Origin of the sequence: Methylobacterium komagatae, assembly GCF_042661665.1 — a bacterium.
Taxonomy (GTDB): domain Bacteria; phylum Pseudomonadota; class Alphaproteobacteria; order Rhizobiales; family Beijerinckiaceae; genus Methylobacterium; species Methylobacterium komagatae.
Genome location: NZ_JBHSWN010000001.1, coordinates 5,353,260 through 5,462,102, shown reverse-complemented (window position 1 = coordinate 5,462,102; position 108,843 = coordinate 5,353,260). Strand labels below are relative to the sequence as shown.

Here is a 108,843-nt window from a genome sequence, read left to right as displayed (position 1 = left end):
ACCATCATCGCCCCGCCCATACCTTGCAGGAAGCGCGCCGCCACGAAGGAGCCGAGCCCATTCGCCGCCGCGCAGGCGAGCGACCCGGCCAGGAACACGCAGAGCGCGGCCCGGAACACGGTGCGGGCGCCGAACCGGTCGGCCGCCCAGCCACTCACCGGAATGAAGATCGCCAAGCTGACCAGATAGGAGGTCAGGGCCAGTTTCAGGGCGATCGGGTCCTCGTGAAGGCTCGCCGCGATGCTCGGCAAGGCGGTCGCGATCACCGTGGAATCGGTGTTCTCCATAAACAAGGCGGTCGCCACGGTGAGCGGGACGATCCGGGTGGAGAGTTTGGAGGAGGCAGGCATCGGACGGGAGACGCACAAATCCAATGTGGGTTGCGGCCTTTCTCACTGCGGCGTTTCACGATTGTATCCGCGAAGCCACAGACACCGACCGGCGAGAGGGCAGCCGGAGCTTGGCCGCTATCCTCACAAGGCTGTGAGGGCTAAGCTTCGCCGAAGGACTGGGATGTATCCGGTCCGGCCCGCGTGACGGGCGCTCCATTGCGAGCGATACCTTTGAGAGAGCGGATGCTGTTCAGCCGGCCCGACCGTCGCGCCCTGTCTCGCCTGTTGGCTGCAACGGCCCTGCTGAGCGGGGTCGCGGCCTGCGGAACCGTCGTGCTCAACAGCACCGGTTCGCTGACCCGTTACGACCGCCTGGAGCGTTCAACCTCCACCGCGACCGAGGCCCGGCTGTTCATCGACCGGCCCGCCGTGGAGCGTGCGCGCACCGTGCGCATCATCCCGACCGCCTTCCCGGCGAATGTCGAAGGCTCAGCGCCGCTTACGGCAGCCGACCGTCGCCTCATCGCCAACAACGCAGACCGGGCGCTCTGCTACGATCTCTCGCTCAAGTACGACGTGGTGACGAGCCGCGACGCGGACCTCACCGTCCGCGCGCAGGTTACGCGCGTCGAGCCGACGAACCTGATCGGCGCAGGCACCACCATTGCAGGCTCGGCGGCTGTGACCATCGCCTCGCAGGTCGGCGTCGGTTTCGCGGAAGGGATCGGCCGCATCCCGATCCCACGCGTGCCAATCGGCCTCGGCAGCCTTACTGTGGAAGCGGAAGCGCTCGACCGGCACCACCAGCAGCGCGCCGCGATGATCTGGGGCGGCGCGGCGAATTCCTTCACGAGCCAGCCGCGCTTCGCGGCGTCCAGCGACCCCTACGACCTCGCCGGCGATTTCGGCCAGGATTTCGGCTACCTGCTCGCCCGGGGCGAGGATCCGTTCACGGCTGCCAACACCCTGCCGACTTGGGACCGCATCCGCGTGACCATCTTGGGCGAGGCGCCGCTCGATCCGGATTGCGAAGCGTTCGGGCGCGCTCCGGGCGTCGATGGGATCCTGACCGATTATATCGGCCTGCCGCCGGAATTCAGCGACAAGGGGCCGGCCGTCCCGGCCCGCTGACCGCCACACCCCCAAAAAACCGCGAGCCATGCACATACGCGTGCTGCGCTGCGGCGTCCCCGCATTGGCGTGGCGGCAGGGAGCGTGATAGGGGCACTTGCCAACCCGCTCCCCGCCGCGCGACCCGCGCCGCTCGCTCCAAGGACCGTTGGCACATGGCCCGACTCAGTTCCGCGTCGATCATCGAGGGCCTGACCTTCGACGACGTGCTGTTGAGGCCCGCCGCCTCGTCGGTGATGCCGACCGAAGTGAACATCGCCTCCCGCCTCACTCGTAACATCGCCCTGAACATGCCGATCATGTCCTCGGCGATGGACACCGTGACCGAGGCGCCGATGGCCATTGCCATGGCCGCCATGGGCGGGCTCGGCGTGATCCACCGCAACCTCGAGCCGCCGGAGCAGGCCGAGCAGGTCCGCCTCGTGAAGAAGTACGAGTCCGGCATGGTGATGAACCCTATCACCATCCACCCGGACGAGACCTTGTCGGATGCCCTTGAGGTGATGCGGGCCAACCGCATCTCCGGCATCCCCGTGGTCGAGCGCGGGCCGAACGGCAATCGCGGCAAGCTGGTCGGCATCCTGACCAACCGCGATGTGCGCTTCGCTAACGAAGCGAGCCAGCCGGTCTCCGAGTTGATGACCCGCGACCGGCTCATCACCGTCCGCGAGGGCACGACGCAGGACGAGGCCAAGCGTCTGCTGCACCAATTCCGCATCGAAAAGCTGCTCGTGGTCGATGACCATTACCGCTGCATCGGCCTGATCACCGTCAAGGACATCGAGAAGCGCGTCGCCTACCCGAACGCCGTGAAGGACGAGCAGGGCCGACTGCGTGTCGCCGCCGCGACGACTACCGGCGATGGCGGTTTCGAGCGAGCCGAGCGCCTGATCGACGCCGGTTGCGACGTGATCGTCGTGGATACCGCCCACGGTCACTCGATCAAGGTGCTCGATAGCGTGCGGCGCGTGAAGCAGCTGTCCAACGCGGTGCAGGTGGTGGCAGGCAACGTCGCCACCCGCGAGGGTGCCCAGGCGCTGATCGATGCCGGCGCGGACGCCATCAAGGTCGGCATCGGACCGGGCTCAATCTGCACCACGCGCATCGTCGCCGGTGTCGGTGTCCCGCAGCTCGACGGCACTGATGGAGGCCGTCGAGGCCGCCTCGGAGGCCGACGTGCCGGTCATTGCCGATGGCGGCATCAAGTACTCGGGCGATCTGGCCAAGGCCATCGCGGCGGGCGCCTCGGTGGCGATGCTCGGCTCACTGCTCGCAGGCACCGACGAAGCGCCGGGTGAGGTGTTCCTCCACCAGGGCCGCTCCTACAAGTCGTATCGCGGCATGGGCTCGGTGGGCGCCATGGCCCGAGGCTCGGCGGATCGCTACTTCCAGGCCGAGGTCAGCGACACGCACAAGCTCGTGCCGGAGGGCATCGAGGGTCAGGTGCCGTACAAGGGGCCGGTGGCCGCGGTACTGCACCAGCTCTCGGGTGGCCTGCGTGCCGCGATGGGCTATGTCGGCGCCGCCACGGTCCCCGAGTTCCAAGAGCGGGCGCAGTTCATCCGCATCACGAATGCCGGTCTGCGGGAGAGCCACGTCCACGACGTGACCATCACCCGCGAAAGCCCGAACTACCCCTCGCGGACCTGACGGACGGAGCACCGCACGATGCGCATTCTGGTGGTCGGCGCGGGAGCGACCGGAGGTTATTACGGCGCGCGCCTCGCGGAAGCAGGCGCCGACGTGACCTTCCTCGTCCGCCCGGCCCGCGCGGAGCGTCTTGCGGCGCATGGGCTCAAGGTGGTGAGCCCCCTCGGGGATCTCCACTTGGCCCGGCCGAACACAGTGACGACCGATAGCCTTGAGGTCGCTGGCGCGTTCGACCTCGTGCTACTTTCCTGCAAGGCTTACGACCTCGTCTCGGCCATGGAGGATGTCGCTCCGGCTGTGGGCGAGGGCACGGCGATCCTGCCGGTGCTGAACGGGATGGCACATCTCGACGCGCTCGATGCCCGGTTCGGCGCGGAGAAGGTGCTCGGCGGATGTTGCGCCATCGGCGCGACGCTGACGCCGGAAGGCACGATCCGGCATATGAGCGAGTTGTGCAGCATCACTTACGGCGAGCGTGATGGCAGCACCTCGGCGCGGATTGCTGCGCTCGATACGGTGATGCGCGAAGGCACGCCGAAGTTTCAGCCGCGCCTGTCGGACAAGATCATTCTGGAGATGTGGGAGAAGTGGGTTTTTCTCGCCTCTCTCGCGGGCGGTACCACGCTGATGCGGGCCGCCATCGGCGATATCGTGGCAGCGCCCGGCGGCGCTGATCTCATGGGCGCCCTTCATGCCGAGTGCACCGCCATCGCCACGGCATCGGGTTTCGCCCCGCGTGAAAAGGTGGCGGCGGGGGCCCGGTCGCAACTGACGGCCGAGGGGTCGGCCTTTACCGCCTCCATGCTCCGCGACATTGAGGGCAAGAGTCGCATCGAAGCCGACCACGTGATCGGCGACCTTATTGCCCGTGGCCGCGCCCATGGTGTGGCGACGCCGATGCTCGACCTCACCTATACCGGCCTCAAGGCCTACGAGGCCCGGCGGGCGCGGGAAGGCTGAACGCGAAGGGACGGCACCGGAGCGCCGTCCCCTGTCCGCATCAGTAGCGCGCAGGCGGCGGCGGAGGCGGGTTGCCGTATTCGAGCTGCGTCTTGGCATCGTAAGGTCGACGCGGCGGCGGCGTCAGGTCCGGCGGAGGAGGAGCCGAGGCACACGCGGCCAGCATTGAGGACGCGAGGCCCAGCAGGGCCATTCGCTTCAGAATGCGAGAGTGAGACGACATGAACTAAGCGACTCCGAACATGGCCTGCGGTTCGGACCGAGCCGCCAAGCATGACCACCGAGCGTCCCGCCAAAGCTTGGCCTTATCGTGGCAGGCGCGAAATCCCTTCCGCCGGGGCGACTTCGGCGCTATCGCCCTGATCCGACCGTCTGAACAGGAGCGATCCCCTGACCCCCGCCGCCCGCTGCGCTGCCGCCATCGAAGTGCTTGCCGACATTATCGAGCGCCGCCGCCCGGCCGCCGATGCCCTCAAGGATTGGGGCCTCGCCCACCGCTTCGCCGGATCCGGCGACCGCGCGGGCATCGCGAGCCTCGTCTATGACGCTTTGCGCCGCCGCGCTTCGGCCGCCTGGATCATGGGTGCGGAGACTCCGCGCGCCATCGTGATCGGCTCCCTGCGGCTGCAACAGGGACTCGCTGCCCCCTCCATCGCGGCTTTGTTCTCGGGCGAAGGCTACGCGCCCGCTGCCCTCAATGCGGACGAGCGAAGCCGGATCGAGACAGGAACGCTCGACGGCGCCCCACCGGAGATCGCGGGCGATGCGCCCGCCTTCGTCCTGCCGGAACTCGAAGCCGCCCTCGGCGACGACCTGATCCCAGAACTGCGGGCGCTTGCGCGGCGCGCACCCCTCGATTTGCGGGTGAACACCCTGCGTGGCCCCCGCGAGACCATCCAGGCAGCCCTTGAAGGCTATGGCGCTGCGCCGACGCCGCACGCGCCGCATGGCCTGCGTGTGCCGGTCGGCGCTGACGGGCGCGGCCCGGCTTTGCACGTCGAAGCCGAATTCCTCGAAGGCTGGTACGAAATTCAGGACGAGGGCTCGCAGCTCGCCGCACTTCTGGCGCGCGCCAAGCCTGGCGAAACGATCGTCGATCTCTGCGCGGGTGGCGGCGGAAAGACGCTCGCCCTGGCCGCAGCCACCGGCAATGCCGGTCGGCTCATCGCCACGGATGGCGATCCGCGCCGCCTCGCCCCGATCCATGAGCGACTGCGCCGCTCCGGTGCGCAGGCTGAGGTACGCACGCCGCGCGGCGGCAAGCAGCGGGCGGATGTGCTGGCCGATCTCGACGGTATGGTCGATCGCGTCGTGGTCGACGCGCCCTGTACCGGCTCCGGAACATGGCGGCGCAATCCTGACGCCAAATGGCGCCTGCGTCCCGGTAGCCTCGCCACACGCCATGCGGAGCAAGCAGCGGTACTCGATCGGGCGGCGGCGCTCGTGCGCCCCGGTGGACGGATCGTCTACATCACCTGCTCGCTGTTCCCTTCGGAGAACGACGCCGCAATCTCCGCGTTGCTGGAGCGTCAGGGTCGCCGCTTCGCCTCCGTGCCCAACAGCGATCTCCTGAATGCGGCCCCGCCTGCGTTGAGCGAGGCCGTGCGCCGAACGGTTCACGGCATTCAGATGACACCCCTGCGCACGGGGACGGACGGTTTCTACGTCGCGGCCGTCGAGCGGCTTGCCTGACACGGGACGAACGCTGATGGCGATGAAGACCAGTTACGTGGTGCAGCCCTTCGAACTGCACCGGAAGCGCCTGCGCCCCGCTCGCCAAGAGCAGGCGCAGACGGAGAGCGGCGCGATCAAGAAGGCTGAAAACCTCGCCAAGCGCATGCCCGGCTCCGCCGCCCTCAAGATCGTGGCGGACGACGAAACCGGCGAACTCGAGAGTGTGACGATCCTCGGTCAATGGGGCGAGATCCCCGACGATTTCGCCGAAAGCCTTCAGGGCTGACGAAAGCTTCACGACGTCATCGATCGGCCTGCCGCCCTACGACTTCACTGATCTCGGTACTGACATCGCCGAATGTCTGTTGCGCCCATTGCTGGTATCACCAAGTGTATACTTCGGTGATTCTGTTGCGTGCATAGACCCTTCGGCGTCTGTCGATCCGGGAGAAGTTCGTGAGTCGGCTACGCCAATTCGTTGCCCAGAACGTCTACGCAAGGATCTTCCGATCTCCCCATTGGAGAGTGGGTTGGCGTAAGATTACAGGTGCCGACCTTTGGGATACTCAGTCACTGGCGGATACGCAGTGGACGTACATTTCTGATCCGGGAATCCGGTTCTTCGCAGACCCCATCGCATTCGAGCACCAGGGTCGAACGGTCCTCTTCGTCGAAGACTTTCACCACGACCGGCAAAAGGGCGTGATTTCGGCCATCGAAATGACCCCGGATGGACCGATGGGGTCCATGCAATGCGTCCTCGAAGAGCCTTGGCATCTTTCGTACCCGCTGGTCTTCGCGCACGGCGACCAGATCTGGATGATTCCGGAAAGCTCGGAGAACCGCGAGGTCGTGCTCTATCGGGCCGATCCCTTTCCCAACAGGTGGACACGAGAAGCCGTCCTCATCAAGGACGTTCCGATCACCGACGCGACGCTTGTGCAGCATAAAGGCTTGTATTGGCTGCTCGGAACGCTCGAAGAACCGGGAAATTCGTCCGCGGACTTATGTGTCTTCTACGCGACGGATCTGTTTGGTCCGTGGCACGCGCATCCCGGCAACCCGTTGCTGCGCGATGCGCGAACAGCCAGATCAGCGGGCCCGATCATTTCACGCAACGATCGCTTGTGGCGTCCGGTGCAGGATTGCAGCCATCATTACGGGGCAGCAGTCGGTTTGGCCGAGATCACTCGCCTGGACATGTCAGGATACGAACAGAACGTCCGAAACATTCTCGCGCCCTGCCGCAACTGGCCGGGGCGGCGCCTCCACACGCTGAGCCAAGCTGGTGGATTCGAGTTCATAGATGGTTCGGCCAATGTCCTTCGCTGGCCACCCTTTACGGGCAAAACGACATAGTGGCTGTATCGTTGCTCAGCGAGATTGGAGCAGCGAGCGATACAGCTCGATCGTCTGGTCGGCCATTCTCTTACAGGAAAGCCAGTTCAGGTTCGAACACGCGGCGCTGCGCCACTTCTCAAGCTCCGCACGATCACCAAGAAGGCGGCGTAAGGCCTCGGCCAGAACGTCCGGCTGATGAGGGGGAATCAGAATGCCCGCTCGGCCCTGTTCGAGGAGTTCGGGAACACCGCCCACCGTGGTGGCGATGATGGCGCACCCGGCCTCCCGTGCTTCAGCGACCGCAAGCGGAAACGCCTCGGTGTGGGACGCCAAAACGAAGATGGAGGATTTCTTCAGCTCTTTATAAGGCTTTGCGATAAACCCACGGAAATGTATCCGTTCTGAGCCCGGTGATTCGGAAGCTAGCTTGCGAAGATATTTCTCGTCGGGGCCCCATCCGATAATGTGAAGCTCTGCCTTGGTGAAGGTCTCCGCCAACTTACCGAATGCGCAAATCAGATCTCCGATCCCTTTCCGTTTATAGAGCCCCGCAACCGTAGCGATGATCTGCCGATCATCTGGCATTGAATTTTCCAATTGAGCCAGAATTTCAGTACGGCGTCTTGGAGATTGCAAAATGCCATGGCAGATCACATGCAACTTGTGCTTGGCGAATCCCCGGCTTTCGAAAGCTCTCCTGCCACTTTCAGACAAGACGATGACGCGGTCCCCCGCATTCATCAGGTTCGAAGACGACCGCCACTCATTATGAACTGTTGTAATCAAGCCGTATTGTCCAAACTTCGCGAAGTCTCTGCCAACGCGCATTAATACAGCGGCTGTCATTGTGTGTGCATGGACGATGTCCGGCTTATACTCCTGCATCAATCCACCAAGTTTGTTTATGCTACCGAGAAAAGACAAGCCAGACCGCATGTAAAGGTTGACGCTATAGTGATTGACTTTGTGATGTTGGAGTAAGTCGATGTATCCACCGCCAGAGCTTATGAACGAAACGTCGAAACCCAATTCCGATTGAACGCACGCAAGGTCGACAGCTGAATTAGAAATACCATTTCCCGTGCTGACGACTTCATTTGCGATATGAAATATCCTCATCGAACTATTGCCATTCTGGAACGCTCGGAGCGACATGAATCCACTGAATAAATCACGGGTGCTGCAAATTTATATCACGAAAGGGTGATGTAAGTCGCAAACTTACGCACTGCCCGATATTTTGGAGAAATACGCAGTTTCCCGCGTGATAGAGCCAGCTCTGAGGCGCGATCAGTAGTCTACTCGTCTGAGCAAAACAGATCAGACCGATAGCTAGATTGAAAATATTTTAATTCTGTATATAAATATTAGATGTTCGGATGCAATAAAATTAGAGAATGGACGCGCTGTTTTAAATTTGTGCTCCTACGGCCCTTTCAAGATGAAAGAACGAAAGGGGATTGATAAGCCATCCTCGGAGAGCGGCTGTGCCACGTGCGGCGTAGCCGTGTCACGCAGCGCGTACCACGCTTCCGACGGACTAAAACGTGCCGCCGCAAGAGCACTTCGTCCGCAAGCCCAAGCTGATCGCAAGCGGGATATCACCGCGCCGGTCCAACCTGGACCAAGCAGTATCGAACGGCGGGAAAGATGGATTTACGCCTTAGCATGCAAGAGTGCTGGCGCTCCCAAGGGGAATCGAACCCCTGTTTTCGCCGTGAGAGGGCGACGTCCTAGACCGCTAGACGATGGGAGCTTTCCGGCGGCGTGGCGTTGCTATAGCGACGCCCGGACGGCGACACAAGTGCCGTTTGAAAAGTTTGTTCGACGAAGGGGTGCGGGCGGTTGGAAAGTCACGGAGAGGAGCGTGTCGGCACCGTGGAGGACGGTGGCCTGCGCCTCGATCGCGCTTTGGTCGGTCTGTTCCCCGACCTGTCGCGGGCGCGGCTTCAGGATCTCGTGCGCGCGGGTCATGTCACCCGGGATGGCGGCGTGGTCCGCGATCCCTCCCTCAAGATCCCCGCCGGTACACGCCTCGTCCTCGATCTGCCACCGCCCTCCGATCCGGTACCTGAGGCTGAGTCTGTCGATCTCGTCATCGCCTACGAGGACGACGACCTGATCGTCGTAGACAAACCCGCGGGGCTCGTGGTGCATCCCGCGCCGGGCCATTCCGGGGGCACCCTGGTGAACGCCCTGATCGCCCATTGCGGGGCCAGCCTGTCGGGTGTCGGTGGCGTACGCCGCCCCGGCATCGTCCATCGCCTAGACAAGGACACGAGCGGCCTCATCGTCGTTGCCAAGAACGACAGGGCGCATCATGGGCTCGCGGCACAGTTCGCGGACCATGGCCGCACTGGGCCTCTGGAGCGGGCCTATCTGGCCTTCGTGTGGGGATCCCCGCACCCAGCAATCGGCACGATCCAGGCAAGCCTTGCCCGGTCGCGTCACAACCGCGAGAAGATTGCCGTCGTCTCGGACGAGGCCGGCCGCGATGCGATCACCCATTACGCGGTGATCGAGAGGTATGCCGAAGCGAGCCTCGTCCGCTGCAAGCTGGAGACGGGGCGCACGCACCAGATCCGCGTGCATCTATCCCATCGCGGCCATCCGCTCCTCGGCGATGGCGTTTACGGTGCCGCCTTCCGCACAAAGGCGGCCCGGTTGCCAGACGAGGCGAAGGCCGCGCTGACAGCGCTCGGGCGGCAGGCGCTCCATGCGGAACTGCTCGGCTTCGCCCATCCGCGCACCGGCGAAACCCTGCGTTTCGAGAGCGCGCTTCCACCGGACATGGCCGCGCTAAAGGCTGCCCTGGTCACGTCATTATGACGGCGGGCGTGCGAAAGGACACGACAGGCCGCGGCACTTCGTGTCATCTTTCGACCCAATGATCCGGTCGTGCGTTGGTAGCGACGTCAACGTGCTCCAGACGCGGCGGGATTGTTGGAGTGGCCCAGTGGAAATGGGCGCTCACGGGGGTCGGCTCAAGAGCGGCTCCGCCGACAACCACGTCCGCCCAACTGGGGGACCGTTTTTAGGAGTGATGCCATGGCCGGTACGCTGCCCGTGCTCGCCAACGAAGGTGGCCTTTCGCGCTACCTTGACGAGATCCGCAAGTTCCCCATGCTGGAGCCTGCGGAGGAGTTCACCCTCGCCAAATCCTGGCGCGATGCCGGCGATCGCGAGGCCGCTCACCGCCTCGTGACCTCCCACCTACGGCTCGTTGCGAAGATCGCCATGGGCTACCGCGGCTATGGCCTGCCGATCGCGGAAGTCGTGTCGGAAGGGAACGTCGGCCTGATGCAGGCCGTGAAGCGTTTCGACCCGGATAAGGGTTTCCGGCTGGCTACCTATGCCATGTGGTGGATCAAGGCGGCCATTCAGGAGTACATCCTGCGCTCGTGGTCGCTCGTGAAGATGGGCACCACGGCCAACCAGAAGAAGCTGTTCTTCAACCTGCGCAAGGCCAAGGGTCGCATCTCCGCGCTGGAGGAGGGCGACCTGCGCCCCGATCAGGTAGCCCAGATCGCGACCCGTCTCGGCGTGCCGGAGCAGGACGTGGTGGACATGAACCGCCGTCTCTCCGGCGATACTTCGCTGAACGCGCCTCTTCGTGAGGAAGGCGAGGGCGAGTGGCAGGATTGGTTGGTGGACAACACCCCGAGCCAGGAAACCGTGCTGGTTCGTGAGCAGGAGGGTCAGAACCGCCTCTCGGCGCTTCGCGATGCCCTCGGCGTCCTCAATCCTCGCGAGCGGCGTATCTTCGAGGCGCGTCGCCTCGCCGAGGATCCAATCACGCTAGAAGACCTGTCCGGTGAGTTCGGCGTCTCCCGCGAGCGGGTGCGTCAGATCGAGGTGCGCGCCTTCGAAAAGGTGCAGGAAGCAGTCAAGCGCAACGTGGCAACGCGCGAGGCGCCCCGAGCCACCGCCCACTGAGGGTTCACAACCCGAGAAACGAACGAAGCCGGCGGGGCACCCCGCCGGCTTCGTTCGTTTGGGCGATTATTTCCAGGCGTCGAAGGCCTGCTGAAGGACCTGCTCACCCGAGGCCCCCTTCTCGAAGGTCAGGACGGCGCGTCGGCCGGACGTGTAGCGCACCGCAAGGTCGAACCAGGGCCGGTGCAGAAGCAGATCGGTGTTGCGCTCGACATCGGCGGGAAGCGACGACAGGCCGATCAGGAAGAGGTTGTCCCGTACGCGAACCGGAAGGCCGGAGACCGGCGAACCGCGGCTGTTCTCGTCATCTTTCGCCTGAAGCAGGCCGACATCCTGCACGGTCCGCGAGGCCGCATCAGGCCCGCTCTGAGTGAAGGACAGGCTGACCGTATGGGAGGCGGGCAGCGTCGAATCGAGGTTTTTCTGGATTGTCATGGTGAGGGTCAGACCCCCATCCAGAAAGCTCACTACGGCCGTCGCGGAGGTCTGGAGCGGCTGACCCTGTTCGCCGTTGGCCGTATCGAGGCGCCATGTGACGCGGCCCGGCGTCGTCTGGGGTTGCGAGTTCTCTGCCGAGGTCGACTCCTCGATCAGGAAAGCGCGTTTCGCCACGGCGACGGTCGGCTGTTCGGGCACTGCGGGAGTCTGTGTCCGAGGTGCAGCACCGTCCTGCTTCGGCTTCGGCCGCTCGGCCGGGGTTGCCTCGCCGCCCACGCGGTCATTGAACTTGGTGTCCGGGTTTTCGCCGGTCTGCTGCACCGGATCGGAATTCAGGCGCGTGGCGGTTTGGGGCTTGTCCCGCAGGAGGAAGGCCGCGACCGCGATGGCACCGATCACCGCCACGAGGACAGTGCCGATGAGCAGGTTGCGCAAGATCTTCGACCGCCCGGTCCGGGGCGCGACGACAGCGATGCGCGGACGCTGGCGGCCCTGTCCGAGATCGGCGCTCGCATCGAGCTCTTCAGCCTGCGGCGGTGCGACAGGCTCGGAAGCGTTGGGCCCGGCGGGCGTGAATTCCGTGTCCTGAACGGAGGCGGATTTCGGCGGCGCGAAGGCGACGGCCGCCTCGCGCGGCTTCTCCTGGATCGGCTCGGGCGTCAGGACGAAGCGGGGCGAAGACGCGGCTGGAAGTGCGGGCTCTTCGACGGGGCCCGCCTGCGGCCGGTCCGCCTCTGGCAGCGACTCGACTTTCGGCTCAGCGGGAGGCGCAGGTTCGGGCTCAGGAGCAGGCGTGGGGACCGGCGTCGGAGCAGGAGGAGCTTGCGGAGGCGGCGCGGCCGGCTCCGGCTTGTCCTTAGCGGCATCGTTGGCCGGCGCGGGAATGCCGCCATGCTCGACTTCCAGCCGCTCGATGGCCGCATCGAGGGCTCGCCGTTCGAGATCGATGTCGTCTTCCGACAGGGGCGGTTCGAGGGAGCGCAGCTGGCTGATCAGGGCGTTGCGCGCCCTGTCGTAGACGGCCCGCCGCAAACCGGGCGAGCGGTCGGGAAGAGCGTCCAGGGCCCTCGCCAGAAGCGGGTAATAATCGGCCATACTGCTCCGGTTCGCCCGCTTGGCGCCCTGGCGGCTGCTCTTGAACCCGCAGCCGCCTCCCTATCATGCTCTATTAACCGAAACGGCGACGGTTCAACACCGTAGGTGGCCCGACACCGACGCCGTCAACGAGATATCCGGTGTGCCGATCAATCCTCGAAGGGATTGTGCATGAGGATCGTGTCGTCGCGCTCGGGCGAGGTCGACAGAAGCGCCACCGGCGCGCCAATCAGCTCCTCGATCCGACGGACATACTTGATCGCCTGAGCAGGCAGATCGGCCCAGGAACGGCCACCCGCGGTCGTCTCCGTCCAGCCCTCGAATGCCTCGTAGATCGGTTCGACACGGGCCTGATCGGCCTGGCTGGCCGGGAGGTGGTCGATCTCGCGTCCGTCGAGGCGATAGCCAGTACAGATCTGGATGGTCTCGAACCCGTCGAGGATGTCGAGCTTGGTCAGCGCAATACCGTTGATGCCGGAAGTGCGCACCGTCTGGCGAACCAGGGCGGCATCGAACCAGCCACAGCGGCGCTTGCGTCCGGTGACCACGCCGAATTCGCGCCCACGCTCGCCGATCCGCTCACCGGTGGCATCGGTCAACTCGGTGGGGAAGGGGCCTTCGCCCACCCGGGTCGTGTAGGCCTTCACGATGCCGAGGACGTAGCCGATGGCCGAGGGCCCGAGGCCGGACCCTGTCGCTGCTTGAGCCGCCACGATGTTGGAGGAGGTGACGTAGGGGTAGGTGCCGTGGTCCACATCAAGCAGGGCACCCTGGGCACCCTCGAACAGGATGCGTTTGCCGGCGCGACGGGCCTCGTCGAGCAGCGACCAGACCGTATCCGCGAAGGGCAGAATCTTCGGCGCGATGGCCAGAAGTTCGGCCTTCAGCGCAGCGCCGTCAATCTCATCGATGCCGAGGCCCCGGCGCAGCGCGTTGTGATGGGCGAGGAGCCGGGCGATCTTGGCGTCCAGCATGTCGGCATCCGCGAGGTCGACCACCCGGATCGCCCGACGACCGACCTTGTCCTCGTAAGCGGGGCCGATACCGCGCTTCGTGGTGCCGATCTTCAGCACCGAATTCGAGGTCTCGCGGTAATGATCCAATTCGCGATGCAGCGGCAGGATCAGCGTGGCGTTGTCCGCGATGCGCAGATTCTCGGGTGTGATCGTCACGCCCTGCTGTGCGATCTTGGCGATCTCTTCCACGAGGTGCCAGGGATCGACGACCACGCCGTTGCCGATCACAGACAGCGTCCCACCGCGCACCACGCCGGACGGCAGCAGCGATAGCTTGTAGGTCACCCCGTCGATGACGAGCGTGTGGCCGGCATTGTGGCCGCCCTGGAAACGAACGACCACGTCGGCCTGCTCTGAGAGCCAATCGACGATCTTGCCCTTGCCCTCGTCGCCCCACTGGGCGCCGACTACGACGACGTTGGCCATGCCTGCCTTGAACCCGTGTCAATGCCCGCCACGGCTCCGGACGCAATCCGGGATGGCAGGCTCACAGTTCGTTTTCGCGATCCCGCAAGGGAAATCAAGCAAACATGGTCGGGACCGGGCGGTTGGACCCGGCTGTCCGCGCCTATTTTGCCTCGGTGCCGGGCTGGCGGCCGGGCAATTCACCGGGCTTGATCACGGGCATCGAGCCGCTTTGGTCGGGCTTGACCACGTTCCCCGTCGCCGCATCGGCGGGCGGCTTTATCACGCCATCGTTTTTCTGAAGCTTGTCCGACAGGGTCTGATCCTGCGGCGGAGCGTCGGCACTTGGACGAACCCGGTCGGGCGGCGTCTGAGTCGCCGGGGGCAGGGCGGGATCACTGTCCTGCTTGCGCAGGGGGACGTCCGGGTTCTGGGCCAGCGCCACCCCGCCGGTCAGCAGCACCGCGAGGGCGGCGGCGGGCACTTTGGAGAGACGAAACAGGCTCGGCAACGCGGCCTCCAGGCTTGGTTACGACGTCCCGACGAAACAGGCGGCACGCCAAACCGTTCCGCCCGCCGTAGAAACCGCGCCTCAGCCAGCCCGCGCCAATTCGAGATAGAGCCCCGCAGCCGCTTCGTCAGCTGGCCCGGCTTTCCGTCGCCGATCGCCTTCCCGTCGATCTCGATCACCGGCATCACGAAGGCTGACGCGCTGGTGTAGAAGGCCTCGGCGGCCGCGTGTGCCTCAGGCACGGGAATCAGCCGCTCCTCGATGGTCAGATCAGCCTCGGCGGCGAGCCGGAGGACGCTGGCGCGGGTGATGCCAGGCAGGAGCGCGGTCGAGAGAGGCCGCGTCACGAGTTTGCGGTCACCGCTGATGATGAAGGCCGTGGAGGACGAGCCTTCCGTGATCGAGCCGTCCTCGATCATCCATGCCTCGGCGACGCCCGCCTCGACAGCCTGCTGCTTGGCCAACACCTGCGCGAGCAGGGCCACCGACTTGATGTCCCGACGCTTCCAGCGAAGGTCCTCGACCGTGATGACCCGCGCGCCTGTCTCGGCCAAGGGGTTGGCAGCCACCTTTTTCGCCTGGGTGAACATCATCACCGTCGGCGCCGTGCTGGCCGGGGGGAACGCGAAGTCACGTTCCGCCACGCCGCGCGTGACCTGCATGTAGACCAGCCCCTCGGTCACAGCGTTCCGGCGCATCAATTCGGTCTGCAACCGCTCCCATTCCGACGAATCGTGCGGGTTGCGGATGCCGATCTCGCCAAGCGAGCGGTCCAGCCGCGCCAGATGCGCCGCGTTGTCCACCAGACGCCCGTCGAGGATGGCAGACACTTCGTAGATCCCGTCAGCGAAGAGAAAGCCCCGATCCATGATCGGAACCTTTGCTTCCTCGAAGGGCAAAAATTCGCCGTTCAGGTAGACGATGCGGGACGCGCTCACGGCGATATTCCTCGAAATCAGGCGGTCGAACGGTCGTGCAGGCTTCGCGGCGGCGCTTCAGGCTTGCCCGAAGACACGACGGAAGATCGTGTCGACATGCTTGAAGTGGTAGCCGAGATCGAAGCACTCCTCGATCTGCTCGGGCGTCAGGGCCGCCGTCACTTCCGTGTCGGCCTTGAGCAGGGTGAGGAAGTCGCCCTCGCCGCGCCAGACCGGCATCGCATTCCGCTGGACCAGCCGGTACGCGTCCTCGCGTGAAACACCGGCCTGGGTCAGGGCGAGCAGCACCCGCTGCGAATGGGCGAGGCCGCCGAGGCGGTCGAGGTTCTTCTGCATATTGGCCGGGTAGACCAGCAGCTTCTCCATCACGCCCGTCATCCGCGCGAGGGCGAAGTCGAGGGTGACGGTCGCGTCCGGGCCGATCATCCGCTCGACCGACGAATGCGAGATGTCGCGCTCGTGCCAGAGGGCCACGTTCTCCATGGCGGGCGTCACGTAGCTGCGCACCATGCGTGCGAGGCCGGTGATGTTCTCGGTGAGCACCGGGTTGCGCTTGTGCGGCATGGCCGAGGAGCCCTTCTGCCCCTCGGAGAAATATTCTTCCGCCTCCAGCACCTCGGTGCGCTGGAGATGACGAATCTCGATGGACAGCCTCTCCAGGGACGAGGCGACGACGCCGAGCGTGGCGAAGAACATGGCATGGCGATCGCGCGGGATGACCTGCGTCGAAACCGGCTCGGGGTTCAGGCCCATCTTGCGAGCGACGTATTCCTCGACGCGCGGATCGATATTAGCGAAGGTGCCGACCGCGCCCGAAATGGCGCAGGTGGCAATCTCCTCGCGCGCGGCAACGAGGCGAGCGCGGTTGCGGGCGAACTCGGCATAGGCCTGGGCGAGCTTGAGGCCGAAGGTCACCGGCTCGGCGTGGATGCCGTGCGAGCGGCCGATGGTCGGCGTCATCTTATGCTCTTCGGCCCGGTGCTTCAGGGCATCGAGCAGGGCATCGACATCGGCGATCAGGATATCGGCAGCCCGGACGAGCTGCACGTTCAGGCAGGTATCGAGCACGTCCGAGGAGGTCATGCCCTGGTGGACGAAGCGCGCCTCCGGCCCGACGATCTCTGCGAGATGGGTCAGGAAGGCGATCACGTCGTGCTTCGTCACGGCTTCGATGGCGTCGATGCGGGCGACGTCGAACGTCGCGTCCTTGCCCATCGCCCAGACCTTCTCGGCCGCGTCCTTCGGCACGACGCCGATTTCGGCCAAGGCCGTGGTCGCGTGGGCCTCGATCTCGAACCAGATCCGGAAACGCGACTCGGGCGACCAGATCGCGGTCATCGCGGGGCGGCTGTAGCGGGGGATCATCGAAGCGCACTCGACCGTCGGGGAACGGTCGGCGGGTAGCACCGTGCGGCTTTCAGCTCAATGCGCACGGGTGACGGGGCAGGGCGGCGTTATTCCACGCGCACCCAGCCAGGGCCCATCAGCCGCTCCTGCGGCCTGAATTTGGCCTTGTAGTCCATCTTGCGGGAGCCATCGACCCAATAGCCAAGATAGAGGTACGGCAGGCCGAGCTGCTTGGCCCGGCGGATGTGGTCGAGAATCATGAAGGTGCCGGGGGAACGCCCGGCCTCCGACGGCTCGAAGAACGAGTAGACCATGGATAGACCGTCCGCGAGCACGTCCGTCAGGCAGACGGCGAGCGGCCCGCCCATACCGCGCCCGGTGATCGCCGTATCCGGCCCATGGCGGCGATACACGACGAGATGCGTGTCGACGTGGCTGTCCTCGATCATCATGGCGTAATCGAGCATGGTCATGTCGATCATGCCGCCATCATCGTGCCGGGCATTCAGGTAGCGCCGGAACAAGGCGTATTGCTCGGACGCTGGACGATTCTGCTCGGACCCGCCGATCAAATCGCTGTTGCGGGCCATCACCCGCTTCTGGCTGGCACTCGGCTCGAAATCATCCACCACCACCCGCACCGAGATGCAGGCGCGGCAGGATTCGCAGGCTGGGCGATAGGCGATGGTCTGAGAGCGGCGGAAGCCGCCCTGGGTCAGGATCTCGTTCAGATCGCGAGCGCGGCGGCCGACGAGATGAGTGAACACCTTCCGCTCTTCCTGGCCCGTCAGATACGGGCACGGGGAGGGCGCGGTGAGGTAGAATTGCGGAGTGTCGCGCGGGTGGCTCGTCACGCTTCGTCGGAACCTCAGCGGCGGCAGGACCCGCCGCCCCGCTTACAATCTACAAGGGTCGCGGCCCGGCTCAATGGCCTGTTTGGCCAAGCAGGCCGTAAAAAAGCGCGACCCTTGGAAACACGCGTTCCATGGAACCGAATCCGCGCCAGCCCTCAACGAGCATGCACGACTGCGAGGCCCAAGAGCACGTCATGGCCAAGGCGGCGATCCGAGCGCAGCAGGCCGAAGGCGACGTCGGCGCACCACAGCAGGAATGTCGACACCGCGACGTAGAACAGCAGCGCGTGAACGGCGGCCGAGATGATGTCGACCGGCCCGCCGCGCTCGGGCGCCACGACCCGAAGCCCCATCAATCGCTGGCCGATCGTGCTCTGGTGCCGCCCTCCGACCGTAATGGCACTGTAGAGGATGCCGCTTGCGGGAAGCACGGCGAAGAGCGTCCAGCCCAGGCCGAAAGTCACGATGCCGATCAGTGTGATGGCCAGGGTGAGCAGAGCCGTGAAGCCGAGGATGAACAGGATATCGAGCAGATACGCGATTGTTCGCGCGCCGATGCTCCCGCGGACGTAGGGAATCGGCAAACCGCCGGGGAAAGCGGTGGCGGCCGGGCGGCCAGCGTAATCGGTGCGAGATTCGTACATGGTCGGCAATACCTGCAAGCGGTGCAGCGATCACAAGGTGGGCGCCCCTATCGCCCGCCGCAAGGGTTGCCTCGGGCAACGGCGGATCAGGGCTTAGCCGGATCGGCCCGCGCCGCATCGGGGGTATCAAGGTAGTAGCGTTGGAGCATATGGAGGGCCGACCCGGACAGGGGCGTGCCGTCGTTCGCCACCTCCACGAGGTTCGAGGCGCCGTCAAAGCGGCAGAGCAGCCGATGCTGGCGAGTTCCCTCGGTATAGTCGACCCGCACGGTGCCGACCGCTGGGCCGGGGCCCGCGCCTTGGAAGCGGATGCCTGTCCCCTGGGCGACGGCGGGCAGCGTCCTGCGGCAGGTCGCGACTCGGTCCCGCCGCAGCGTGTCCTGGCATGCCGCGAGGCCGCCGAGGAACCCCACGACGACGCCTCCGGCCAACAGCCAGCGATGCGAGCGCCTCACGGCGCGGATGCCTGTCCTTCGCGGCTCAGAGCGAGCGCAGCCGCTCGGCGACGCGAGGAGCGTGATAGGTCAGCACACCGTCGGCGCCCGCGCGCTTGAAGGCGAGCAGCGCCTCGACCATCGCGCGATCACCGTCGAGCCAGCCGTTGCGGGCCGCAGCCTCGATCATCGCGTACTCGCCCGACACCTGGTAGGCGAAGGTCGGCACCTCGAACGTGTCCCGGACCCGGCGGATGATGTCGAGATAGGGCAGGCCTGGCTTCACCATCACCGAATCGGCGCCCTCCTCGAGATCGAGGGCGACCTCGCGCAAGGCCTCGGCTGAATTGCCGGGATCCATCTGATAGGTGCGCTTGTCGCCGACCAAGGCGGCCTTGGTGCCGATGGCATCGCGGAACGGCCCGTAGAAGGCGCTCGCATATTTCGCGGCATAGGCCATGATCTGGACGTCAAGGAACCCGGCCTTGTCGAGAGCGCGTCGGATCGCGCCGACACGGCCATCCATCATGTCCGAGGGGGCGATGATGTCGGTGCCTGCCTCGGCCTGGATCAGGCTCTGCTCCACGAGGACGGCGACAGTCTCGTCGTTGAGAATCGCACCGTCCTTCATCAGCCCGTCATGGCCGTGGCTGGTATAGGGGTCGAGGGCGACGTCGGTCATGATGCCGAGGCCGGGGACAGCTCGCTTCACCGCCCGCACCGCGCGGCAGACGAGGTTGTTGGCGTTCAGCGCCTCCGACCCGACCGGGTCGCGCAGGCTCACCTCCGTGAAGGGGAAGAAGGCGATGGCCGGAATGCCGAGCTTCGCGGCGCGCTCGGCATCGCGGACGATCTCGTCCACGCTCAGGCGCTCGACGCCCGGCATGGATGCCACCGGTTCGCGGCGGTTCTCACCCTCGATGACGAACATCGGCCAGATCAGGTCATCGACAGTCAGCGTGTGCTCGCGGACGAGACGGCGGGACCAGTCCGCCTTGCGGTTCCGGCGCGGTCGCTGGGTGAGGCCGAGGCTTCCGCTGCGATTGTCCTCGCGCACGGCGGCGTAGGCGAGGGGGCGGGGTTCCGGGATTCTGTCCGACATGCGCGCGGGTGTCCGGGCTCGAAAGAGGCGACCGCGCGGGAGGCTCCCGCGGACACGGCCGCGACGGGCGAGCGGTCATGCCCGCCATGTGCGAGCCGGGCGTAGCACGCCGCGGGAGGGCGACCCAAGGGGGACCATGCAGGGCAGGGGTGCCGCACGTTGACGGCGTGTCGCCAAAGGGGTTCAACCCGACCGGGAGGGGCCGCGAGATCGGGAGAAGAGCGACGTGAGCATCGAGCGGAGCCTGTACGCATGCGCGGCCTGATCCCGCTGCGCAGCAAGCCGGCGCGGCCGGGTAGCCTTCTCGGCGACCGCATCGAGCGCAACGCGGCGCCACCCGCCAGCACCTGGGACACGGCGCTGGTCTGGTTCATGCGGCTCACGGCCTTGGCGTGGCTCGGCAAGGCCGTCTTCGCCTGGGCGACCATTCTCGATGTCCGGCCCGGCGCACCGCCCTTCGAAGCGGAGCCGTTCGGACGGCAGGCGGCCATCGTCTATTTCGCCGTGGTAGATGCAGTCGCCGCGAGCGGTCTCTGGCTCACCAGTGCCTGGGGCGGGGTCATCTGGCTCCTTGCCGTCACCTCGGGACTGACGCTCGCGGTGCTGACGCCGCAGCTCGTGCCGGTCTCGACGCCGCTGCTCCTGTTCGGCGTGCTGGTGATGCTGATCTACTTTCTTCTCTCCTGGCTCGCTGCGCGCGAGAGCCACTGAGGCTGCGCCCGCAGAATCCGATGCGGGCGCCACCATTTCCGGGCTACCGCTTAGGATTGACGAAGGATTAGCGAGCGCGCCCGAAGCTTCGACCGCGAGAGTGAACGAAATCTTCCTTTAATCCATTCAGTTTGTCTTTACTCACACAGGTAAATCGCGAATTCATCTTGCCGCTTAAATCGTCTTTCATTCCCGCCGGATAGGTTTGCCAATAAGAGCGGTGACGGCCCATACGATCACCGCAAGATCCGTCAGGGATTGCACCGATGAAGAGCCAGACTGCCCGCACCCAGCTCGCTGCCACCGAGGAGCCCGCTGCCGCTCCCCACAACGCCTACCTAGAGGCGCTCCACCTCGTGGAGCGGCTTCACCGCCGCCTCCTCGACGTGATCAAGGACGAGTTCGAGCGCCGGGGTCGCGAGGACGTCAACAGCGTCCAGGCCCTGCTGCTCTACAACATCGGCGACAGCGAACTCGCCGCCAGCGAGTTGCGGACACGGGGCTACTATCTCGGCTCCAACGTGTCCTACAACGTCAAGAAGCTCGTGGAGGCCGGCTACCTGCACCACGCCCGCTCCAAGACGGACCGGCGCTCCGTGCGGATCAGCCTGACCGACAAAGGCCGCCAGATCCACGACATCGTGCAGCAGCTCTACGACAAGCATTCGCGCACGATCGCCCCGATCGGCGGCATTTCGGACGACGATTTCGACCGGCTGAACCGGGCCTTGGGACGCTTGGAGCGCTTCTGGACGGACCAGATCCGCTACCGCCTCTAGTAGAGGTGCAGCAGCCCGGCGACACCGGAGACGACGGCGTAGGCGAATCCCGCATTGATCGCCACGCCGAATAATCCGATGGCGAGCCCCGCCAAAACGACGATTCCGTCGCGTTCGACAAGGCCCAGCCCGACGAGACAGACGGCGAGCCCCAGCGGGATCTGCCCGATGAGCGGGGCCGCTACGATGAGTGCCAGGGCGAGCGCGAGAAGCGCCACGCCCATGCCGCGCATGCCGATGGCCGTTTCGAATACGCTGAGGCGCGGGCGCGACCAGCGCTCCAGCTTCCGCAGGATCGGCACGGCCCGCTTCACCGCGCGCTGAACGTCCGACTGCTTGATCGATTGCCCGAGCAGGCGCCGCGGGAGCCACGGGGCCGACATGCCGACCGCAATCTGAATTGCAACGAGCAGCAGCAGTAGGCCGCAGACGAGCGGAATCGGCGGCGGCATTGGTAGGCAGTTCGGCAAGCCGAGCAGCACGACCAGAAGGGCGAACGCCCGGTCGCGCAGAACCGCCACGATATCCGCCACCGTAAGACGCTCGCCCTCTTGGCTCGCGAGCACGGTGAGGACGTCCGAGGTGCGTGCACCGTAAGACAAGTCTCGCCCAACCTTCTCTGACTTGCGGGGGGCTCTATCCGAGAACGCCGCCCCCGCCAAGCCGCGCGGTGTCCCCAGGCTTTTTCGAGCAGCCGATTCGGACCTCACGTCGAACGCAACGGTGTGTTGCGACACCTGAAGTCTATTTTGACTGTCCTGTCGTTGCATCGCATCTGCGTGCAACTTTTCCTCCCAATTACTGCGACAGACCCCATCCCCTACGGATCAGGCCGACGGCAGCGGCTTTGAGCACGATGAGGATGCCATCGACTGGTCTCGTCTGGCTCGTGGCATTCGCGATCTTCGCGTCCGCGACAGCACGCGCCGCTGCGGCCGACCTCGACATCCTTCTGTTCGGAAGCCTCGACGGCGGAGCCGCCAGCTTCGCCACGTTCGGCGCGAAGGCTGGGGCAAGCTCGCTCGAAAAGAGTGGGTTCGTGACCCTGTGGAGTGTCGGGGGCGGGATACGACGCGAGAGGATGTTCTGCGGTTGTGGCAGACGAGCGATCTTCACGCGGCTGTCACAGACGACGTCCGAGCTGTTCGGCTACCAGTGGATCATCCCCGCAGGCGCCATCTCGGTCTATGCCGGATCCGAGACCGACCTCGACGCACTCGTTGGCGTCGCGGCCGTGCTGCGAACTGGCTGGCGGGTTCAGGGCGAGACTTGGCTTCGGCCGACCGAGGAAAGCCTCGTCCAAACCACCGTCATCGCAGGTTCGGCCCGCAACAGCGTGTGGATGCGCGCCGCCTGGGGCTACAAACTCGCAGGCGCTTACTTCGGCCCGGAAGGCAGCGTCTTTCTCGATGAAACCGGCTACCGGAAGGTGAGCTTCGGCCTGCACGCGACGGACGTCGCATTGGCCGACATCCGCCTACGCGTTTCAGCCGGGCTGCAATGGGAAACCCATCGCGCCGAGCCTCGCCCCTATTTGGGTTTGGCCGCTTGGTCGCCTTTGTGATCGGTCGTGAGCGAAGCAAGAAAGCGAGCGGCGTCCGCCTGAATCTCCTTCCGCCGTTTCTCATCCATCTTGCCGAGCGTTCGGTAGGGCATGGCCATCCGTTGATTGTCGGCGAGGCGGTCCTCGTTCTCGATCAGGAAGTTCCAGTAGAGATAATTGAAGGGGCAGGCCTTCGGGCCGTTCTTAACCTTCACATCGTAAAAACAGTCGCGGCAGTAATCCGACATTCGGTCGATATACGCGCCAGAGGCTGCGTAGGGCTTCGAACCCATCACACCGCCATCGGCCCAGAGCACCATCCCGTGGACGTTGGGTAACTCCACCCACTCATAGGCGTCGGCGAAGACGATGAGATACCACTCCTCAACCTGAGCGGGATCGAGCCCGGCGATGAGGGCGAAGTTGCCCGTCACCATCAGCCGCTGAATATGGTGGGCATAGGCATGGGCGCGGGTCTGGTCCACGACCTGCCGGATGCAACGAAGTTCGGTCTCGCCAGACCAATAGAACCACGGGAGCGGACGGCCCGCATCGAGGGCATTGGTCTCCCGATACTCGGGCATCCGAGCCCAGTAGAGCCCCCGAACATACTCGCGCCAGCCGAGGATCTGCCGGATGAACCCCTCGGCACAATGCAGCGGCACCGCACCCTCGCGATGGGCGCGTTCGGCCGCGCGGCATACCTCCTCGGCCGTCAGAAGCCCCGCATTGAGGGCGGGCGAGATGAGGGCGTGATAGAGGAAGGGCTCGTCGCCCTTCATCGCGTCCTGATAATCGCCGAAGGTCGGAAGGCATTCCTCGATGAAGTGGCGCAAGGAGGCGAGGGCGTCCCCACGCGTCACCGGCCATTGAAAGGCGGTCAGGTCGCCGAAATGGTCAGCGAATTCCTGCTCGACCAGTGTGATGGCCTCGCGCGTCACCGAATCCGGCTGGAAGCCGATTCGGTCCGGGAGGCGGTGGCCCCTGGGCAGCTTCTTCCGGTTCTCGGCGTCGAAGTTCCAGCGTCCGCCGAGGGGCTCGCCCTTCTCCATCAGGAGACCGGTCCGCTTGCGCATGCCCCGGTAGAACGTCTCCATCCGCAGATGATGGCGGCCCTCGGCCCATTTCGCGAAATCCTCACGGGGGCAGAGGAAACGGTTGTCTGGCCGAATCTCGACGGGCACCGGCAGATTGTCCCGCCACTCCTGCATCATCTGCCAGACGCGCCACTCCCCCGGCTCCGTCACCACCACGCGGGAGACGGCATGGCGGGCCAAAGCGCGCTCAACTTCCCCCGTAAAGCTGCCGGTGTTGCCCTCATCGGTCAGGCGGACGTAATCGACCTCGGCGCCTTCCTCTCTCAACTCTTCCGCGAAATGCCGCATGGCCGCGAACAGGAAGGCGATCTTTTGCTTGTGATGGCGGACGTAAGTTGCTTCGTCGCGCACCTCGACGAGGAGGACCACGTCCGCATCCGTGTCGAGGTCGGTCAGGCTGGAGACGCGCCGGTTGAGCTGGTCGCCCAGGATGAGACGTAGAGTCCTGTCTTGGCTCGCCTTCTTACGGGTTGTTCGGCTCGCCACTCATCCTCTCCCGCTCGCCGCGCCTGGAAGGCGCCGCCAATGGTCCCAAAGGGGTCGCACTCAGACTAAAGCGGGCCTATGACCTCGGGTACCGGGCATACCCGGTCGTCCCGGCACCACGACGTCGCAGGCCTCCCATGAAATTTGCCTTCGCCGGCATCGACTTCCTCGGCGGCGTGTTCGAGGCGCTGATCGAGGCGGGCTGGACACCGGTGAAGCTGTTCACTCGCGCCTGCGACGGCATCTACGACCACAACGAAATTGTCGTCACCCGCGCCCGCGCGGCGCGGATCCCGATCCAGCTGTCGAAAATTCATCCGGGCGACATCGACGCGCTCCATGCTGCGCACGGGCGGGATTGGGCTTTGGTGGTAGCGGGCTATCCCTGGCTGGTGCGCGGCTGGCGCGGCAAGGCGAACTACGCCGTGAATTTCCACCCCTCGCCGCTGCCAACGGGGCGCGGTCCCTATCCGCTGTTCCGGGCCGTGCTCGACGGCTACGAAACCTGGGGCGTGACGGCCCATGTGCTGGCCGAAACCGGTTTCGACACAGGCGACATCATCGCGCAGGAAATCTTCCCCCTGCGGCCGGGGGAAACCCATGAAACGCTCCTGGCCAAGTGCCAGATATCCGCGCGTCGGCTCGCTGCGGGGCCGCTGGCCCGTGACCTCCCCAACCGCTGGAAGCGCGCCGAGCCACAGGGCGACGGCTCTTACTGGGCACGGGCGACCGATGCCGACCGCACCCTCGACTTTCGCCAGGACGTCGCGGCGATCCTTCGCCGCGTGCGCGCCTTCGGGACGGTCGAGACGATCGCGCGTCTCGGCGATGTCCGTGGTTTCATCTCGCAAGCCGACGGCTGGACCGAGGCGCATAACCACGTTCCCGGCACCATCGTGCATCGGCACCGACGCCATCTCGTCGTAGCGGCGCGCGACGGCTACGTGCAGATCCTCCGCTGGTCACCCGCATCCCTGATCGAGGCGGCGCAGATCGGCCGCTGAGACGATGCCGTATTCTCCCGCAGGCCGCCCGATACGAAGCCGCCTTCCGTTTTTCCCGGGTCTTCCCTAGAGGTTTCTGGAAAGAGGCCCGGCGAACCCGGGCTGGCTTGTTCGTGATGTCACGCGCTGTGGTTCGCTCCGTCCGGGTGTGCCGCGAGGGGGAGCGCACGCCATGGCGCAAAAGCCCGACGAACGGTCCGTCGCGGCCGAAACGGTCGTCGTCGCTGGAATGGCGATCATCGTAGGCGCCTGCCTGTTTGAATGGTGGGTAATCTCGCCCGACCATCCTGGACACGCGCTGCTGCGCGTCCTGGCGGCATGTCTCGTAGCGACGATCGTGATGGCAGTCTTTGCGTGAGATACCCGCCAGGGAAGCGCGGCAGGGACGTTGACTCGGACCTCTCGAATGGTTCAGAAACTCCTCCGACGCGGGCGTAGTTCAGTGGTAGAACGTCAGCTTCCCAAGCTGAATGTCGTCGGTTCGATCCCGATCGCCCGCTCCAATCCCTTTCCCTATAGCTGACAGGCCCTTGCGAGGCGTTCTTCACGCGCTTCGCGCTGCCCCTGAAACGGCGGGATACAACGGGGATACAACGCCCCCTCGAATCACGGCCCCTCTCCGAAGGCCAGGGAAGGGCTAACCGTGCCCCGCGTCGGCTCTTGCCGGGCGGCCCCCGATCCCCGAGGATCGCCCCATGACGCACGCCCCCTCGAAACGCTTGCCGGCCTGAAGGCTAGCCACCCCGTCCGGAAATCCGGACGGCCATGCGTTCCGTTCGAGGGGCCCTGCCCGTGACGACCTACCTGACCTCAGACACCCACGTGGGGCATGCCGGCATGATGTCCGACCGGATGGCCCGGCCCCGCCCGTTCGCCTCGATCGAGGAGCACGACGAGTTCCTCGTCAGCATGTGGAACAACAGGATCCGCCCCGGCGACCGCGTCTTCCACCTCGGCGATTTCGCCTATGGCTGCAGCCTCGCGCACGCCAGATCCGTGTTCGATCGCCTCGCCGGGCACAAGACGCTGATCCGCGGGAACCACGAGCAGAGGGGAGAGCGCCTGCCGTGGGAGGGCGGGATCCACGACGTCCTGCGGCTCTCGATCCAGGACCGGGGCATGCCAGCACCCGTCGACCTCTGGCTGAGCCACTATGCGCATATCACGTGGCCGGACGCCCACCGCGGCCGGATCCACCTCTACGGGCACAGCCACGGCTCGATCCCGCCGACGGCCCGGTCCTGCGACGTCGGCGTCGACGCATGGGGCTTCCGACCCGTGACCATGCCCGAGGTCATGGAGCTGCTCGCCGATGTCGCCCGGCGCGAGGGCGGCCCGGCCGCGGCGGCCGCCCTGGCCGAGGCAGCCTGACATGAGGGGCGGCTACACCTACAGCGAGCCCCCCGAGGGCGCGGTCACGTGCATGACTTGCGGGCGGATGGCTATCGGGATCTCCCGCGCGGAGGCGGAGCGCCGCGTCGAGGCGGCGAACGCGAACCGGCGGCCGGGGGATGCCCGACCTCCGATCACGGTGGCTTATTTCAGCTGCTGCATGCGCCCCCGGTACAGGCTGGCCAGGCTCGGGGATTGCCCGGACGGTGCGACGTACTCGTCGGTCCTGTGCGAGCGCCTGGACGAGGGCGGCTAGCCCGAGCCGCCCCGGTTCCGGCGGTAGAGGTTCACCGTCCGCCAGATCGCCACCCGCACGGCGTCCGCGTCGTCGCCCCGTACGGGCATCGACCAGACCTCGCCCGTATCGTCGCGCCAGAACCGCATCAGAATGTAGCGCTGCCCGACCTCGCACCCGTCCATGACGTCGGGATCCCGGCGCCGGAACAGAAGCGCTCGGCCGTGCTCGACGCCGACCACCTGCCCGAGAAACTCGTCGATCGGCTCGGCGCGCTCCTCGTCGTGCAGATGGAAGGGCGGGCACGCCACCCGGTGCGGCTTGCCGAGGGCCGGCTCGAACTCGATGCGGTCCTCGGCGTGGGCCTTCGTCCAGAAGCCCATGTCGAAGGTCAGCGCGAGGGCGGGTGCCCCGGCCGGCGCGGGGGCGACCTCGCCCGCGGAGGGCGGCGCCTCGGGCTCGGGCGTCGGCTCAGGGGCCGGGACCTCCGCCTCATCCTCCTCCACGCCCTCGGCATCCATGGTCGCGACCACGGCCGCGCCCCGCTCTCGACGAAGCCGGAGCCGCTTCTCCGCGAGAGGCGTCATCGGCTTCGGCGCCGGGATCTTCGGCTTGGCGGCCCGCGCCGCGATCGCGGCCTCGGCCCGCTCGCGTCGGAGCTTGGCTCGCTTCAGTGCGAGAGGTGTCGGCGGCGAGATCGCGCCGCCGAAGTGGTGCCGCAGGACTTCGTCGATCGGGAGCCCCTGCTTCACGTACCAGGGCTTCTCGTCGGCCGGGGCCGGCGCCTCCATCATGTCGACGAGGTCGGGCGCCTTCTCTGCGGGCGGGGCGGGCGCCGGCTTCGGGTGCACCAACCGGGCGAGCTCGCGCGGCCGGTGGAAGGGCGCCGCGACGGTCTCGGCGACCCACGCGCGGTGGGCGGCGACGTCGCCGGCGGGCAAGGGCGGGCGGGCCATGGCTACTCTCCTTGCCTGGCGAGGTCGATGCTGACGAGCGCGGCGACGTCGTCTGCCGGGGCCCGGGTGACGCGGGGGCGGCGACGGCGGAGCTGTCGCGTGCCGAGCATGACGTCGGCGAGGTGACCGAACGCGCGGTCCTCGTCGGCGCCGTTGACGCCGACGACCAGGTCGGGCGTCACGACGAGCAGGCGGTCCGTGTGCCGGAGCGCGACGCGCTCGGGCGCCGCGGAGGCGACCCGGCCGTTGAGGAAGTGCTGGTCGAGACGGAGGACGAGCGCGGCGTGCTCCGCGCTTCCCACGCGGCGGACCCGCCACCCGTGGAGAAGGGCCGGCCCGGCGTCGCCGTAGGAGGGCCGAAGGACGGCGAAGCGTCCTGCGCGCGTGAGGGGCGCGGCTTTCCAGATGCGGTCCTCGGCGAGCTCTTGGGCATCGTCGATCCGGCTCGTCTCGACGACGAGGCCGGGGTCGTACGTCCTGCCGTCCGGCCCGAACGGGAGGTGATGCGGCGTGACGGTGCGGCGGGTCCAGGTCATGGCTACTCCCCCTCGTTCCAGTTGAGGAGCACGGCGGAGTGCCGGCGAGCCATCCCGGCCTGACCTTCGAGCTCCTCGGCGCGCTCGGCGAGGAGCCTGCCGAGGACCGGGGCGACCCACGGCGGGATGGGGCGCCACGCCGGGTTGCGGTCTCCGTTCGGGAGGCGCTCGGGCGCGAGCCACCGGAAGGGCAGCCGCGGATCGAGCGTCGCGCGCGACCCGTCCGGGTGATGCGGCCCGAGCAGGCGGGCGAGCGGCCGCTTGAACTCCTCGCCGAGCAGGAGGCGGGCCGCGAATTCCAGGGCGTCCGGGTGCAGGGGCAGGGCCATCACAGGTTCTCCAGGTTCAGCGTCGGGCCGTTGAGCGTCCGGCGGACGGCCGCCTTGACCCGGCGCCGGCCGACCTCCAGGCCCCGGCGGTAGGCGCGGACGAGGGCGCGGTAGGCCGCGGTCGGGAGTCCCTGCGGCACCTGCAGCTCCGGCCTCACGCTCGCTTCCTGCACGAGATCGTAGTGGCCCGGCTTCACGCAGGGGCGGAGCCCCAGCCCCCGCCCAAGGAGCCGATCGCCTCGATGGCGACGAGGTCGGCGTGGTGCCGGGCGGCGTCCTGCAGCCGCACGCGGGCGTCGAAAAGCAGGCCGTAGGCTCGGTCGCAGGGGGCATGTCGCCCCTCCTCGTATGCGCCTATCCAGACGAGGGCGGCTCCGTACGCGTCGAGCGCCGCGTGCTCGATCGCGCTGACCGACGTGAGCCACGCCTGCGGCGCGTCGGCGGGCGGGGTGCTCGCGTCGAGCGCGGCACGGACGAGCTCCGCGACCTGAAAGTTGGCCATGGCGTGCGTCGGCACGACGGCGAGCGGGACGATCTTGCCGCCGCCGATCCGGACCGGCTTCGGGGTGGGGGTGCGGGTCGCGCGTGCCTGCTGCTGCTGGGCCGGGAGGGGGACTGGGGCCGGCCCCGGCTCGGGCCCGACTTCTTCCATGGTGAGGACCGCACCCGCCTCCCGCTCGGCCGCGCTGAACTTCGCAGGGTCCCGGCCGCCGAGCAGCGAGACGATCTCGGCGGTCGCGTCCTGCGCCCGCTCGAAGATCATCGGGAACGTGACGGTCTGGAAGACGTCGGCGTCGTCGACCCACGCCTTGACGACGCGGAAGCCGGCGGCGGGCGGGTTCTCCATCGCGACGCGGTCGTGCTCGGAGAGCTGCTCGCCGAGGATTGCGCCGGTCGCGCGGATACCGTCGAGCAGCCAGGTGTCGAGCCTGCTCGGCTTGCCGTTGACAGCCCTGCGCTCGATCTCGGCGACGGCCTCATCGCGCTCCCGGTCGTGAGCCCGGATGCGGGAGAGGATCTCGTCGCGCGAGAGGCGCTGCGGCGCGGCCGAGGCGGCCGGGGCGGCGCAGGCCTGCTGCAACTGCGCGGGCTGGGCCATCGCCGGTGCCGCCTCCTCGGCCGTGCGCTCCAGGATCTCCTCGGCGTCGCGGGCGAGGTGGGTGCGGATCTCGGTGAAGTCGCCGCAGAAGCCGGACGCCTCGCCGTGCCAGATCTGCCAGGCGCCCTGGTGCCGGTGGACCGAGACGTCGCTGCCGCCGAGGGCGGCGTCGTAGGCGCGGACGACCGCGCTCATGTTGGGGGCGCGCTCGATGCGGGAGACGGCCGAGAGGATGGAGGACTTCGTCATGTTCGCGGTGTCCCAGCGAGTGAGGGAGCTGCTCTGAAGAACTGCTCTATGTCCATCAATCTATGGACCACCCCTGCCGGGCGCAAGGGCGGCCAAGCTTTTCAGTACGAGTAGATCCCGTTCGCCCGCCGCATCGCTCTGGGCATCTCGGCTCGGGCCTCCTCGTAGTAGGCGAGCAGCCGCGCGCGGAGATCGATCGCCTCCTCCAAAAGCGGGTGCCGCGCGAATCGGGGGTGCGTCACGATGATGAGGCGGCTGCCCAGGCCGGCCCCGATCGAGGCGCGCTTCCCCCAGACCGCGAGCTCTTCGCCCGGATGGGCTGGCTCGCGTCCCTTGTAGAGGAAGCCGGCGTCGAGCTCGGCGATCGCCCGGCGCGCCTCGATGACGGCCGGGGTCAAGTCGTCGAGGTCTAGGCGCGGAGGAGACCCTTCCAGCTCAGGTTGATCCGATGGCCGGGGGTCAGCCGGGGCCGCGGGCCGCCCTCCCACCAGGGCTCCCCCGGAGCGGAAAAGGGCGCGGCGCAGCGGCCTCCTCGACCGCCGGGGCAGTGGGCTGCTCGGGAGCGGGAGCGGGCTCGGCCGCGCCGGAGGGCAGCTTCTTCAGCAGGGCGAGTGCCATCTCGCCGGCCTCCGCAACGCCGCCGTGGAGCCGGCAGTAGGCGCGGACCGCCTCGACGGGCATGCCCTTGTACTCGGCGCTCCCGTCGCCCGGCTCGAACCAGGACTGGTGAGGGCCGAGGCCGCTCGTGTCGATCTTGGGGTCTCGGTGCCTCGGCGGGGCGTAGAACATCACCGTATCCGAACCCGGGTCCTTCGAGACGGAGATGTAGACGTTGTCCCTGAGGCGGATCTCGGTGGAGCGGACGGCTCGGGTCACTGGCTTACTCTCCCTGCGTATCTTTCGAGTTCGGCGGCCTGACTTCGATACGAATCGGCCCGCTGCGCGCAGAGCCGGGACAGCCGCGCGTCGATTGAGGCGGCCGCCGCGGCGAGCTTGGCGTGGTGCCGCCACTGCGCCACCAGCGTCCGGCTGCTCGGGCGGCGGAGGTCGCGGAGCGGCGCGCGCTTGACGACGTTGCCGGCATCGAGGCCGCCCGGCAGCCAACCCTAGTAGAGAGTGACCGTGCGGTCCGCGTCGCAGAGGGTCGTGGTCGCGTAGGGGCTCACGATCGCCGCGGCCGCCTCCCGGTGCGGGCTCTGCAGGCGGTCGGCCGCCTCCTCCCTAGCCTGCAGATCGGCGAGGTGACCTCGGCGGAGGCGCCAGCCCAGGCCTCCGCGGGGGCCCGGGGCGTACTCAGTCCACCCGTAGCTCGCGAGGACGTCCATGAAGTTTCGGGACCGCTCGTGCCAGTCCAGCGGCAGGATCCGCCGGGGGCCGTACATCGTGAGGTACAGCTCGCGCGGGCCGAAGCGCTCGCCCCCGCGCTCGGCCACGAGGCGGTCGCGGATGTTGACGTGCCACTCGTCGGGTCGGCTCATCGCGGCCTCCTTCAGAACGGGATGTCGTCGTCGGTCAGGGCGAGCTGCAGCGCGCGCGGGGGCAGCGGCGGGAAAGGCAGTTCCGGCTCGTGCTCCAGGCGCCGCTCGCGCTCGACCTCTCGGGCGTGATCGCGCGCGCAGCCCTCGGGCATCACGGTGCAGTGCCGCGAGACGAAGAACTGGCGGTCTTCGTCGAGGCCGACGTGGATGCGGTAGCGCTCGCCGGCCCGGATCCCGCGGCCGCAGCCGGCTGTCGCAGACGTGCGCCTTGCGGGCGACCGCGTCGCGCCAGACGCCGCCGTCGGCGAACGTGGGCTCCGGCGGATCCGGCTCGAAGTCGATGTCGGGCCCGTAGTGATAGCCGGTCAGGTCGATCACGGGCGCGTCTCCCCGGCGGGCACGTAGCTGACGACGCGCTGCAAGCCGAGCGCGTCCAGAACCGCGTCGCCGGGGGCGCGGCGCCCCTTCCGCACGTCTCCGACGTATTGCGCCGACACGCCCGCCGATGCGGCCCACGCCTGCTGCGAGCCGGCCTCCCGGATCGCCTCCTCCAACCGCAGCAGGACGTCCTCGCCCTGCATTTGCCTCACCCCGCCAGACACCACCGCCTCCTGAAAACCAAGCCTCGGATCCGCTCATGCGCTGACCCGCTGATGTGAAGGTCGGCAATTCGCCGGCAGTTGTCCAGAGTGATGGATCGGGTTTTTCAGTGAATCCACTTATTTGTATTTTGCAAGTTACAAGAAACCCGCGGCGGTTGGGAGGTTCGGCAGATTAATTTGGCCTGAAGCGCATATTTCCGAGTACGACCACTTGCGAGATGCTTGCCTGAGTGGGACGCTACGCATGTCAGCGTATTCGCTGACCCGGCCGATAGAGCCGGCCACCCCGGTTTCTGGAGACCCTCTCATGGCCCCGCCGATCGAGTTCGGCACCGTCTGGCGCTGCGTCGGCATCCACCGTCGTTACGGCAACGAGCTCCCGCTCTGGCTCTGCGACGAGCCGACCACCGCGTTCCGCGACGCCTACAAGCGGGCCCGCGGCATGCTCGTCGGCGTCGGCTACAGCTGGACCGATCGCGGGCACGACCAGCCCCGCCTCGTGGCGTGCTGGTGGGACATCGGCGTCACCGTCGACGTCGCCGCCCTGCGCGCGGAGGTCGACCGCGTGGTCGCCGAGGCGGCCTCCGAGCGCGAGGCGAAGGCCCGCCGCGAGGAAGAGCGCCACGTACTCGACGTCGCCCAAACCGAGATCGCGGCTCCCCCGATTCGTTCGGCTCTGCGCACCCTCCTCGCGGAGCGGCCGTGGACCCTTGGGCGCGCGCTCACCGAGGCCCGCGATCTCGCCGCGGCGGAGGCTGGACGTCGTGGGGGCTCCGCAGCGCCGAGCGCTACCTCGACAACGCCGCGGGCAACATCCGCCGGGCCGAGGAGCGCCTCGGACGGCCGGCCCCGGCGCTGTGGTTCGCCCGGGCCGCGGATCCGGCCGTCCGGGTGGCCGCCCTGGAGGCCTGCCAGCACCTGGGCTCGCTCGACACTGATTGGGCAGCCGATCGCAACTCGATCGGCTGGTCGCAGGCGACGTGCTGGACCGGGCACGTCCTCTCGGAGCGCGAGGCCCTCGACCAGGGCGAAGCCGCGCACGCCCTCGCGCTGCTGCAGGGACACCGGCTGCAACTCGCCGACGAGCTCAACGTCCGCCTGTTCGGCGAGGCCCCGAAGCGGCGCCGGCGGGCCAAACCCGACGCGCCGGCTGGCGCCTTGCTAGTCTGAGGCGGACGATCACCCCGCGAGAGAGGAGGACACGATGCGGTTTCTGGGACGGTTGCTCGCGACGATCCTGCACATGATGCTGGAGATCTTGCTGCTACCGCTGACGCTGCTTGGCTGGCAGCCCAAGCCGACAGCGTCGAGCGTTGCGGCGGCCGCCCTCGACGCCGTCCGCCGCGACGAGCCGGGCGAGCCCCTCGCGCCGGTCGTGCGCAAGCCATGCCCGATGGCGGAGCTCGTGCAACGGCACGCCCGAGCGCGGCTCTTCACGCACGAGCAGCACGCCCCAGTCGATCCGCTCCCGAGCCCCCTCGCGGCATGGGTCGCCGGGCTCGACGCGACGCAGCTCGGCGAAGTTCTCGGCTGCCCCGCGAGCCGGCTGCAGCGCCATATCAACGCCGGCCTTGGCGGGTCTACGGCACTTGGCCCGTTCCGCCTACCGCCGGTCGTCGCGGACGCTGTGCCGGCGGGGATCGCCGGCAAGGGCGCCAAGGGCGGGACCGGGGGGCCGAGCCGCTCGGTCGACGTGGCCGAGCTGCTGGCAGAGCCGGGACAACGCCCGCATACAGCTACGGCCCGAGCCGCTAGACGCGGGCCACCCCATTTACCCCGAGCCCGCCGGTCACCCCGGCGGGCTTTTTCATGCGCGGTCCCTGACTGCCGCGAGGACGTGCGAGAGGGCGTGCTCCGCTCGATCGGCGCGCTCTCGCTCGGCACCGATCGCCCTCGCGCATGAGGCGAGCTCACGGCGGAGGCGGGCGGTCTCGACCTGCGCCGCGGTGGCCTGCTGGCGCGCGAGGGCGAGTTCGTGGATGAGTTCCGAGACCGCATCGACGCCCCGGCGGCGGTCGGTTTCGACAGCGCGGAAGAGGTCCTGGACCGCGAAATGCCCCATCATCAGGCCTTGAGCCATCCGCCCCGAGACGTCCGCGGTGATGTGGGCGGCGTGGTGCGGCATGGGGACGTCTCCAGTGCGGGGCGATCTCGTGCTCCCAAGGTGGGCCTGGCCGGAGTCCCGGGTCAAGAATCTGGGGAAGCCGTCCACAATCGACGGTAAACGAACCCCTGGCCCCTTGTGCCTTGCCCTGTGCGCCCGAATCGAGCGCACGTCGGGCCGACGTCGGACCAGATGTGCCTGCCGCTCCCGGAGGCCTCCGGGCATGGGGTGTCGGCGCCGTCCCGGGGCGCGCCCCGCACGGGCGCCGAGGGGCCATCGTCCGGACGGCATCCGAATTGGAAACTCGATTCTTAAATCCGCAGCCTCGATTCTGGATCTAGGAGTAACGGGGGGATTAGTCCTCGCCTCGCAAACCACTCCCGAGGGGTCACTGTTTTTGGGGGCCTGGTGTGTTGGCCGTCTCACCGGCTAGGGCGAGCCTCCCGGGCATGGCCAGCACCCGCATCAGGCTCGACGTCTCTGCCCTTCGCCGGGCCGGGATCACGAAGGCGAAGGAACTCCGGTCGGCGCTCGACGAGGCGGTCCTCTACCTGGCGGCCTGCGCCCGGAAGCGCCTGCGCGAGGTCGCCGCCGAGGTCTTCGACCGGCCGACCGCCTTCACCCTCGATGCCTTCCGGTACCGGAAGCTACAGGGCGAGGCGCCGGCCGCGCTCGTCTACGTCCTGCCCACCGCCGCGCGCTACCTTGCCCTGGTGGTATTCGAGGGCGAGCGACGTCCCGGCGATCCGAGGACGGTGTCCCGCGGCATCCTCGTCCCTGGCCGCGATGCCGTCCTCGACCGCTTCGGCAACCTGCCCCGGTCGCAGATCTCCCAGGCCGAGGCGGAGGGGGCCCGGTGGGTCCCGACGCAGGGCAACGCCGAGATCCTGATCCTGCCGGGGCGGGACCACCCCCGGATCATCGCGGCGGCGGAAGACGTCGCGACCTACGAGCCGAGGCTCCCCTTCTATGACGGCCTCAGACGATAAGGAGGGGGATGGCGCTCTGCACGTCAGCGTAGGGCGCGCCCCGGATCGTCGGCTGCCCGCCGTTCAACTGGCTCCGGAATGCGGTCGCCTGACGCCAGCTAACGCCACCGTCGAACGAGATTTGCACGATCGCGGTGTCGGTGAGCGTGCCGCCCGCCCGGCGCGAAGCCGACGAGCAGCGCCGTGCCGTGCCTCACGGCCCGAGTGATCGCGTGCGGGACGTGCTCACCCCTCAGTTCGCTCGGTCGCACGATGACGCGTGTGTGCGGGTAGCCCACGGGGTTGCACCATCGCCTGCCGGAAGGGGCGCCCGGACGGTGGGGCTTGCCCCAGGCGCCAAGTCGTTCCAGCGAGGGTCAGGCTCTCGGCCCGCCGTGCGACGGACAACACACCACTCATCGCGACGAGGGTGGGTCCGGTCCCCGGGAAGGGCCTGGCGCTAGGCCACGGTGTCACGCGAGATCCGGGCGAAGAGGGCCGGAACGGTCGCGGCGGGCAGGTAGCCCCGGAGCTGCAGGGCGCGAGCGGCCCGGCGTACTAGGCCCTCGACATGGACGGCGTTGGGATGCGTCCGCCCCCGGGCCCCTTGGGAGCCGGTCAGCGGCGCGTCGCGGATCGCGTCGACGATGGCGCGGTCGAGCTCGCGCGGATCCGGCAGGCCAGCGGCCTTGCGATCGGCACGCTCCTTCCGTTTCCGCTCGGCATCCTCGCGCCGGCGCTCATCGGCTGCCATCTGCTCGATGATCGCGCGATGGCCAGGGGTGCGCTTGCGCGCGGGGGAGAGAGCGGCCTCGGACATGCCCGAATGATGCTCGCCCGGGACGCAAGGATCTAGGTCGCCCGCCGTGCAGATCCCCACCACCGGACCAGCTCCATGGCGTGAAGATTTGCACCACCTTACCGCCTCGGCTTCACCCCAGTTTCCCTCTAGGCTCCAGCCTGGGGCGGATGCGGTCTCGCGATACAATACTAATTGGGCTGACCATTCTCACCCGTCCCAGCCGGCCTCCCCGCCCTCTCTACCGCCCGCCGGGTTCTATATTTTAGTATTAGGGGACCGCCGGAGCCTCTGTCCCGAGCCCGTTCGTAGCCGCCTCCGCAGAGGGGAATGGGCTTGTTCCTGCCACGCCGAGTAGTACCTTCCGGTGGTGCAAATCTGCAAGCGTGAGCTCATGCCCGCCTCGCCCGAGCCCTCCGTCCCGTCCGCCCGCTCCCGGCGAGCGCCCTTCGTCCCGGGCGTGCGCGGCGACATGGAGGCGGCGGTCGCCTCGCCGGAGGCCTTCGCCAAGGTCGCTCCGTCCGTGCCGCGCCCGGTCGCCTACCTCCTCGACCGCCGGCTCTGCGCGATCCCCCGGCTCGGCGCGCGGGACGTGGCGCTCTGGGAGTGGGTCGTCTCCTACGCGATCGCGCAGCATCCCGACGGCCTGCCGGAGCGGATCCACGAGCCGGCGATCCCCGTTCGCCCCGCCCTCGTTGCGATGAGCGGGCGCACTCGGCTCGTGCAGCCGCGCGGGCTCGCGGACAGCCTCGTGCGTCTCCTCGGGGGCGAGCGCCAGGAGCTGAGCATCGACGGTGCGTTCCGCGCGTCACTCCCGGAATGGATCACGCCGCTCCTCCGCCGGGACCTCTACGGCTACCTCGACCTGGCCGCGCTCGCGCGCTTCTCCACCAAAGGCGCGCCGCTGCTCTATCGCCACCTCGTTGGGCGCCTCGCCGCCGACCGTGTCCGCTACCTGCCGGACGCGCCTTCTCATGTCGTCACGGTGCCCGTAGCAGAGCTCGGCGAGATCCTCGGCATGCCGGCCCCGCACCGTATGGGGCCGCTCCGGATCCGCTATCTGCAGCCTGCGCTCGACGACATCGCCGACCACGTGACGGCCTTCACGGTCGAGGCCGAGGAGGCCAAGGACGAGCGGGGCCGCAACCTCGCCGTAGCGTTCTCCGTTCGCCTGCGCCCACCGGAAATGCGGACGTCAGCCGCACGGCTACTACCCGCGGAGGACCTCTCGTTCCTGCAGGCGCACCCGGACGCGCCGGCCTTCCAGCTCCGGGCGTCAACCCTGGTGAAGCTCGGAAGCGCGCTCCCCTCTCGCCGGGTGACCCAGCCGAAGGCGGGATCGCGCCGTCGGCCCGTGGCTGCCCTGGGATCGGAGATGCATGCCTGGCGGCGGATCTGGCTCGCCGCCCTGGACGAGGCGCTCACCGGCTCCGCGCTCACGCCGGGCCATGAGACGTCGCCGTACCGGGGGCAGCGCCTGCTCGAAGCGATCACGAGGGACGGCGCCGACCAGGCGTTCTGGGCCTTCGTCATGGCCGAGGTGGAGAGCCCCGACCTGCAGGCGCGCCTCGACACCGGGGCCGGCATCGAGCCCATCCGCATTCTCGCGGCAGCCGAGCGGGCCCGGATCCTGCGCTTCCGGAACGCGCGCGCCGACCGCCGCCGCGCGTTGAGGCATGCGCGGGCCGAGGGCACGCTCCCGCCCTCGACCCCGAAATCGAAAATGACCGATTTGCAGCCGATGACCGCTCCCGTCCCCGTCGCCCCCCTGTAGCCTCAGCGCCCGAGCCCGCCGTGCCTGAGACCGATGCCGCCCTTGTGGCGCTGCTCTCGACCGAAGAGGCGCGAGCCGAGGCCAAGAAGCTGTGGTGGTATTGGCAGCCCGCATCCGAGTTCCCGCGCCTGCACGCGGCCGCGACGGCCAAGCTGCTGCTCGACGAGGATCTCGACGGGCAGTTCCCGATCTTCGCCAGGGCGGACGAGGCCATGGGGGGCGAGTACCGGGCGAACCTCGCGAAGCTTGTCTCGACCTTCGACCTGCCCCGGCAGCTGCACGAGGATCGCGTCGCGACGCGAGTGCCCGACTTCATCGACGCGGACCTTGCTGAGACGCTCGTCACCTTCCTCGGCCGCACGTTGACGGTGCCGGTGCAGAACGGTGTCACCGCCGACCCGAAGAGCACGCTCCTTCGCGACCGAGCCTTCGTCCGAGAGCGGGTGGTGAAGGCCCGGGCCGAGTGGCAGGAGCGGGCCGCGCGCCGGGGCGATGCGTACGTGCGCGGAAAGCCGCGGACGTTCGAGCAGGTCCAGCGCGAGATCTACGGCGGCGCGCCGTTGTTCGTGGCGACGGTCAAGGATCGCGACGGGTTCAACCGCGCGGCCCCGCCACCGCCGGCCCCTCCACCCCAGCCCGAGGCCAAGCCCCCGGCGAAGGCCGAGTAGGAGCGCCCTTCGGAACCTTGGCCGTGTTGCCGCGTTTGGTCCCTTGGGCCTAGACTGGTCTAGACACTATCACAATCGGTGCACCCTCTCTAAGGCGCGGCGCGCAATAGGCGATTCGGTCCTTCGCGCCGGGGGGCTGCCACATGTTCAGTGTCTCCTCGTTCACCGAGGACATCCCCTCTACGGCTCGGACAATCCAGGCGTCATCATCTTGAAGCGCGCGGTCCAAACCCACTGCGTCCTCAGCTAGCACGCCGACAAGCTCACCGTCGTCGAAATGTGCCGGGTCCGGATCTGCCGGATGGACACCCTCGCCGAGAACATCCACCGGTCCCAGGCGGCCTGGCGCAAGGGCGAGCACTGGCCGCCTCCTCGGCGGCCACTACGATTGCGCACTTCCCCTGTAGCGAGCCTACCAGATCGCCGAGGCGAGCGCCCTGAGGAAGGTCGCCTTCGGGGTCGAGACTCCACACCTTCCCAACATAGCCGCTCCCTCGCCAGCCTCGGCCGCCCAGGTCCCCTAACCCCCGGTGTGTTGTCCGTCGCACGGTTGGGCTGTCTGCTAGCCGGACGCCACCACTCGGCGCCGGCGACGCCTCAAGTCTCCCGTCGAGCGAGGATGTGCCTACCAGAGACCGTGGGTGGCGGCAGCCTCACGCGAGCTGCAGACGCCCCAGCCTACAAAACCGCCCGCGGCCGGCGCCTGGCTCGCCAAGGAGCCTAGCCCCCGCATCCTCCTGGATGCCCGCGGCCTCTACGGTAGCCGCCAGGTCGCGGCACGGCAAGTAACCCCGCCATCCTCCAGTGTACCCGTGAGGTCGGGGTCGACTTCGACTACACGGGGCCAGGTCACCACGGTTGTGGCGCACAGGCAGGTCGCTCGGGGCTGAGGCCGCCCCCGCCTCGAGGGAACTGGGGTGACAACACGTTGAGCTCGTCACCTTAGGTAAGAAGCTCAACCTCAATGTTGTCGTGGCACCAAATCTTTCCAAAAGGAGTATCAACCTCAATGTGAAAAAGATCAACCTGACCAGACCTGTGGAAGTACATCAGATTTTTGTCTTTGAGACAACCATCAACTTCGCAAATGATGTAATCGCGTTTGTCGTATCCATCTTTTGATGACCACGACTTGATGCCGATATACTTTAGAACCCGGCCTTGGTAGTCATCTTCATTTCCAATGAGGTCGCTTGGAGAGAGACGAACCTGCTCCTTCTTCGTCGGCGCGAGTGCCGACTTGGCCTGAGCCCAGGCGCGGCGCATCGCTCCAGCAATGTGAGCCCGTGCGCGTTCACCAGCAATCGAGGCAGCCTCTCTGGCCAAGTTCCAGGCCTGGCGCATGATCGCGCCGAGATCGTATCGAGTGCTCTTTGACATTCTGACGCATCCATCGAATACATAGATTTCATGCACGATGTTGTTGCCAGATTATCGAGATGTCCAGCTAACAGGGCTGTAATTGTTCGGCGCTATATCGCGTGCGGCTCAGAGAGTTGCCACGCGGCAGGGGGCGACATCTCTGTGGCCCTAGCGCGGGTCAGAAGCGGTCTTACGCGCCCGAAGTTGGACGCCTTGGCAGAAAGTGCCAAACCGCCGCCTGATCGCCGAGCGAGGCGCTATCGCGGCTGCAGACCGCTGTTCTTATCCACAGCCAAAGTACGGTTTTCCGTGGCGCCCCCGCTATCGATGTCCCGGCCGAGCCGGGAGTGGCCATTCCGCCGTTATGATGCAGCGCAGCAAGAACGGTGGTGCCTAGTCTCCGAGGAAAGGCCAGGCCGTCGGGCGGCTATCAACAAGGTCCGCTCGGCGACACGGATGAGGGCGCCGCCCTGACCGCGGAGGCCCTGAACGCCGCGATCGAGTTTCTCGACGAGTTGCTCGCGAAGCGCGGTGATGAAGATCCTGCTCCCTAGACCGGTCGTCGCCCTCTGGAAGGGCGAACTGCGGCGCGCCGGACGCCGGGAGATTGGCGGGGTCCTGATGGGCGAGGCTGTCGCCCCGGACACGTTCCGTGGCGTCGAGGCCAGCGTGCAGCGCGCCGGCGGGACCGCGACCAGCTTCGTACGCGACCTCGGGCATCATGGCGACGCGATCGGCGCGCCCTATCGAAGGACGGGCCACGACTAAACGCGGTTCAACTACCTCGGCGAATAGCACTCGCACCCGTCGTTTCCGACGGCGCCCAGCCGCGATGACCTCACCACCATGCATGAGCTTCTCGCGCAGGGCCGGATCAGCGCGACCTTCGCATGCCTGTTGATCGTGCGGCTCCGGCTCTTCCGCCGCCTCGACGTGGGAGCCTACGTCTTCACGCCCGAGGGCGGGATGCAGAGCGTGACGGTCGTGCGCGAGCGGTAGCGGCCGGCGTCGCCGACTACACCGGGGTCGCATCCTCGGCCTTGAGCGCGCCCGTCACGCGGGCCGGGTCGACGCGCAGCCTCTCGATCCAGTCCGCGAGGTTGGGCGGCCGGTACCCGGGATTGTCACGCCAGCGCGCGAAGACGCTGCCGTCGATGGTCTCGTTGATCCGCCAGGTCGTGCGCTCGGAGCCGACCGCGGGCGGCGCCCCTACCGGCCGGTGGAAGCGCGGCGTGAACAGGCGCAGGAGCCTCGGGCCGAAGGCGGCGTAGGAATCCGCGATCTCCGCGTTCGGGGCGGGCGCGTCCAGGGAGAAGCCCGGCCGAAAGGCGAGGCCGTGCTGGGCCGCCTTGTCCAGGATCCACTTCAAGGGGGCCTGGGCGAGGATGTCACTCGGGTAGCCGCCGCCGACGTTGGCGTGGGCCCCGACGAACCAGCGCTGCTCGATCGCATCGAGGCTCCGGCGCGGGCAGGTCGCGACCTTGTCGTTGTCGGCGGTCTGCGTCCAGAAGGTCGGCTCGAAGGCCCGACGCTGCTCGTCGAGGGCGAGCGCGTGGAAGGCGTAGGTGTTTGAGCGGTAGAGGTGGGTGTCGAGGAAGCGGTACTTCGCGACCCGGGTGCGCAGGCTCGACAGCGGGTTGCCGACCGATCCGACCGTGTCCCATATCCCCATGAACTTGACGTCGGCGGGCACGCAGTGGGCGACGAGCCAGCGCTCCTCGATGCCGGCGAGCCGCGCCGGGTCGGTGACGAGCAGCGTGCGGATCGTGGGCTCGGTGCGGCGGCGGTAGCGGGCGTAGAGCTGCTCGATCGAGAGCGGGGCGCCCGGCCGGAGCACGCCGCACTTCGAGATCAGGCCGGACAGGCTGCGCGCCGCGTAGGCGCCACGGCTGAAGCCGAAGATGAAGATCTCGTCTCCCTCCTCGTAGGCCTGGACGAGCCAGGTGTAGGCGTCGACGATCTCGTTATCGAGGCCGTAGCCTACGATCCCGCCGCGCACCTTCTCACCGATGCGGGTGCCGACGCCCTGGCTGTAGTAGACGAGCTGCCCGGGGGCCGTCGGGTCGCACAGCGACTTCAGGCGCCAGACGTTCGTGTTGTTGTTGAGCGTGTTCCAGGTGCCGTCGAGGAAGATGGCGAGACGCTTCATGGCGGATACCCCCGGTATCGCGGGACGGCGACGTGAGGCGGTCCGGACCGGCCCAGGCGCAGCTCAACGCTCACGGACCGGCGACGTTCCTGATGCGTTCCTGGGCGGGCCCGGCGACGAGCGCCAGCGCCCTATCCCCGTTATCCACAGCCCTCCACCGCGCATGCCGGAGGCCAAGCTCGGCCGCTTGGCGGAACCCGGCCGCCATGTTCCACTTTTGTTCCGTTGGATTCGGAGCACGCGCATGCAGGTCTCGGGCGTCACGATCGGGTTGCCGACACCGATCCCCATCCTGGCGAAACCCGTGCGTGCCGGCTTCCCGAGCCCGGCCGACGACTTCATCGAGGAGGAGATCGACCTGCAGCGGCTGCTCGTCGCCAACCGGCCGGCCACCTTCCTGGTGCGGGTCGCCGGCGACAGCATGATGCTCGCCCGCCTCTTCGACGGCGACCTCGCGGTGGTCGACCGCTCCCTGACCCCGCGCAACGGCGACGTCGTGGTCGTCGACATCGACGGCGAGCGCTCCTTCAAGGTCTGGCGCCGCCAGGGGCCCCGGGTCACGCTCTCCTTCGCCAACCCGCGCTTCCCCGAGTTCCGGCTCTCCCCGGACGCCGTGGTCGAGGTCTGGGGCGTGGTCTCGGGCTCGGTCAACCCGAGGCGCCGGAGCGGCGAATGAGCGCCCGGGCCTACGCGCTCTCGGACGGGAACAGCTTCTACTGCTCGTGCGAGCGCGTCTTCGACGCGAGGCTCGCGCGGGTGCCGGTCATCGTGCTCTCGAACAACGACGGCTGCGCCGTCGCCCGCACCAGCGAGGCCAAGGCGCTCGGCATCCGCATGGGCGAGCCGTACTTCAAGATCCGCGCGCTGTGCCGGGCGCAAGGCGTGCGGGTCTACTCGTCGAACTACGCGCTCTACGGCGACATGTCGGCCCGGGTGAACGCGGTCTACCGGGGGTTCTCCCCGCGCATCGAGGTCTACTCGATCGACGAGAGCTTTTGGACCTCTCGGACGTGCGCGAGCGCGACCGTGTGCCGCTCGCGCGCGACATGCGCGAGACGGTGCGGGCCTGGACGGGGATCCCGACCTGCGTCGGGATCGGGGCGACGAAGACGCTGGCCAAGCTCGCCAACCACGTCGCCAAGACGGTGCCCGAGCTCGGCGGGGTCTGCGACCTGACCGACCCGGTGCAGTACGACCACTGGATGGCCCGCATCGCGCCCGACGAGATCTGGGGCGTCGGCCCGGCCAACGCGCGCAAGCTGGAGGCGCTCGGCTGCGTCAGCGCGGCGGACGTGCGCGATCTCGACACCCGGGCGGTGCGCAAGGCGATGACGGTGGTGGGCGAGCGCCTAGTGCAGGAGCTGCGCGGGGTGCCCTGCCTCAACCTGGAGGAGCTCGCCCCGACCCGGAAGGGCTGCGCCGTCACCCGCAGCTTCTCCGACCGGGTCGAGGACCGCGCCACCATGGAGCAGGCGGTCGCCGCGCACGCGACCCGGCTCGGGGAGAAGCTGCGGCGCGAGGGGCTCGGGACCGACCACGTCACGGTCTTCTTCCACACCTCCGAGCACGACCGCGACCGGCCGCAGCGCTCGGTCTCGACGGTGGTGACCCTGCCCGAGGCCACGAACGACACCCTGGTGCTGCTGAAGGCGGCGACGCACGGCGTGCGCAAGGTCTGGCGCGACGGCTACCGCTACGCGAAGGCGGGCGTGGTCACGACCGACCTGGTGCCGCTGGCGGCCTCGCAGCGGGCCCTGCCCGGCTTCGGCCAGGCTCGACCGGGAGCACGGGGTCGCGTTGATGGCGGCGCTCGACGCCTGCAATCGCCGGTTCGGGCGCGGCGCCGTGGTGCCGGCGACGGCCGGGCTCGCCGAGAAGCGCGACTGGTCGACGAAGTTCGAAATGCGCTCCCCCCGCTACACCACCCGGCTCGACGAGTTGCCGGTCGTCGCGGCGGCCTAGCCGGGCGAGCCCGGCCCCTCCCTTTAATGTGATACAACGTCAGGAGGTTGTGCTACATTAGACGGCGCTCATCCCTCGCGCCTTCGGAGGCTTTCCTCTCCGTGGGCAAAGACCGGCCCTGTTGGTCGCCAGCGCGCGGGGCCCTGCGGCGCGCTCCCCCCGATGCAGTGCGGCCAGATCGACCGGGCGAGGCCCGCAACGCGCCCGCGGTTCCCGCTAGCCGCGCTTGGTCATGTTCATGGGCATGCCCTCGCAGCAGCACCCGCCCTTCTTCCCCTTTATGGCGCCGTGGTTCATGGCCATCCCGGTCTTCATGCCGGGCTTGCCGCACATCATGGCGCCCTTGTCCTTGCCGCCGCCGCAGCAGGACATCGCCATTACCGGGGACGGCGCCATCAGCAGCAGGGCGGCCGAGGCCAGGACGATCCGCTTCATGGTCTTTCCTCCGTTTCCCGCGGGCCCATCATAGCGGTGCTCCCCTCAGCTGCTCCGTAGGGCTTCCCGCGATGGGAAGGTCAAGGCGTAGCGCAAGCCGCCCGAGCTTCCCGCACCGTCTCCGTCAACCAAGCCGCGCCGTCCGCAGGCGCAGGGCGTTGCCGATCACGCTGACCGAGGAGAGCGCCATGGCGGCGGCTGCGATGACCGGTGAGAGCAGGATGCCGAGGAACGGGTAGAGCACCCCCGCCGCGACCGGCACGCCAGCCGCGTTGTAGATGAAGGCGAAGAACAGGTTCTGGCGGATGTTGCCCATCACCGCCCGCGATAGGCGGCGCGCCCGCACGATGCCGAGGAGGTCGCCCTTGAGCAGCGTCAGGCCCGCGCTCTCGATGGCCACGTCCGTGCCGGTGCCCATCGCGATACCGACGTCCGCCGCCGCGAGCGCGGGGGCGTCGTTGACGCCGTCGCCCGCCATGGCGACCACCTGACCCGCCGCCTTGTGGCGCTCGACCACGGCGGCCTTCTGGTCGGGCAGCACCTCCGCCTCGACCTCCTCGATGCCGAGCCGGCGCGCCACCGCTTCTGCCGTGGTGCGGTTGTCGCCGGTCAGCATCACCACCCGGATCCCCTCGGCCCGGAGCGCGGCGAGCGCCTCGGGCGTCGTCGCCTTGACCGGATCGGCGATCGCGATGACGCCCGCAACCTGCCCGTCGACCCCGGCGAAGATCGCGGTGGCCCCGTCGCGCCTCAGATCATCGGCCTCGGCAGCCTGGGCCACCACGTCCACCCCCTGCTCGCGCAGGAAGGCGGCATTGCCGAGCGCCACCCGGCGGCCCTCGACCGTGCCGAGCGCGCCCTTGCCAGTCGGGCTGTCGAAGTCGGCCACGGGGGCCAGGCCGATGCCGCGATCCTCGGCCGCCTTCACGATCGCCACGGCCAGCGGGTGCTCGCTCGCGCGCTCCACGCTCGCCGAGAGGCGCAGCACGGTGGCCTCGTCGAAGCCGCCCGCCGGCACCACCCGCGTCACGGCCGGCTTGCCCTCGGTCAGCGTACCGGTCTTGTCGACCACCAGCGTCGTGACCTTCTCCATGCGCTCCAGGGCTTCGGCGTTCTTGACCAGCACGCCGGCCTGGGCGCCGCGGCCGACGCCGACCATGATCGACATCGGCGTGGCGAGCCCGAGCGCGCAGGGGCAGGCGATGATGAGCACCGCGACCGCCGCCAGCAGTGCGAAGGTGAAGCGCGGTTCCGGCCCGAAGGCCATCCAGGCGACGAAGGCGAGCGCCGCCACTCCGATGACCGCCGGCACGAACCAGCCGGCGACTTGGTCGGCGAGGCGTTGGATGGGGGCGCGCGACCGCTGGGCTTCGGCCACCATCTGGACGATGCGGGCCAGCATGGTGTCGCGCCCGACCTTGGTCGCCTCGACGACGAGCGAGCCGGACTGGTTGAGGCTGCCGCCGATGACAGAGGCGCCGGCCTCTTTGGTGACGGGCATCGATTCTCCCGTCACAAGGCTCTCGTCGACGGAGCTGCGACCCTCCACGACAGCGCCGTCGACCGGCACCTTCTCGCCGGGCCGCACGCGCAGGCGGTCGCCAACGCCGATGGTGTCGAGCTGCACCTCCTCGTCGGTGCCATCCGCCCGGATGCGCCGGGCCGTCTTCGGCGCGAGGTCGAGCAGCGCGCGGAGGGCCCCGCCCGTGCTCTCGCGGGCCCGCAGCCCAAGACCTGCCCGAGCAGCACCAGCACCGTGATGACGGCGGCCGCCTCGAAATAGGCCGGCACCGCCCCGCCATGCCCACGCAGCGCCTCCGGGAAAAGCCCGGGCGCCACGGTCGCGACCACGCTGTAGAGCCAGGCGACCCCCGTCCCGAGGGCGATCAGGGTGAACATGTTGAGGTTGCGGCTGCGGACGGATGCCCAACCGCGAACGAAGAACGGCCAGCCGGCCCAGAGCACGACCGGGGTCGCCAGCGCGAACTGGATCCAGTTGGACGTCTGCTGCCCGAGGCGCTCCGTCAGGCCGAACAGGTGGCCGCCCATCTCCAGGACGAAAACCGGCAGGGTCAGGACGAGCCCGACCCAGAACCGCCGGGTCATGTCGACGAGCTCCTCGCTCGGGCCTTCGTCGGCGCCGACCATCGCCGGCTCCAGGGCCATGCCGCAGATCGGGCATGCCCCGGGGCCGACCTGCCGAACTTCCGGATGCATCGGGCAGGTGTAGATCGTGCCCTCGGGTACCGGGTCGGCCTTCGTCGCGGCTTGGCCGGGGTCGACATAGCGGACCGGGTCGGCCTCGAACTTGGTCCGGCAGCCGTTCGAGCAGAAGTAGTAGGGGTGGCCGCCGTGCTCAGCCCGGTGCTTCGTGGCGTGCGGGTCGACCATCATCCCACAGACCGGGTCCTTTACACGGTTGGCACCCGCGTCGTTCGCCGCGATGCCGGCCTGGTCGCCGTGCGCATGGCCGTGGGCGTGCCCGTGCCCGTGACCGGCATGGCCGTGGCCGCCCGCGCAGGCATGGCCTCCCGGGGCGGGGTGATGTCCCTGTGGCGCGTCGCTCATGACCGCTCCTTCCGCATGGCCGAGGAGGCACCGCCGGCCCACGAGCGACCCGACGGCAGCCGGCGCCTTACTGGCGGCCTTCCTTCTGGGCGTTCTTGTCGAGCCAGGACTTGAGCTCGGCGATGCTCTTCTCCTGCTCCTGGATGGTCTTCTCGGCGATCTTCTTCGCCTCGGGATTGTCGCCGTTTCTCAGGCCGACCTGGGCCATCGCGATGGCGCCCTGGTGGTGCGGGATCATCGCGCAGATCCAGGCGACGTCGGCGTCCTTGGCCATCATGCCCTGCATCATGGGGCCGTTCATCGACATCATGGCCTGCTGCAGGCCCTTCTGGGCCTCGGTCATCTGGCCGCCCATGCCCTGCATGGCCTGGGACATGTGACCCTGCATGTCCTTCATCGAATCCTCCTTGGCAGCCGACGCCGCCTTGCAGGCCGCGGGCAGCTCGAACGAGGGCCCCTGCATGGAGCCGTGGTCGTGGTCGGCGGCGAAGGCCGCCCCGGTGCCGGCGAGCGCCAAAGTCGCGGCGAGGGTCAGGGTGCGAACGAACAAGATTGCCTCCTCAGGTCGGTTGGCGGGGGCGGCCGGTCGAGCCGCCGCGTCGGGTTCAGGCGGCCATCTTCCGGCAGCTCTCGGCGCAGGCCCGGCACTGCGCGACGCAGTCCTGCATGTCGCCGACCTGCTCGCAGCTCCTGGCGCAGGCCTCGCAGATCTCGGCGCAGGCCCGGCAGGTGTGCTTGTGCTCCGGCAGGCCGATCAGCATGAAGTGCGCCGAGGTCCGGCAGATCTCCGCGCAGGCCAGCATCAGCCGGAAATGCCCCGGCTCGACGTGCTTGCCCCCGGCCGGCAGGCAGTGGTTCGAAGCCATGCCCAGGCAGGTCTGGTAGCAGCGCAGGCACTCGTCGATGCAGGATTGCATCTCGCTCGACACGTGGCTCATTCAGATATCCTTCTCGCTTGTATTTGCGAATGAGGGCACAGCTAGAGATCTGATAAAGTATTAACTCAACCAGCTAGCTACAACCTGGATATCAAACTCCTCAATCCGCGAAGCGTTCAGAAATAAATACTCTGTACGATCACGGATTTGGGAGCTTCGCCTACCTGCGCGAGGGCGACCTCACTGGGTGCCCTTCTTTTTGAGGAAGGCCTCCATCTGGGCGATCTCGACGTCCTGAGCCTTGATGATCTCCTCGGCCAGCTTCCGGATTTCGGGGTTCTTCGAGTGCTCCAGCGCGACCTTGGCCATGGCGACGGCCCCCTTGTGGTGGGGGATCATGCCGCGCACGAAGTCGACGTCGACGTCGTTCGTGTAGCGGATGTCCATGTCCCGGTGCATTTCGGCGCCGACGTCCCGGAACGCCTTCGTGGCCGGCGTGTCCGACTTGTCCGTCGCCGTCATCGCGGCGTGGTCGTGCCCGGCATGGTCGTGGGCCTCGTGCGCCAGGGCGATGCCCGAGAGGCCGAGGGTCAGGGCCGCCGCGGCGAGGGTCGAGGTCAGGGTCTTCATCGAAGGGGTCTTCCTGGTGCGTGGGATCAGTTGAACTTGCCGCTGGCGGTTGCGCCGTCCGGGCCGGTGAGCTGCACGGCGCCCTTCGGGCTGTCGCCGAGCGCCGCGGCGGCCTTGCCGGTGAGGCGGTTGCCGTCGGCGGGCTCCAGGGGCACGCGGGTCGGCTTGCCGCCGACGACGAGGATGGCCGTGCCCTTGAAGCCCGCGGCCGGGACAGGCTTCTGGCCCTCGTCGGACACGAACACGTCTACGGTCTCGCCCTTGGCGACGAGCCGACGTGGAACTTGCCGGCGTCCGCTACCCGGCCGCCGTGCTGGCCGGAGGTCTCGTGGGCATACACGGTCGTGGCGGCGAGCAGGCCGGCGACCAGGGTCACTCGCGGTAGGATCATGCTCAGGTCTCCTCTCGGGGTTCAGTAGGCCTCGGCCTGGCGCGGGCGCGCGCCGTCCGGGGATGGGTGGACCGGTGCTTCGGCGTGGAGGGCGCGCAGCCGCTCCAGCGGCTTGCGTCCGAAGCGCAGGAACAGGACGGGGGTCAGGAAGGTGTCGAGCAGCGTCGCGCTGACGAGGCCGCCGAAGATCGTCACCGCGACCGGGTGCAGGATCTCCTTGCCCGGGCTCGCGGCATCGTAGAGCAGCGGCACCAGGGCGACGCCGGCCGAGAGCGCCGTCATCAGCACCGGGGTCAGCCGCTCCAGGCTGCCGCGCACGACGAGGTCGGGGCCGAACGGCACGCCCTCGTGCAGCGACAGGTTCAGGTAGTGGCTGATCTTCAGGATGCCGTTGCGCGCGGCGATGCCGGTTAGCGTGATGAAGCCGATCATCGACGCCACCGACAGCGGCTGCCCGACCAGCCACAGCGCCGCCACCGAGCCGATCAGGGCGAGCGGCACGTTGCCCATGATGATGAGCGCCAGCGCGGCCGAGCGGTATCGGCTGTAGAGGATGGCGAAGACCAGGGCGAGGGACAGCGCCGACAGCGCCGCGATGGTCCGGCTCGCCTCCTCCTGCGCCTGGAAGGTGCCCTCCAGGCTGGTGAAGAAGCCGGGCGGCAGCGGCTCCTTCGCCACGGCCTCGCGGATGGCCGCCACGATGGTGGCCATGTCGCTCTCGCCGTTGGTGTTGGCCTGGACGACGATGCGGCGCCGGGCGTTCTCGCGCAGGATCTGGTTCGGCCCGTCGGTCTCGCGGATGTCGGCCACCTGCCGCGCCGGCACCCAGCCCGAGGGCGTCTCCAGCAGCAGGTCGCCCAGCCCGGTCGTGGTCCGGCGATTCTCCGAAAGGCGCAGGACCACGTCGAAGCGGCGCACGCCGTCGACGACCGTCGAGACCACCCGCCCGTTCGAGAGGCGGCTGATCTGCTCGACGACCGCGGCCGGCTGGACGCCGTAGAGGGCCGCCCGGGTGTAATCGACCCGCACCTCAAGCTGCGGGATGCGCACCTGCCGCTCGACCTGCAGGTCGACGAGCCCCGGGATCGCGGCCATCCGGTCGCGCAGGGAGTTGGCGACCCGGCGCAGGGCGTCGAGGTCCTCGCCGAACACCTTGAGCGCGATCTCGGCCCGCACGCCCGAGAGCATGTGGTCGAGCCGGTGCGAGATCGGCTGGCCGACGTTGACGGCCACCGGTAGGGCCGCGAGGCGCCCGCGGATGTCGGCGACGAGCGCCTCCTTCGGACGCTTGGCGCCTTCGTCGAGCGCCACCTCGATCTCGGACGAGTGGACGCCCTCGGCGTGCTCGTCGAGCTCGGCACGGCCGGTGCGGCGGCCGACCGCCTTCACGCCCGGGATGTCCAGCAGCAGCCGTTCGGCGATCAGCCCGACCCGGTTGCTCTCGGCGAGCGAGATCCCCGGGTTGAAGGTCATGTTGACCGTGAACGAGCCCTCGTTGAACGGCGGCAGGAAGGCCCGCGGCAGGTTCCAGGCGGCCACGCCCGCGGCCACCACCGCCGCCGCGACGGTGCCGACCAGCAGGCCCTTGTGGCGGAAGGCGACCCGCAGCAGGCCGGCGTTGCCGCGCTTGAGCAGCTTCAGGAAGCGGCTGTCGTGCTCCTCCAGGTTCTTCAAGCCCGGCAGCAGCAGGGACGCCAGCACCGGCGTCAGGGTGATGGAGGTGAGTAGGCTCGCCAGGATCGAGATGATGTAGGCCTGCCCCAGCGGGGCGAAGAGCCGGCCCTCGATGCCCGACAGCGCGAAGAGCGGCACGAACACCAGGATGATGATGAGCGTCGCGTAGACGATGCCAGAGCGCACCTCGTTCGAGGCCTCCACCACCACCTGGAACACACTTTTCGGGTTGCCCGCCCGCCGGTTCTCGCCGAGCCGCCGGTAGATGTTCTCGACGTCGACCACCGCGTCGTCGACGAGCTCGCCGATGGCGATGGCCAAGCCCCCGAGCGTCATGGTGTTGATGGACAGCCCGAACAGGTGGAACACCACGGCGGTCGTCAGCACCGAGACCGGGATGGCGAGCAGCGAGATGGCCGTGGTGCGCACGTTCAGCAGGAAGGCGAACAGCACCACCGCCACCACCAGCACCGCCTCCAACAGGACGCGCTCGACGTTGCGGATCGAGGTCTCGATGAAGTCGGCCTGCCGGAACAGGACCTGGTCGGCACGGATGCCGGCCGGCAGGGTCGGCGACATCTCCTTCAGGGCGGTCTCGATGCTGCGGGTCAGCCGCACGGTGTCGACGTCGGGCTGCTTCTCGACCGAGACGATGACCGAGGGCTTGGCCATGTAGCCGGCGTCGCCCCGCTTCGTCCGGGCGGCGAAGGAGACCTCGGCCACCTGGCGCAAGTGGACCGGCGTCTCGGCGACCGTCGCGACCACGAGGTTGCGCAGGTCGTCGAGGCTCATGGTCCGGCCGATGTTCCGGATGAGGTACTCGCGGGAATGCTGGTCGGTGAAGCCGCCGCCGGCGTTGGTGCCGAACTGCGCCAGCGCCGTTTCGAGCTGGGCGTTCGTCACCCCGAGCGAGCGCATGGCGGCCGGGTTCGGGCTGACCCGGAACTGGCGCACCTCGCCGCCGATGGGGATGACCTGCGCCACGCCCGGAATGGTCAGGAGCCGCGGCCGGATGGTGAAGTCGGCGACCTCGCGCACCTGCATCGGGGTCGCGGTCTCGCCGGTCACCGCCACCAGCAGGATCTGGCCCATGATCGAGGAGATCGGCCCCATGACCGGGGTCACGCCCCGGGGCAGCTGGTCCTGCACCAGGGACAGCCGCTCCGCGACCTGCTGGCGGTTGCGGTAGATGTCCGTGCCCCAGTCGAACTCGACGTAGGTGATGGACAGCCCCACGCCCGAGACCGAGCGCACCCGGGTCACCCCCGGCAGCCCGTTCATCCGGGTCTCGATGGGGTAGGTGACGAGCTGCTCGACCTCCTGGGGGGCGTAGCCCTCGGCCTCCGTCATGATGGTGACGGTGGGCTTGTTGAGGTCGGGGAAGACGTCCACCGGCAGCTTGGTCGCGGTGAAGGCGCCGAAGAGCACCAGCACCGTGGCCATGGCGAGGACGAGCAGGCGGTTGCGGACCGACTGGCTGACGAGGAACGTGAACATCTGGCCTGCCTCCTCAGCGCACCTGGTCGAGGAGCTCGGCGCCCTGGGTCACGACCCGCTTGCCGGGTCCGATCCCCTCGGCGACCAGCACGCGGCCGCCGTCGAGCGGCTCGACCCGCACGGGCCGGGCCTCGAAGCGCTCGGCGGTGGTGTGCTCGTAGACGACGTCCTGCCCGTTGCCGGTGCGCACGACCGCCGCGCGCGGCAGCGCCAGGCCGGACTGCTCGGTGTCGGTCCCGGCCAGCACGGTGACGAACTGGCCGACGCGCAGGCCGGAGGCGTCGCCCTGCACCGCGAACTGCACCGGGATGGCCTGGTTGCGGTCCGCGAGGCCCGTGCCCTGGTAGGCGAGCTTCAGGGCGCGTCCGTCGGCGAGCCGCGCCGTGGCGTTCTGGGCCGCCGTCAGGGCGTCGAAGCTGAGGGCCTCGACCCAGAGGCGGTTCGGGTCGACGATCTGGAAGACCATGGCGCCGGGTGCCGCCATCTGGCCGGCCACCGCGGTCGCCTGCGCCACCACGCCGTCGACGGGGGCGACCAGGGTCTCGGGCTGTTGCCTGATCTTGTCGAGAGCCGCGCGGCGGTCGTGCAGCCCGTTGAGCTCGGCGACCGCGTCGTCGAGCTGGGTCTGGGCGACGGCGCCGGTCGTGGCGAGTTTCCTGAAACGCTCGACCCGACGCTCGACGATGGCGATCTGCTGGTCGAGTTCGCCCTGGCGCTGGCGCATGTCGGAGACGTCGACGGCCTGGACCGGCGGTGTCACGGTCGCGAGCACGTCGCCCTTGCGCACCTTCGTGCCGAGGCGCGGGAACAGGCCGGACGGCGGCGGCGAGAGACGGCCGCCGACCGAGGACTGCACGACCCCGCTGGCGTTCGGGTCCGGGATGATGCGGCCGGGCAGCTCGACCGAGCGGTGGAAGCTGCCCTGCTCGGTCATGGTAGTGCGCAGGACCAGCAGGCGCTGGGTCGGTTTCGGCACGAAGACGGAGCCGTCGGGCAGGCGCTGCGCGAGGTCCGACGAGGCCGGCGTGGTCTGGCGCGGCTCGATCAGGGCGGCGCCCTGCACGGGCGCGCCGTGATCCTCGTCGCCGTGCGCGAAGGCGGCGGTGCCGAGGACGATGGTGATGCCGATGGCGACCAGCGCCACCGCCGGCGCGCCACGGCGCCCGCGTGCGAGCGCCGTCACGAGCACGCCGAGCAGGAAGGCGACGGCGACCGCGGCCACCAGGGCCGGGTCCTTGGCCGTGAGCCGCTCCCGGACGTCGTGGGCGACCTCGGACAGGCGCGCCAGGGCAGCCTGAGCCGGGGCCGGCTTGGCAGGCGCCGCGGCCGCGGCGACCTTCGGGTCGGGCACGGTGACCGCCACGGTCAGCACATCGACCGCGTCGCCGGCCGTGACGGTCGCGAGGAGCTCGTGCCGGCCGGGCTTCGACAGCCACGGGGCCGGCAGCGCGTAGCCGCCGTCGGTCGTGGCGGTCGCGACCTTGGGACCGTCCGGCGTCTCGACCTCGATGGTCGCGCCGGGCACCGGCTCGTTCGTCCGGAAGCGGTCGAGGAACAGCGTCAGGGTCCCGTCGCGCGGGATGGCGACGAGCTCGAAGGCGTCCGAGAGCGCCTCGCCGCGCGGGGCGATGGTCTTCGAGACAGGGGTCTGGGCGGCGCCGTGGTCGTGGCCCTCGTGGGCGAGCGCCGGCCCCGCCAGGACGGCGGCAAGCAGCGCCACCGCGCGCAGGGCGGCGGCAAAACGGGTCGACATGAACAGAAATCCTCGCGTCGGGAAGTCCGGACGGCGCCGTTCTCGGGCGCAATCCGGGCGTCGCGCGCCTCAGGCGCGCCCTACTTCACGCGAGGGTTCGTGGGGGCTTGGGCAGGGCCTCGGGGACGGGGCCCGAACGGCCGGCGACGTCGCGCGGGATCAGCGTGACGGTTCGGAACAGGGCCGGCGACAGGGCATAGGGCCCGGACAGGACGCCGGTGGCGCAGCAGGCCATCGTCCCGCAGCAGCGGGTCTTGCAGCCGACCGGGCAGCACTTGTCCTGGCTCGGCTCGATGCGCGCGCCGTCGACCGTGGCCGGGGCGAGCGCGACCCTGGCCCATGCCGGCAGGACGGCCCGGACGGCGACCTTGGGAGCCACGGAGACCGCGGGCGCAACAGCCTTGGGCGTCGGAGAAGGGGCGACCTTCGGCTGCGCCGCGGCGTGGTGGCCGTGGTGCGCGTGCCCCTCGTGGGCCTGGACGGCGGACGGCGCGACGTAGGCGATGATCGCGAGGATCATCGCCGCCATCAGGCGCACGATTTGCCGGTCGAGGCTCATGAGTTCTGGCTTACACCGATTCCGGTGGCGGGACTATGTCCGCCGTTGAGACGTGAATGCCGGGATGAAGGTTTGGTTGCCGTCGCGGCGTTTCAAGCGGCGGCGAGCAGCGGCTCGGCCGGGTAGCCGGCGGCGGCGATGACCTGAGCGATCCGGTCTGCCGGGACGGACGCTCCCGACACCGTGACGAGCTTGGTCCTGAGGTCGACCTCGACCCGGGCGTTCGGCTCGATGCCCTGGACCGCGCGGGTCACCGACTTGGCGCAGCCGCCGCAGCCCATCTTCTCGACCTTGAAGCTATGCATGACGCACTCCCTTGGATGACGTCACACCCAGATGGGGCTTCCCATAGTGGGAAGGTCAAGGCCCCTACCTTCAGGCCGGTCGCCGCCGCGGCGAGCACCACATAACGGCAGCCCGGCCATGGGAATCGTCGTTTAAAGCCACATAACGGACCGGCTTGTCGTTTTGAGGGACTTTGCGCGCCGGAGTCGGTCCTCACCGGCACCGTGCTCACGCGGCACGTTCAGACAAGCTCCTCACCCCGGTATCGGGCAAAGGTGTACCGGCCTTCCGGACCGAACAGGACCACATCGTAAGTGGCCGGCTCCATGCCGTCGACCTCCATGCCGGGCGAGCCGACCGGCATGCCCGGTACGGCCAGACCCGTTCCCTTCGGCTTCTCGGCGAGCAGGCGCTTGATCGCGCCGGCCGGCACGTGCCCCTCGATTGCGTAGCCGCCGACCTGGGCGGTGTGGCAGGAGGCGAGGTCCCGCGGCACACCGAGGCGGGCCTTCACCGGGTTCACGGGCCCCACGGTCACCGTCACCACGAAGCCGGCCTCCCGCAGGTGGGTGACCCACTTTTCGCAGCAGCCGCAGGTCGGGTCCTTCGTCACCGCGACCTCGGGCAGGCCCGCGGCGAGGGCCCGCGGCCCCACGGCCATGCCCGCCGCCAGTCCCGCGAGCAGCGCCCGGCGCGTCGTCCTCGTGTCGGCCTTCATCGTTCGCACCCACGCTCCCATTATCGAGGGCACGATACGGCTTCCCACGATGGGAGGGTCAAGCCTCGCCTCCCGGACGCGTCAGGGCTTGCGACCGGCCGAGCGAAATGGCGCGCCACAAGTCGGCGCCCCGGCGTCAGTAGCCGTGATGGTGATGGTGATGGCCTCGGTCGAAGTGAACGGGGCGGTCGTAGCCGTGATGGTGATGCCGCTCGTAGCCATGGCGGTGGCCGTGGCCATGGTGATGATGGTGGTCCCAATGATGGTGGTGGCGATGGCCCGGACCGTGATCGTACCACTGCGCGGATGCGGCGCCAGGGAGGAGCACGAGGGCGGCGGCGACCAGGCCTGCGATGCGAAGCTTCATGGAAGGACCCTCCTCGGTTTAGATGTCTCCAGACTGGGCAAGTCGCGTTGAACCGGTTCTGAAGCCTGCGCGCAGCCTCCGTTCAGCAAACGGCGTCGCTTCCCTCGACGACGTCCGGCCGCGCCCCCACAAGGCTATCGCCATGCCGAGATTCGCCAGCGCGAGCGCCACCAGCACGCCGTAGGCCGCGTCGGCGCCGCCGTAGGTGAGCGCCACCGCGCCGAGGGAGGGTGCCACGGCCTGCGCGATCAAGCCCGGCCGCGCCAAGCGTCCAACGAGCACCGGGTAGCGGACCGGGCCAAACAGGGCGAGCGGCACCGTGCCCCGGGCGATGGAGTAGATCCCGTTGCCGGCCCCGTAGAGCGCCAGGGCGACGCCGACCGCCGGCACGCCGGCCGCGAGGACCGCCAGGCCGGCTGCCACCAGCACCATGGCCGCGGTCAGCGTCCAGAGCGGGTGGTGCCGCCCCTTCGCAGCCATCTCGACGATGCGGGCGCCGACCTGGGCTGGGCCGATCAAGGCGCCGTAGGACACGGCCGCGGCGAGCGCGACGCCGCGGGCCTGGAGCAGGGTGATCAGGTGCACCGAGATTAGCGTCATCACCGTGCCGCCTAGAGCGGTGTCCGATCGGCTTGAATCGTTTGGGGTTTCGAGAGCGGCGTAGATGTGATTCGATACCCGGCTTTCCGTGGAGGAGAGCCGTATGCCCTCAGCCCTGTCAGCGGATCTGCGTGAGCGCGTCGTAGTAGCGATCGAGGCAGGAGCCTCACGCCGGGAAGCTGCCAGACGGTTCGAGGTCAGTCCCGCCAGCGCCGTGCGCTGGCACGAGGCCTTCGTTCGGGAAGGGCGCACACGGGCAAAGCCGATGGGCGGCGATCAGCGCTCGCACGCCATCGAGGCCCAGGCCGACCTGATTCGGCAGACCTACGAGGCGAAACCCGAACTGTTCCTGCGCGAGTTCCGCGCCCGACTGGCCGAACACGGCCTGCGGGTCGGAGTCAGCAGCCTGTCCCGTTTCTTCAAGCGCCACGGCATCACGCGCAAAAAACACTGGCCACGCCGCCGAGCAGGATCGGGAGGACGTGAAGGCGGCCCGCCTGGCCTGGTTCGAGGGCCAGCCCGACCTCGATCCGGACAGCCTCGTGTTCCTGGACGAGACCGCGACCAACACGAAAATGGCGCGTCGCTACGGGCGGGCTCCGCGTGGTGAACGCTGCCGGGTAGCCGTACCGTTCGGGCACTGGAAGACCCTCACGGTCACGGCGGGGCTGCGGGCCAGCGGCCTGACCGCGACCGCGCTCTCCGACGGACCGATGACTGGCACTCGCTTCCGCAGTTATGTTGAAGAGACACTGATCCCGACCTTGAAGCACGGTGACACGGTCGTGCTCGACAACCTGCCGGCTCACAAGGTCAGCGGCATCCGCGAGCGCATCGAGGCGGCTGGCGCCCGGCTGCTCTACCTGCCGGCGTATTCGCCAGACTTGAACCCGATCGAACTCGCCTTTGCCAAGCTCAAAGCTAGCTTGCGTGCCCAGGCCGCTCGCACGGTCACGGACCTTTGCGACACCATCAAACAGGCCCTCACGCGCTTCACACCGGGCGAATGCCGTAACTACCTCGTGGCCGCAGGCTACGATGCTTTCGACCCAACCTGATTCGACCCAACCTGATCGGATGCGGCTCTAGCACCAGCACGCCGGCCATCAGCAGGAAGGCCCGCCGCTCGCGCGGCGTCAGCGGCTCGCCATGCCCGCGCGTCACCTCCGCACCGGGTGCCGCCACGGGCGCCGGCGGGATCAGCCCGAGCACCAGCGGCAGGGTCACGGCGAGGTGCAGCCCGGCATAGGCGAGGCAGGCGCCGCGCCAGCCGACATGGTCGACGAGGAAGGCCGAGAGCGGCCAGCAGACGGTGCTGGCGAACCCGCCCCAGAGGGTCAGCTTCGTGATGGCCGGGCGCGCCTCCGCGCCGTAGAGGCGGCCCAGGGTCGCGAAGGCCGGGTCGTAGAGGCCGCAGCCCATGCCGAGCCCGATGACGAGCCAACCGGACAGGAACACGGGCAGGTTCGGCGCCAAGCCGATCACGACGTGGCCCGCCGCCAGCAGCAGGGCGGCCGATGCCAGGACCGGGCGTCCCCCGTGCCGGTGGATGGCGATTCCCACGCGGGGCGAGGCGATTGCCGCCACCAGGAGCCCGACGGACAGGCCGCCGACCACCCAGGCGAGTGGCCAGCCCGTGTCGGCGGCGATGGGACCGGCGAGCACCGCCGGCAGGTAGAACGACGAACCCCAGGCGAGGATCTCCACCACCCCCAGGGCCGAGATGACGGCCAGCCTGCCTCGCCCGCTCATGTCGGCACCCCGCGACCGCACCGCGGGCCGGTCGCCGCCTTCGCCTCGGGTTCGGCGCCGCGGCATCCATCCGAACCGGCCGACCAGGGCGTGGCGGCCAGCGCCGCCAGGCAGCGGCCCATGATCTCTTGGCCGGTCGGGAAGCCGTCCCCGGGCGGGGCCCGGCTCGTCCACGGGCCCGCCTCGTAGCCCCGCGCAGGGAGGCGAGCGGCCGCCGCCAGACCGACCCGGCCGGCGCCGACGACTGCGCCCGGTAGCGGCGTCGTCTCTGGCATGCGCTGCTCCGCAGGTTCCGGAATTATCGAAATAACGGGCACGTCGTCAGGCCGCCTCGCCCGTCCCGGAGCAGGTCTCGTCGGCGCAGCACTCGTCCGCGAGGAACCCGACGAGGTCGTCCATGGCGGGGTAGACGGCGCGGCAGATCAAGGTGGTGGCCTGCCGCTCCTGCGAGACTAGGCCGGTCAGGATGAGCCGGTGGAGGTGGTGCGACAGCGTCGAGGCGGCGGGGATGCCGACGCGGTCCTGCAGCCGGCGCACCGGCAGCCCGGCATGCCCGGCCCGCACGAGCGCCCGGTAGATCCGGAGCCGGGCGGGACTGCCCAGGGCCTCAAGCTGCTTGGCCGCTTGTTCGACGTTCATGGAAATACATGGCCATGGAACGCGTCGGCGTGCAATGCCTTATTCGGCATCCATCGAATAACGGGGCCGCCGCCGGTCGCCTCGTAGCCTATGCACGGACATGACCCACGCAAACCTTCTCGCTGCCCTCCGCAGCCATGACGCTCTCCTCGTCCATTGCTCTCGTCCTGGTAAGGGTCAGGATCCGAAGGAGCGGGTCTATCCAGACGACCTGCAGAACGCGATCCAAGTGCTCGACCGTGGCATTGGAACACTGCCGTGTTCCCTCATCTGGCCCGCTCATCAGGCCACGTATGGCTCGGTCGGCATCGTCATCAAGCCTCGTACGTTTGCGTCCGTGAAGGGTGTCGTCACCGGAGATGGCGGCACCACTTACGATGATGCTACGGGCGAGCGCTCCAAGGGAAGAACGGTGCCGCTCACCATGCAGAACCTGCCCTCTGCCTTCACACCCACCGGCGAGCACAACGAATGGACGGTCGCGGATGCCGACTGCGTCGGCATCTACTTCGCGCCCGGCAGGTATGCTCAAGTGGCCGAGCGGACGGGGCCGCTTGGACCGGATGCCAAGTACCCCACCAACTTCAGAAACCTGACGATGGATGACGTCCGCAAGGACTTTCCCGGCTTGCCCATCTTCAGCATCGTAGAGGGGCGGGTGCTCGGCTTCGTCCATAATCCGTACTGATTTACTCCGCCGCTTCCGTCCGGCTGCTCCGTGACGCTGGCAGCCGGACGGCCCCGCGCTCGTACCAGCCTTGGCTCCGGTTCACGATCCACACCACCGAGAGCATGACCGGCACCTCGATGAGGACGCCGACCACGGTGGCCAGCGCTGCGCCCGAGTTGAAGCCGAACAGGCTGATCGCGGCGGCCACCGCCAACTCGAAGAAGTTCGAGGCGCCGATCAGCGCCGACGGGCCGGCCACGCAGTGCTGCTCGCCCGCGGCGCGGTTCAGGAGGTAGGCCAGTCCGGAGTTCAGGTAGACCTGGATGAGGATGGGGACCGCGAGCAGGCCGATCACCGCTGGCTGCGCCAGGATCTGCTCGCCCTGGAAGCCGAACAGCAGCACCAGGGTGGCCAGGAGCGCCATGAGCGAGGCCGGCCCGAGCCTGGCGAGGAGTCGGTCCAGCGCCGCCTGCCCGCCCGAGGCGAGGAGGGCGCGGCGCACGACCTGGGCGATGATCACCGGGATGACGATGTAGAGCACCACCGACAGAACCAGCGTGCCCCAGGGCACCGTGATGGCGGAGAGCCCGAGCAGCAGGCCGACGATCGGCGCGAAGGCCACCACCATGATCGTGTCGTTCAGCGCCACCTGGCTCAAGGTGAAGTGCGGCTCGCCCCGGGTCAGGTTCGACCACACGAACACCATCGCGGTGCAGGGCGCCGCCGCCAGGATGATGAGCCCGGCGATGTAGCTGTCGATCTGGTCGGCCGGCAGGTAGGGCCGGAACAGGTAGCCGATGAACAGCCAGCCGAGCGCGGCCATCGAGAAGGGCTTAACGGCCCAGTTGATGAACAACGTCACGCCGATGCCGCGCCAGTGCCGCCCGACCTGCCGCAGCGAGGCGAAGTCGATCTTGAGCAGCATGGGGATGACCATGAGCCAGATCAGGGCGGCGACCGGCAGGTTCACCTTGGCGACCTCGGCCGCGCCGACGGCGTGGAAGAAGCCTGGCATGACGTGGCCGAGCGCGATGCCGGCCACGATGCAGAGGGCAACCCAGACGGTCAGGTAGCGTTCGAACAGGGACATCGGGCTTCCTCAGGCGGTGGCGACGCGGCGGCCGTGCTCGTCGACGACGCGCTCGCCGTCCTCCTTCACGAGTTCGCCCTGCTGGGCGGGAAGCAGATCCAGCACAGCCTCGGACGGCCGGCACAGGCGCACGCCCTTCGGGCTGACCACGAGCGGGCGGTTCAGCAGGACCGGATGGGCCTCGATCGCGTCGAGGAGCTGCTCGTCGGTCAGCGACCGATTGGCGAGGCCGAGTTCCGCGTAGGGCGTGCCTTTCTCGCGCAGCACGTCCCGGACCGAGAGGCCGGCACGGGCGAGCAGTTGCTTGATGAGCGCCCGGCTCGGAGGCGTCTTCAGGTACTCGACCACGTGCGGCTCGACGCCGGCGTTGCGGATCATCGCCAGGGTGTTGCGCGACGTGCCGCAGGCGGGGTTGTGGTAGATGACGACGTCCATCACGCGACCTCCGGGCGGGCCGAGGTGGCGCCGGCGAGCTGGCCGATCTCCCGGACCTTCGACGACAGGGCGACCTGGTCGAGGCTGCCGAGCGGCAGGGCAACGAAGGCCGCGATCCGATTCTTTAGGTAGCGCTGGGCGGTGACGAATGCGCGCTTGCGCTCCATCTCCGAGCCCTCCGCCGCCGCGGGGTCCTCGATGCCCCAGTGGGCCGTCACCGGCTGGCCGGGCCAGTACGGGCACGCCTCGCCGGCGGCGTTGTCACAGACGGTGAAGACGAAATCCATGACGGGGGCGTCGGGCCCGGCGAACTCGTCCCACGACTTCGAGCGCAGGCCCTCGGTCGGGTAGTCGCTCTCCCGCAGGACCTGCAGCGCCAGCGGGTGCGGCTCGCCCTTCGGTTGGCTGCCGGCCGAGAAGGCGCGGAAGCGCCCGCCGCCCTCCTTGTTGAGCATGGCCTCGGCCAGGATCGAGCGGGCCGAGTTGCCGGTGCAGAGGAACAGGACGTTGTAGGCGGGCTCAGGCATGGAGGGTGTCCCCGGTGGTGCAGTCGCAGGCGGCGAGCGCGGCGACGGCCGGGTTGCACACCTCCGGGTGGCCCTGGCAGCAGTCGCGCATGAGGAACTGGACGAGGTCGGACAGGCCGGCATAGGCGGCGCTGTAGATGACCGACTTGCCCTCGCGGCGGGACGTGATCAGCCCGGCATGCGAGAGCTCCTTCAGGTGGAAGGACAGGTTGTTGCCGGCGACGCCCACGGTCTCCGCGAGCACTCCGGCCGCGAGGCCGTCGGGACCGGCCGTGACCAGGGCGCGCACGACCCGCAGGCGATGCTCCTGTCCGAGCGCCGCGAAGGCGGCGAGGGCTTGCCGATCGTCCATCGAATGACCTACATATCAACTCCTGTTGAAACGTAGAGGAATCAAGCGCCTTGGACAAGCCCCAGCAGCCGTTCGCCGACGGGATGCCCAACCTCTCCGAGGCGCATTTCGAGGTGCCGACCGCCGAGCGCGTGGAGGCGTCGATGCCGCTCGCCCACGCGCCGCGCTTCCTGATCCTCTACGGCTCGCTGCGCGCGCGCTCGTTCAGCCGCTTCCTGGCCTACGAGGCGGCGCGCCTGCTGGAAGCGATGGGTGGCGAGGTGCGGATCTACGACGCCCACGGGCTGCCGCTGCCCGACGACGCCACCGCCGACCACCCGAAGGTGCAGGAGCTGCGGCAGCTCTCGATCTGGTCCGAGGGCCAGGTCTGGGTCTCGCCGGAGCGCCACGGCAACCTGACTGGCGTGATGAAGAGCCAGATCGACTGGCTGCCCTTGAGCGAGGGCTCGGTCCGGCCGACCCAGGGGCGGACGCTCGCGGTGATGCAGGTCTCGGGCGGCTCGCAGAGCTTTAACGCCGTGAACTCTCTGCGGGTGCTCGGGCGCTGGATGCGGATGATCACCATCCCGAACCAGTCGTCCGTGCCAATGGCCTACAAGGAGTTCGACGACGCCGGCCGCATGAAGCCGGGCCCCCTGTACGAGCGCGTGGTCGACGTATGCGAGGAGCTGATGAAGTTCACGCTCCTGACCCGCGGGAGGGCCGACTACCTCGTCGACCGCTACAGCGAGCGCAAGGAGCGCGAGCCGGAACGGCTCAAGGCCATCGCTTCCGACATCGGTTTCGCCAAGCCCTAGGCTTGCGTCGTCGACGATGATCGTTCGCTGGACTCCGGCCCTCACGAGTGGGCGCGGTAGGCGCGACGGAGCAGGCGCGTGCTATGCCGCGCCTGTTCCTCGACCGGGAGCGGGCTAAGGCATCAGGCGAAGTCCTCGTCGTAATACATCGAGTCGTCCACCTTGCCGTCGGTCTCAAGCTCCGGTTCCATGTAGGCGATCCGCCCTGCGACGCGCTCGAACGTCATCACAGTCGTGAAGACGATCTTGTCGCCATGGAACGCCCGATCCTGGTCGTTCTCGCCGTTCAGCGATCCGGTCAGGGTCGCGACCAGCGCGTCGTCACTCGGCTTGAAATCGTATTCCTCGATGTAGAGCTCATCGAAGTAGGCGTTCGTCGAGGCGATCTCGCCGTCCAGGGCCCCCTCGATCATCATCGGGTCGTCCTGGACGAACGCGTTGACATCGTCGCTCAGATGCCTGGACCTCCAGAACCGGCCGTCGAAGTGGCCCTGGCTCGCGAGGAAGTCGCACAGCTCGGACGTGAGATCCTCGACGCCGGGCAGGTCGGCGGGAAGCCCCCGGAGCGTTCCGACTCGCTCGTCCATTAGGCGCAGGTCCGGGATGAGGATTTCGGCCTTGCCGATGTCGCTCAGGGGAAACCTGGTTTCCGCTCGGAGCGCCGCGGCCGTCTTGTATCCGAAGAATACGGCCACGAGTTCGTGCGCGTGAGAGGAGCCCAGCTTGTTGCCGGTCAGGAGGCGATAGCGCGCGCGCAGGTGGTCCGCGCAGTCCTTGGGAAGGGACATGGCACATCCATTTCACACCGGCGTCTTGAGTGGGTGGTCACAAGCGCTTGATGATCACCCTGCGCCGGCAGAGATGGTTGCCGTTCAGGTATCGATCCGAGATCGAGTTCGCCGCCTTTTGGGTCGCTTGCAGCCCGGGCATCGGCTCCGGTTTGGAATGTAGCCGTCGCGACCACGCTCGGCAACTGGCATCCCGCGATCGGGCGTCTGGTTATCCCGCACCGGACGGGGCTTCGGCCTGCGGGCCCCATCGGACGCGCCGCGGCGCTTGCGCCCGTCCCGCGCCCCGCTCCTGGCCTTCGCACGCGCGTCCGTGCGAAAAGCCCGGCACCAAGCTCGACAGGGCGGCAACTGGGGGGATGCGGTGATCACGATCGGGATCAGGGCGGCGCCACGCGTGGTCACCTTCGCGGTCTACGACACGGACGCCAAGACGGTCATCAACGTCGAGGAGATCAGGATCCCGGCGGCCTTTGGGACCCCCGACGGGCTGAAGTACCTGCGCAGCAACCTCCTGGACGTCCTGCGCGAGTTCCGGGTCGAGAGGGCCGGCGTGCGGCTCACCGAGCCCAGCGCGCAGTCCCTCAGCATCGACCGCGTCCAGATCGAGGGCGTCATTCAAGAGGCCTTCGCCAGCAGCGAGCTCTCGGCCTATTTCGCGGGCCCGATCGCCACCGGGGCGGCCCGCCTTGGCATCGAGCGGACGCGGTTCAAGCCACTCGCCGACGGCGAGGACGGGTACGGCATCGAGAACTGGGGAAAGATGTCGAAGGAGGAGCGGGAGGCGATCCTGTACGCCATGGGGGCCGAAAATGCTTAAGCCGTACAACAAGGCCGAGCTGACCTTTGAGCGGGTGCGGGACATCGGCGCGGACGGCCGCAACTCGGAGACCTTCCTCTCGCGCGATCACCAGCTCAACGCGGAGATCGTAACGAAGCGGATCGCGAAGGCGAGCCTGGCCTCGCCGGCCGAGTTCTTCGCGGAGTCGCAGGCCCTCTACGCGAGCGCTCATCAGAACGTCGTTCAGATCCACTACGCCTGCTACGACGAAGACCATATCTACCTAGCGATGCCGTTCTACCGCCGCGGCTCGGTGAAGGGCCTCATCACGGGCCGCTACATGACCGTCCGCGAGATCGTCACGGTCGCCTGCCAAGTCCTGAGCGGGCTTCACCACATCCACTCGAAGAAGCTCGTCCACTTCGACGTGAAGCCCGACAACATCCTGCTGTCGGACCGGGGCGAGGCGCTGGTGTCGGATTTCGGGCAGGCCAAGCAGATGAACTTCGTCGGGAAGGCCGAGCAGGACCGGCACTACACCCCCATGATCCCGCCCGAGGCCCTGGCGGAGGATCGGTTCGACCTCACCTTCGACATCTACCAGTTCGGGCTGACCCTCTACCGGATGTGCAACGGGAACGAGGCCTTCCACGCGCAGCTGGCGAAGTACGGTCCGCCGGGACCCGGTTTCGACCGGGCCGGCTTCCGGTATGACGTCCGGAACGGGCGGTTCCCTGACCGCCGGGCGTTCGCGCCGCACATCCCGTCGAAGCTCCGCAAGGTCGTCCGCGCCTGCCTGGAGACAGAGCCCTCCGATCGATACGGTTCCGCCCTAGACGTGGCCAACGCACTGGCCGACATCGACGGCTGCCTGCTGGACTGGCGCCTGGAGGCAACAGCCGATAAGAGAGTTTGGAGGAAGAACGAAAACGGAACGTCGTACGAGTTCACCGTAAACGGGGACGGGAGCCCGAGTGCTACAAGACGAAGGACGGCGGACGGCGGCAGCGCGTGACCGCCGCATGCCAGACCAAAATCTCCGAGCGGGACGTGGAGCGGCTGCTAGGTTCCTACTGATGGCCAAGATCAAGAACGACCCGAGCCGATACGTCAGGCGCTCCAGCCTTGCTGGGCGCCCGGCCGCCTGCGCGGGCGAAAAGGGCGATCAGGCGAACCGGAAGCCGGAGCGGGACTTCCTGGCCGCCCCCATCGGCGACGACTTCTACGTGGATTTCCGACCTCAGGGCCGTCGAGACAACACATAGAGATCCGCGCGACTGCGCCGCGGATCGCATTCGGGCCGTCCGGACGTGAGACGGGGCGAGCGACCGGCCCCGCACCGGCGCGACGAAGTCACCGCTTTGCACCGCAAGGCCGGCTGTAGACCGTGCCGTCGTGCTCCAGGGCGCCGTCCGAGCGCACGACGAGATCCACATCATACGGGACCTCCGCCCCACCCATGCCGTAGCAGCGCGCGGCTCGGACGCGGCCGCCGGGGATTGTCGCGTGCCGGCAATCCATCAGGTCGATGCCGACGTCAGGGCCTGGGCCGATGGTAATGTCGGGCATGCCCGGCGCGCAGTAGCGGCCGGGTGCGGGTAGGGGCGGACGCATCTCGGGCGCCATAGGCGGCTTCACACCCTAAGGCGCATTCTCTAGGTAGGCGCAGGGTGGTTCGCTCCCGTTCGCCTAAGCATCGTCGATGAGCAACGAAGCGCCGAGAGCCGACTTCGGGCTAGTCGGACTTGGACCGCCGCTCCCGACCCTTCTCGGGCCTTCGGATTGTCTGCTTATCGGCCATCTGATTGGCCCAGAACGACCGATCCTGGCCGCAAGCGGCCTGTCCTCTTAGGGGCTCAAGCTAAGGGCAAGCGGACGTCCTACGCCGCTCAGGTGAATGCCTCAAAGTGACCCTTTGCAGACCTAGCGGCTGGCCGGATGAAGCGTCTGCTTCGAGCGGAGAAGCGGACTTCCCCGGGACGGTCACGACATCAGCAGGTTGTGGCCCATCAAGCGGCCGCATGTAGCGGGCGGGCTTCAGCGAGTTCAGGCAACGTGGCGGTCTCACTTCGCCGAGATGACGCCCGGCGTCGCGCGCTCGGAACACCGGCTGGCGCAGCCGCTCTGACATCCGGTCGGCGCAACGCGGGCAGCGGGCAGCGATCGTGCAGAGATATGGAGCCTCGCTCGGCATCGGGTTCGTGGCGGGGATGCGCAGCATGTCCGCCTGCGCCGCGCTGACGTGGGCGGCATCGCAGGACCGGACGCGCGGCGACCTGATCCCCAGCAGGCCGGGCGCGCGGGCGCTCGCCACGACGGCCACCGCTGCCGAGATGGCCGACGACAAGATGCCGTTCGCACCCGACCGCCGCATCCCGCCCTCGTTCGCGCTCCGGCTCGCGATCGGCGCGGTCGGAGGCTGGGCCTTGTCCGGCCGGTGCGCATCGCCCGAGTACGGCGCCCTGGCCGGCGTCGCAGGCGCGGTCGTCGGCACGCTCCTCGGGCACGGCGCCCGGGGCGGGGACTCGCGGACATCGGCAGGACGAGCCCGGGGGCTTGCCGAGGACGTTGCCGCCGTCGGCCTCGCCGCGTTGGTGGTCGCGTCCGCGGAGACGAAAAGGTACCGAGCATCGCCTTGAGGCGGCCTAGCGTCGGCTCAAGCGTATCGAGCGGCGTCGGCTTACTAGGTGGATCACACCGGCTTCGCGCAGCATGCGTTGGAGCCGGATGCCGCGCGTCGGGGGACCCCAAGGGTTGGTCGGTCGCTCAGGCACCCATAATCGTGGCGGCGATCTCGTTGTGCCGCTCGTTGGCGGCCTTGGCCTCGTCCAGCGAGGTCTGCATCGCCTGCCCGATCCCGCTCAGGCCAAGTTGTTCGGCATACGCGCGGATCGTGCCGAAGGCCGTGATCCAGTAGTGCAGCGCCAGTTGCCCGTTAGCGATGATGCCGAGGTCGCGCGAGGCGCCGTCGGGCGCCTGCTGGCGGGTCTCGCGGCTGACGTCGTAGAGGCCTTCCAGCACTGAGTTCTTCCGCTCGCCGCTGCCGCCTGCCTCCTGCAGGGCTTGGTCGATGCGCTTCGCTCACTGCTGCGAGGTTTAGTTGCCTTGCTTCAGGGCGGCCTTGAGGTCGGGATGGTAGGCGTCGTTCCGGATCTCGTCGGTGGCCTGCGCGGCGACCTTGCCGCCGTTCGTCATGGCGGCGAGCCCCTGGGCCACGAGCGTCTTGAGTGCGTCGTTGCTCATCGTCATCCTCCGGGTAGGCGCGTCAACGCAGGATGCGGCCGACACCACGGAGAACACCCGAAAAGCAAGCCGCCCGTTCTTCCGTGCCGCGGTCGAGGAGGAGACCAAGGCGGCCGAGGAAATCGTGGGTCTGATTGAGCCGGTCACCAAGATCTACCTCGACCTGACGCTAAGCGGCTCGAAGGCCGACAGTTGAGGGACCTCGGGACGGCCGCCGAGGCATGCTCGTAGGCGGCTCCCGCGACCGTACGACGCTCCCGTCGCGCGGATCCTCGACCTCCGGATCGTCCGGGGATCGCGCCCGATTAAATCGTTCTACACCGGCATGGCCCATCTTGCGGATCGAAACATCCGCGGGGTCGCCCCATGCTCACCGTCGTCGGTTGCCTCGTCGAAGCCCATGACTTCCGGCTCGTCGCCTTGGCGGCCGGGATCTGCGCCCTCTCGGCACTGACGACAGTCTGCCTCGTCAGCCACGCGCGCAGGGCGGCCGGGTGGGCCCAGGCCGGGTGGCTCGCCGTCGCGGCGACGGCGGGCGGCTCCGGCATCTGGGCGACCCACTTCATCGCCATGCTCGCCTTCGCGCCGGGCGTGCCGAGCGGCTACGATGTCGCGCTCACCGGCCTGTCCCTCGCCATCGCCGTCGCCTTGGTCGGCTCCGGCCTGTCCCTCGCCGCCCTCGTCGGCGGCCGGGCCGCGGCCTGGGCCGGCGGCGCGATCCTCGGCCTCGGCATCGCGGCGATGCACTATACCGGCATGGCCGCCTACGAGGTGGCCGGCCACAAGGCGTGGGATCCCGCAACCGTTGGCGTCTCGCTCGCGCTGGGCGGCATCCTCGGCGGCGCCGCCCTGGCGGCCCGCTCGGCGCCCGCGGCCTCGTTCGCCAGGTGCCGGCGGCGCTCCTGCTGCTGCTTGCCATCTGCAGCCACCACTTCACCGCCATGGGCGCGGTCACGATTGCGCCCGACCCGACGCTCGCCGTATCGGAGGCCGCGATCCCGAACGCGTGGCTCGCGGTTGCCGTGGCCCTCGCGAGCTTCGCCATCCTGCTCCTGGCCGGGGCCGCACTCGCGCTCGACGTGCGCGACCGCCGTCACGCCAAGGTGGAGGCCGACCGCCTGCACAGCCTCGCCAACGCCGCGGTCGAGGGTCTCGTCGTCTGCACCGGCGACGCGATCGTCAGCGCCAACCGCAGCTTCGCCAAGCTGGTCGGCCTGCCGCCCGGTGCGCTCGCGGGCACGGCCCTGTCGGCGTACCTGCCGGGCGACGCGGCCCGGCTCGCGCTCGCCGGCCAGCCCGAGCGCCCGGTCGAGGCCGAGCTTCGCCAGGCCGACGGCACGCTCGTGCCGGTCGAGATCATTATGCAGCCGGTCGATCATGCCGGTCGACCGCACTACGCCGTCGCCGTGCGCGACCTGCGGGCGCGGCGCCAGGCCGAGCGCCAGATCCAGTTCCTCGCCCACCACGACGCCCTCACCGGGCTGGCCAACCGGGCCAGCTTCGGCAAGCGCCTCGACCAGGAGATGCGCGCCGCCGACGCGGGCGGGCGCAAGCTCGCGGTGCTCTGCCTCGACCTCGACCGCTTCAAGGAGGTCAACGACCTGTTCGGTCACGCCGCCGGCGACGCGATGCTGGAGAGCGTCGCCCGGATCGTCTCGGCCGAGCTCGACGACACCCAGATGATGGCCCGGCTCGGCGGCGACGAGTTCGCCGTGCTGATGCCCTGCGGCGGCCCGTCGGAGGCCGGCCGTCTCGCCGAGCGCATCCTGGAGGCGCTGCGCTCCGGCCGGACGGACGCGGGCGGCCCGCAGATCGCCACCAGCATCGGCGTCGCCCTCTACCCGGACGACGCGCAGGAGCGCGCGGCCCTCCTGAGCTACGCCGACACGGCCCTCTACCGCGCCAAGTCGGAAGGCCGGGGCACCTACCGCTTCTTCGAGGCGAGGATGGGCGTCGAGGTCCGCGAGCGCCGTCTCCTCGAACACGACCTGCGCCACGCCGTGGCCCGCGGCGAGATGCAGCTCGTCTACCAGCCGCAGACGGACGTCGGCTCGGGCGCCGTCATCGGCTTCGAGGCGCTACTGCGCTGGAAGCACCCGGAGCGCGGCTACGTCTCGCCCGCCCTGTTCATCCCGATCGCCGAGGAGAGCGACGCCATCCTGCAGATCGGCGAGTGGGTGCTGCGCGAGGCCTGCCGGGAGGCAGCGACCTGGTCAAACCCGCTGTCCATCGCCGTCAACGTCTCGGCGGTGCAGATCCACAGCCCGCACTTCGTCGGGCTGGTGCACGAGGTGCTGCTCAAGACCGGGCTGGCGCCCGGTCGCCTTGAGGTCGAGGTGACCGAGACTGCCCTGATCAGCGACCCGAACCGAGCGCTGCTGACCTTGAGGCAGTTGAAGTCGCTGGGGCTGCGCATCGCCATGGACGACTTCGGCACTGGCTACTCGTCGCTCTCGAACCTGCGCTCGTTCCCGTTCGACAAGATCAAGATCGACGGCTCGTTCGTGCGCTCCGTCGACAGCAACGAGCAGACCGCGGCCATCGTGCGCTCGGTGCTTGGCCTGGGGCGCGGTCTCGGCCTGCCGGTGCTGGCGGAAGGCGTCGAGACCGACGCCGAGCTCGGCTTCCTCGCTGCCGAGCAGTGCCACGCCGCCCAGGGCTACCTGATGGGCCGCCCGTCGCCCATCGGAGAGTTCGCCCAGCACACGCATGGCACGGTTCCCGTCATCGCCGACGACCGAAAACGCGCCTGAGCCTGTCGGCGGGGGCGAGCGTCGATCTCGCCCGTATCAGGGTGTCGGGTCGGCTAGGACGGGGGCGGGCATGAAGGGGCGCATGACACGAGACACGTCCACGACACTCCCGCCGCTCCGGGTCGCCGCTTTGACATGCGCCCTGGTCGCCGGCTGCGGCCTCGCCCCGGTCGCCCTCGCCCTCGCGCCACGCCCCGGCGAGCCCGTCGCGGTCCTAACCCTCTTCCCCGACGCCCCAATCCCCAAGGCCGTCGCCGCCTCGGGCGCCTCCATCCTGTGGCTCTCCACCGGCGGGCACGTCGCGGTGCTCGACGCCTCCGGGGGCGACGCCGCCGCCGACCTGCGCCGGGCCGGCGCCTTCATCGTCCTCGCCGCCGGACCCCTGGGCGCCTGCCTCCCGGGCTACCGGCCTCCCCCGATCCTCACCGGACCATCCCCGTCATGACCGACAGCGGCAGCCTCGACCGCCTTCGCCTCGCCTTCCTGCCGGTGATGCTCGGCGCGCTCGGCGTGCTCGCCGTCATCGTCACGGCATTCGCCTGGTGGCGAGACGTCATGCCCGTGCCCGTGACGGTCCTCGCGGTCCTCCTGCCCGGCGCGACCCTCGCCGCCGCCCGCCGGCACGGGGCGGCGGCCATCACGCGCCACCTCTCGTCGGCCTCCTTGATGATGCTGGTCGGCCTGCTGGTGCTGGCCGCCTCGGGCACGCACCTGCAGATCGACCTGCACATGGTGTTCTTCGCCGCCCTCGCGGTCGCCGCCGGCTGGTGCTGCTGGTCGTCCATCCTCATGGCGGCCGGCGTCGTGGCCGTCCACCACCTCGCGTTGAACGTACTCTACCCAGCCGCGGTGTTCCCGAACGGGGCCGAGTACCTGCGCGTCGTGCTGCATGCCGTCGTCCTCGTCACCGAGGCCGCCGCCCTGGTGCTGGCCGCCCGCCAGCTCGCGAAGGCGCTAGCCTCCGCAGAGGCGGCCACCCGGCAGGCCGCCGACAGCGTGCTGGCGCAGCGCCGCGCCGAGGCGGCAGCCGGCCAGGACCGTAACCTGGAGGCCCACCGCCAGCGCCGCCTCGGCGAGGTCGTCGCCGAGTTCCGCGACGCCCTCGTCGAGATCGAGCGCACGGTCGAACGCGAGACCGGCGGCATGCGCGAGACCGCGCTCGCCCTCAGCGGCGTCGCCGAGCATTCGAGCCGTCAGGCGGCCGCCTCCGAGGCCACGGCGTCGGCGACGGCGCAGAACGTGCTCTCGGTCTCGGCGGGGGCCGAGGAACTCAGCGCCTCCATCTCCGACATCGCCGGCCAGACGGAGCGGGCGAGCCAGCTCATCGCGCGCATGACCGAGATCGCGCGGAACACGAACGAGGAGGTCGAGCAGCTCGCCGTCGTGGCCGACCGCATCGGCACAGTCATGGGCCTGATCAAGTCGGTGGCCGACCAGACCAACCTCCTGGCGCTCAACGCCACCATCGAGGCGGCGCGCGCCGGCGCAGCCGGCCGCGGCTTCGCGGTGGTGGCCTCGGAGGTGAAGGCGCTGTCGGGCCAGACCATGCGGGCGGCCGACGAGATCGTGTCCCAGGTAGAGGCCATCCAGGCCTCGACGCGGCGAACCGTCGGCTCCGTCCACGCGATGGCCTCGGCCACGCAGGAGGTGAACGCCCTGACCACGTCGATTGCCGTGTCGGTCGACCAGCAGCGGGCGGCGACGCAGGAGATCTCCCGCACCGTGGCGCAGGTCGCCCAGGGCAGTTCCGAGGCGCACGCCGGAGCCGTCTCGGTCTCGCAGGCCACCCGGGAGACGCAGCGGCACGCCGACAGCGCCGTGTCCGCGTCCGAGTCCCTCAAGGCGGTCGCGGCCGACCTCGCGCGTTCGGTGACCCAGTTCGTGCAACGGGTGACGACCGACCTGGAGGAGCGCCGCGGCACGGTTCGTGTCGCCGTCGACGAGGCGGCCTTCCTGCACGTGCGGGGGCGGCGGCATTCGGTCCGCCTCGCGGAGGTCTCCTCCCACGGTGCCCGCATCGCGGGCGCTCCGCAACTTGCGCCCGGCGAGGCGGTCGAGTTCGAGACGGCCGACGGGGGGCGCACGCCGGCGGCGGTCGCGTGGAGCGAGGGCGGCACGGCGGGGCTCGACGTCCGCGCCGGCTTGCGCCACCCGGCCCTCGAAGGGGGCCTCGGCGTGGCGGCCTGACGGGAGCCCGCGCCTGGCCGGCTCGCCGACCGCCACGAGGTCGGCTACCTTCGGCACCGCCGACGTTACGCCACCGCGGAAGCGGCCCGAGGCTCCGCGGCTTTCCGGGTGCCGAGGCTGTCGGGAAGGGTGAGATACTCGAAGCGGCCGCTCGCACGCTTGTCCGCCCTCAACAACCCCAAGCCACGCACCGCGTCCCTTCCGCCCGCGGCCCAGCGGTCGCGGATGGACGAGGGCGAGAAGTCGAAGCTCTTGGCCGCGAGCTCGTCGGCACCGGCCTGATAGACGAGGTGGAGCAGCGTCACCGCCGGTCCCTCGGGATCGAGCCGCTCGCGCAACTCGTACTCGCGCCTGAGGCCTGCAACCGCCCGGCGCGGCGCGCTGGCGAAGATGAGGTCGTTGGCGCGTTCCAGCACCGCGTCGAGGGAGGCGGGACGCGGCGCCCGCAGGGAGAACAGGTCCGAGGCGATGCAGAGGAGGTCCCGCTCGGGCTCGGTCTCGAAGAGCGGGTCGAGGGGCAGGTTGTTGGTGTAGCCCGCGTCGCACAGGACGCGCCCGTCCACCTCCACGGGCGGGAAGGCGGGCAGGATCGCCGTGCTGGCTAGGATGTGCTCGGGCCGGACCTCCTGGCGGGCGGTGTCGAAGTAGACCTCCTCGCCAGTCTCGACGTCGACGCAGCCCACCGTCAGGCGGGTGTCGCCCCTGTTCAACCACTCGAAATCGACGAGGCGCTCCAAGGTCCGGAGAAGCGGCCTGTTGTCGAACAGGGCCACGTCGTTCGGCACCCATGGCAGCGCCGACCATGGGCCGGGCAACCGGTGGCCGAAGATGCTCGGGCGTCCCCAGGCGAGCGCCAGGAGGGCGTGCAGCCCGTTGTAGACCTGGCGCGGCTTGAGCAGCCCGGTCGGGCTCGGGCCCGTGGCCTGGGTCGCCTCGTCCCAGAACATCCGGAGATTGGCGACCCTGTCCTCGGGGGCGTTGCCCGCGACGATGGCGGCCGTCACCGCGCCGATGGATGCGCCTACGACCCAATCGGGCCTGAGCCCATGTTCGTGCAGCGCCTCGTAGGTCCCGGCATGGTAGGCGCCGACGGCGTTGCCGCCGGCAAAGACCAGGGCGAGGTCGCGTGTGTCGTCCACCATCGTGCCTTCGTGCGTTGAGGCCGTTCGCGGCCGGGACCCGGCCGGCGTCAGCCGTGCGGCTTGAACACCACTTTGGTGCAGTTGTCGGTCTTGTCGCGGAACGCTTCGTAGAGTGCCGGCCCTTCCTCCAGGTTCGTGGAGCGATGGCTGATGATGAAGGAGGGGTCGATCTCGCCCTTCTGGATGCGCTCCAGGAGCGGCTTCATGTACCGCACCATGTGGGTCTGACCCGTCTTCAGGGTCAGGCCCTTGTTCATGAGCACGCCGAGGGCGACGGGGCCCACCGGACCGGCAAAAACACCGGGCATCGAGACGTTGCCGCCGGGCCTGCAGGCGAGGATGGCCTGGTTGAGCGCGAAAGGCCGCTCCAGGCTGACCGTATGCTCCATGATGGTGGAGGAGACCTTCTGGAGCGTGGTATCGGCCCCGTGCGATTCCATGCCGACCGCCTCGATGACCGAATCGGGCCCGAGGCCGTGGGTCATCTCCATGAGCGTGTCCTGCACGTTCTGGCTCGACAGGTCGATGGTCTCCGCGCCGGCCTCGCGGGCGAGCGCCAGGCGCTCGGGCACGCTGTCGATGGCGATGACGCGCTTGGCGCCCAGCAGGTAGCAGCACTTCACCGCCAGCACGCCGACCGGGCCGCAGCCCCAGATGGCGACGGTGTCCTCCGGGCCGATGTCGCAGTGCTCGGCGGCCTGGTAGGCGGTCGGGAAGATGTCAGAGAGGAACAGCACCTGCTCGTCGGTGAGGCCCTCGGGGACGACGATCGGCCCGACGTCGGCGTAGGGCACCCGCAGGTACTCGGCCTGCCCGCCGGCGAAGCCGCCGGTGATGTGGGAGAAGCCGAACAGGCCGGCCAGCGGGTAGCCGTAGGTCTCGGCCTGCAGCTTGCCGTTCGGGTTGGTGCGCTCGCAGCAGCTCCAGTTGCCCCACTTGCACTGGCGGCACTCGCCGCAGCAGATGGTGAAGGGCACCACGATGCGGTCGCCGACCTTGAGCGTGTGGTTGTCCTTACCGACCTCGATGACCTCGCCCATGGTCTCGTGGCCGAGGACGTCGCCGCACTCCATCGTCGGCATGAACCCGCCCATCAGGTGCAGGTCGGAGCCGCAGATCGCGCAGGCGGTCACCTTGATGATGACGTCTCGCCCATGCTCGATCTTCGGGTCCGGCACCGTCTCGCAGGTGATCTTGCCCCGGCTCTGCCACGTGAGTGCTTTCATGGTCGGTCGTCTCCGATCGTCGCGTATCGGGTCGGTAAGAAGGTCGGTCGCGGCTCGGTTCCGGCGCGGCGAGGCACCCAAGGTCAGCGATGGCGCGGCCTGGATCGCGTGCCGAGGATCACGGCGGCCGTCGCGGCCAAGCCTGCTGCGAGCACGCCGGCCGTCGCGAGCGGATGCAGGGTCGCCCGGGTGTAGGCGCTGGTGCGCATGACGTAGACCGGCGGGTCCCCGCGCACCTCGCCGGCATGCCGCGGGGCGTGCAGGGCGCCCTGCGGATCCCGTGGAGGCTCAGACCGCTTCTGCAGCGCTATGATGGCCGGCGCGAGCTCGTCGTAGGCGCCCGGCGCGAACTCCTTGCCCATCACGAACAGCTTGCCGCCGCCGCCCACGACGATGTCGCGCTGCGGGTGCACGGCGGCGTGCAGGATGGCGTTGGCCACCTCCTCGGGCGGGTAGATCGGCGGCGGCAGGGTAGGCTGACGGTCCATGTAGTTGCGCGCCCTATTCGGTAGGGGCGTGTCGATGGAGGCGGGCTTCACCAGGGTGACGGAGACCGGTGCTCCCTCGGCGATGGCTCCATGCGCAACGTGTCGGTGAAGCCCTTCACCGCGTGCTTCGAGGTGGCGTAGAGACCCTGGAACGGGAAGGCGAGGTCGGAAGCGATGCTGCCGACGTTGATCAGCGCCCCGCCACGCTGGCGCAGGTGCTCCGCCGCGACCAGCGAGCCGTTCACCGTCCCCCAGAGGTTGGTCTGGATGAGGCGCTGGTGATCCTCGTAGGCAATCTCGCTTAGGGGGCCGTAGACGGTCAGGCCGGCCACGTTGACCCAGGTGTCGAAGCCGCCGAACGTCGCGATGGCCTTGTCGGCGATGGCCCGGACGTCCTCGCGACGACCCACGTCGGCCACCACGTAGGCAGCCTTCGGGCCGAGCTCGGTGGCGACTTGAGCCAGGACCTCCCCGCTGCGGGCGGCGAGGACGACCCGGGCGCCGCGCTCGGCGGCCATGCGGGCGGTGGCCAAACCGATGCCGCTCGACGCGCCGGTGATCACGATGACCTGCTCGCGCAGCGGCTTATGCGTCATGTCCGGTTCGCTCCTCGCCGGCCCCGGGGTGGGGGCCTGGCGAGGCTACGCGCCAGGAGGCAAAGCGTTGCGGTCGGCGACGCTTTCGCTCGCCCCCTCACTTGGTTCGCCTGGGCGGCCACGCTCGATCCGGTAGTGGATGGGCTTGAAGCTGCCGTTGTTCGATTGGAGCGCCGAGCAGGCGGTCAAGCCGATGACCAGGTCCCTTTCCGCCTCGAAGGTGATGTGGTCGCCGGCCCGGCTGAGCGGCGGCTCGACCGTGAACGTCCCCGTCGCACCGTCCACCGGCACGTTCATGAAGCAGTTGAACGCCACCGGGATGCGGTCGGCGGCGACCCCGTAAGGGGCGAGTGCGTGCGCGAGGTTGCCGAAGCAGCCCCGGTGCGGGTCCGCGTCGCCGTAGATGATGCGGAAGGTGTCGGCCGAGCACGGCGTCAGCAGGAAGTCGTGCCGACCGACCGTATCCTCGACGATGCGCAGAAGCACGTTCGAGCGGTTCGAGTAGAGCGGGTCGCCGGTCGTCAAGTAGATCCGGCTCGCGTAGTCGAGCGTGCGACCGGAGGAGATCACCTCGTCGAGGTCGTGACGGTTGAAGGCGAGGAGGTCGGCCACCTGCTCGCCGCGCGGGTCAATGACGGTGAGGCGGTCGCCCTTGTCGAGGGTGAAGGCGACGCCCGAGCGCGGCGCGATCTCGTGGGTGCCGGCGTCAGCGCACATCGGCGCCCCCGGGGTTCGCGCCACGCGGCCGGAAGGGGCACCGCCAGCCCGCGTCCACGACCCGGCCGCTGTACTGGCGCGCCTCCGATATCTCACCGTGCCGCGCCAGCATCGGGTTGACCGAACCGGCGAGCGCCTCGTCCCGCTGCAGGATGGAGGAGCGCAGCTTCTCGTAGCGGCCGGCCGCGCGGAGCTGCTCGAACTGGGCATGCAGGTTGAACACCAGGGCGGGCGAGGAGAACCGGCGTGCCGGGCGGCTGGCATGCGGGTGCAGCCCGACGACGAAGAACGCCTCGCCGGCGAAGCTCAGGGAGAAGTGCGGGCTGTCTGGCTCCTGCGCGACGCGACCGTCCCAGGGATGGCCGAGCCAGGCATCCTTGTCGGCGAGCGACTGCACCCGGTCCCAGAGGTGCCGCTCGAAGCCGGCCTCGTCGAGGTCGCCGGGTCCCTCGAAAATGACGGCGAAGCTCTGGGAGAGGTCGGGCCGGCGGCGGTAGCGGGCCGCGAACGCCATCAGCGCCGGGTAGATGCGCATGTCGTCCCAGGCCGAGGTGATGTCGCGGGCGACCAGGACCCGCATCTGGCCCTTGGTCAGCGCCGACTTGGCTCCGACGCAGGGGAAGCCGGCATCGCGGATGAAGGCTCGGAAGGCTTCGGCCCGAGGGTGGTTCTGGTCGTCTCTAGGCAGTTGCATCGGAACTCGGCACGCACGTCGCATGGATGGCCGCGAAACCCGCGTGGGATGGCGGGGCCTCAGGCAACGGCGCCGCCTCCGCCGCGTTCCGCGCGGCCTCGGACCGGTCCTAGCTATCCACAGCCAGCGGTCTCCCCCGCCCGAGGGCCTCGACGAAGTTGCGCATCTCCGTCTGCCTGAGGCGCTCGTCGGTGACCTGCTCGTCCAGGCCGAGGCGCCAAGCGAGGTCGCGCCGTGTGGGATCCGCATGCAGGCCGTCGACCTGCCACGCGTAGGCCTCGACGTCCTCCCCGTCCCGCGCGAGGCCCGCCTCGACCAAGCTGTCCGCTTGGCGGCGCAGGGCGCCGGCCACCTCGTCGAGGCCGATCTCGGGGTGGTACTGCACGCCCCAGAACACGCCGCCATCGAAGCGGATCTCGGCGGCCTGCACGGCGGTCAAGCGATTGCCGGCGAGCAGGGTGGCCCCCGGCGGCAACGCCTCGACCTCGTCCGTGTGGATGGCGGGCGCGTCGTAGGCGGCCGGCCGGCCCGCCAGAAGCGGGTGCGCGCGACCTTCCCCGGTCGGCGTGATCCGCCGCGCGAAGCCGGCCTCCAGCCTCCGCGCGTTCGGGCGCACGCTGCCCCCGGCCGCGACGGTGGCGACCTGCAGCCCGGCGCACGAGCCGAAGGCCGGCGTGCCGGAGGCGAACACGGCCCGCATGAAGGCGACCGTGCGCCGTGTCTCGGGTGTCTCCTCGTAGAGGTGCAGCGGCGAGCCCGTGAGGAGCACCGCGTCGTAGCCCGTGAGCGACAGGCCTGGCGGGAGCGCGGCATCGGTGTCCGCGGGCTGGATGCGGTCGCACGCGGCGTCCGGCACGAGCCTGTGCAGGATGTCCAGGTAGGTCTCGCCGGAAGACCGACCGACGCTCTCGCGACGCTTCTCGCGGGCCTGCTGGGTCTCGCTCTCGGCTACGAGGAAGCGGAGCGGCGGGTGGGATGATCGCACGATTCCGACGTGTCCTCAGTTGCCGCGCGGCATGGGGAGCCACTGCTTCAGGTCAGACGATCCCAAAGAGGTCCGTGCGGCCGAGATAGCGCCGAGGGTCTCTCGCGAGGCGCCCGCCGTCCGGGCTTCCACGTCGAAGGCCTGTAACCGCCGGAACAGCGCGACCTCCAGGTCGGGGAAGGGCGGCGAGGGGCGAAAAGCCATCATCTCGTCGAGGCGCCGCCGGTAAGGGCGGCCCTGTTCATCTCGGTCCGGCACGGTAACCCTTGCCTCGTCGGTCGGTCCGGCTGTCCCAGCAAGGCAGCGCCGCCTGGATCAACCTCGGCGGCACCGAAACGTCCTGGCCCCGCACCTGCGGCATGCGGCCCCGGCTACGCCGCCCCGACGTCACGCGCCGCGCCGGCTTACTTGCCCTTGCCGCCCTTCTTGCCGAGCTCGGCCTGCGCGGTCGAGGAGGTCCGCGGGTTGGACTTGCCCTCGTGGCTCGCCTTCGCGTTCGCCTTCTTGGCCGTCGCGCTGCCGTGCCCCCTTCTTATCCGCCATGCCCGCCTCCATGAACCGGGATGGGAAGTCATCGCCGGCCGCCGCGTTCCACGGCAAGGCCCTGCCCCGGGGCGATGATGACGTCCGTAACGACGGGATCCTCGTCGCCGGCCTTCCCGCCTGGGACGATGGGGCGCAGCGCTGGGCACGAGGCGCGGCAACTCGAGACCCGCTTCCAGGTTACGCTCCCGGGACCTGTCGAGGGTCTCGTGAGGTTCGAGAGCCGACACGCGACGGCTTATCCTGGAGGGTGGGGTGGCCGGACGTGTCGGGACGGGAACGGGTGCGCCGGATCCCAGGCTGCTGCGCGCGGCGGTCGAGGCCACCGGCGAGGCGATCCTCATCACCTCGGCCGACATCGACGAGCCGGGTCCGCGTATCGAGTACGCCAACCCGGCCTTCACCCGCATGACAGGCTACGAGGCCGAGGAGGTCCTTGGGCGGTCCCCGCGCTTCCTCCAGGGTCCCGGCACCGACCGGGCCGTCCTGGACGGGTTGCGCGCCGCCATGAAGGCCGGCGAGATGGCCCAGGGCGAGGCGCTGAACTACCGCAAGGACGGGACGACCTACGTGGTGGAGTGGCTGATCACGCCCGTGCGCGACACCGAAGGCCGCATCACGCACTGGGTCTCCGCCCAGCGAGACGTCACCGGCCGACGCGCCGGCGAGGATCGGCAGGCGTTGCTGGTGCGGGAGCTTCACCATCGCGTGAAGAACACGCTGGCGACGGTGCAGGCCGTCCTGAACGCGACCATGCGCTCGTCGCTCTCGGTCTCCGAATTCACTCGGGCCCTGTCCGGGCGCACCACGTCGCTGGCCCGGACGCACGCGCTGATCACCGAGGATCTCGCCCAAGCCGCCTCGTTCGAGGGGCTGCTGCGCGCCGAACTCGACCCCTACGACGAGCGCGGGCGCCTGACCTTGGAGGGCCCGGCGGTCGTGCTCCCGTCGGAGCTCGCCGTGCCGGTCGGCATGGCCCTGCACGAGCTGACGACCAACGCCCTCCGCCACGGGTCGCTCGCCGCTCCGACCGGTCGGCTCCAGGTGGCCTGGTGGGTCGAGGAGGGACCTGCCGGACGCGCCTTGCGCTAGGACTGGACCGAGCACGACGGTCCTCCGGCCCCGCATCCCACGCGCGAGGGCTTCGGCCACCGCCTGCTCAACAAGGTCCTGGCGACGCAGACACGAGCCGAGGTCGATGTCGACTTCGCGCCGGACGGCCTGCGGGTCTCGGTCCGGATGCCGCTACCTGGCACCGCCGCCTGATGGGCTCCGATGCGCGCCGAGGTCGGTTCCCGGCCCGTTGCCGGCCTCGGCAACCGGATGGGAGCGCGTGCCGGATCAAGCCTGGACCAGGCGCAGGGAAGCTGGCCGTTCGGCGCCTTGGCCAGCCGCCGTCGCGCTCCGGGTCTGGTTGCGTCCGCCTTTTTTGGCGGCGTAGAGCGCCGCATCCGCCGCGCGGTACACCGTCTCCGCCTCCACGCCCGCCCCGCCGACGCCGCCCGCGAGGCCGACGCTGACCGTGACCGAGCCCGCGCCGATGGCCGCGGAGGCGACCACGAGCGTCCCGACCATCGCGTGCACCTTCCCGGCGACCCGCTCGGCGCCTTCCACGTCGGTATCGGGCAGCAGGATCGCGAATTCCTCGCCGCCGACCCGCGCCACGAGGTCGTCGGGTCGGTGCACGCTCGCCGACAGGCAGCGGGCGAGCCCCTTGAGCACCGCGTCGCCGACCGCGTGGCCGTACCGGTCGTTGAAGCGCTTGAAGTGGTCGGCGTCGACGATGAGGAGCGACAGAGGCTTGCCCGTGCGCCGTGCGCTGGCCCAGGCCGTCTCGAACACCTCGTCGAACCGGCGCCGGTTCGCCAAGCCCGTGAGGCTGTCCGTACGCGACAGCGTGGCGAGCTCGGCCTGCATCGCGTCCCGGCGACTCGAGCTCGCGTCCGAACGAGAGCGACAGGGTCGCGGTCAGGCCGCACAGCACCAGCACGATCGCGCCGATGACGGCGGCCTTGGCGCGCCAGCCCGCCTCGATGTCGTCGGTGGCGAGGGCGACGTTGAGCACCAGAGGCAGATCTCCGATCTGGGTGAAGGCGTAGTGCCGCTCGACCCCGTCCCGGACGGAGGTGCCGACGAAGCTGCCCGAAGAGGCGCTCACGAACCGCCTGAAGGTGGGGGCTCCGGCGATGTTCACGCCGATGTCCGCCTCCTCGTAGGGTTGGCGCATGATGCGCGTGCCGTCGCGCAGGTACAGGTTGATCGCGCCCTCGCGGCCGAGGCCGAGCTGGTCGAAGAGCCGGCTGAAGTAGGCGAGCTTCAGGGTGCCGAGCACCACGCCGCCGAAGGATCCGTCGGGCTTCGAGATGCGGCGGCTGAACGGAAGCATGCGCTCGCCCGTCAGCCGGGAGACGAGCGGCCGCCCGATGTGGAGGCCGAGGTCGCCCCGCTCCGCATGGACGCGGAAGTAGTCGCGGTCGGCGTAGTTGCCCTTGCGGGGCGGCAGCGCCCCGGCGTCGACCGCGATGTCGCCGCGCTCGTCGATGACGAGCATGACGCCCATGTCCCGGGCCGTCGCCGAACGGTCGAACAGAACGAGCTGGCGCATCGCCGGGCTCACCGCGTCGAGTTCGGAGGCGCGGAGGTTCTCCTGCACGCCCTGCAGGGACAGGTCGAAGATCTCGACGTTGCGGGCAATGTCCCGCTCGATGACCTGCAGCAGGTTCTTCGAGGTCTGCTCCGCCTGCACCCAGGCGTCGCGGCGCAGGTCGAGCAGCATCAGGCCGGACACGACCAGCATGCCGAGGGGCGCCAGGACGCCGAGCGCGATCCAGGTGCGGGCGGAGCCAGCCGCTTCGCGAGGCGGGGCGGCAGGTCCATCGGCGGGCATTCCCCAGGCGTTCTCTTCGTCGCATGGGTTCTGGCACACGAAGCCTTACGCCGGCATTACGTGTGCGGCGCCGCGGCACGCCGCCGACGTCGATCGTCACCTTCGACGCCTACGCTTGGCTTGCGACGGCGACCTCGGGCGCCGGGGCCTCGACGGTGAACACCACTCCGCCCGGGCGATACGCGATCCGAGCCGTGCCGCCGAGCTCCATCGCCAGTGCCCGCTCGATCATGCGCGAGCCGAAGCCGTTCCGCTTCGGCTTCGCGACGGGTGGGCCGCCGATCTCCTCCCAGCGCAGCCAGAGGTGCGGTGGCTGCCGTCCCTCCACGATCCCCCAGTCGAGGACCACCCGGCCGGAATCGTTCGACAGGGCACCGTACTTCACCGCGTTCGTCGCCAGCTCGTGCAACGCCATCACGAACGCCAGGCTCGCCCGCGGCGACAGCCAGACCTCCGGACCGGCGACGGTGAAGCGCCTGGCGGCGCCGCTCCGGAACGGTTGCAAGGCCCGCTCGACGATCTCGCCCAGCGTCGCTCCTCCCCAATCCCCACGGATCAGGGCGTCGTGGGCCGCCGCCAGGGACGCGAGGCGTGCGTCGAGTGTCTCGCGCGCCTCGTCCAGGCCGCCCGCGTTGCGCAGCGTCTGGTGGGCGATGGACTGCATCGTCGCCATCGAGTTCTTGACCCGATGCGTGAGCTCGTCCGCCAGGAGGCGGCGGTGCTCTTCGCCGCGCTTGCGTTCCGTGACGTCGATGGACACCCCGGCCATGCTCAGAGGCTGGCCCTCCGGGTCGTAGAATGTCTGCCCGCGGACGTGCAGCCAGCGCTCCTCGCCGTTCGGCGTGCGAGCGCGGTACTCGATGTCGTAGTCTCCGCGCTCGGCGATCGAGGTTTGCACCGCCTCCTGCATCCGCTCCCGGTCGGCCGGCACGATGGCGGCGAGCAGCTCCTCGTACGGGAACGGCTCGCTCGCGCTCCGACCGAAGTTCTCCTTGCAGATGTCGGACGCCTCCAGCCGGCGGTCGGCGAGGTCGAGCGTCCAGGAGCCGATCCGGCCGGCCTTGAGGGCGAACCGCATGCGGTCATCGGTCCGGGCGAGCTCCGCCTTGCGCCGTGCGACCTCGTCCTCCAACGCGGCGAGCTCGCCTTGGAGGCGCACGAGCTTGTTCCGCTCCAGCGTGACGTCGAACTGCGAGGCGAAGAAGTAGGTCAGCGCACCGTCGCGGTCGAACACCGGCGAGACCAGCAGGCGGTTCCAGAAGACCTCGCCGTCCTTCTTGTGGTTGAGCAGCTCGATCTCGATGGGCACGCGCCGCTCGATGGCGTCCCGTATTCGGGCGACGTCGTAGGGGTTGGTCTCCGGACCCTGGAGGAAGCGGCAGTTCCGACCGAGGATCTCGTCGCGGGTGTAGCCGGTCAGCTTCGTGAAGGCCGCGTTGGCGAAGACGATGGGATTGTCGGGCCGGTTCGGGTCGGTGACGAGCATCGGCATCCGCGTCGCCCGCACGGCGGCCGCGAACGGGTCGGAGCTCGCGTCCGACCGCGTCAGCTCCGCGTCGATGCGGTCGTGTTCCCGGTAGTCCGTCACGTCACAGCCCGTCGGTGCCCGTACTCCGGGTCCCGGTTCCTGGCATGACCGTAGCACAGGTCCACGACTTGGCGGCAAGCGTGATCGATCGGTCGGGTCGGTGGTCAGACACGCCGTTCAGCCCAGGATGACCCGGAGCTTGTTCGCGGCTCGTCGCGCCGGTAGGGCTTGCTGAGAAGCGGCAGGTCGGCCGGCACGCCCTGCTCGCCGAGCGCCGTGCCCGTGTAGCCGGAGGCGAGCAGCACTCGCAGGCCGGGGCGCAGGCGACGCGCCTCCACCGATAGCTGCACACCGTTCATGCCGCCGGGCATCACGACGTCCGAGAACATGATGTCGATCCGCTCCGGGCCGCCAAGCCGCTCCAGGGCCTGCTCGGCCTGCGTCGCGGTCAGCGTCCGGTAGCCGAGCTCGCCCAGGCTCTCGACGGCCATTTCCAGCACCGCCGGCTCATCCTCGACCACCAGCACCACCTCGCCCGAAGCGGCGCGGCGCAGGGGCATAGGCCCGTCCGGTCGGTTCTGCGCCTCCTTCTCGACCGAGCGCGGCAGGTAGAGCTCGATGGACGTGCCGCGGCTGGCCTCGCTCTTGATCTGCGCGTGGCCGCCGGCCTGCCGCACGAAACCGTAGACTTGGCTGAGGCCGAGGCCGGTGCCCTTGCCGACGTCTTTCGTGGTGAAGAAAGGCTCGAACGCGCGGGCGAGCGTGGCGTCATCCATCCCGTAACCGGTGTCAGAGACCGAGACGAGCACGTAGGCCCCAGGCCGCAGGTCCGGCCGGTCCGCCGTCTCGTGCGGGTCGAGGTGCGCGTTGCAGGTCCTCACCGTCAGCGTCCCGCCGCCCGGCATCGCGTCGCGCGCGTTGACCGCGAGGTTGAGCACCGCGCTCTCGAACTGGCCGGGGTCGAGCCGCACCGGGTCGAGGCTGGCGTCGAGGTCGAGCCGGACCTCGATGGTCTCGCCCACCGCGCGCTGGAGCAGGGCCCGGAAGTCCTTGAGCAGCCGGTTCGGGTTGACCGTCTCCGGCCGCAGCACCTGCCGGCGCGAGAAGGACAGCAGCTTCTCGGTGACCTCGGCCCCGCGCTTGGCCGCCGTCATTGCCGAGGCCGCCAAGCGCTCCACGCGCTGTGCGTTGTCGGGCTTGCGCACGATCATGTCGAGGTTGCCCACGATGACGGTGAGCAGGTTGTTGAAGTCGTGTGCCACGCCGCCCGTGAGCTGGCCGATGGCCTCCATCTTCTGGGCCTGGTTGAGCCGCTCCTCGGCCTCGTGCTGATGTGTGGTGTCCATGACGATGCCGGCCACTGTCCGGGCTTGATCGGCCTCGTCGCGGTAGGCCTTGCCCCGTACCGTGATCCGTCGGATCGAGCCGTCGCCGGCGTGGCGGATGCGGCAGTTGAGGTCGAGGCGCCCGCTCCCGCCCACGCCTTCGAGCGCGGTCCGGACAGCGTCCCTGTCTTCCGGTACCACATGCCCAAGAAAGGTCTCGACGTCCCAGCTCTCGACCGGCTCACGGTAGCCGAAGATCGCGTCGTGCCGCGGGGTCCGGCGCGAGAAGCCGGTGCGCAGGTCGAGCCCCAGTCGCCCATCTCGGCCGCTTCGAGCGCGAGGGCGAGGTTGTCGCGCGCCAGCTGCAGCTCCGCCCTTCGCGCCTCGCGCTCCTGTGCGGTGGCCTCGGCGCGGGCGTACAGGAAATCGACCTCGCGTAGGTAGACGCCCAGCAGGATGAAGCCCGCGACGAGCGCCTCCAGCCGCCCCGTGAACCAGCCGACCGTGCCGCGTGCCGCGCCCGGCAGCGTGATCATGTTGTCGAACACGAGCAGGAGCAGGGAGACGGCCAGCCAGAGCTGCAGGACGGTGCGCAGGCGCGTGGTCCAGCACAGCACTGCGAGGGCGAGAACCGTCAAGGCGACGACGGCCGGGCCGACGCCCGAGGTGGTCAGCAGCCAGTAGTCGTCGCCCTCGACGCACTTCGGCAGGAGGTGGACGTAACGCGTGACGACCACGGCCGTGAGCGCGGCCGCCGCGACCGTCGCGGCTATCGCGAGCAGGGCGACCGCGGCGGCGCGCGCCGGCGCGACCGTCCGGCTGCGCCCGTCGCCCTCCAGGATGGCGTAGGGCAACGCGCAGAGCGGCGGCCCGACATGCCAGAACGTCCAGAGCCAGGTCGTGGTGTCGGGACCGGAGCCCAGGATGCGCCCCGGTGCGAGCACGTTGGGGAAGGATAGCATCTGCAGGAACACGACCAGCGTCACGTAGAGGCTGCCGGTCCCGAGCACGAGCAGGGACGCCGAGCGGGTACGTCGGTACTGGGTGAGGAAGAGGAAGGTCGTCAGGCCGTAGACCACGACCAGGGCCGATTGGTAGACGGGCACGAAGCCCGGCATCGGCGGGATGGGCAGGTTCGCGAAAGGCAGGAGCGCCAGCGTGACCGCACCGGAGACGAGGCTGACGAGGCCGGCGAGCAGACGCTGCCTCAAGCCGGCCCGGGCCGTGGCGAGGGTTTCAAGCGTCGGGTCGGCCGAGGTCGCGTGCATCGCCAGCTCCGTCCCGATGCGCGATGGCCGACCAGCCGGCAACTCGCTCGCAAGGTCGAGGGGTTAGCATGGCTCCGGAGTGGGCGCCATTTGACGGGCTTCCGGGTGCGGATCAACCGGGGGCTCGGCGGCGCCGTCGAGGTTCGGGAGCAGGTTCGCCGTGCGTTGCGGCGGCGGGCTGCTGCCGGTTCAGGGACGCCCGAGCGCGCGACCGGGTTTCGAGCCACGATCCCACCTGCGTAGCCGTCCGGGGAGACCGCGGGCGTCCTCCGAAGTTGTCGGTTGCGAACGTCCCATCGGAGATCCGGATGCCGAATCCCTTCTGTGCCGCGTTCCTGCTCGCCGTCGAGGCGCAGCGGGTCATCGAGTTGCGGCTGGTGCGCATCGCTTGGGGCGGGGCCGAGGCGCAGGCGGAGATGGTGTCGATGGTCGGCGAGAAGATCGTGGCCGCGATGGAAGCCGCCAACACGCTGCTGGCCGGCGGCACCCACTGCCAAGTGGTCGCGCGATACCGGGAGCTGGTCGCGGCCAACGCACGGCGCCTGTCGGCCTGACACGTTGTAGCTCGCCGCGCCATTCCCGCGATCATGGGATCGCCGGTGCCGTCCAGCCGCCCAGCCCCGTACGAGGCCGGGACCGGCCGGGGACGAAACCTTTCGCCTCACGGGCCGCTCGCTGCAATGGTTCGACTGCTTGCGCCCGCCGCCTGCCGGCGGGATGAACGGGCGGCAGATGGCCGACGCCGAGCGCGAGCGCCGTCCGGGCCTGAAGGTCCTGTTCATCACCGGCTACGCCGAGAACGCGGCGGTCGGCTACGGACACCTCAGCCCCGGCATGCAGGTCCTGACAAAGCCGTTCGCGATGGACGCGCTCGGCTCGCGGATCCGGGACCTCATCCACACGCCGTGAGGGCGACCGCCTCGGAACCCGGAGGCGTCCGGGGCCGCGGCATGGCCGCCGCCGGACAGGGCGGCGGGTCATCGTCGTCCCGGCGCCGGGGACGCACGTACCGGCCCAGGTTCGTCAGAGGGCGCGCACACCGACGCGGCAGGGGCGTGCCGACCGGCGCGGCCCTCGCCCCGGGCTCGGCGCCCCGGTCGAGTTCGGCCAGCGCGGACTGCGCCGCATCGAGGGGGACCGGCTCGGCCCTGCTGCCGGTCAGGCAGCGCAGGCCGGGCGCGTTCTCAAGGGCGTTGGCGTCCGAGGCTGTTGTTGAGCGTGTTCCAGGTGCCGTCGAGGAAGATGGCGAGGCGCTTCATGGCGGATACCCCCGGTATCGCGGGACGGAGACGTGAGGCGGTCCGGCCCGCCCCGGCGCAGCTCAACGTCGACGGTCCGGCGACGTTCCTGATGCGTTCCTGGGTGGGTCCGGCAACGGGCTCCAGCGGTCTATCCCCGTTATCCACACCCCTTCACGCCGCATGCCGGAGGCCAAGCTGGGACGCTTGGCGGGACCCGGCCGTTGTGTTCCACTTTTGTTCCGTTGGATTCGGATCGCGCGCATGCAGGTCTCGGGCGTCATGGTCGGGTTGCCGACACCGATCCCCATCCTGGCGAAACCCGTGCGTGCCGGCTTCCCGAGCCCAGCCGACGACTTCGTCGAGGAGGAGATCGACCTGCAGAGGCTGCTGATCGCCAACCGGCCGGCCACCTTCCTGGTGCGGGTTGCCGGCGACAGCATGATGCTCGCCCGCCTCTTCGACGGCGACCTCGGGGTGGTCGACCGGGAAGCCGGATGCCTCGGCGATGCCGACCCAGGCGTTGCGGTCACCCGAGTGCAGCCATTCGCAGCCGAGGTCGAGCGGGTATCCCCCGAGATCCTGGGTGAACGCGCGTCCCCCGAGGCGCGACGAGGCCTCAAGCAGCAGCGCCGCCTTCCCCTGATCCGCGAGCCTCCGCGCCGCGCCGATGCCGGCGGCGCCTGCCCCCACGATGATGACGTCGTACTCGTTGTACATGCGCCGAAGGTGAGATCGAGCATCGCGCGGGACAAGCGGCAGGGCTTGCAGGGACCGGCATCGTTCCAGGCGTTTAGGCGCTGGGCCGGCCATCCATCCAGTGGACGATCCTGGCTTCAGCCTGCTTTGCAGGCACCGCGGACCGTCACAGCCCTGAGCCCCGGCAGGATCTCCGACGGCGTCAGGGGGCCCTGCTCGACGGGGAGCTCGGCTATCTCCTGCATGACGCCGTCCCAGAACTCCTCGACGCGGAACTGGTCGAACTGGTTCTCGACCTGCGCCAGGCGGATCTGAACGTGGCGGCCTCGTCATCAGCGGCCTGGACTTGGGCAGCGAGCGCGGCGTTCCTAGCCTAAAGATCTTGTGGCCTCTTGGCTCGACCACTCCGCGCAGAGACCGCTTGCGAGCGAAGAGCGGCCATTCCAGCGGCTGTGGCAGAAGGTCCGGAAGTGGCGCACAGCAGAACCATCAGCGTGCGAACTCCTGACCCCTTGCGGACATTCAAGCGTGCCGGCCCAGAGGTCTGCTCAGTAGGAGGAAGCGGACCTAGCAGCGGCGGCCACGACATCAGGAGGTTGTGCTACATTAAACGTGGCTTCGCGAGGTGAAGATCATCCCGTCCTTCCCTCGTCGCGCCGGCATGGCCGACCGGTCCCGCGATGGTATCGGCGCCCCCGTCCTGATGCCGGTCGGCGTCCGGTGAGGGTGGGCGCTCTCACCCCCGAGGAGGTCCATGGCGCCGCCTTGCTCGGCGACCGCTACGAGGCGCACCTCGCCCTCCTCTCCTCCGACCCGACGCGGGGCCGCGACGCGGAGCTGGCCCACAGCCGGGGGAGCTTCTCGCCGCCGGACGCGAGTGCCTCTACCTCGGGCTGCCCACCGTCGGGTCGAACACGGCCGCCGTGCTGCGCTAAGCCGCCCGCCAGGGCTTCCTCGGCGACCCGCTCCTCGTGATCGGGCCCGAGGCGCCGATCACCTACGGGCTGGCCGCCGGCTCGCGGATCGGACAGGCCTTTCCTGCCGGCGCGCCGCTCGAATTGGTCGCCGGACCGGAGGACGCCGACACGGCGGCGTTCGACGTCCTCATGACCTTTTGCGGGAGTCCGTACCGGGCATCCCGCGGCAGGGCCGGCCCGGTCAGAAACCCGGCCGGCCACGAGGTGCGCCTGCACCGGCCCGACCTGGGGGCGGAGCCCGAGGGAGCGGAATGGCTTCTCGGCGGCCAGACCGTCGCCCGCGTCGTGGTCTCCGTCGAGGGGATCCCCGCCCAGATCGTCGCGCCGGAACCGCGGACCTTCGCCCTGCGCAAGCTCTGGCTGGCCCGGCGGACCGGCCGTGACCCGGCGGATCGCGAGCGCGACGCCCGTGATGGCGCGACACTGCTCGAAGCGCTGGCGGCGGGAATGCCTGGCTTTCCCCTGCACGAGGGCTTCGCGGGCGCGCTCCCCGGCCCCCTGCGGGAGGTCTTCGACCGCTGGCAGGCAAGGCGGCAACATCCCGCGCCTTCCCCGGCGCGGGACCTCGATATCCCGTCCTCGTCCGTTGCCGCGCCGAGGACGTGAACGCTCCGTCGGGCCGCCCTAGCCGCGCCGGGTCATGTTCATGGACATGCCCTCGCAGCAGCAGCCGCCCTTCTTCCCCTTCGTGGCGCCTTGGTTCATGGCCATGCCGCCCTTCATGCCGGGCTTGCCGCACATCATGGCGCCCTTGCCCTTGCCGCCGCCGCAGCAGGACATCGCCATCGCCGGGGACGCCGCCAGCAGCAGCAGGGCGGCCGAAGCCAGTGCGATTTGCTTCATGGTCTTTACTCCTCGCTTGAATGGGACACCGGAGGGGGTGCCCCTCACATCCGCTCCTTGATACCGGAGCCGACGAGCCACCAGTTCACCGGGTAGCTGGTCAGGAACCCCGCGACCATGGCGAGCTGCATGGCGAACCAGAACTCGACCGAGTGAACCGGCGCCCGCTGCCCGGCCAGGCGCGGGAAGAGCCAGAACTGCACCAGCGCCATCAGGCCGTACATCCCCACCTGCCAGGCGATCAGCGACAGGGTGTCGGCCTTGAGGGCAGCCACCAGGCCCTCGCCTGGCGAAAGGCCCCGCATCGGCACGATGGCGTAATACTGGAACACGATCCCGAGCGCGTAGGCGAAGACGAAGTCCAGCGCCCACACGGCGTACATCTTCTCCTCGAAGGCCCACTGCCAGCCGAACCAGACCGCCACCGCCGGAACCAGGAAGGCCAGCCACTCGGCGGCGACGTCGCCCAGCATGCAGCCGCTGCCGCAGTGGAGCGCGCCCTTGCCCACCATCACCGGGAACGGCGTGCCGGTCATGTTCGGCGGCTCCTCGCCCCGCTCCTTCGCGTGGTGGTGCGCCTCCATCGTCGCGAGGCGGCCGTAGCGGAAGTAGGCCCAGACCACGGCCACCGACCCGAATAGGGCGCTGACTGGCCAGACCACGTTCATCACGGTCATGTGCTGTGGGTGCCGGACCACCTCCACCGACAGCAGCAGCGCGCAGGCGGCCCCCAGCAGCAGCGCGGCAATCGAGACGGCATGGAGCCAGCCCGGGGCGGCGAAGGCGGCGCTCAATGGTGCGCCACCAGCATCCAGACGGCCATGGCGACCATCATCAGGTTCTCGGTCAGCGAGACGAAGCCGAGCGGCACCTTGCTCGCCCCGCCGACGCAGGCGCACTTGATCTCGCGCTTGTCGAGGTAGACCGCCTTGAACACCGAGGCCGCCCCGATCGTGCCGATGAACAGCGCCACCGGGATGGAGAGCCAGTTCAGGGCGCCCGCCACCATCAGGACGCCGGCGATGCCCTCCAGGAAGGGGTAGGCGTAGGCGTAGCGCACCCAGCGCTGCGCCAGCAGGTCGTAGCCCAGGAACATCGAGGAGAAGGTCTCGACGTCTTGCAGCTTGAGGATGGCCAGCACGCACATGCTGAAGGCGATGAACCACTCGCCCGCCCGCATCGTCAGCGGCGTGCCGTAGGCGGCGTAGCTCGCCGCCAACGCCATCAAGGCGGTCATCGCGAACACGGCGACGACGGGCGTGTAGCTCGTCGCGTTCGGGTCCTGAACCTCCCTGTCGAGGTGGCGGCGCAGGTCGTCGTAGCCACCGATGCGCCGCCCGCTGATGAAGGTCTGCGGGGTGGTCTTCACGCCGTGCTCGGCCTTGAAGGCGTCGGTCTCCTCGCGCGTCGTCAGCCAGTGGTCGTCGACCGTGAAGCCCTCGCGTTCGAGCAGGTCCTTGGTCTTCAGGCCGAACGGGCAGACGTGCTTCTCCATGACCATGCGATAGACGATGGCCCTGCGGGTGGTGTCGAGCATGGATCGGCTCCTCGTTGCCGGCGGTCCTGTTCGAGGGACAACCCGCGAACCGTCGGATCGGGCACGGGCGGCAATGATGCGTCTGCCGGCTCCGCCCGGAGGCCCGCCGAAACCGGTGACGGTCAGCCTGCCAAATCGCCGGCAACGTTGGCCACCGCCAGCAGGCAGAGACCCGCGAGCAAGGACGTCGCGACTACGGCCAGGACCACATCGGAGGCGCGCGGCGCCGCAGGGCATGGTCCGAAGGCGAGCTTCCGCCAGTGGCCTTTGCGAAGCATGGAACGGGACATGATGGGTCTCCTTCGCCCGGTTCGCTCCGGGGCGTGCGAATCGGGCTAGACCGTCGGCGTTCGCGAACGACCGGCATCAGGACACGAGGATACCGGCCAGGCCGACGAGCAGGAGCAGACCCACCGCCATCCCGCACGCAGCCGACAGCGGCCACGGGGTGGAGCCGTCGCCGTTGTCGTTGGCCGGACCCGGCAGCTCGCTCGGCCAGCGCCGCCACCGTCGGCAGGTCGACGGGGCCTGCAGGACCGACGGGCCCGATCCGGCGTCAGGGCGATGGCGACACGACATGACCTGGATATCGGATGCCGCGGCCGCCAGTGGCAGTGCCGCCAAGGACGCATCGGAGGTCGGCTTCGGCCGATGCCAGGCCACCGCCGAGGCGTGCCCAGTCCTCGATGGACACGTCCGCCGGGATCGTCGGCACCTGGGCGTCGCCCGTGCCGACCGCGCTTCCGGTCTCCGCCCGTCTTCCCCAAGCGAGCCGAGCCTTCCGAACGATGGTTGCCCTCATGTCTCTCCCTCGTCCCTGTGACCGGATCGGACGGGCACCGCCGCCCGCACGATGGCGGCAGGGTCGGCGGCTCCGGTTTAAGCTTTCGTGAACCAAACCGGCCGCGCAAGCCGACCCCGAGGACGCGCCCAGAGGCGTGTCAGGTTTGTCCTGACAGGAATACGGTCTTCTCCGACTGCGCGCCCATCCCCGGCGCCACAAATCACCCTATGGGCGGGGAGAGGGACGCCGAGCCCGAGCGTCCCCGGCGGTCCGGCGCAGCAACGTCCGGCCCGCGGGCTAAGGCATAGGCCACCCCGTCGAACCCGTCACGGTCGTGGCCCGCAAGGGTCAGTCACCACCATCACGGAGCTGATACCCGATGAAACGTCTCGCACTGGCCCTCGCGGCCGTATCGAGCCTGATACTGTTCTCGCCGTCGAGCGAGGCGCGGCCCTTCGGCAGGGGCCATGGCTTCCACCATGGCGGTTTCGCCGGCCACCACGGCGGCTTCCGAGGCGTCCGCCACGGCTTCCGTGGACACCGTTCGGTCGGCTTCCGTGGCTATCGCCGCGGCTTCGGCGGGTACCGTCGCGTCGGTTTCGGAGGTCCGCGTTACGGCTACGGGCGACGCTACGGCTACCGCCGCGGCTATCCCGGTCTCGGCCTGGCTGCCGGCCTCGGGCTCGGCCTCGCCGCAACGGCGGTCCGGCCGGCCTACTACGGGGGATACGGCGGCTACGGTTATGCCCCGGTCGGATACGGATACGGCGCCCGCGGCTCCTACTGCACCTGCGGCTACTGACCTCCGTCGAGGAGACCCGGCATTCCCGCCGGGTCTCCACCCATTCCCGACTCCCTCGGCGTGCGCCGGTCCGACCTCGGGACGGGTCGAGCCCACGTCAGCATAGAAAGGTGAAACCGATGAAGAACCTCGCACTCGGCGTCTTCCTCGCGAGTTCCGTGCTCGCCAGCCCCGCGCTCGCCCAGGACAAGGCGGCCCAGCCGCCCGCCGACGCTCAGACCAACCAGATGAAAACGCCGCCGGCCGGCACCGCGATGCCGACCTCGGCTGGCGGCATGGGCGGCATGACCATGGCCGACACCGCGACCGCCAAGATCAAGTTCGTCACCGCCAAGCCGGCCGAGGTGACCTCGTCGAAGCTCGTCGGCAAGAACCTCTACAACAACAAGAACGAGACCATCGGCGAGGTCGAGGATCTCGTCATCGACAACGGCAAGACGGTCACCGGCGTCGTCGTCAGCGTCGGCGGCTTCCTCGGCATGGGCGAGCGCTACGTGCTGGTCGACCCCTCGTCGATCTTCCTGCACAAGGCGGACGGCAAGCTCAAGGCGATGGTCGACACCGACAAGGACGCACTGAAGAACGCGCCCGAGTTCAAGTACAACAAGAACTCCTGACCCCCGATGCGTGGTCCCGTGTCCGCGGGGCCACGCCCAAGCATTCCAGCGCCCGGGCGGTGTCGGGATGAACCTGACAGGCGTCGGTGAGAACGGCGGCGCCCGGCGAAACCGCTTGTCGCCGGCTAGGATACGGGCGCTACTCGAAGCCACTTCGTAAACGTCGAGGCGGTGGAGGGAGTGGCGATGCTCATGGACGTCATCATGCAGGGATCCCGCGCCCGGGCTCTCGGGCGACCGCGGGATGCATGCCCCCATCCGGCCGACTCCCGCGAGCGCCGGGCCTGGTACGAGGGTTACGATGGATCGACCTGGGACTTCGCAGAGCGAGTTCCCCATCCGGCCGTGACGGCTCGCGGCCCCGCGACCAGGAACGGGGCGGTTGACCCGAACTTGGTCTAGGTCGCGGACCTTTCTCTCGACCCCTGGTTTCCCTGGCCCTTAGGCAGAAATTTGAGGACCGTCGGGAAGGCGGCGGAGAGGCGATGGGACGGAAGCGACCCCGCTCGTTCGAGGGCCGGACCTTCGGGAGCCTCGAACGGGTGGTCACCGCCCTGGTCGAGGCGGGCTTGCAGGACTGTGCGGCCGCGCCGCCGAACCTCGTCGAACGGCAGCGGGACCTGGAACGGAACGCCGCCACCGGGGGCGACCGCCAGGTCCTGCAGGTGATCGCGTCGGGACGTCGCCTCCTCGGCGACGAGCAGACGGTGACCGACCAGCGCGTGCTGACGGATGACGGCATGGCCGGCATGCCTGTCGAGGGCAGCGCGGTCTCGGCCGACCCTGTGGTGGAGAGCATGGCTCTGCCGGTCTCACCGGCGGGAACGTCCGCTACGGCCCCGCCTGATCGGTTGCCCCCGCATGTCCGCCGGACGTGAGAACGGCGATGCCGGCCGCCCCGAGATCCATCGCGGCAACGGCAGGACCTTCGTCGCGCTCGCGGTGGCGGCCGCCATTCCCGTGCTGCTGCTCAGCGGCTGGGTGGCGACGCTCATGGCGCAACAGGAACGTGGACTGACCCGCAGCGCCGCCGTGGCGAGCGCGGCCCGGGTGGCCGAGCGCGTCGCCTCCGACATCGCCACGCAGATCGCGGTCCTCCGAGCCGAGGCCGCCTCGGCGAGCCTCGACCGGCCGGACCTCACCGCCTTCTATGCCGAGGCCGAGCGGCTGAGGCGGGAGCACCCGCTCTGGGAGACCGTCGAGCTCGCCGGTCCCGACGGCGTCCAGGTCGTCAACCTGCTCCGCTCCCTTGACGACGAGCTCGGCCCCACCGCCGACCGCGCGAGCTTCGATGCGGTGGTACGGACGGGGCGGCCGGTGGTCGGCGGGATCGGGCCGCTCGGGCCGATCTCGGGCAAGCGCCTCGTCGCGCTGCGGGTGCCGGTCGTCCGGGACGGAACGCTCCGCCACGTCCTCTCGGTCGGTCTCGCCACGAGCGCGGTCAGCGCGATCCTTCGCGACGCGGGCGCGCCGGAGGGCTGGGTCGGAACCATCGTCGATGCGGCGGGCAACACCATCGCACGCACCCGGGCCGAGGCGGAGGAACTCGGCCACCCCGCCGGCGCCGCCCTGCTGGCGGCGATCCGGCGGGAGCCGCAGGGCTTCTACACCGGATCGACGCTGGAAGGGCCGGACGTCGAGGTCGTCTACCGCACCCTGAAGGACACCGGTGGCTGGTCGGTGCATTTCGGTATGCCGGTCGCCACGCTGAACGCGCCGGTTTCGCGTTCCTACCTCCTGCTGGCCGGCGGCAGCGTGCTGAGCATCGGCCTCGGCCTCGCATTGGTCGGGCTGGTCGGGCGCGACATGGCCCAGCGGAGGGCGGGCGAGCAGGCGCGCTTCGCCCTCGCCCTGCGGTCGAGCGAGGAGCAGGGCGCCGTCGCCGCCGAGGCCGCGGAGCTCGGCACCCTACGGTGGGATACGGCCGAGGAGACCGTGACGGCCTCCCGACGCGCCGCCGAGCTCTTGGGTTGGGAAGCGGAGGTGCCGGAGGGGCGCGAAATGACCGCGGATGCCGACATCGCCTTCCGGGCGGTCGACGCCGGCGACCGGGAGCGGATGGCGGCGGAGATGCGGCGAAGCCTCGCCGAGGGCAAGCCCCTCGATGTGGAGTTCCGGGTCTTTCAGGCTGGTTCGGTGTCGCGCTGGGTGCGCCTGACCGGGCGAGCGCCTCGGCTTCGGCAGGGGGACCCCTCGGGCCTCGTCTACGGCGTGGTCTCGGACATCGAGCCGCGCAAGCGGGCCGAGGCGGAGCGGCTCGACCTGCTGCGCCGCCTCGGCGAGGCGCAGGAGAACGAACAGCGCCGGATCGCCCGCGAGCTGCACGACCAGGTCGGCCAGACGGTGACCGGCCTGTCGCTCGGCCTCAAGGGGTTGGAACGTCTGCTCGACGCGCAGGAAACCTCGGCCGAAGCCGGACGGCAGATCCAGTGGCTGCAGCGCCTCGCCGGCGAGATCGGGCGCGACATCCACCGCGCCGCCATCGACCTGCGCCCGACCGCCCTGGACGACCTCGGGCTGCGCGAGGCGCTGGCGACGCTGCTGCGCGAGTGGGGACAGCGCCACGGCGTCCGATCCGACCTGGAGTTCGTCGGGGATGCGTCGCGCCTTCCAGCGGCCGTCGAGAGCGCGGTCTACCGAATCGTGCAGGAGGCGCTCACCAACGTGCTCAAGCACGCCCGCGCGGCGACCGTCAGCGTCTGTGTCGACCGTCGCCCGGACGAGGTCCAGGTGATCATCGAGGACGACGGCGTCGGCTTCGAGCCCGGCTCCGGCACCTCCCCGTCCGAGGCGCGCACGCCGACCGAGCCGCGGCTGGGTCTCTCGGGCATCCGCGAGCGTTTGACCCTCCTGAACGGCACGCTCGCACTGGAGGCATCCCCGGGCGTCGGCACCACGCTGTTCGTCCGCATCCCGGTGACGCCAGCCGCCTGACCCACGAGGGGGAACAGCATGGACCGTATTCGCGTCATCCTGGCCGACGACCATCCGGTCGTCCTCGCGGGCATCCGGGCGCTACTCAACGCCGACCCGGAGGTCGAGCTCGTCGGCGAGGCCACCGACGGCGGAGAGGCGCTGCCGATGATCCGCGCCGTCGCGCCCGACGTCGCCGTGGTCGACGTCTCGATGCCCGGACTGAACGGCCTCGAATTGACGGAGCGGGTGAAGGGTGAATGCCCCGGCACCCGGGTGCTGGTGCTGACCGTCCACGAGGACGCGGCCTACGTGCAGCCGCTGATGAGAGCCGGCGCGCGCGGCTACCTCCTCAAACGCTCGGCCGCGGACGACCTGCTCCGGGCGGTCCGGGCCGTGGCCTCCGGCGGCGTCTATCTCGACCCCTCCATTGCCGGCCACGCCCTGGCGGAAACTTCCGGCTCGGACGGGCGCCCGGGCACGGCGGAAGGCCGCGAGCCGCTGAGCCCGCGCGAAGCCGAGACCTTGCGGTTGATCGCGCAAGGCTTCAGCAACAAGGAGATCGCCCGGCGCATCGACGTCAGCGTGAAGTCGGTCGAGACCTACAAGGCTCGGGCCGCCGAGAAGCTCGGGTTGCGGACCCGCGCCGAGATCATCCGCTACGGCGCCGCGAACGGCTGGTTCGACGCCTTGGCCTTGCGGTAGCGCCATACCTTTCACTCCGCCGCGCACGCCACGGCCCGAACGGGCCTGCCGCAGAGTGTTTCCCGACGATCATCGGCTCCTTGCGTCGCGCGCCTTCGATGGGGCGGGCGTACCCCGGACCGACGACCCCCTCCTCGTGATGATCGGAGGAGTCCCGACCGCGCCGGGCTTTGCCTTAGGTAGGGTGCGGTCCTTCGTGAGTGCCCGCGCGCGATCCACCGGCCCCCCGTCCTGCGCGGCGGCCGGTTGCGGCACCAAGCCTCCTGCGAAGGCCATCAACGGGATGATCACGAGCGAGCGTGCCAGGGTCGAACCATATCTCGGCTTGTCGATCATCGGATCCTCGTCAGGCGCGGTCCTTCGCTCAACTTGTACAGCCGCCGCTTGATCCCGACGGGTCGACCCCGCAGGCGCCACGCCCTTCATCGACCGAGCGTGCATTGCTCATTCACCCGACGGATCGATCCGCTCCGGTCCTCACCCGGACGAAGCGAGCGTGCCGCTCCTCAAGGTCGGCGAGGTCGCTCGGGTCGGCGACGTCGCGCCGCGCGGCGGCCAGGACGAGGTCGGCATGGCGCCCGAGCTTGGTCAGGCGCGAGGTCAGCCGCTCGACCTCTGCGGCGCGTGTCAGGACGTCCAGCATCCGCGCGAGCACGTGGACCGAGCCGGCGGCGTTCTGGCGGATCATGTGGAACATCGCGTCGCACAGGCCGTCGTAGTCCGTCACCGGATGGACGAGCACGATGCGACCCTCGCGCGCGACGGCCCCGGTCGGCAGGTGGCGCGGCGCGATCCGGCACAGGGCGTCGCCCAGGTGGTCCAGCACGCTGCCCGCCGTCATCGGGTCGTTGATGCCGGGCGAGAGCGCCCGCACCGCGATTTCGACGAGTTGCCGCACCGAGTATTCGAGATCCTGCAACGCCGCGGGGCGGCGTCCGAAAGTGAGCGCGCGGCCGACGGCCTCGGCGGCGTCCTCGACGCCCGCGGAAAGGAAGGCGACCGGGAATCCCCGTGGCACGAAATCGCCCGGACGAACCCTCAGGGCAAGGACGACGCGCCGCTCGTGCGCCCAGTCGGCGAGGCCATCCGTGTCGACCGCCTGCAGGTAGCCGCCGTCCGCCGGCGCGACCGGGCCGCCGCGCAGGGCTTCCGTCGGTGGCTGGACATCGGCCTCGTCGCGCGTCCGAGCCTCGACGGCCGCGCAGAGGTCGCGGTGGACGGCGTCGACCACCGTCTCGACGTTGATGCTGGTGGCGACGTGGTGGACGAACCACACCAGCGTCCCGAGAGAGACCAGCGCCAGCAGCACGGCACCCGAGATGGCGAGGTGCGGGACGAAGGTCTCCTCCTCGACGGTGCGCACCGTGCGCAGCACCATCAGCGCGTAGGCGAAGGTGCCGAGGAAGATGCCGAGCACGAGTTGGTTGCGGGCGTCGCGCACGAAGTTGCGCAGCAGCCGCGGTCCCATCTGGTTCGAGGCCAGCGTCAGCGCCGCGATGGTGATGGAGAAGGTGGTGCCCGCCACCCCGATGGTGGAGGAAGCCACCGCGCTGAGCAGCGCCCGCGCGCCCTCGGCGCCGCCGGTCCAGCCCCAGTCCGCGTCCGGGGAGGACGGGTCGTAACCGGCGATGTGCGCGGTCTCCAGCCCCACGGCGACCTGCGCCAGACCGATGCAGGCGAGCACGACGAGGGCCGGCCGCAGCCAGAATTGGTCGCCCAGGAACTCGATCCAGGCCCGTATCCTCGCCCTCACCGGCGCCCCTCCCGTTCCGCCGCCCGAACCCGGGCGGGTGCCACTTTCCCGCTCATCGACATCGGCTCAATCCTCCGCTTCCTCCCGGGCGAGACCGACCCGCTTGAGCGCGGTGATCAGCACCAGGATGGCCAGCCCGAAGCCCATCGCCGCCGCGAGCAGCGTGAACTGCGCGGCGCCGGCCACGATGCCGGCCGAGGCCGCGAGCCACACGCTGGCGGCCGTCGTGAGGTTGCGGACGGTTCGCTCCGCGTCGCCCCGGGCGACGAAGATCATACCGGCCGCGATGAAGCCGATGGCCTGCGCAAGCCCTTGAATGACGCGCAGGGGATCGGCGTCACCGCCGCGGGCCTGCACCTCGGCGTAGAGGCTCAGGGCCGAGGTGGTGATGACCGCGGAACTCAAGGCGACGAGGGCGTGCGTACGGATGCCGGCGTCCTTGCCCTTGCGCTCCCGCTCGAAGCCGAGCGCCAGCCCGCAGACCGTGGCCGAGCCGAGCCGGAGGAGGATGTCCGTCAACGAGATGGCGGTGGCGTCGAGAAGCATGAACGGGTCCGGTCCCCCCGGGAGGTTTGGCGAGTGTCGAGGGTTCAACACGCGCCGGCCGCCCCCTTTCCCGGATTGGCCCGCTCGGTTCAGGCCGGGCTTGGCCGCGCACGTTGTTCCCTCGGGGTGGCGACCAGGAGGACGAGCGCCCCGGCCACCATGCACGCGACCGAGCCGGCGAGCACGCCGATCTTGACCTCGGCCTCCAAGGCTGGCGCGTCCGCGAAGGCCAGCAGGCCGATGAACAGGCTCATGGTGAAGCCGACGCCGCAGAGGAGCGAGACGCCGTAGACCTGCGCCCAGGTCGCGTGGGCCGGGCGCTGCGCCAGCCCCAGCCTCACCGCAGCCAGCACGAGCCCGAACACGCCGGCCTGCTTGCCGACGAACAGGCCGAGCGCCACGCCGAGCGTGACCGGGTCGAGCAGCATGTGCGGGGCGAACCCGGCCAGCGACACGCCCGCGTTGGCGAAGCCGAAGACCGGCAGGATCAGGTAGGCCGACCACGGCTGCACCGCGTGTTCGAGGCGGTGCAGCGGCGAGGTCGGGTCGTCCGGCTTGCCCACGCTCAGCCGCAACGGAACCGTCATCGCCAGGAGCACCCCGGCGACGGTGGCGTGGACCCCGGACCTGAGTACGAGGACCCACAGGACCACGCCGAGCAGGAGGTAGGGCCAGAGGCGGGCCACGCCGGCCTTGTTCAGCCCGTACAGCACGGCGAGGACCAGAGCGGCCCCGCCCAGCATCGGCAGCGACAGGTCGGCGGTGTAGAACACCGCGATGATGAGCACCGCGCCGAGGTCGTCGATGATGGCGAGCGCCGTCAGGAACACCTTCAGCGATACCGGCACCCGCGATCCCAGCAGCGCCAGGACGCCGAGGGCGAAGGCGATGTCTGTGGCGGCCGGGATCGCCCAGCCCCGCAACGTCTCGGGCGAGGACCAGTTCACGGCGGCGTATACGAGGGCCGGGGCGGCCATTCCCCCCGCCGCGGCCAGCCCCGGCAGCACACGGTCGGGCCAGGTCCGCAGGCGCCCGTCCAGCATCTCGCGCTTGATCTCCAGCCCGACGTGCAGGAAGAACACCGCCATCAGGGCGTCGTTTATCCAATGCAGGACCGAGAGCGGGCCGAGATAGGCCTTGAGCGCGGCGAAGTAGGTGTCCGCAAGGGCGGAGTTCGCCACCACGAGCGCAAGCGCCGCGCTGGCCATCAGGACGAGGCCGCCGCCGGCCTCGCTGACGAGCGTGTCGCGCAGGGCCGAGATGGGACGGCGGCGAGGCCGCGCAACGGCATGGGGGGAGGACGACACGGGCACGGGTCTCCGGCGCTGGCGGCCCGACCAGCGCTCGTCCTGCCGGTCCGACCGACGGACCGCGCACCCTCGTGCGGGCTATCGCATCGGCGTGCCGCAGGCACAACCCGGCCCCGGTGACTACACACGGCGGGTGCGACGGGCGGCACCCCGTTCAGGTGGCCGGAACCGTGTCCGGTGTACGGGTTTCGGCCTCCGAGCCCCGCGAGTGAGCATTTCCAGGCGCATGCCACACCTGACAGAGAGGCTTCGAGCCCTGTACGAAGGCGACACCGACCGCGCCCACCGCTTCCGCTACGGCCTGCTCGCCTTCGACCTCGCCACGCTGCTGTTCATCATCGTCTCCTCTTTCATGCCGCGCGAACCGCTCGTGGAGGGCGTCGACGTGCTGATCGGGGCGGCGGTGACCGCGGACTTCCTGTCGCGGCTGGCCATCTGCCCGCGGCCGGGCCGCGAGTTCCTGCGTCCGACCACCTGGGCCGACCTCGCGGCCATCGCCTCGTTCCTCGCGCCCATCGTCGGCGAGGGCGCGGGCTTCCTGCGCATCCTGCGGACCTTGAGGCTGCTGCGCACTTACCAGCTGCTCGACCGGCTGCGCGCCGACTTCCCGTTCTTCCGCCGCAACGAGGAGGTGATCATCGCGGCGGTGAACCTCGCGGTGTTCGTGTTCGTGATGACCGGCATCGTCTTCGCCACGCAGCACGGGCGCAACCCGGCCATCGGCAACTACGTCGACGCGCTCTACTTTACGGTCACCTCGCTGACGACGACGGGCTACGGCGACGTCACCCTGCACGGGACCGGCGGTCGCCTCGTCTCGGTGGTGGTGATGATCTGCGGGGTGACGCTGTTCCTGCGCCTCGCCCAGGTGCTGTTCCGGCCCTACAAGGTACGCTTCCCCTGCCCGACCTGCGGCCTGCAGCGGCACGAGACGGACGCCGTGCACTGCAAGGCCTGCGGCACCGGCCTGAACATCCCTGACGAGGGCGCCTACTAAGGCGGGCGCTCAAGCGCGTTCCTACCCGTCGGCCTCTCTTCGCTCCCATGTGACCTGTCAGCGGCCGAGCGGGGGATTCCGGCCGGCGGGCAAGCCCTCGCACAGACGAGAGCGGTTTCCGTAGGTCTCCTCGACCTGGTCGTGGAACAGCACTTGGCTGGTCGGGTACGGCAGGTCGATGCCGGCGGCGTTCGGCGCTTCCTCGGCGATGGCATGGTCGAGGGCATCGACCGCGTCGCGACGCCGGGGCGGATCGATTTACAGCCGGGCGGTCATGTCGACGCTGGCCGCTCCCAGCCCCCAGACCTGGGCCTCGGGCGGCGGGTCGGCCAGCACGCCCTCGGTTAGTCAGCGGGAAGGCGAGGTGTCGCCTCTCGTGCGCGGTGATGACCGTGATCTTGTCCACGAACAGCGTCGCGTTCGGGGCAGCACACGCTGGTTGTCGTAGGTGCGAAGCACTGTGGCCCGCACACAGGCGTCCTCGACAGTGTACTCGTGGCTGCCCGCCCGGATCTGGTCGCCGATGACGAAGGGCTGCGTCAGCAGGTTCAGGATGTCGGCGAGCAGGTTATGCAGCGCGTCGTTCACTTCCCATCCCGCCAGGAACCAACCCGTGCGGGGAATACTTGCAACTCGGCATACCCGTCGCACGGGCGCATCGGACAAAGCGAGATATCTTGGTGACCGCCGGTCGTCTTCTCTCTTACCGTTGTATCGCAGCCATCCTATTTGCCGGCGCCGTCGCTATGCTCTCGGGGGTCGTGGCGCTGCCGGCCGCCGCGCAGTCAGCCGGCAGCGCCATCGACCAGCCGACGGCCGGAACGCTCCCGCCCGGGACATCGACGGTGAAGGACGATGGTGCCGCACCGCGCGACCAGCCCTCCGGCCAGGTCGCGCCGCCGAACGTCATCCAGTCCTCGACGGACGTGATGCAGTCGGAGGGGACGGTCCAGGGCAAGGGCGAGGGAGGCGGGACGCACCCGGTCAAGCACCTGCCCAAAGACATGCGCTGACGGCCGATTCTCGCACCCGTGCGGGCCGGCCTCCCGAATTGCCCTACGCGGTGGCGCTGCCCGCGGTCGACAATCCTAGAGGTCACCGTCGATGTTCTTCGACACTTGGCACGGCCTAATCCGGGTCCTGGTCGTCGGGCCGCTGGCCTATCTGGCCCTCATCCTGTTCCTCAGGATCTCCGGCAAGCGCACCCTGACCAAGCTCAACGCCTTCGACCTCGTCGTGACCGTGGCGCTCGGCTCGACGTTGTCCTCCATCGTGCTGACCAAGTCGGTGGCGCTCCTGGAAGGCGTGCTCGCCCTGGCGACGTTGATCGGGCTTCAGTTCCTGATCACGTGGTCAAGCGTGCGCTCGCCCAGGGTCAAGGCGCTGATCAAGTCGGAGCCGACCTTGCTCGCCCATGACGGACGTTTGGTCGAGGGCGCGATGCGCCGCCAGCGTATGACCTGGGACGACGTCCTCGCGGCGTTGCGCTCCGAAGGTCTCGACGACCTTTCGCAGGCCGCCGCGGTGGTGCTTGAGACCGATGGGTCGATCAGCGTGCTGAAGGCCCTGTCTGGGCGCGGGGACGGGCTGAACGGCGTCGCGCCGCTGGGGACGGACCGGTCCCGCTCGTGACGGCGCTCGCGCACGTCACGGTGACCGTGCTACCCGGGACCCTCGCGACCGCGAGCCTAGTCTCGCTTGTCTTGGCCGAGAGGCAGGTGGTGCGGCTGCTTCCACGAAGGCGGTTTCGCGGCGGTCTCGGTAGAATGTCTCGGCGCCTTTGGCTCGGACCACTTCCCTTATCTCCTGCGTCTCCGCGGCCGGTCCGGACCAGGCCCGGCGGCGGAGGCGCCGCGGGAGGCCAGGAACGTCGGCGCGACCGAACGACTGCAGGCGCATTAAGCCTGCTTTCCGCGAAGCCCCGAGCACCCGCCGGCGGCCTAAGGGGGGAACGCTCGTGATCTCCATCTTCGACCTCGCCGCTCTGCTGCTGACCCTGTCGGCCCTGTTCGGCTGGCTGAATCACCGCTTCCTGCGGCTGCCGCACACCATCGGCCTGCTGGTCATGGGGCTGCTCGCCTCGCTCGCCCTCGTCGGCCTCGACCTGGCCTTCCCATCTCAGCACCTCTACGAGGATCTTACGCAGGTCCTCCGCCAAGTCGACTTCACCGACGTAGTAATGAACGGCATGCTGGCCTTCCTGCTGTTCGCCGGCGCCATGAGCCTGGACTTGCGCGCCCTGCGCGACCGGGCCTGGGCGGTGGCGACGCTCGCCCTCGTCGGCACGCTGATCTCCACCGCCATCGTCGGAGGCGCCTTCTGGTTCGCGGCCGACGCCCTCGGCCAGCCCGTCCCCCTCGCTTGGGCCCTCGTGTTCGGCGCGCTGATCAGCCCGACCGACCCGGTCGCAGTACTGGCCACCCTCAAGAACGTGAGGGTGCCGGAGGCGCTTGAGGTCGAGATGCAGGGCGAGGCCCTGTTCAACGACGGCATCGGCATCGTGCTGTTCACGGTCCTCGTCGCGTTCGCCGCTGGCTCGGCCGGGGAGGCGACGAGCGCCGGCGGCGTCGCCCGCCTGCTCCTGCAAGAGGCCGGCGGCGGGCTCGTCCTCGGCGTGGTCACTGGCTACGTCGCCTACCGGGCCATGCGGGCCATCGACGACTTCCCCGTGGAGGTGCTGATCACCCTCGCGCTCGTCGCCGGCACCTACGCGCTCGCGCAGAAGCTCCACTTCAGCGGCCCGCTCGCGGTGGTCGCGGCGGGGCTGCTCGTCGGCGACCGGGCGCCGCGCGACGCGATGAGCGACGAGACGCAAGGGTACGTGTCCTCGCTCTGGACCCTGATCGACGAGGTGCTGAACTCTGTGCTGTTCCTGCTTATCGGCTTGGAGGTCTTAGTCCTGCGCTTCCAGGCCGGCGGGCTCGTCCTCGCCGCGTGCGCCGTCCCCATTGTGCTGGGCGCGAGGCTCGCGGCGGTCTCGACGCCGCTCCTCGCCTTCCGGTGGGGCGGCAACCTCTCGGCGCGCAACGTGCCGTTCCTGACCTGGGCCGGTGTGCGCGGCGGCATCTCCGTGGCGCTGGCCCTGTCCGTCCCCGAGAGCGACGCCAAGCCGGCCATCCTCGCGGCGACCTACGCGGTGGTGCTGTTCACCATCGTCGTCCAGGGCTCGACGCTCGGCCTCGTGGCTAGACGGACCCTTCGCGCGACATAGTCGCGCCAGTCGTCCCTCATTAGTCTCGGTCCCGGGGCCCTCCGACTAGCCGCGCCTCGCCTCAGACCGGCTGCGTCGCGTGTCCCGGCGGCTCGCGTCGCTCGGCAGGTGTCCCTTTCTCGTCCGTTTCCCTGATCCGCACGGGCACCGACTTCGCCGCTGGCGTCTTCGATGGTCCGTCGTGGTGGGACAGCGGCATCAGCGGGTTCATCTCGGGGTAGTAGGCGCCAATGCAGCCGTCCGGCAGTGAGAAGGGGACGACCTTCAACCCGAACACCTCACGCTCGACCCCGTCCTCCGCGTCGCTGACGAGCGAGACGACCTGCCCCTCGTGCAGGTTGGCCCGTTGCATCTCGTCGGGGTTGATGAGGAGCACGTCGCGGGTGCCCTCGATCCCGCGCATGCGGTCACTGTAGCCGTAGATCGTGGTGTTGAACTGGTCGTTCGAGCGCATCGTGATCAGGCGGTAGCGGCCCGGCGCCTCGCCGAAGCCGACTGCCGTCATCTGCTTGGGGGTGGTGAATATCGCCTTCTTGCTTTCGGTCTTCCAGATTCGCTCGCGTGCCGAGTTGCCGCGGTAGAAGCCGCCCGGTGTCCACATGCGCTCATCGAAGCCGTGGAACTCCTCCGGGTAGGTCTCGGCAATCGCGTTCCGGATCAGGGCATAGTCGCCGACCCAGGCGTCCCAGAGCACCTTCGGGTTCGGATCAAGCGTCGCCTTGGCGATACCCGCCACGATGGCGGGTTCCGACTTGAGGTGCTCGCTTGCGGGGCTCCGGCGTCCAAGCGAGCCGTAGATGCAGCTCGAACGTGTCCTCCATGCTGACCGCCTGCGGACCGCTCGCCTGCATGTCCTCCTCGGTCCTGCCCCGGCAGGGCAGGAGGTAGGCAATCTCGCCGTTGACGAGGTGCGAGCGGTTGAGCTTCGTCGCCACTTGAACGGTGAGGCGCATCCGCGTCCAGGCCTTCTCCATACGGTCCCGCTCGGGGATGGCGCGCACGAAGTTGCCGCCGAGACCGAAGAAGCTTCGCACCGTGCCGGATAGGATGCCCTCGCAGGCCTCCACCGTGTTCATGCCCTTCTCGCGCGGCGGCTCGAAGCCGAACTGGGCGGCGAGCTTGTCGAGCGGCACCAACTCAGGTTTCTCCGAGATGCCGACGGTGCGCTGTCCCTGCACGTTGGAATGGCCGCGCACCGGCGAGATGCCGGTGCCGTCGCGGCCGATGTTGCCCTTCAGGAGCAACATGTTGACGAACAGCGCGACGTTCTCGAAGCCGTTCATGTGCTGGGTCAGGCCCATGCCGTAGATGCCGATGACGCGGTCGGCCTCGACGTAGACCTGTGCGGCCGCCTCGATGGCTTGGCGGCTCAAGCCCGATTCCCGCTCGATCTCCTCCCAGGAGCTCGCTCGCACCTTCGCCTCGAACTCGTCGAGCCCGCTCGTATGCTGCTCGATGAAGGCGACGTCGAGCACGCGCCGGCCCTGGGCCTTCGCTGCGTCATCGGCCGCGAAGACATGCTTGCAGATGCCCATGAGCACCGCGATGTCGCCGCCAGGCCGGACCTGGTGGTACTGCGTGCTGATCCGCGTCTCCTTGCCGGTCAGCATCTCGACCGGACTCTGCGGGTTCGTGAAGAACTCCAGTCCCTTCTCGCGGACCGGGTTGAAGGTGATGATCTGGACGCCGCGCTTGGCGGCCTCTTGCAGCGGGTGCAGGAAGCGGGGCGAGTTCGAGCCGGTGTTCTGGCCGAAGAAGAACATCGCATCGCAGTTTTGGAGATCGTCGAACACGACCGTGCCGACGCTGGCACCAATGACCTTCTTGAGCGCCACGGACGTCGTCTCGTGGCACATGTTCGAGGAGTCGGGCAGATTGTTGCAGCCATAGAGCCGGGCGAACAGCGCGTAGAGGTAGGCGGTCTCCAGGCTGGCGCGCCCCGACGAGTAGAACACAACCGACTTCGGATCGAGGCGCCTCAGCTCTGACCCGATCTTCCGAAAAGCTTCCACCCACTCGCAGGGGACGTACTTGTCCGTGGCCGGATCGTAGCGCATCGGGTGCGTCAGGCGACCCTGCTGCTCCAGGTCGTAATCCTTCCACTCACGAAGTTCCGTGACCGTGTGCTTGGCAAAGAAGTCGGGCGTGCAGCGCCGGGTCGTCAGCTCCCAGAGCGTGGCCTTCGCGCCGTTCTCGCAGAATTCGAAGGGATGGTAGTTCGCGGGCTTGGCCCACGAGCAGGACACGCACATGAAGCCCTTGGGCTTGTTCTGGCGGAACAGGGTCTCGGTGGCGAGCGGCGTTGCCCACTCCTTGCCGAAGATGCGCGAGATGCCCCGCACGGAGCCCCAGCCGCCGGACGGACCATCGTAGTGGGCCGTGTTCTCTTCACTCGGCATCCGGGTACTCCTCGTCCGCCGCACACGCGTGCGCAAAGGTGTACGAGACGAACCACCTGGCCGCAGTTAGGTTCTCCTCTCTCGCCCGGCAACGGTCGCTGGAACACGACCTACGGCCGCGGAAGACCCATCGCCCTTCCCGCCGCGCGGCGAAGATCGCCTCGGGGCGATCAATCAGGATGATCGTGAGCATCATGGCCGCACATCCCGAAGTCGTCGCCTTCGACATCATCGGCACGGTTTTCAGCATGGAGCCGATGCGGGCCGAGCAGGTGGCGCTCGGTCTTCAGCCCATGGCCCTCGACCTCCTCTACACGGCTGCCCTGCGGGACATGTTCGCGGTGGCGGGCACAAGCAAGTTCGCACCCTTTCAGTCGGTCTTGGAGGGGTGCCTGGACGAGTTGCTGGCCATGGAGGGTCTGGCTGTGCCCGCGGAGCGTAAGCGAGTGTGTTCGCGAACGAGCCGGGCGCCTCGCCGGTCGCGAGAAGAGGCATGGGACCGCACGCACGGTCACCTATCTGCTGCTCAAGAACGGTCTCCGACCCGTCTGCTCCACGCCGGAGTTCGAGCGTTTTCTCTTCGAGCGGCCGGAGGCCGAAGCCCTGATCAGGCGCATCGGACTGCCCTGAAGATCCTGGACCCAAGGCTATGGCTTAAAGCCCAATCAGCCCGACCGTGCGCGAGGTGGCTGAAGGTCAAAGGCGGCTGCTCGGAGGTTGGTTGCCGAGCGTCAGATCGCGCCACTACCAGACCTTCATGGTCGCGCGGCGGCAGGCCCGCTGTCGATGCTTGAGGGGACCTGCATCTGAAAGGGTGGCCCGGAAGCGCCTGGGCCGGCGGAGGATGCCGGCCTGGTTGGCCCGGAGCAGAAATTCACATCGAGACCGAGGCCCAGGAGGACGGCTCGCTGAAAATACATTAGAAGCACCTAAATAAGTCAGTCCTAACGTTCTGGGATTTGGACCCATGGATGTCGTGACGCCAACCGACCTGCTGCGCCTCCAAGTCAAGGCGGCTGACGCCGCGCGCCTGTTGCGGCTCCTCGCCAACGAGAAGCGCCTGCTCATCCTGTGCCTGCTGGTCGCCCGCGGAGAGATGGACGTGACGAGCCTCGCCGAGGCGGTCGAGCTCAGCCAGTCGGCCCTGTCGCAGCACCTCGCCAAGCTCAGGGAGGACGGGCTGGTGACTTTCCGGCGCGAGAGCCAGACCCTGTTCTATCGGCTGGAGGACCCCAGGGCCGCGCGGCTGCTGGCGACCTTGAAGGACATCTTCTGCCCGGACATAGGCTGAGCGCACGGGGCCCTTACGCCCGCAGCCTTGACCTCTCTCGGGTAAACAAATGGGCTGGAGAGCGCGTCAGGGGTTGTGCGCCATCCACTACAGCTTTTAATTATTCCAAACCTAATATGCATTCCGTCCCTCGGTCGGCCTCCTTTCATCCGTCGTGAAGATGTCCGGCAAGAAATCCTCTCCGATCCGCCACCTGAAGCGCTATGCCGGCTGCCGGCTGTTCGACCCCGAGAGACGGGTCTATCTGTCCGCGGAGGACTTGGAGCGCCTCATTCGGCAGGGCATACGGGTCAGCGTCCGTGAGGTGGAAACGGGGCAGGACGTGACCGACACGGTGGTCCGCCCGAACCTGCAATAGCCTTT

At 69.0% G+C, this 108,843-nt stretch carries 115 protein-coding genes, 2 tRNA genes and 17 pseudogenes (1 of these 134 cut by a window edge); 54 read left to right on the top strand and 80 right to left on the bottom strand.

Features of this window, described 5'->3' with window-relative positions; genetic code table 11:
- Positions 1–350: pseudogene (locus ACFQE0_RS27090) on the bottom strand (DHA2 family efflux MFS transporter permease subunit); it reaches 1,086 nt to the left of the window's first position.
- A 225-nt stretch (positions 351–575) separates the two neighbouring features.
- Here ACFQE0_RS27090 and ACFQE0_RS27085 point away from each other — a divergent pair.
- The 3 genes and pseudogenes from ACFQE0_RS27085 (at position 576) to panE (ending at position 4,073) form a co-directional block, all read left to right on the top strand.
- Positions 576–1,463 carry a DUF3313 domain-containing protein gene (locus tag ACFQE0_RS27085; protein WP_378975062.1) on the top strand — a complete coding sequence of 296 codons (888 nt, stop codon included), beginning with the start codon at positions 576–578 and terminating at the stop codon, positions 1,461–1,463.
- 155 nt (positions 1,464–1,618) lie between these two features.
- A pseudogene (gene guaB / locus ACFQE0_RS27080) lies at positions 1,619–3,113 on the top strand (IMP dehydrogenase).
- Positions 3,114–3,131: 18 nt separating this feature from the next.
- The gene (gene panE, locus ACFQE0_RS27075; protein ID WP_378975060.1) at positions 3,132–4,073 is read left to right on the top strand and encodes a 2-dehydropantoate 2-reductase; all 942 of its coding nucleotides are present in this window, start codon (positions 3,132–3,134) and stop codon (positions 4,071–4,073) included.
- Positions 4,074–4,113: 40 nt separating this feature from the next.
- On the opposite strand, the gene ACFQE0_RS27070 is transcribed toward panE, so the two are convergent.
- Positions 4,114–4,296 (bottom strand): hypothetical protein, encoded by a 183-nt coding sequence (locus ACFQE0_RS27070; RefSeq protein ID WP_378975058.1) that lies wholly within the window; start codon positions 4,294–4,296, stop codon positions 4,114–4,116.
- Positions 4,297–4,463: 167 nt separating this feature from the next.
- Between ACFQE0_RS27070 and ACFQE0_RS27065 the strand changes: the two genes are divergently transcribed.
- The 3 genes from ACFQE0_RS27065 (at position 4,464) to ACFQE0_RS27055 (ending at position 7,106) form a co-directional block, all read left to right on the top strand.
- Positions 4,464–5,765, top strand: coding sequence for an RsmB/NOP family class I SAM-dependent RNA methyltransferase (locus ACFQE0_RS27065; RefSeq protein ID WP_378975717.1), 1,302 nt, complete (start codon positions 4,464–4,466; stop codon positions 5,763–5,765).
- Between the two features lie 16 nt (positions 5,766–5,781).
- On the top strand, positions 5,782–6,033 hold the full coding sequence (locus ACFQE0_RS27060; protein WP_378975056.1) for a hypothetical protein: 252 nt from the start codon (positions 5,782–5,784) through the stop codon (positions 6,031–6,033).
- 239 nt (positions 6,034–6,272) lie between these two features.
- Complete coding sequence (locus ACFQE0_RS27055; RefSeq protein ID WP_378975054.1) at positions 6,273–7,106, top strand: glucosamine inositolphosphorylceramide transferase family protein; 834 nt, start codon at positions 6,273–6,275, stop codon at positions 7,104–7,106.
- Between the two features lie 15 nt (positions 7,107–7,121).
- Here ACFQE0_RS27055 and ACFQE0_RS27050 read toward each other — a convergent pair whose 3' ends face one another.
- Together ACFQE0_RS27050 and ACFQE0_RS27045 are read right to left on the bottom strand one after the other, a co-directional pair.
- Positions 7,122–8,207, bottom strand: coding sequence for a glycosyltransferase family 4 protein (locus ACFQE0_RS27050; RefSeq protein ID WP_378975052.1), 1,086 nt, complete (start codon positions 8,205–8,207; stop codon positions 7,122–7,124).
- 561 nt (positions 8,208–8,768) lie between these two features.
- Positions 8,769–8,844: transfer RNA gene (locus ACFQE0_RS27045), tRNA-Glu, on the bottom strand.
- An 89-nt stretch (positions 8,845–8,933) separates the two neighbouring features.
- Between ACFQE0_RS27045 and ACFQE0_RS27040 the strand changes: the two genes are divergently transcribed.
- Together ACFQE0_RS27040 and rpoH are read left to right on the top strand one after the other, a co-directional pair.
- On the top strand, positions 8,934–9,917 hold the full coding sequence (locus tag ACFQE0_RS27040) for an RluA family pseudouridine synthase (protein WP_378975050.1): 984 nt from the start codon (positions 8,934–8,936) through the stop codon (positions 9,915–9,917).
- Positions 9,918–10,136: 219 nt separating this feature from the next.
- Positions 10,137–11,024: an RNA polymerase sigma factor RpoH gene (gene rpoH / locus ACFQE0_RS27035; RefSeq protein ID WP_378975048.1), complete on the top strand. Its 888-nt coding sequence runs from the start codon at positions 10,137–10,139 to the stop codon at positions 11,022–11,024.
- A 66-nt stretch (positions 11,025–11,090) separates the two neighbouring features.
- On the opposite strand, the gene ACFQE0_RS27030 is transcribed toward rpoH, so the two are convergent.
- The 9 genes and pseudogenes from ACFQE0_RS27030 to hemB form a co-directional block, all read right to left on the bottom strand.
- Positions 11,091–12,557 (bottom strand): histidine kinase, encoded by a 1,467-nt coding sequence (locus tag ACFQE0_RS27030; RefSeq protein WP_378975046.1) that lies wholly within the window; start codon positions 12,555–12,557, stop codon positions 11,091–11,093.
- Between the two features lie 149 nt (positions 12,558–12,706).
- Entirely contained in the window at positions 12,707–13,999 is a 1,293-nt protein-coding gene (locus ACFQE0_RS27025) for an adenylosuccinate synthase (RefSeq protein WP_378975044.1), read from the bottom strand.
- Positions 14,000–14,141: 142 nt separating this feature from the next.
- Complete coding sequence (locus tag ACFQE0_RS27020) at positions 14,142–14,462, bottom strand: hypothetical protein (protein ID WP_378975715.1); 321 nt, start codon at positions 14,460–14,462, stop codon at positions 14,142–14,144.
- A gap of 108 nt (positions 14,463–14,570) precedes the next feature.
- Positions 14,571–15,427, bottom strand: a pseudogene (locus tag ACFQE0_RS27015) (D-amino-acid transaminase).
- Between the two features lie 57 nt (positions 15,428–15,484).
- Positions 15,485–16,792 (bottom strand): adenylosuccinate lyase, encoded by a 1,308-nt coding sequence (purB, locus tag ACFQE0_RS27010; protein ID WP_378975042.1) that lies wholly within the window; start codon positions 16,790–16,792, stop codon positions 15,485–15,487.
- Between the two features lie 89 nt (positions 16,793–16,881).
- A complete protein-coding gene (locus ACFQE0_RS27005) occupies positions 16,882–17,628 on the bottom strand; it encodes an arginyltransferase (protein ID WP_378975040.1) in 747 nt (248 codons plus the stop codon).
- 155 nt (positions 17,629–17,783) lie between these two features.
- On the bottom strand, positions 17,784–18,272 hold the full coding sequence (locus tag ACFQE0_RS27000) for an RDD family protein (protein WP_378975038.1): 489 nt from the start codon (positions 18,270–18,272) through the stop codon (positions 17,784–17,786).
- A gap of 86 nt (positions 18,273–18,358) precedes the next feature.
- A complete protein-coding gene (locus tag ACFQE0_RS26995) occupies positions 18,359–18,727 on the bottom strand; it encodes a hypothetical protein (RefSeq protein ID WP_378975036.1) in 369 nt (122 codons plus the stop codon).
- A 25-nt stretch (positions 18,728–18,752) separates the two neighbouring features.
- The gene (gene hemB, locus ACFQE0_RS26990; RefSeq protein ID WP_378975034.1) at positions 18,753–19,808 is read right to left on the bottom strand and encodes a porphobilinogen synthase; all 1,056 of its coding nucleotides are present in this window, start codon (positions 19,806–19,808) and stop codon (positions 18,753–18,755) included.
- 252 nt (positions 19,809–20,060) lie between these two features.
- On the opposite strand from hemB, the gene ACFQE0_RS26985 reads away from it, so the two are divergent.
- Positions 20,061–20,519, top strand: a complete 459-nt coding sequence (locus ACFQE0_RS26985) for a DUF6163 family protein (RefSeq protein WP_378975032.1) — start codon at positions 20,061–20,063, stop codon at positions 20,517–20,519.
- Positions 20,520–20,785: 266 nt separating this feature from the next.
- Positions 20,786–21,298: a transcriptional regulator LdtR gene (gene ldtR / locus ACFQE0_RS26980; protein WP_378975030.1), complete on the top strand. Its 513-nt coding sequence runs from the start codon at positions 20,786–20,788 to the stop codon at positions 21,296–21,298.
- Here ldtR and ACFQE0_RS26975 read toward each other — a convergent pair.
- Positions 21,295–21,900 carry an exopolysaccharide biosynthesis protein gene (locus tag ACFQE0_RS26975; RefSeq protein WP_378975028.1) on the bottom strand — a complete coding sequence of 202 codons (606 nt, stop codon included), beginning with the start codon at positions 21,898–21,900 and terminating at the stop codon, positions 21,295–21,297. The two genes, ldtR and ACFQE0_RS26975, sit on opposite strands and share 4 nt — an antisense overlap.
- Before the next feature lie 254 nt (positions 21,901–22,154).
- Between ACFQE0_RS26975 and bcsS the strand changes: the two genes are divergently transcribed.
- Positions 22,155–22,862 carry a cellulose biosynthesis protein BcsS gene (gene bcsS, locus ACFQE0_RS26970; protein ID WP_378975026.1) on the top strand — a complete coding sequence of 236 codons (708 nt, stop codon included), beginning with the start codon at positions 22,155–22,157 and terminating at the stop codon, positions 22,860–22,862.
- Here bcsS and ACFQE0_RS26965 read toward each other — a convergent pair.
- Positions 22,829–24,424, bottom strand: a complete 1,596-nt coding sequence (locus ACFQE0_RS26965) for a cryptochrome/photolyase family protein (protein ID WP_378975024.1) — start codon at positions 24,422–24,424, stop codon at positions 22,829–22,831. The two genes, bcsS and ACFQE0_RS26965, sit on opposite strands and share 34 nt — an antisense overlap.
- A gap of 137 nt (positions 24,425–24,561) precedes the next feature.
- Between ACFQE0_RS26965 and ACFQE0_RS26960 the strand changes: the two genes are divergently transcribed.
- The 5 genes from ACFQE0_RS26960 to ACFQE0_RS26940 all read left to right on the top strand — a co-directional run bounded on the left by ACFQE0_RS26960 (position 24,562) and on the right by ACFQE0_RS26940 (position 27,076).
- Positions 24,562–25,428, top strand: coding sequence for a methionyl-tRNA formyltransferase (locus ACFQE0_RS26960; RefSeq protein WP_378975022.1), 867 nt, complete (start codon positions 24,562–24,564; stop codon positions 25,426–25,428).
- 172 nt (positions 25,429–25,600) lie between these two features.
- Entirely contained in the window at positions 25,601–25,786 is a 186-nt protein-coding gene (locus tag ACFQE0_RS26955) for a hypothetical protein (RefSeq protein ID WP_378975020.1), read from the top strand.
- Positions 25,787–25,856: 70 nt separating this feature from the next.
- Positions 25,857–25,931: transfer RNA gene (locus ACFQE0_RS26950), tRNA-Gly, on the top strand.
- 262 nt (positions 25,932–26,193) lie between these two features.
- Positions 26,194–26,799: a metallophosphoesterase gene (locus tag ACFQE0_RS26945; RefSeq protein ID WP_147025401.1), complete on the top strand. Its 606-nt coding sequence runs from the start codon at positions 26,194–26,196 to the stop codon at positions 26,797–26,799.
- 1 nt (position 26,800) lies between these two features.
- On the top strand, positions 26,801–27,076 hold the full coding sequence (locus tag ACFQE0_RS26940; protein WP_147025402.1) for a hypothetical protein: 276 nt from the start codon (positions 26,801–26,803) through the stop codon (positions 27,074–27,076).
- On the opposite strand, the gene ACFQE0_RS26935 is transcribed toward ACFQE0_RS26940, so the two are convergent.
- The 11 genes from ACFQE0_RS26935 to ACFQE0_RS26885 form a co-directional block, all read right to left on the bottom strand.
- Positions 27,073–28,011: a hypothetical protein gene (locus ACFQE0_RS26935; protein WP_174804893.1), complete on the bottom strand. Its 939-nt coding sequence runs from the start codon at positions 28,009–28,011 to the stop codon at positions 27,073–27,075. The genes ACFQE0_RS26940 and ACFQE0_RS26935 overlap by 4 nt on opposite strands.
- Before the next feature lie 2 nt (positions 28,012–28,013).
- Entirely contained in the window at positions 28,014–28,547 is a 534-nt protein-coding gene (locus ACFQE0_RS26930; RefSeq protein ID WP_147025403.1) for a hypothetical protein, read from the bottom strand.
- A 2-nt stretch (positions 28,548–28,549) separates the two neighbouring features.
- Positions 28,550–28,876, bottom strand: a complete 327-nt coding sequence (locus ACFQE0_RS26925; protein ID WP_147025404.1) for a hypothetical protein — start codon at positions 28,874–28,876, stop codon at positions 28,550–28,552.
- Positions 28,876–29,073 (bottom strand): hypothetical protein, encoded by a 198-nt coding sequence (locus ACFQE0_RS26920; protein WP_378975018.1) that lies wholly within the window; start codon positions 29,071–29,073, stop codon positions 28,876–28,878. Before ACFQE0_RS26920 ends, ACFQE0_RS26925 begins: the two co-directional genes overlap by 1 nt.
- Complete coding sequence (locus ACFQE0_RS26915) at positions 29,070–30,224, bottom strand: hypothetical protein (RefSeq protein WP_378975016.1); 1,155 nt, start codon at positions 30,222–30,224, stop codon at positions 29,070–29,072. The genes ACFQE0_RS26920 and ACFQE0_RS26915 overlap by 4 nt, the downstream gene beginning before the upstream one ends.
- A 101-nt stretch (positions 30,225–30,325) precedes the next feature.
- A complete protein-coding gene (locus ACFQE0_RS26910; protein ID WP_147025406.1) occupies positions 30,326–30,622 on the bottom strand; it encodes an iron-containing alcohol dehydrogenase in 297 nt (98 codons plus the stop codon).
- 61 nt (positions 30,623–30,683) lie between these two features.
- Positions 30,684–31,100 (bottom strand): hypothetical protein, encoded by a 417-nt coding sequence (locus ACFQE0_RS26905; protein WP_378975014.1) that lies wholly within the window; start codon positions 31,098–31,100, stop codon positions 30,684–30,686.
- 230 nt (positions 31,101–31,330) lie between these two features.
- On the bottom strand, positions 31,331–31,702 hold the full coding sequence (locus tag ACFQE0_RS26900) for a hypothetical protein (protein ID WP_147025408.1): 372 nt from the start codon (positions 31,700–31,702) through the stop codon (positions 31,331–31,333).
- Between the two features lie 11 nt (positions 31,703–31,713).
- On the bottom strand, positions 31,714–31,857 hold the full coding sequence (locus ACFQE0_RS26895) for a hypothetical protein (RefSeq protein WP_378975012.1): 144 nt from the start codon (positions 31,855–31,857) through the stop codon (positions 31,714–31,716).
- 219 nt (positions 31,858–32,076) lie between these two features.
- Positions 32,077–32,304, bottom strand: a complete 228-nt coding sequence (locus ACFQE0_RS26890) for a helix-turn-helix domain-containing protein (RefSeq protein WP_345998672.1) — start codon at positions 32,302–32,304, stop codon at positions 32,077–32,079.
- 247 nt (positions 32,305–32,551) lie between these two features.
- Entirely contained in the window at positions 32,552–32,947 is a 396-nt protein-coding gene (locus ACFQE0_RS26885; RefSeq protein ID WP_378975010.1) for a hypothetical protein, read from the bottom strand.
- A gap of 59 nt (positions 32,948–33,006) precedes the next feature.
- Between ACFQE0_RS26885 and ACFQE0_RS26880 the strand changes: the two genes are divergently transcribed.
- Positions 33,007–33,474: a hypothetical protein gene (locus ACFQE0_RS26880; protein ID WP_378975008.1), complete on the top strand. Its 468-nt coding sequence runs from the start codon at positions 33,007–33,009 to the stop codon at positions 33,472–33,474.
- Positions 33,475–33,568: 94 nt separating this feature from the next.
- Here the strand turns inward: ACFQE0_RS26880 and ACFQE0_RS26875 are convergent, their stop codons facing one another.
- Positions 33,569–33,862 (bottom strand): hypothetical protein, encoded by a 294-nt coding sequence (locus ACFQE0_RS26875; protein ID WP_378975006.1) that lies wholly within the window; start codon positions 33,860–33,862, stop codon positions 33,569–33,571.
- A gap of 249 nt (positions 33,863–34,111) precedes the next feature.
- A complete protein-coding gene (locus ACFQE0_RS26870) occupies positions 34,112–34,429 on the bottom strand; it encodes a hypothetical protein (RefSeq protein ID WP_147025413.1) in 318 nt (105 codons plus the stop codon).
- A 428-nt stretch (positions 34,430–34,857) separates the two neighbouring features.
- On the opposite strand from ACFQE0_RS26870, the gene ACFQE0_RS26865 reads away from it, so the two are divergent.
- Complete coding sequence (locus tag ACFQE0_RS26865; RefSeq protein WP_378975004.1) at positions 34,858–35,397, top strand: hypothetical protein; 540 nt, start codon at positions 34,858–34,860, stop codon at positions 35,395–35,397.
- A gap of 439 nt (positions 35,398–35,836) precedes the next feature.
- Here the strand turns inward: ACFQE0_RS26865 and ACFQE0_RS26860 are convergent, their stop codons facing one another.
- Positions 35,837–36,196, bottom strand: a complete 360-nt coding sequence (locus ACFQE0_RS26860) for a hypothetical protein (RefSeq protein WP_147025415.1) — start codon at positions 36,194–36,196, stop codon at positions 35,837–35,839.
- A 346-nt stretch (positions 36,197–36,542) separates the two neighbouring features.
- On the opposite strand from ACFQE0_RS26860, the gene ACFQE0_RS26855 reads away from it, so the two are divergent.
- Together ACFQE0_RS26855 and ACFQE0_RS26850 are read left to right on the top strand one after the other, a co-directional pair.
- Positions 36,543–37,949, top strand: a complete 1,407-nt coding sequence (locus ACFQE0_RS26855) for a hypothetical protein (RefSeq protein ID WP_378975002.1) — start codon at positions 36,543–36,545, stop codon at positions 37,947–37,949.
- Between the two features lie 20 nt (positions 37,950–37,969).
- Complete coding sequence (locus tag ACFQE0_RS26850; RefSeq protein WP_378975000.1) at positions 37,970–38,617, top strand: hypothetical protein; 648 nt, start codon at positions 37,970–37,972, stop codon at positions 38,615–38,617.
- Between the two features lie 942 nt (positions 38,618–39,559).
- Here ACFQE0_RS26850 and ACFQE0_RS26845 read toward each other — a convergent pair.
- Positions 39,560–39,997: a hypothetical protein gene (locus tag ACFQE0_RS26845; RefSeq protein ID WP_147025417.1), complete on the bottom strand. Its 438-nt coding sequence runs from the start codon at positions 39,995–39,997 to the stop codon at positions 39,560–39,562.
- Positions 39,998–40,513: 516 nt separating this feature from the next.
- Here ACFQE0_RS26845 and ACFQE0_RS26840 point away from each other — a divergent pair.
- Positions 40,514–40,747 carry a hypothetical protein gene (locus ACFQE0_RS26840; protein ID WP_238235544.1) on the top strand — a complete coding sequence of 78 codons (234 nt, stop codon included), beginning with the start codon at positions 40,514–40,516 and terminating at the stop codon, positions 40,745–40,747.
- 78 nt (positions 40,748–40,825) lie between these two features.
- Positions 40,826–40,978 (top strand): hypothetical protein, encoded by a 153-nt coding sequence (locus ACFQE0_RS26835; protein ID WP_210250374.1) that lies wholly within the window; start codon positions 40,826–40,828, stop codon positions 40,976–40,978.
- Positions 40,979–40,994: 16 nt separating this feature from the next.
- Here the strand turns inward: ACFQE0_RS26835 and ACFQE0_RS26830 are convergent, their stop codons facing one another.
- Positions 40,995–42,128 carry a DUF2235 domain-containing protein gene (locus ACFQE0_RS26830; protein WP_147025419.1) on the bottom strand — a complete coding sequence of 378 codons (1,134 nt, stop codon included), beginning with the start codon at positions 42,126–42,128 and terminating at the stop codon, positions 40,995–40,997.
- Positions 42,129–42,372: 244 nt separating this feature from the next.
- On the opposite strand from ACFQE0_RS26830, the gene ACFQE0_RS26825 reads away from it, so the two are divergent.
- A complete protein-coding gene (locus ACFQE0_RS26825) occupies positions 42,373–42,804 on the top strand; it encodes a LexA family protein (protein ID WP_147025420.1) in 432 nt (143 codons plus the stop codon).
- Positions 42,801–44,090 (top strand): annotated as a pseudogene (locus tag ACFQE0_RS26820) (Y-family DNA polymerase). The gene ACFQE0_RS26825 and the pseudogene ACFQE0_RS26820 overlap by 4 nt, the downstream one beginning before the upstream one ends.
- A gap of 216 nt (positions 44,091–44,306) precedes the next feature.
- Here the strand turns inward: ACFQE0_RS26820 and ACFQE0_RS26815 are convergent.
- The 13 genes and pseudogenes from ACFQE0_RS26815 to ACFQE0_RS26755 all read right to left on the bottom strand — a co-directional run.
- Entirely contained in the window at positions 44,307–44,525 is a 219-nt protein-coding gene (locus ACFQE0_RS26815; RefSeq protein WP_147025422.1) for a hypothetical protein, read from the bottom strand.
- A 124-nt stretch (positions 44,526–44,649) separates the two neighbouring features.
- A pseudogene (locus ACFQE0_RS26810) lies at positions 44,650–47,093 on the bottom strand (heavy metal translocating P-type ATPase).
- 67 nt (positions 47,094–47,160) lie between these two features.
- Positions 47,161–47,643, bottom strand: coding sequence for a DUF305 domain-containing protein (locus tag ACFQE0_RS26805; RefSeq protein WP_147025424.1), 483 nt, complete (start codon positions 47,641–47,643; stop codon positions 47,161–47,163).
- A gap of 55 nt (positions 47,644–47,698) precedes the next feature.
- Positions 47,699–48,031 (bottom strand): four-helix bundle copper-binding protein, encoded by a 333-nt coding sequence (locus ACFQE0_RS26800; protein WP_238233839.1) that lies wholly within the window; start codon positions 48,029–48,031, stop codon positions 47,699–47,701.
- A gap of 180 nt (positions 48,032–48,211) precedes the next feature.
- Complete coding sequence (copM, locus tag ACFQE0_RS26795; protein ID WP_147025426.1) at positions 48,212–48,601, bottom strand: CopM family metallochaperone; 390 nt, start codon at positions 48,599–48,601, stop codon at positions 48,212–48,214.
- Between the two features lie 26 nt (positions 48,602–48,627).
- A pseudogene (locus ACFQE0_RS26790) lies at positions 48,628–48,992 on the bottom strand (hypothetical protein).
- Positions 48,993–49,013: 21 nt separating this feature from the next.
- Positions 49,014–52,163 carry an efflux RND transporter permease subunit gene (locus ACFQE0_RS26785; protein ID WP_147025428.1) on the bottom strand — a complete coding sequence of 1,050 codons (3,150 nt, stop codon included), beginning with the start codon at positions 52,161–52,163 and terminating at the stop codon, positions 49,014–49,016.
- Between the two features lie 13 nt (positions 52,164–52,176).
- Positions 52,177–53,916: an efflux RND transporter periplasmic adaptor subunit gene (locus ACFQE0_RS26780; RefSeq protein ID WP_378974998.1), complete on the bottom strand. Its 1,740-nt coding sequence runs from the start codon at positions 53,914–53,916 to the stop codon at positions 52,177–52,179.
- 85 nt (positions 53,917–54,001) lie between these two features.
- Positions 54,002–54,475: a hypothetical protein gene (locus ACFQE0_RS26775; protein WP_147025430.1), complete on the bottom strand. Its 474-nt coding sequence runs from the start codon at positions 54,473–54,475 to the stop codon at positions 54,002–54,004.
- A 92-nt stretch (positions 54,476–54,567) separates the two neighbouring features.
- A complete protein-coding gene (locus tag ACFQE0_RS26770; RefSeq protein ID WP_147025431.1) occupies positions 54,568–54,780 on the bottom strand; it encodes a heavy-metal-associated domain-containing protein in 213 nt (70 codons plus the stop codon).
- 221 nt (positions 54,781–55,001) lie between these two features.
- The gene (locus ACFQE0_RS26765) at positions 55,002–55,478 is read right to left on the bottom strand and encodes a DUF411 domain-containing protein (RefSeq protein ID WP_147025491.1); all 477 of its coding nucleotides are present in this window, start codon (positions 55,476–55,478) and stop codon (positions 55,002–55,004) included.
- A 136-nt stretch (positions 55,479–55,614) separates the two neighbouring features.
- Positions 55,615–55,845, bottom strand: coding sequence for a hypothetical protein (locus ACFQE0_RS26760; protein WP_147025432.1), 231 nt, complete (start codon positions 55,843–55,845; stop codon positions 55,615–55,617).
- A gap of 18 nt (positions 55,846–55,863) precedes the next feature.
- Positions 55,864–56,460: pseudogene (locus ACFQE0_RS26755) on the bottom strand (MFS transporter); the annotation flags it as partial.
- A gap of 88 nt (positions 56,461–56,548) precedes the next feature.
- Here ACFQE0_RS26755 and ACFQE0_RS26750 point away from each other — a divergent pair.
- Positions 56,549–57,503, top strand: a protein-coding gene (locus tag ACFQE0_RS26750; protein ID WP_378974995.1) for an IS630 family transposase whose coding sequence is annotated in 2 segments (ribosomal slippage) — positions 56,549–56,889 and positions 56,888–57,503 — 957 coding nt in all. Because the reading frame shifts where the segments join, the coding sequence is not laid out codon by codon here.
- A gap of 28 nt (positions 57,504–57,531) precedes the next feature.
- Here ACFQE0_RS26750 and ACFQE0_RS26745 read toward each other — a convergent pair.
- From ACFQE0_RS26745 to ACFQE0_RS26735, 3 genes and pseudogenes are all read right to left on the bottom strand, one after another.
- A pseudogene (locus tag ACFQE0_RS26745) lies at positions 57,532–58,197 on the bottom strand (MFS transporter); the annotation flags it as partial.
- Positions 58,194–58,472, bottom strand: a complete 279-nt coding sequence (locus ACFQE0_RS26740) for a hypothetical protein (RefSeq protein WP_147025434.1) — start codon at positions 58,470–58,472, stop codon at positions 58,194–58,196. The gene ACFQE0_RS26740 and the pseudogene ACFQE0_RS26745, both read right to left, overlap by 4 nt.
- A 46-nt stretch (positions 58,473–58,518) precedes the next feature.
- Positions 58,519–58,836 carry an ArsR/SmtB family transcription factor gene (locus ACFQE0_RS26735; RefSeq protein WP_147025435.1) on the bottom strand — a complete coding sequence of 106 codons (318 nt, stop codon included), beginning with the start codon at positions 58,834–58,836 and terminating at the stop codon, positions 58,519–58,521.
- A 100-nt stretch (positions 58,837–58,936) separates the two neighbouring features.
- Here ACFQE0_RS26735 and ACFQE0_RS26730 point away from each other — a divergent pair, with 100 nt between their 5' ends.
- On the top strand, positions 58,937–59,524 hold the full coding sequence (locus tag ACFQE0_RS26730; protein WP_147025436.1) for a hypothetical protein: 588 nt from the start codon (positions 58,937–58,939) through the stop codon (positions 59,522–59,524).
- A 1-nt stretch (position 59,525) separates the two neighbouring features.
- Here the strand turns inward: ACFQE0_RS26730 and arsB are convergent, their stop codons facing one another.
- Genes arsB through ACFQE0_RS26710 form a run of 4 tightly spaced genes read right to left on the bottom strand, consistent with a single transcriptional unit; the run spans position 59,526 to position 61,910 of the window.
- Positions 59,526–60,596, bottom strand: coding sequence for an ACR3 family arsenite efflux transporter (gene arsB / locus ACFQE0_RS26725; RefSeq protein ID WP_238233842.1), 1,071 nt, complete (start codon positions 60,594–60,596; stop codon positions 59,526–59,528).
- Between the two features lie 9 nt (positions 60,597–60,605).
- A complete protein-coding gene (gene arsC / locus ACFQE0_RS26720; protein ID WP_147025438.1) occupies positions 60,606–61,031 on the bottom strand; it encodes an arsenate reductase (glutaredoxin) in 426 nt (141 codons plus the stop codon).
- Positions 61,031–61,558 carry an arsenate reductase ArsC gene (locus ACFQE0_RS26715; protein WP_147025439.1) on the bottom strand — a complete coding sequence of 176 codons (528 nt, stop codon included), beginning with the start codon at positions 61,556–61,558 and terminating at the stop codon, positions 61,031–61,033. Before ACFQE0_RS26715 ends, arsC begins: the two co-directional genes overlap by 1 nt.
- Complete coding sequence (locus ACFQE0_RS26710; protein WP_378974993.1) at positions 61,551–61,910, bottom strand: ArsR/SmtB family transcription factor; 360 nt, start codon at positions 61,908–61,910, stop codon at positions 61,551–61,553. Before ACFQE0_RS26710 ends, ACFQE0_RS26715 begins: the two co-directional genes overlap by 8 nt.
- Positions 61,911–61,960: 50 nt before the next feature.
- On the opposite strand from ACFQE0_RS26710, the gene arsH reads away from it, so the two are divergent.
- Positions 61,961–62,707 (top strand): arsenical resistance protein ArsH, encoded by a 747-nt coding sequence (arsH, locus tag ACFQE0_RS26705; RefSeq protein ID WP_091882023.1) that lies wholly within the window; start codon positions 61,961–61,963, stop codon positions 62,705–62,707.
- 122 nt (positions 62,708–62,829) lie between these two features.
- On the opposite strand, the gene ACFQE0_RS26700 is transcribed toward arsH, so the two are convergent.
- A complete protein-coding gene (locus tag ACFQE0_RS26700; protein ID WP_378974991.1) occupies positions 62,830–63,495 on the bottom strand; it encodes a hypothetical protein in 666 nt (221 codons plus the stop codon).
- A 364-nt stretch (positions 63,496–63,859) separates the two neighbouring features.
- On the opposite strand from ACFQE0_RS26700, the gene ACFQE0_RS26695 reads away from it, so the two are divergent.
- The 3 genes from ACFQE0_RS26695 to ACFQE0_RS26685 all read left to right on the top strand — a co-directional run bounded on the left by ACFQE0_RS26695 (position 63,860) and on the right by ACFQE0_RS26685 (position 65,541).
- A complete protein-coding gene (locus tag ACFQE0_RS26695; protein WP_091882029.1) occupies positions 63,860–64,315 on the top strand; it encodes a hypothetical protein in 456 nt (151 codons plus the stop codon).
- Complete coding sequence (locus tag ACFQE0_RS26690; protein ID WP_378974989.1) at positions 64,308–65,291, top strand: serine/threonine-protein kinase; 984 nt, start codon at positions 64,308–64,310, stop codon at positions 65,289–65,291. Before ACFQE0_RS26695 ends, ACFQE0_RS26690 begins: the two co-directional genes overlap by 8 nt.
- Before the next feature lie 61 nt (positions 65,292–65,352).
- Positions 65,353–65,541 carry a hypothetical protein gene (locus tag ACFQE0_RS26685; RefSeq protein ID WP_109951700.1) on the top strand — a complete coding sequence of 63 codons (189 nt, stop codon included), beginning with the start codon at positions 65,353–65,355 and terminating at the stop codon, positions 65,539–65,541.
- An 88-nt stretch (positions 65,542–65,629) separates the two neighbouring features.
- Here the strand turns inward: ACFQE0_RS26685 and ACFQE0_RS26680 are convergent, their stop codons facing one another.
- Positions 65,630–65,890, bottom strand: coding sequence for a hypothetical protein (locus tag ACFQE0_RS26680; protein ID WP_345998677.1), 261 nt, complete (start codon positions 65,888–65,890; stop codon positions 65,630–65,632).
- Positions 65,891–66,441: 551 nt separating this feature from the next.
- On the opposite strand from ACFQE0_RS26680, the gene ACFQE0_RS26675 reads away from it, so the two are divergent.
- A complete protein-coding gene (locus tag ACFQE0_RS26675) occupies positions 66,442–66,915 on the top strand; it encodes a hypothetical protein (protein ID WP_043765999.1) in 474 nt (157 codons plus the stop codon).
- 127 nt (positions 66,916–67,042) lie between these two features.
- On the opposite strand, the gene ACFQE0_RS26670 is transcribed toward ACFQE0_RS26675, so the two are convergent.
- Positions 67,043–67,348, bottom strand: a complete 306-nt coding sequence (locus ACFQE0_RS26670; RefSeq protein ID WP_210161463.1) for a DUF892 family protein — start codon at positions 67,346–67,348, stop codon at positions 67,043–67,045.
- A gap of 24 nt (positions 67,349–67,372) precedes the next feature.
- Positions 67,373–67,519: a hypothetical protein gene (locus tag ACFQE0_RS26665; RefSeq protein ID WP_238233844.1), complete on the bottom strand. Its 147-nt coding sequence runs from the start codon at positions 67,517–67,519 to the stop codon at positions 67,373–67,375.
- Here ACFQE0_RS26665 and ACFQE0_RS26660 point away from each other — a divergent pair.
- The 4 genes and pseudogenes from ACFQE0_RS26660 to ACFQE0_RS26645 all read left to right on the top strand — a co-directional run bounded on the left by ACFQE0_RS26660 (position 67,512) and on the right by ACFQE0_RS26645 (position 72,459).
- Complete coding sequence (locus ACFQE0_RS26660; RefSeq protein ID WP_238233845.1) at positions 67,512–67,715, top strand: hypothetical protein; 204 nt, start codon at positions 67,512–67,514, stop codon at positions 67,713–67,715. The genes ACFQE0_RS26665 and ACFQE0_RS26660 overlap by 8 nt on opposite strands.
- Before the next feature lie 170 nt (positions 67,716–67,885).
- Positions 67,886–70,272: pseudogene (locus ACFQE0_RS26655) on the top strand (bifunctional diguanylate cyclase/phosphodiesterase).
- A gap of 82 nt (positions 70,273–70,354) precedes the next feature.
- Positions 70,355–70,717 (top strand): hypothetical protein, encoded by a 363-nt coding sequence (locus ACFQE0_RS26650; RefSeq protein WP_238233847.1) that lies wholly within the window; start codon positions 70,355–70,357, stop codon positions 70,715–70,717.
- Entirely contained in the window at positions 70,714–72,459 is a 1,746-nt protein-coding gene (locus ACFQE0_RS26645; RefSeq protein WP_238233848.1) for a methyl-accepting chemotaxis protein, read from the top strand. Before ACFQE0_RS26650 ends, ACFQE0_RS26645 begins: the two co-directional genes overlap by 4 nt.
- A gap of 65 nt (positions 72,460–72,524) precedes the next feature.
- Here ACFQE0_RS26645 and ACFQE0_RS26640 read toward each other — a convergent pair whose 3' ends face one another.
- From ACFQE0_RS26640 to ACFQE0_RS26605, 8 genes and pseudogenes are all read right to left on the bottom strand, one after another.
- The gene (locus tag ACFQE0_RS26640) at positions 72,525–73,601 is read right to left on the bottom strand and encodes a patatin-like phospholipase family protein (protein ID WP_238233849.1); all 1,077 of its coding nucleotides are present in this window, start codon (positions 73,599–73,601) and stop codon (positions 72,525–72,527) included.
- 47 nt (positions 73,602–73,648) lie between these two features.
- Entirely contained in the window at positions 73,649–74,827 is a 1,179-nt protein-coding gene (locus ACFQE0_RS26635; RefSeq protein WP_238233850.1) for a zinc-dependent alcohol dehydrogenase, read from the bottom strand.
- A gap of 83 nt (positions 74,828–74,910) precedes the next feature.
- Positions 74,911–75,911: pseudogene (locus tag ACFQE0_RS26630) on the bottom strand (SDR family oxidoreductase).
- Positions 75,912–75,956: 45 nt separating this feature from the next.
- On the bottom strand, positions 75,957–76,628 hold the full coding sequence (locus ACFQE0_RS26625) for a DUF1989 domain-containing protein (RefSeq protein ID WP_238233852.1): 672 nt from the start codon (positions 76,626–76,628) through the stop codon (positions 75,957–75,959).
- Positions 76,618–77,322 (bottom strand): guanitoxin biosynthesis heme-dependent pre-guanitoxin N-hydroxylase GntA, encoded by a 705-nt coding sequence (gene gntA, locus ACFQE0_RS26620; protein WP_238233853.1) that lies wholly within the window; start codon positions 77,320–77,322, stop codon positions 76,618–76,620. The genes ACFQE0_RS26625 and gntA overlap by 11 nt, the downstream gene beginning before the upstream one ends.
- Positions 77,323–77,431: 109 nt before the next feature.
- Positions 77,432–78,307, bottom strand: a complete 876-nt coding sequence (locus tag ACFQE0_RS26615; RefSeq protein WP_238233855.1) for a type 1 glutamine amidotransferase — start codon at positions 78,305–78,307, stop codon at positions 77,432–77,434.
- A gap of 15 nt (positions 78,308–78,322) precedes the next feature.
- Positions 78,323–78,565: a hypothetical protein gene (locus tag ACFQE0_RS26610; protein ID WP_003604884.1), complete on the bottom strand. Its 243-nt coding sequence runs from the start codon at positions 78,563–78,565 to the stop codon at positions 78,323–78,325.
- A gap of 146 nt (positions 78,566–78,711) precedes the next feature.
- A complete protein-coding gene (locus ACFQE0_RS26605) occupies positions 78,712–78,882 on the bottom strand; it encodes a hypothetical protein (protein ID WP_003604883.1) in 171 nt (56 codons plus the stop codon).
- Between the two features lie 223 nt (positions 78,883–79,105).
- Between ACFQE0_RS26605 and ACFQE0_RS26600 the strand changes: the two genes are divergently transcribed.
- Positions 79,106–79,942, top strand: coding sequence for an HWE histidine kinase domain-containing protein (locus ACFQE0_RS26600; protein ID WP_287741859.1), 837 nt, complete (start codon positions 79,106–79,108; stop codon positions 79,940–79,942).
- Between the two features lie 249 nt (positions 79,943–80,191).
- On the opposite strand, the pseudogene ACFQE0_RS26595 reads toward ACFQE0_RS26600, so the two are convergent.
- From ACFQE0_RS26595 to ACFQE0_RS26575, 5 genes and pseudogenes are all read right to left on the bottom strand, one after another.
- Positions 80,192–81,727, bottom strand: a pseudogene (locus ACFQE0_RS26595) (sensor domain-containing diguanylate cyclase).
- A 119-nt stretch (positions 81,728–81,846) separates the two neighbouring features.
- Complete coding sequence (locus ACFQE0_RS26590) at positions 81,847–83,325, bottom strand: HWE histidine kinase domain-containing protein (protein WP_283205964.1); 1,479 nt, start codon at positions 83,323–83,325, stop codon at positions 81,847–81,849.
- Positions 83,326–83,429: 104 nt separating this feature from the next.
- Positions 83,430–84,611: an ATP-binding protein gene (locus tag ACFQE0_RS26585; protein ID WP_378975713.1), complete on the bottom strand. Its 1,182-nt coding sequence runs from the start codon at positions 84,609–84,611 to the stop codon at positions 83,430–83,432.
- Positions 84,612–84,671: 60 nt separating this feature from the next.
- Positions 84,672–84,848, bottom strand: a pseudogene (locus tag ACFQE0_RS26580) (PAS domain-containing protein); the annotation flags it as partial.
- Positions 84,849–85,066: 218 nt separating this feature from the next.
- A pseudogene (locus ACFQE0_RS26575) lies at positions 85,067–85,708 on the bottom strand (MASE4 domain-containing protein); the annotation flags it as partial.
- Between the two features lie 458 nt (positions 85,709–86,166).
- Here ACFQE0_RS26575 and ACFQE0_RS26570 point away from each other — a divergent pair.
- The 3 genes and pseudogenes from ACFQE0_RS26570 to ACFQE0_RS26560 all read left to right on the top strand — a co-directional run.
- Complete coding sequence (locus ACFQE0_RS26570; protein WP_003604877.1) at positions 86,167–86,412, top strand: hypothetical protein; 246 nt, start codon at positions 86,167–86,169, stop codon at positions 86,410–86,412.
- Between the two features lie 157 nt (positions 86,413–86,569).
- A pseudogene (locus tag ACFQE0_RS26565) lies at positions 86,570–86,767 on the top strand (response regulator); the annotation flags it as partial.
- Between the two features lie 593 nt (positions 86,768–87,360).
- A pseudogene (locus ACFQE0_RS26560) lies at positions 87,361–87,585 on the top strand (LexA family protein); the annotation flags it as partial.
- On the opposite strand, the pseudogene ACFQE0_RS26555 reads toward ACFQE0_RS26560, so the two are convergent.
- Positions 87,568–87,816: pseudogene (locus ACFQE0_RS26555) on the bottom strand (FAD-dependent oxidoreductase); the annotation flags it as partial. The pseudogenes ACFQE0_RS26560 and ACFQE0_RS26555 sit on opposite strands and share 18 nt — an antisense overlap.
- A 699-nt stretch (positions 87,817–88,515) precedes the next feature.
- Between ACFQE0_RS26555 and ACFQE0_RS26550 the strand changes: the two are divergent.
- Together ACFQE0_RS26550 and ACFQE0_RS26545 are read left to right on the top strand one after the other, a co-directional pair.
- Positions 88,516–88,770, top strand: coding sequence for a hypothetical protein (locus ACFQE0_RS26550; protein ID WP_378974986.1), 255 nt, complete (start codon positions 88,516–88,518; stop codon positions 88,768–88,770).
- Positions 88,767–89,378 (top strand): GSU2403 family nucleotidyltransferase fold protein, encoded by a 612-nt coding sequence (locus tag ACFQE0_RS26545; RefSeq protein WP_174804895.1) that lies wholly within the window; start codon positions 88,767–88,769, stop codon positions 89,376–89,378. The genes ACFQE0_RS26550 and ACFQE0_RS26545 overlap by 4 nt, the downstream gene beginning before the upstream one ends.
- Before the next feature lie 18 nt (positions 89,379–89,396).
- Here ACFQE0_RS26545 and ACFQE0_RS26540 read toward each other — a convergent pair whose 3' ends face one another.
- The 5 genes from ACFQE0_RS26540 to ACFQE0_RS26520 form a co-directional block, all read right to left on the bottom strand.
- Positions 89,397–89,615 carry a hypothetical protein gene (locus ACFQE0_RS26540; RefSeq protein WP_147025445.1) on the bottom strand — a complete coding sequence of 73 codons (219 nt, stop codon included), beginning with the start codon at positions 89,613–89,615 and terminating at the stop codon, positions 89,397–89,399.
- 44 nt (positions 89,616–89,659) lie between these two features.
- Positions 89,660–90,409, bottom strand: a complete 750-nt coding sequence (locus ACFQE0_RS26535) for a DUF4396 domain-containing protein (protein ID WP_147025446.1) — start codon at positions 90,407–90,409, stop codon at positions 89,660–89,662.
- Positions 90,406–91,152 (bottom strand): MauE/DoxX family redox-associated membrane protein, encoded by a 747-nt coding sequence (locus ACFQE0_RS26530; protein ID WP_147025447.1) that lies wholly within the window; start codon positions 91,150–91,152, stop codon positions 90,406–90,408. Before ACFQE0_RS26530 ends, ACFQE0_RS26535 begins: the two co-directional genes overlap by 4 nt.
- A gap of 122 nt (positions 91,153–91,274) precedes the next feature.
- Positions 91,275–91,442, bottom strand: coding sequence for a hypothetical protein (locus ACFQE0_RS26525; protein WP_170267751.1), 168 nt, complete (start codon positions 91,440–91,442; stop codon positions 91,275–91,277).
- Between the two features lie 76 nt (positions 91,443–91,518).
- Complete coding sequence (locus tag ACFQE0_RS26520; RefSeq protein WP_378974984.1) at positions 91,519–91,731, bottom strand: hypothetical protein; 213 nt, start codon at positions 91,729–91,731, stop codon at positions 91,519–91,521.
- A 584-nt stretch (positions 91,732–92,315) separates the two neighbouring features.
- Between ACFQE0_RS26520 and ACFQE0_RS26515 the strand changes: the two genes are divergently transcribed.
- From ACFQE0_RS26515 to ACFQE0_RS26490, 6 genes are all read left to right on the top strand, one after another.
- Positions 92,316–92,738 (top strand): hypothetical protein, encoded by a 423-nt coding sequence (locus tag ACFQE0_RS26515; protein ID WP_017486781.1) that lies wholly within the window; start codon positions 92,316–92,318, stop codon positions 92,736–92,738.
- A 119-nt stretch (positions 92,739–92,857) separates the two neighbouring features.
- Positions 92,858–93,355: a PRC-barrel domain-containing protein gene (locus tag ACFQE0_RS26510; RefSeq protein WP_147025450.1), complete on the top strand. Its 498-nt coding sequence runs from the start codon at positions 92,858–92,860 to the stop codon at positions 93,353–93,355.
- A gap of 186 nt (positions 93,356–93,541) precedes the next feature.
- Positions 93,542–93,757 carry a ribosome modulation factor gene (locus ACFQE0_RS26505; protein WP_003599702.1) on the top strand — a complete coding sequence of 72 codons (216 nt, stop codon included), beginning with the start codon at positions 93,542–93,544 and terminating at the stop codon, positions 93,755–93,757.
- Between the two features lie 83 nt (positions 93,758–93,840).
- Positions 93,841–94,233: a hypothetical protein gene (locus ACFQE0_RS26500; protein ID WP_147025451.1), complete on the top strand. Its 393-nt coding sequence runs from the start codon at positions 93,841–93,843 to the stop codon at positions 94,231–94,233.
- Complete coding sequence (locus ACFQE0_RS26495) at positions 94,217–96,289, top strand: sensor histidine kinase (RefSeq protein WP_147025452.1); 2,073 nt, start codon at positions 94,217–94,219, stop codon at positions 96,287–96,289. The genes ACFQE0_RS26500 and ACFQE0_RS26495 overlap by 17 nt, the downstream gene beginning before the upstream one ends.
- A gap of 18 nt (positions 96,290–96,307) precedes the next feature.
- On the top strand, positions 96,308–96,973 hold the full coding sequence (locus ACFQE0_RS26490) for a response regulator transcription factor (protein ID WP_147025453.1): 666 nt from the start codon (positions 96,308–96,310) through the stop codon (positions 96,971–96,973).
- A gap of 448 nt (positions 96,974–97,421) precedes the next feature.
- On the opposite strand, the gene ACFQE0_RS26485 is transcribed toward ACFQE0_RS26490, so the two are convergent.
- From ACFQE0_RS26485 to nhaA, 3 genes are all read right to left on the bottom strand, one after another.
- Entirely contained in the window at positions 97,422–98,726 is a 1,305-nt protein-coding gene (locus ACFQE0_RS26485) for a DUF2254 domain-containing protein (protein WP_147025454.1), read from the bottom strand.
- Between the two features lie 66 nt (positions 98,727–98,792).
- Positions 98,793–99,272: an MgtC/SapB family protein gene (locus tag ACFQE0_RS26480; protein WP_017486776.1), complete on the bottom strand. Its 480-nt coding sequence runs from the start codon at positions 99,270–99,272 to the stop codon at positions 98,793–98,795.
- Between the two features lie 89 nt (positions 99,273–99,361).
- Entirely contained in the window at positions 99,362–100,579 is a 1,218-nt protein-coding gene (gene nhaA, locus ACFQE0_RS26475) for a Na+/H+ antiporter NhaA (RefSeq protein WP_147025455.1), read from the bottom strand.
- Between the two features lie 229 nt (positions 100,580–100,808).
- Here nhaA and ACFQE0_RS26470 point away from each other — a divergent pair, with 229 nt between their 5' ends.
- Together ACFQE0_RS26470 and ACFQE0_RS26465 are read left to right on the top strand one after the other, a co-directional pair.
- Positions 100,809–101,579: a potassium channel family protein gene (locus tag ACFQE0_RS26470; protein WP_147025456.1), complete on the top strand. Its 771-nt coding sequence runs from the start codon at positions 100,809–100,811 to the stop codon at positions 101,577–101,579.
- Between the two features lie 141 nt (positions 101,580–101,720).
- Positions 101,721–101,927 carry a hypothetical protein gene (locus ACFQE0_RS26465; protein ID WP_017486774.1) on the top strand — a complete coding sequence of 69 codons (207 nt, stop codon included), beginning with the start codon at positions 101,721–101,723 and terminating at the stop codon, positions 101,925–101,927.
- Here ACFQE0_RS26465 and ACFQE0_RS26460 read toward each other — a convergent pair whose 3' ends face one another.
- The gene (locus tag ACFQE0_RS26460; RefSeq protein ID WP_170267753.1) at positions 101,928–102,167 is read right to left on the bottom strand and encodes a mechanosensitive ion channel domain-containing protein; all 240 of its coding nucleotides are present in this window, start codon (positions 102,165–102,167) and stop codon (positions 101,928–101,930) included.
- A 173-nt stretch (positions 102,168–102,340) separates the two neighbouring features.
- Between ACFQE0_RS26460 and ACFQE0_RS26455 the strand changes: the two genes are divergently transcribed.
- From ACFQE0_RS26455 to ACFQE0_RS26445, 3 genes are all read left to right on the top strand, one after another.
- Entirely contained in the window at positions 102,341–102,592 is a 252-nt protein-coding gene (locus tag ACFQE0_RS26455; RefSeq protein WP_378974982.1) for a hypothetical protein, read from the top strand.
- 91 nt (positions 102,593–102,683) lie between these two features.
- Complete coding sequence (locus ACFQE0_RS26450; protein ID WP_147025460.1) at positions 102,684–103,211, top strand: DUF421 domain-containing protein; 528 nt, start codon at positions 102,684–102,686, stop codon at positions 103,209–103,211.
- Positions 103,212–103,536: 325 nt separating this feature from the next.
- A complete protein-coding gene (locus tag ACFQE0_RS26445; protein WP_147025461.1) occupies positions 103,537–104,790 on the top strand; it encodes a cation:proton antiporter in 1,254 nt (417 codons plus the stop codon).
- A 61-nt stretch (positions 104,791–104,851) separates the two neighbouring features.
- Here ACFQE0_RS26445 and ACFQE0_RS26440 read toward each other — a convergent pair.
- Positions 104,852–107,189 (bottom strand): annotated as a pseudogene (locus tag ACFQE0_RS26440) (FdhF/YdeP family oxidoreductase).
- A complete protein-coding gene (locus ACFQE0_RS26435; protein WP_017486769.1) occupies positions 107,179–107,385 on the bottom strand; it encodes a hypothetical protein in 207 nt (68 codons plus the stop codon). Before ACFQE0_RS26435 ends, ACFQE0_RS26440 begins: the two are co-directional and overlap by 11 nt.
- A gap of 771 nt (positions 107,386–108,156) precedes the next feature.
- Here ACFQE0_RS26435 and ACFQE0_RS26430 point away from each other — a divergent pair.
- Both ACFQE0_RS26430 and ACFQE0_RS26425 read left to right on the top strand, forming a co-directional pair.
- Entirely contained in the window at positions 108,157–108,480 is a 324-nt protein-coding gene (locus ACFQE0_RS26430) for an ArsR/SmtB family transcription factor (protein WP_147025463.1), read from the top strand.
- Between the two features lie 160 nt (positions 108,481–108,640).
- Positions 108,641–108,838, top strand: coding sequence for a polyhydroxyalkanoate synthesis regulator DNA-binding domain-containing protein (locus ACFQE0_RS26425; protein ID WP_147025464.1), 198 nt, complete (start codon positions 108,641–108,643; stop codon positions 108,836–108,838).
- Positions 108,839–108,843 lie beyond the last annotated feature (5 nt).

Excerpts from the sequence above, each read along its gene's own strand:
- ACFQE0_RS26495 (WP_147025452.1), top strand. The coding sequence starts at position 94,217 with ATGTCCGCCGGACGTGAGAACGGCGATGCCGGCCGCCCCGAGATCCAT.
- ACFQE0_RS26625 (WP_238233852.1), bottom strand. The coding sequence starts at position 76,628 with ATGTGCGCTGACGCCGGCACCCACGAGATCGCGCCGCGCTCGGGCGTC.
- purB (WP_378975042.1), bottom strand. The coding sequence starts at position 16,792 with ATGATCCCCCGCTACAGCCGCCCCGCGATGACCGCGATCTGGTCGCCC.
- ACFQE0_RS27070 (WP_378975058.1), bottom strand. The coding sequence starts at position 4,296 with ATGTCGTCTCACTCTCGCATTCTGAAGCGAATGGCCCTGCTGGGCCTC.
- ACFQE0_RS27025 (WP_378975044.1), bottom strand. The coding sequence starts at position 13,999 with ATGGCCAACGTCGTCGTAGTCGGCGCCCAGTGGGGCGACGAGGGCAAG.
- ACFQE0_RS26480 (WP_017486776.1), bottom strand. The coding sequence starts at position 99,272 with ATGCTTCTCGACGCCACCGCCATCTCGTTGACGGACATCCTCCTCCGG.
- ACFQE0_RS26585 (WP_378975713.1), bottom strand. The coding sequence starts at position 84,611 with ATGGACACCACACATCAGCACGAGGCCGAGGAGCGGCTCAACCAGGCC.
- ACFQE0_RS26935 (WP_174804893.1), bottom strand. The coding sequence starts at position 28,011 with ATGGCCCGCCCGCCCTTGCCCGCCGGCGACGTCGCCGCCCACCGCGCG.
- ACFQE0_RS26740 (WP_147025434.1), bottom strand. The coding sequence starts at position 58,472 with ATGCCAGAGACGACGCCGCTACCGGGCGCAGTCGTCGGCGCCGGCCGG.
- ACFQE0_RS26845 (WP_147025417.1), bottom strand. The coding sequence starts at position 39,997 with ATGTCAAAGAGCACTCGATACGATCTCGGCGCGATCATGCGCCAGGCC.
- ACFQE0_RS26490 (WP_147025453.1), top strand. The coding sequence starts at position 96,308 with ATGGACCGTATTCGCGTCATCCTGGCCGACGACCATCCGGTCGTCCTC.
- ACFQE0_RS26605 (WP_003604883.1), bottom strand. The coding sequence starts at position 78,882 with ATGACTTCCCATCCCGGTTCATGGAGGCGGGCATGGCGGATAAGAAGG.
- copM (WP_147025426.1), bottom strand. The coding sequence starts at position 48,601 with ATGAAGACCCTGACCTCGACCCTCGCCGCGGCGGCCCTGACCCTCGGC.
- ACFQE0_RS27000 (WP_378975038.1), bottom strand. The coding sequence starts at position 18,272 with ATGTACGAATCTCGCACCGATTACGCTGGCCGCCCGGCCGCCACCGCT.
- ACFQE0_RS26940 (WP_147025402.1), top strand. The coding sequence starts at position 26,801 with ATGAGGGGCGGCTACACCTACAGCGAGCCCCCCGAGGGCGCGGTCACG.
- ACFQE0_RS26860 (WP_147025415.1), bottom strand. The coding sequence starts at position 36,196 with ATGTCCGAGGCCGCTCTCTCCCCCGCGCGCAAGCGCACCCCTGGCCAT.
- arsB (WP_238233842.1), bottom strand. The coding sequence starts at position 60,596 with ATGTCCCTGTTCGAACGCTACCTGACCGTCTGGGTTGCCCTCTGCATC.
- ACFQE0_RS26700 (WP_378974991.1), bottom strand. The coding sequence starts at position 63,495 with ATGTCCCTTCCCAAGGACTGCGCGGACCACCTGCGCGCGCGCTATCGC.
- ACFQE0_RS26640 (WP_238233849.1), bottom strand. The coding sequence starts at position 73,601 with ATGGTGGACGACACACGCGACCTCGCCCTGGTCTTTGCCGGCGGCAAC.
- ACFQE0_RS26840 (WP_238235544.1), top strand. The coding sequence starts at position 40,514 with ATGAAGATCCTGCTCCCTAGACCGGTCGTCGCCCTCTGGAAGGGCGAA.
- ACFQE0_RS27060 (WP_378975056.1), top strand. The coding sequence starts at position 5,782 with ATGGCGATGAAGACCAGTTACGTGGTGCAGCCCTTCGAACTGCACCGG.
- ACFQE0_RS26425 (WP_147025464.1), top strand. The coding sequence starts at position 108,641 with ATGTCCGGCAAGAAATCCTCTCCGATCCGCCACCTGAAGCGCTATGCC.
- ACFQE0_RS26960 (WP_378975022.1), top strand. The coding sequence starts at position 24,562 with ATGAAATTTGCCTTCGCCGGCATCGACTTCCTCGGCGGCGTGTTCGAG.
- ACFQE0_RS26770 (WP_147025431.1), bottom strand. The coding sequence starts at position 54,780 with ATGCATAGCTTCAAGGTCGAGAAGATGGGCTGCGGCGGCTGCGCCAAG.
- ACFQE0_RS26570 (WP_003604877.1), top strand. The coding sequence starts at position 86,167 with ATGCCGAATCCCTTCTGTGCCGCGTTCCTGCTCGCCGTCGAGGCGCAG.
- ACFQE0_RS26930 (WP_147025403.1), bottom strand. The coding sequence starts at position 28,547 with ATGACCTGGACCCGCCGCACCGTCACGCCGCATCACCTCCCGTTCGGG.
- ACFQE0_RS26760 (WP_147025432.1), bottom strand. The coding sequence starts at position 55,845 with ATGAAGCTTCGCATCGCAGGCCTGGTCGCCGCCGCCCTCGTGCTCCTC.
- ACFQE0_RS26505 (WP_003599702.1), top strand. The coding sequence starts at position 93,542 with ATGCTCATGGACGTCATCATGCAGGGATCCCGCGCCCGGGCTCTCGGG.
- ACFQE0_RS26785 (WP_147025428.1), bottom strand. The coding sequence starts at position 52,163 with ATGTTCACGTTCCTCGTCAGCCAGTCGGTCCGCAACCGCCTGCTCGTC.
- ACFQE0_RS26925 (WP_147025404.1), bottom strand. The coding sequence starts at position 28,876 with ATGGCCCTGCCCCTGCACCCGGACGCCCTGGAATTCGCGGCCCGCCTC.
- ACFQE0_RS26730 (WP_147025436.1), top strand. The coding sequence starts at position 58,937 with ATGACCCACGCAAACCTTCTCGCTGCCCTCCGCAGCCATGACGCTCTC.
- ldtR (WP_378975030.1), top strand. The coding sequence starts at position 20,786 with ATGAAGAGCCAGACTGCCCGCACCCAGCTCGCTGCCACCGAGGAGCCC.
- ACFQE0_RS26955 (WP_378975020.1), top strand. The coding sequence starts at position 25,601 with ATGGCGCAAAAGCCCGACGAACGGTCCGTCGCGGCCGAAACGGTCGTC.
- arsC (WP_147025438.1), bottom strand. The coding sequence starts at position 61,031 with ATGGACGTCGTCATCTACCACAACCCCGCCTGCGGCACGTCGCGCAAC.
- ACFQE0_RS26800 (WP_238233839.1), bottom strand. The coding sequence starts at position 48,031 with ATGAGCCACGTGTCGAGCGAGATGCAATCCTGCATCGACGAGTGCCTG.
- ACFQE0_RS26815 (WP_147025422.1), bottom strand. The coding sequence starts at position 44,525 with ATGAAGCGGATCGTCCTGGCCTCGGCCGCCCTGCTGCTGATGGCGCCG.
- bcsS (WP_378975026.1), top strand. The coding sequence starts at position 22,155 with ATGAGGATGCCATCGACTGGTCTCGTCTGGCTCGTGGCATTCGCGATC.
- ACFQE0_RS26900 (WP_147025408.1), bottom strand. The coding sequence starts at position 31,702 with ATGAGCCGACCCGACGAGTGGCACGTCAACATCCGCGACCGCCTCGTG.
- ACFQE0_RS26470 (WP_147025456.1), top strand. The coding sequence starts at position 100,809 with ATGCCACACCTGACAGAGAGGCTTCGAGCCCTGTACGAAGGCGACACC.
- gntA (WP_238233853.1), bottom strand. The coding sequence starts at position 77,322 with ATGCAACTGCCTAGAGACGACCAGAACCACCCTCGGGCCGAAGCCTTC.
- ACFQE0_RS26525 (WP_170267751.1), bottom strand. The coding sequence starts at position 91,442 with ATGTCCCGTTCCATGCTTCGCAAAGGCCACTGGCGGAAGCTCGCCTTC.
- ACFQE0_RS26635 (WP_238233850.1), bottom strand. The coding sequence starts at position 74,827 with ATGAAAGCACTCACGTGGCAGAGCCGGGGCAAGATCACCTGCGAGACG.
- ACFQE0_RS26825 (WP_147025420.1), top strand. The coding sequence starts at position 42,373 with ATGCAGGTCTCGGGCGTCACGATCGGGTTGCCGACACCGATCCCCATC.
- ACFQE0_RS27050 (WP_378975052.1), bottom strand. The coding sequence starts at position 8,207 with ATGAGGATATTTCATATCGCAAATGAAGTCGTCAGCACGGGAAATGGT.
- ACFQE0_RS26690 (WP_378974989.1), top strand. The coding sequence starts at position 64,308 with ATGCTTAAGCCGTACAACAAGGCCGAGCTGACCTTTGAGCGGGTGCGG.
- ACFQE0_RS26735 (WP_147025435.1), bottom strand. The coding sequence starts at position 58,836 with ATGAACGTCGAACAAGCGGCCAAGCAGCTTGAGGCCCTGGGCAGTCCC.
- hemB (WP_378975034.1), bottom strand. The coding sequence starts at position 19,808 with ATGTCGGACAGAATCCCGGAACCCCGCCCCCTCGCCTACGCCGCCGTG.
- ACFQE0_RS26775 (WP_147025430.1), bottom strand. The coding sequence starts at position 54,475 with ATGAGCCTCGACCGGCAAATCGTGCGCCTGATGGCGGCGATGATCCTC.
- ACFQE0_RS26515 (WP_017486781.1), top strand. The coding sequence starts at position 92,316 with ATGAAACGTCTCGCACTGGCCCTCGCGGCCGTATCGAGCCTGATACTG.
- ACFQE0_RS27085 (WP_378975062.1), top strand. The coding sequence starts at position 576 with ATGCTGTTCAGCCGGCCCGACCGTCGCGCCCTGTCTCGCCTGTTGGCT.
- ACFQE0_RS26715 (WP_147025439.1), bottom strand. The coding sequence starts at position 61,558 with ATGCCTGAGCCCGCCTACAACGTCCTGTTCCTCTGCACCGGCAACTCG.
- ACFQE0_RS26875 (WP_378975006.1), bottom strand. The coding sequence starts at position 33,862 with ATGGCGCTGCAGCCGGCTCGCGGGGCAGCCGAGAACTTCGCCGAGCTG.
- ACFQE0_RS26645 (WP_238233848.1), top strand. The coding sequence starts at position 70,714 with ATGACCGACAGCGGCAGCCTCGACCGCCTTCGCCTCGCCTTCCTGCCG.
- ACFQE0_RS26510 (WP_147025450.1), top strand. The coding sequence starts at position 92,858 with ATGAAGAACCTCGCACTCGGCGTCTTCCTCGCGAGTTCCGTGCTCGCC.
- ACFQE0_RS26665 (WP_238233844.1), bottom strand. The coding sequence starts at position 67,519 with ATGAGCAACGACGCACTCAAGACGCTCGTGGCCCAGGGGCTCGCCGCC.
- ACFQE0_RS26865 (WP_378975004.1), top strand. The coding sequence starts at position 34,858 with ATGGCCAGCACCCGCATCAGGCTCGACGTCTCTGCCCTTCGCCGGGCC.
- panE (WP_378975060.1), top strand. The coding sequence starts at position 3,132 with ATGCGCATTCTGGTGGTCGGCGCGGGAGCGACCGGAGGTTATTACGGC.
- ACFQE0_RS26540 (WP_147025445.1), bottom strand. The coding sequence starts at position 89,615 with ATGAAGCAAATCGCACTGGCTTCGGCCGCCCTGCTGCTGCTGGCGGCG.
- ACFQE0_RS26685 (WP_109951700.1), top strand. The coding sequence starts at position 65,353 with ATGGCCAAGATCAAGAACGACCCGAGCCGATACGTCAGGCGCTCCAGC.
- ACFQE0_RS26430 (WP_147025463.1), top strand. The coding sequence starts at position 108,157 with ATGGATGTCGTGACGCCAACCGACCTGCTGCGCCTCCAAGTCAAGGCG.
- ACFQE0_RS26500 (WP_147025451.1), top strand. The coding sequence starts at position 93,841 with ATGGGACGGAAGCGACCCCGCTCGTTCGAGGGCCGGACCTTCGGGAGC.
- ACFQE0_RS26530 (WP_147025447.1), bottom strand. The coding sequence starts at position 91,152 with ATGCTCGACACCACCCGCAGGGCCATCGTCTATCGCATGGTCATGGAG.
- ACFQE0_RS26835 (WP_210250374.1), top strand. The coding sequence starts at position 40,826 with ATGCATGAGCTTCTCGCGCAGGGCCGGATCAGCGCGACCTTCGCATGC.
- ACFQE0_RS26985 (WP_378975032.1), top strand. The coding sequence starts at position 20,061 with ATGCGCGGCCTGATCCCGCTGCGCAGCAAGCCGGCGCGGCCGGGTAGC.
- rpoH (WP_378975048.1), top strand. The coding sequence starts at position 10,137 with ATGGCCGGTACGCTGCCCGTGCTCGCCAACGAAGGTGGCCTTTCGCGC.
- ACFQE0_RS26765 (WP_147025491.1), bottom strand. The coding sequence starts at position 55,478 with ATGAAGGCCGACACGAGGACGACGCGCCGGGCGCTGCTCGCGGGACTG.
- ACFQE0_RS26780 (WP_378974998.1), bottom strand. The coding sequence starts at position 53,916 with ATGTCGACCCGTTTTGCCGCCGCCCTGCGCGCGGTGGCGCTGCTTGCC.
- ACFQE0_RS26830 (WP_147025419.1), bottom strand. The coding sequence starts at position 42,128 with ATGAAGCGTCTCGCCATCTTCCTCGACGGCACCTGGAACACGCTCAAC.
- ACFQE0_RS26945 (WP_147025401.1), top strand. The coding sequence starts at position 26,194 with ATGCGTTCCGTTCGAGGGGCCCTGCCCGTGACGACCTACCTGACCTCA.
- ACFQE0_RS26915 (WP_378975016.1), bottom strand. The coding sequence starts at position 30,224 with ATGACGAAGTCCTCCATCCTCTCGGCCGTCTCCCGCATCGAGCGCGCC.
- ACFQE0_RS26435 (WP_017486769.1), bottom strand. The coding sequence starts at position 107,385 with ATGATGCTCACGATCATCCTGATTGATCGCCCCGAGGCGATCTTCGCC.
- ACFQE0_RS27030 (WP_378975046.1), bottom strand. The coding sequence starts at position 12,557 with ATGGCCGATTATTACCCGCTTCTGGCGAGGGCCCTGGACGCTCTTCCC.
- ACFQE0_RS26520 (WP_378974984.1), bottom strand. The coding sequence starts at position 91,731 with ATGTCGTGTCGCCATCGCCCTGACGCCGGATCGGGCCCGTCGGTCCTG.
- ACFQE0_RS26870 (WP_147025413.1), bottom strand. The coding sequence starts at position 34,429 with ATGCCGCACCACGCCGCCCACATCACCGCGGACGTCTCGGGGCGGATG.
- ACFQE0_RS26650 (WP_238233847.1), top strand. The coding sequence starts at position 70,355 with ATGACACGAGACACGTCCACGACACTCCCGCCGCTCCGGGTCGCCGCT.
- ACFQE0_RS26450 (WP_147025460.1), top strand. The coding sequence starts at position 102,684 with ATGTTCTTCGACACTTGGCACGGCCTAATCCGGGTCCTGGTCGTCGGG.
- ACFQE0_RS26680 (WP_345998677.1), bottom strand. The coding sequence starts at position 65,890 with ATGCGTCCGCCCCTACCCGCACCCGGCCGCTACTGCGCGCCGGGCATG.
- ACFQE0_RS26710 (WP_378974993.1), bottom strand. The coding sequence starts at position 61,910 with ATGGACGATCGGCAAGCCCTCGCCGCCTTCGCGGCGCTCGGACAGGAG.